Origin of the sequence: Paenibacillus sabuli (genome assembly GCF_014705605.1) — a bacterium.
Classification (GTDB): domain Bacteria; phylum Bacillota; class Bacilli; order Paenibacillales; family Paenibacillaceae; genus Paenibacillus_D; species Paenibacillus_D sabuli.
The window spans coordinates 1-101,512 of record NZ_JACXIZ010000008.1 but is presented as its reverse complement, the minus strand read 5'-3'; the positions used below and the strand labels follow the sequence as shown (position 1 = coordinate 101,512).

66 protein-coding genes and 2 pseudogenes are annotated in these 101,512 nt (G+C 58.2%); 61 read left to right on the top strand and 7 right to left on the bottom strand.

What is annotated here, in order from left to right:
• Positions 1-408: 408 nt before the first annotated feature.
• Together IDH44_RS03215 and IDH44_RS03210 are read left to right on the top strand one after the other, a co-directional pair.
• Positions 409-1,068 carry a hypothetical protein gene (locus IDH44_RS03215; protein WP_190914644.1) on the top strand — a complete coding sequence of 220 codons (660 nt, stop codon included), beginning with the start codon at positions 409-411 and terminating at the stop codon, positions 1,066-1,068.
• Positions 1,069-1,390: 322 nt separating this feature from the next.
• A complete protein-coding gene (locus IDH44_RS03210; RefSeq protein ID WP_317890097.1) occupies positions 1,391-5,863 on the top strand; it encodes an immunoglobulin-like domain-containing protein in 4,473 nt (1,490 codons plus the stop codon).
• 319 nt (positions 5,864-6,182) lie between these two features.
• Here the strand turns inward: IDH44_RS03210 and IDH44_RS03205 are convergent, their stop codons facing one another.
• A complete protein-coding gene (locus IDH44_RS03205; protein WP_190914640.1) occupies positions 6,183-7,256 on the bottom strand; it encodes a helix-turn-helix domain-containing protein in 1,074 nt (357 codons plus the stop codon).
• Between the two features lie 221 nt (positions 7,257-7,477).
• On the opposite strand from IDH44_RS03205, the gene IDH44_RS03200 reads away from it, so the two are divergent.
• Both IDH44_RS03200 and IDH44_RS03195 read left to right on the top strand, forming a co-directional pair.
• Entirely contained in the window at positions 7,478-9,727 is a 2,250-nt protein-coding gene (locus tag IDH44_RS03200) for an FAD-dependent oxidoreductase (protein ID WP_190914638.1), read from the top strand.
• Between the two features lie 628 nt (positions 9,728-10,355).
• Complete coding sequence (locus tag IDH44_RS03195; RefSeq protein WP_190914636.1) at positions 10,356-11,234, top strand: DMT family transporter; 879 nt, start codon at positions 10,356-10,358, stop codon at positions 11,232-11,234.
• Positions 11,235-11,448: 214 nt separating this feature from the next.
• On the opposite strand, the gene IDH44_RS03190 is transcribed toward IDH44_RS03195, so the two are convergent.
• The 3 genes from IDH44_RS03190 to IDH44_RS03180 all read right to left on the bottom strand — a co-directional run bounded on the left by IDH44_RS03190 (position 11,449) and on the right by IDH44_RS03180 (position 15,207).
• Positions 11,449-13,305, bottom strand: a complete 1,857-nt coding sequence (locus tag IDH44_RS03190) for an extracellular solute-binding protein (protein WP_190914634.1) — start codon at positions 13,303-13,305, stop codon at positions 11,449-11,451.
• Positions 13,306-13,425: 120 nt separating this feature from the next.
• Positions 13,426-14,328 carry a helix-turn-helix domain-containing protein gene (locus IDH44_RS03185; RefSeq protein WP_190914632.1) on the bottom strand — a complete coding sequence of 301 codons (903 nt, stop codon included), beginning with the start codon at positions 14,326-14,328 and terminating at the stop codon, positions 13,426-13,428.
• 96 nt (positions 14,329-14,424) lie between these two features.
• Positions 14,425-15,207 (bottom strand): helix-turn-helix transcriptional regulator, encoded by a 783-nt coding sequence (locus tag IDH44_RS03180; protein WP_190914630.1) that lies wholly within the window; start codon positions 15,205-15,207, stop codon positions 14,425-14,427.
• A 101-nt stretch (positions 15,208-15,308) separates the two neighbouring features.
• Here IDH44_RS03180 and IDH44_RS03175 point away from each other — a divergent pair, with 101 nt between their 5' ends.
• From IDH44_RS03175 to IDH44_RS03045, 26 genes and pseudogenes are all read left to right on the top strand, one after another.
• Positions 15,309-15,683, top strand: a complete 375-nt coding sequence (locus tag IDH44_RS03175; RefSeq protein ID WP_190914628.1) for a Rieske (2Fe-2S) protein — start codon at positions 15,309-15,311, stop codon at positions 15,681-15,683.
• 3 nt (positions 15,684-15,686) lie between these two features.
• Positions 15,687-16,793, top strand: coding sequence for an amidohydrolase family protein (locus tag IDH44_RS03170; protein ID WP_190914626.1), 1,107 nt, complete (start codon positions 15,687-15,689; stop codon positions 16,791-16,793).
• 156 nt (positions 16,794-16,949) lie between these two features.
• The gene (locus IDH44_RS03165) at positions 16,950-17,990 is read left to right on the top strand and encodes a TRAP transporter substrate-binding protein (RefSeq protein WP_190914624.1); all 1,041 of its coding nucleotides are present in this window, start codon (positions 16,950-16,952) and stop codon (positions 17,988-17,990) included.
• A gap of 82 nt (positions 17,991-18,072) precedes the next feature.
• Positions 18,073-18,528: a TRAP transporter small permease gene (locus IDH44_RS03160; RefSeq protein WP_190914622.1), complete on the top strand. Its 456-nt coding sequence runs from the start codon at positions 18,073-18,075 to the stop codon at positions 18,526-18,528.
• The gene (locus tag IDH44_RS03155) at positions 18,525-19,811 is read left to right on the top strand and encodes a TRAP transporter large permease (RefSeq protein ID WP_190914620.1); all 1,287 of its coding nucleotides are present in this window, start codon (positions 18,525-18,527) and stop codon (positions 19,809-19,811) included. Before IDH44_RS03160 ends, IDH44_RS03155 begins: the two co-directional genes overlap by 4 nt.
• Before the next feature lie 1,256 nt (positions 19,812-21,067).
• The gene (locus IDH44_RS03150) at positions 21,068-22,039 is read left to right on the top strand and encodes an ABC transporter permease (protein ID WP_190914618.1); all 972 of its coding nucleotides are present in this window, start codon (positions 21,068-21,070) and stop codon (positions 22,037-22,039) included.
• Positions 22,040-22,051: 12 nt separating this feature from the next.
• A complete protein-coding gene (locus IDH44_RS03145) occupies positions 22,052-22,927 on the top strand; it encodes a carbohydrate ABC transporter permease (RefSeq protein WP_190914615.1) in 876 nt (291 codons plus the stop codon).
• Between the two features lie 41 nt (positions 22,928-22,968).
• Complete coding sequence (locus IDH44_RS03140; protein WP_223869329.1) at positions 22,969-24,615, top strand: extracellular solute-binding protein; 1,647 nt, start codon at positions 22,969-22,971, stop codon at positions 24,613-24,615.
• Between the two features lie 63 nt (positions 24,616-24,678).
• Complete coding sequence (locus IDH44_RS03135) at positions 24,679-27,234, top strand: hypothetical protein (RefSeq protein ID WP_190914613.1); 2,556 nt, start codon at positions 24,679-24,681, stop codon at positions 27,232-27,234.
• 14 nt (positions 27,235-27,248) lie between these two features.
• Complete coding sequence (locus IDH44_RS03130) at positions 27,249-29,042, top strand: cache domain-containing sensor histidine kinase (protein WP_190914611.1); 1,794 nt, start codon at positions 27,249-27,251, stop codon at positions 29,040-29,042.
• Positions 29,043-29,054: 12 nt separating this feature from the next.
• Positions 29,055-30,605: a response regulator transcription factor gene (locus tag IDH44_RS03125; protein WP_190914609.1), complete on the top strand. Its 1,551-nt coding sequence runs from the start codon at positions 29,055-29,057 to the stop codon at positions 30,603-30,605.
• Positions 30,606-30,682: 77 nt separating this feature from the next.
• On the top strand, positions 30,683-30,976 hold the full coding sequence (locus IDH44_RS03120; protein WP_263364356.1) for a GyrI-like domain-containing protein: 294 nt from the start codon (positions 30,683-30,685) through the stop codon (positions 30,974-30,976).
• Positions 30,977-31,120: 144 nt separating this feature from the next.
• On the top strand, positions 31,121-31,654 hold the full coding sequence (nikR, locus tag IDH44_RS03115) for a nickel-responsive transcriptional regulator NikR (RefSeq protein WP_190914605.1): 534 nt from the start codon (positions 31,121-31,123) through the stop codon (positions 31,652-31,654).
• Between the two features lie 453 nt (positions 31,655-32,107).
• Positions 32,108-33,028, top strand: a complete 921-nt coding sequence (locus IDH44_RS03110) for an N-acetylneuraminate lyase (RefSeq protein ID WP_223869328.1) — start codon at positions 32,108-32,110, stop codon at positions 33,026-33,028.
• Between the two features lie 80 nt (positions 33,029-33,108).
• Positions 33,109-34,200: a GntR family transcriptional regulator gene (locus tag IDH44_RS03105; RefSeq protein WP_190914603.1), complete on the top strand. Its 1,092-nt coding sequence runs from the start codon at positions 33,109-33,111 to the stop codon at positions 34,198-34,200.
• Between the two features lie 40 nt (positions 34,201-34,240).
• Complete coding sequence (locus tag IDH44_RS03100; RefSeq protein WP_190914601.1) at positions 34,241-35,623, top strand: FAD-dependent oxidoreductase; 1,383 nt, start codon at positions 34,241-34,243, stop codon at positions 35,621-35,623.
• A gap of 152 nt (positions 35,624-35,775) precedes the next feature.
• Positions 35,776-38,034, top strand: a complete 2,259-nt coding sequence (locus IDH44_RS03095) for a helix-turn-helix transcriptional regulator (protein WP_190914599.1) — start codon at positions 35,776-35,778, stop codon at positions 38,032-38,034.
• Positions 38,035-38,218: 184 nt separating this feature from the next.
• A complete protein-coding gene (locus tag IDH44_RS03090) occupies positions 38,219-39,823 on the top strand; it encodes an FAD-dependent oxidoreductase (RefSeq protein WP_190914648.1) in 1,605 nt (534 codons plus the stop codon).
• Between the two features lie 276 nt (positions 39,824-40,099).
• Positions 40,100-41,032, top strand: coding sequence for an ABC transporter permease (locus IDH44_RS03085; protein WP_190914597.1), 933 nt, complete (start codon positions 40,100-40,102; stop codon positions 41,030-41,032).
• 14 nt (positions 41,033-41,046) lie between these two features.
• The gene (locus IDH44_RS03080; RefSeq protein ID WP_190914595.1) at positions 41,047-41,961 is read left to right on the top strand and encodes a carbohydrate ABC transporter permease; all 915 of its coding nucleotides are present in this window, start codon (positions 41,047-41,049) and stop codon (positions 41,959-41,961) included.
• A 69-nt stretch (positions 41,962-42,030) separates the two neighbouring features.
• Positions 42,031-43,719: a type 2 periplasmic-binding domain-containing protein gene (locus IDH44_RS03075; protein WP_190914593.1), complete on the top strand. Its 1,689-nt coding sequence runs from the start codon at positions 42,031-42,033 to the stop codon at positions 43,717-43,719.
• An 84-nt stretch (positions 43,720-43,803) separates the two neighbouring features.
• Positions 43,804-48,399, top strand: coding sequence for an exo-alpha-sialidase (locus IDH44_RS03070; RefSeq protein ID WP_190914591.1), 4,596 nt, complete (start codon positions 43,804-43,806; stop codon positions 48,397-48,399).
• Between the two features lie 68 nt (positions 48,400-48,467).
• Positions 48,468-50,258, top strand: coding sequence for a fumarylacetoacetate hydrolase family protein (locus IDH44_RS03065; RefSeq protein WP_190914589.1), 1,791 nt, complete (start codon positions 48,468-48,470; stop codon positions 50,256-50,258).
• Positions 50,259-50,275: 17 nt separating this feature from the next.
• Positions 50,276-50,591: pseudogene (locus IDH44_RS03060) on the top strand (YhcH/YjgK/YiaL family protein).
• A 209-nt stretch (positions 50,592-50,800) separates the two neighbouring features.
• Entirely contained in the window at positions 50,801-51,031 is a 231-nt protein-coding gene (locus IDH44_RS03050) for a cold-inducible protein YdjO-related protein (protein WP_190914584.1), read from the top strand.
• A gap of 816 nt (positions 51,032-51,847) precedes the next feature.
• The gene (locus IDH44_RS03045) at positions 51,848-54,046 is read left to right on the top strand and encodes an alpha-galactosidase (protein WP_190914582.1); all 2,199 of its coding nucleotides are present in this window, start codon (positions 51,848-51,850) and stop codon (positions 54,044-54,046) included.
• Between the two features lie 41 nt (positions 54,047-54,087).
• Here the strand turns inward: IDH44_RS03045 and IDH44_RS03040 are convergent, their stop codons facing one another.
• Positions 54,088-55,020 carry an ArsR/SmtB family transcription factor gene (locus IDH44_RS03040; protein WP_190914580.1) on the bottom strand — a complete coding sequence of 311 codons (933 nt, stop codon included), beginning with the start codon at positions 55,018-55,020 and terminating at the stop codon, positions 54,088-54,090.
• Positions 55,021-55,158: 138 nt separating this feature from the next.
• On the opposite strand from IDH44_RS03040, the gene arfA reads away from it, so the two are divergent.
• The 8 genes from arfA (at position 55,159) to IDH44_RS03000 (ending at position 67,430) form a co-directional block, all read left to right on the top strand.
• Positions 55,159-56,658 (top strand): arabinosylfuranosidase ArfA, encoded by a 1,500-nt coding sequence (gene arfA, locus IDH44_RS03035; protein WP_190914578.1) that lies wholly within the window; start codon positions 55,159-55,161, stop codon positions 56,656-56,658.
• A gap of 204 nt (positions 56,659-56,862) precedes the next feature.
• Positions 56,863-57,888 carry a dienelactone hydrolase family protein gene (locus tag IDH44_RS03030; RefSeq protein ID WP_190914576.1) on the top strand — a complete coding sequence of 342 codons (1,026 nt, stop codon included), beginning with the start codon at positions 56,863-56,865 and terminating at the stop codon, positions 57,886-57,888.
• 363 nt (positions 57,889-58,251) lie between these two features.
• Positions 58,252-59,040, top strand: a complete 789-nt coding sequence (locus tag IDH44_RS03025; RefSeq protein ID WP_190914574.1) for a fumarylacetoacetate hydrolase family protein — start codon at positions 58,252-58,254, stop codon at positions 59,038-59,040.
• Entirely contained in the window at positions 59,037-61,217 is a 2,181-nt protein-coding gene (locus IDH44_RS03020; protein ID WP_190914572.1) for a malate synthase G, read from the top strand. Before IDH44_RS03025 ends, IDH44_RS03020 begins: the two co-directional genes overlap by 4 nt.
• Before the next feature lie 19 nt (positions 61,218-61,236).
• The gene (locus tag IDH44_RS03015; RefSeq protein ID WP_190914570.1) at positions 61,237-61,995 is read left to right on the top strand and encodes an IclR family transcriptional regulator; all 759 of its coding nucleotides are present in this window, start codon (positions 61,237-61,239) and stop codon (positions 61,993-61,995) included.
• Positions 61,996-62,013: 18 nt separating this feature from the next.
• Positions 62,014-63,534 (top strand): glycoside hydrolase family 43 protein, encoded by a 1,521-nt coding sequence (locus IDH44_RS03010; RefSeq protein WP_190914568.1) that lies wholly within the window; start codon positions 62,014-62,016, stop codon positions 63,532-63,534.
• A gap of 200 nt (positions 63,535-63,734) precedes the next feature.
• Positions 63,735-65,873 carry a beta-galactosidase gene (locus IDH44_RS03005; RefSeq protein WP_190914566.1) on the top strand — a complete coding sequence of 713 codons (2,139 nt, stop codon included), beginning with the start codon at positions 63,735-63,737 and terminating at the stop codon, positions 65,871-65,873.
• Positions 65,874-65,891: 18 nt separating this feature from the next.
• Positions 65,892-67,430, top strand: a complete 1,539-nt coding sequence (locus tag IDH44_RS03000; protein WP_190914564.1) for an alpha-N-arabinofuranosidase — start codon at positions 65,892-65,894, stop codon at positions 67,428-67,430.
• A 15-nt stretch (positions 67,431-67,445) separates the two neighbouring features.
• On the opposite strand, the gene IDH44_RS02995 is transcribed toward IDH44_RS03000, so the two are convergent.
• Positions 67,446-69,707 carry an AraC family transcriptional regulator gene (locus IDH44_RS02995; RefSeq protein ID WP_190914562.1) on the bottom strand — a complete coding sequence of 754 codons (2,262 nt, stop codon included), beginning with the start codon at positions 69,705-69,707 and terminating at the stop codon, positions 67,446-67,448.
• A gap of 394 nt (positions 69,708-70,101) precedes the next feature.
• Here IDH44_RS02995 and IDH44_RS02990 point away from each other — a divergent pair, with 394 nt between their 5' ends.
• The 16 genes and pseudogenes from IDH44_RS02990 to IDH44_RS02920 all read left to right on the top strand — a co-directional run bounded on the left by IDH44_RS02990 (position 70,102) and on the right by IDH44_RS02920 (position 91,010).
• A complete protein-coding gene (locus tag IDH44_RS02990) occupies positions 70,102-71,532 on the top strand; it encodes an extracellular solute-binding protein (protein WP_190914560.1) in 1,431 nt (476 codons plus the stop codon).
• A gap of 111 nt (positions 71,533-71,643) precedes the next feature.
• Positions 71,644-72,579, top strand: a complete 936-nt coding sequence (locus tag IDH44_RS02985) for an ABC transporter permease (RefSeq protein WP_190914558.1) — start codon at positions 71,644-71,646, stop codon at positions 72,577-72,579.
• 14 nt (positions 72,580-72,593) lie between these two features.
• Positions 72,594-73,490 carry a carbohydrate ABC transporter permease gene (locus IDH44_RS02980; protein WP_190914556.1) on the top strand — a complete coding sequence of 299 codons (897 nt, stop codon included), beginning with the start codon at positions 72,594-72,596 and terminating at the stop codon, positions 73,488-73,490.
• Between the two features lie 71 nt (positions 73,491-73,561).
• Entirely contained in the window at positions 73,562-75,229 is a 1,668-nt protein-coding gene (locus IDH44_RS02975) for an extracellular solute-binding protein (protein ID WP_190914554.1), read from the top strand.
• 67 nt (positions 75,230-75,296) lie between these two features.
• Positions 75,297-78,011 carry a hypothetical protein gene (locus tag IDH44_RS02970; RefSeq protein ID WP_190914552.1) on the top strand — a complete coding sequence of 905 codons (2,715 nt, stop codon included), beginning with the start codon at positions 75,297-75,299 and terminating at the stop codon, positions 78,009-78,011.
• An 8-nt stretch (positions 78,012-78,019) separates the two neighbouring features.
• Positions 78,020-80,083, top strand: coding sequence for a beta-galactosidase (locus tag IDH44_RS02965; RefSeq protein ID WP_190914550.1), 2,064 nt, complete (start codon positions 78,020-78,022; stop codon positions 80,081-80,083).
• A 15-nt stretch (positions 80,084-80,098) separates the two neighbouring features.
• Positions 80,099-82,111, top strand: a complete 2,013-nt coding sequence (locus IDH44_RS02960; RefSeq protein WP_190914548.1) for a beta-galactosidase trimerization domain-containing protein — start codon at positions 80,099-80,101, stop codon at positions 82,109-82,111.
• A 36-nt stretch (positions 82,112-82,147) separates the two neighbouring features.
• Entirely contained in the window at positions 82,148-83,014 is an 867-nt protein-coding gene (locus tag IDH44_RS02955; protein WP_190914546.1) for a 2-hydroxy-3-oxopropionate reductase, read from the top strand.
• Positions 83,011-84,144, top strand: coding sequence for a galactonate dehydratase (dgoD, locus tag IDH44_RS02950; protein ID WP_190914544.1), 1,134 nt, complete (start codon positions 83,011-83,013; stop codon positions 84,142-84,144). Before IDH44_RS02955 ends, dgoD begins: the two co-directional genes overlap by 4 nt.
• Before the next feature lie 38 nt (positions 84,145-84,182).
• Positions 84,183-85,169, top strand: coding sequence for a D-2-hydroxyacid dehydrogenase (locus tag IDH44_RS02945; protein WP_190914543.1), 987 nt, complete (start codon positions 84,183-84,185; stop codon positions 85,167-85,169).
• A 34-nt stretch (positions 85,170-85,203) separates the two neighbouring features.
• Positions 85,204-85,347 (top strand): annotated as a pseudogene (locus IDH44_RS26360) (RNA polymerase subunit sigma-70); the annotation flags it as partial.
• 179 nt (positions 85,348-85,526) lie between these two features.
• Complete coding sequence (locus tag IDH44_RS02940) at positions 85,527-87,089, top strand: helix-turn-helix domain-containing protein (RefSeq protein WP_190914541.1); 1,563 nt, start codon at positions 85,527-85,529, stop codon at positions 87,087-87,089.
• Positions 87,090-87,204: 115 nt separating this feature from the next.
• The gene (locus IDH44_RS02935) at positions 87,205-87,825 is read left to right on the top strand and encodes a nitroreductase family protein (protein WP_190914539.1); all 621 of its coding nucleotides are present in this window, start codon (positions 87,205-87,207) and stop codon (positions 87,823-87,825) included.
• On the top strand, positions 87,794-88,834 hold the full coding sequence (locus IDH44_RS02930; RefSeq protein ID WP_223869327.1) for a FecCD family ABC transporter permease: 1,041 nt from the start codon (positions 87,794-87,796) through the stop codon (positions 88,832-88,834). Before IDH44_RS02935 ends, IDH44_RS02930 begins: the two co-directional genes overlap by 32 nt.
• On the top strand, positions 88,834-89,859 hold the full coding sequence (locus IDH44_RS02925; protein WP_190914535.1) for a FecCD family ABC transporter permease: 1,026 nt from the start codon (positions 88,834-88,836) through the stop codon (positions 89,857-89,859). Before IDH44_RS02930 ends, IDH44_RS02925 begins: the two co-directional genes overlap by 1 nt.
• 65 nt (positions 89,860-89,924) lie before the next feature.
• Complete coding sequence (locus tag IDH44_RS02920; protein ID WP_190914533.1) at positions 89,925-91,010, top strand: ABC transporter substrate-binding protein; 1,086 nt, start codon at positions 89,925-89,927, stop codon at positions 91,008-91,010.
• A gap of 399 nt (positions 91,011-91,409) precedes the next feature.
• Here the strand turns inward: IDH44_RS02920 and IDH44_RS02915 are convergent, their stop codons facing one another.
• On the bottom strand, positions 91,410-92,309 hold the full coding sequence (locus tag IDH44_RS02915; RefSeq protein ID WP_190914531.1) for an AraC family transcriptional regulator: 900 nt from the start codon (positions 92,307-92,309) through the stop codon (positions 91,410-91,412).
• Between the two features lie 350 nt (positions 92,310-92,659).
• Here IDH44_RS02915 and IDH44_RS02910 point away from each other — a divergent pair, with 350 nt between their 5' ends.
• From IDH44_RS02910 to IDH44_RS02880, 7 genes are all read left to right on the top strand, one after another.
• Positions 92,660-93,952: a Gfo/Idh/MocA family protein gene (locus IDH44_RS02910; protein ID WP_190914529.1), complete on the top strand. Its 1,293-nt coding sequence runs from the start codon at positions 92,660-92,662 to the stop codon at positions 93,950-93,952.
• A gap of 44 nt (positions 93,953-93,996) precedes the next feature.
• On the top strand, positions 93,997-95,403 hold the full coding sequence (uxaC, locus tag IDH44_RS02905) for a glucuronate isomerase (protein WP_190914527.1): 1,407 nt from the start codon (positions 93,997-93,999) through the stop codon (positions 95,401-95,403).
• Between the two features lie 661 nt (positions 95,404-96,064).
• Positions 96,065-97,399 (top strand): 5'-deoxyadenosine deaminase, encoded by a 1,335-nt coding sequence (locus IDH44_RS02900; protein WP_190914525.1) that lies wholly within the window; start codon positions 96,065-96,067, stop codon positions 97,397-97,399.
• 108 nt (positions 97,400-97,507) lie between these two features.
• Positions 97,508-98,554: an XdhC family protein gene (locus tag IDH44_RS02895; protein ID WP_223869326.1), complete on the top strand. Its 1,047-nt coding sequence runs from the start codon at positions 97,508-97,510 to the stop codon at positions 98,552-98,554.
• Entirely contained in the window at positions 98,526-99,086 is a 561-nt protein-coding gene (locus IDH44_RS02890) for a nucleotidyltransferase family protein (protein WP_263364353.1), read from the top strand. Before IDH44_RS02895 ends, IDH44_RS02890 begins: the two co-directional genes overlap by 29 nt.
• Before the next feature lie 120 nt (positions 99,087-99,206).
• Positions 99,207-100,283 (top strand): FAD binding domain-containing protein, encoded by a 1,077-nt coding sequence (locus IDH44_RS02885; protein WP_190914521.1) that lies wholly within the window; start codon positions 99,207-99,209, stop codon positions 100,281-100,283.
• Positions 100,274-101,512: molybdopterin cofactor-binding domain-containing protein (locus tag IDH44_RS02880; protein ID WP_190914519.1), on the top strand; the 1,239-nt coding region annotated here is incomplete at its 3' end. The genes IDH44_RS02885 and IDH44_RS02880, both read left to right, overlap by 10 nt.

The window sequence follows — 101,512 nt, the reverse complement described above, 5'->3', positions numbered from 1 at the left end:
CAGGGGCGAAATTGCTCGGGTAGTGGAAATAAGCGCAAAATGTGAGGCTACAGAGGCGAAATTGCTCGGGTGGCGGAAATAAGCGCAAAATGCGAGTCTACAGGGGCGAAATTGCTCGGGTGGCGGGAATAAGCGCAAAATGTGAGGCTACAGGTTAAAAGTAAAAAAGTAGTTAGAGAGTTGTTAAAGTGACAGAAAGTTTGATAAAATGGAAACTGACAGAAGCATACGTTCGTTTTCCGCGTGAAGCACACGCCGGATTTCTCCAAAGGGAGAAGTCCGGCTTTTTTTAACTATATTGAATTTATAAGTTTCACGTTTATAAAACGGTCTCTATATTCTCGGAACGAATCTTGCGGTAACCGTTTCGCCTTTTTCCCTAATTTGTATTTCACTGGAGGAGATGAAATGTTTGAAAAGGCATTTGCTGTTTTTATGGATGATCAGCAGAAACTGGCGCACGGAGCAAGGCTTGAGCGGTTGCAGAAAAACAAAACTGGCGAGATAAAAATGCTTGAGTCGGTGCTATGGCCGGTTTTTCAAACCTTTGACGGGTTTGAATTGGAATATCCAATGACCAGTCTGACCGGGGTTACCATTTTTGTGGATGTGTTCTATGCGCCGCTTGGTCTTGCATTTGAAAGTGAGGGCTATGTGCCTCACGCCGGGGCCATCACGAGAGAGCGGTTTAGCTTTGAGCGTATGCGGATTCGAACGATTGCGATGTACGGATACAAGTACATCCCGTTTGCCTGGGATGAGATGGAGCAGCGGCCGGAGGCATGTCGGAGAAGTGTATATGAGCTGCTTGGAAGATTTTCAGGCAGTTCTTCTTCAAGCTTCAACGATTTAAGTGTGTATGAACGTGAGTTGGTTCGTTGTGCGGTGCAGTTGAAGCGGCCGTTTCGCATGCAAGATGCGATGATGGCGCTCCAATTACAAGGAACAACGACACGCAAGGTCATCAAGAGCCTGATCGCCAAACGAATCATCGTCGGAACGGGCAAGCAGCGCAATCATAAATATGAGTTGTTGCCTCAAGCATTGGAACAGCTTTGGCGAGGGTAAGAAGGTCGCGACAGTTGCCAGATGGAATGTGGCGTTATTTCAAAATCTATGTTTCGAACAAGCCGATTTTTGAGTAAAGCAATTGACCTGTAATCAGGCCTATTGCGTTTAAAATAAAATATTTCGCCTGTATAAAAAGGGATTTTTTTGCGGGACAAATAAATTCAGTAAGGCTATGATTATATGGAATGTGAATTGAAATTTCATTCAGGGAAAGCAATCAACTATATTTTTTGACAATTGTTTTTATGGGATTTTGCGACTTGATGTTGTGTATTTAGAAAATGAATCAGTTTCTGAATCAATTTTAAGGGGAGACGTCATGATTAAAAAAAGTGTTGCCGTCGGTTTAATTTTACTCTTGTGTATCGGGTACGGCTTGCCGGCCCCGGTCATATATGGTGCTTGGGAGCCGGAGCAAGTGCAGGGTTTTGACGGGACTTCGACAATTGGGAGCGATGGATTTACCATTTCTGAAGCATCATCTGTTCTTCAATATGAGGGGGCGGCTAATACCAAAGGGATCTACTTCAATGACTCGACTGGAACCAGTGGGAGCTTGAAGGTAGCCTCTGGTGGAGAGTATTTTGATGTCACCAGCTTTACATTTTTTCCTCTATATACAAACATGACCGGCTCAGTCACGATAACTGGATATCGCGATGGATCGGAGACGGTGCCGGCTCAGACGGCTTCATTTGAAGACGCCGAGACGGTATGCGGTGGTAGCGGATGCGAGGATGCAAAAAAAGTAACCTTTACGGGTATCAACCAAGTCGATTCTTTTACAATTGAAATAAACATTACCTCTGGACATTTTATTATTGATGTGACATTGGTTAATTTTGAAATTCAGACGTCGGGCGCGGCAACCCCGGCAAGTGGATTGACGGTAAGCACGGCGGATGTTTTCGGTCACGAGCAAAATGGCATGACCAACTTGACGGTTGCGGAGATAGTGAATTCCGGAAGTCAATTTGTGTACCGGAATAACGGCAACACACCGAACGTCGTTCCAAATGTAGGCGATGCCTTGAGTGGATATGCCAGCCTGCCAGGCAATGGTCGAATTTTAGCTGTCGACGGCGATTATATTGCAGTGGCCGAAGTGGATGGAAATGGCATGGTCACAAGATTCGGAGAAACAAATGCAGTCGTATATAACGACGCAAGCCCGCCCACGATCACATCGCAGCCGCAGGGCGATACGGTGGACGAGGGCGCGGCGCCGGTGGTGCTGACCGTGGAGGCCAGCGGCGATGGCGAGCTGAGCTATCAGTGGTACCGCAACACGGAGGACAGCAATGCCGGAGGCTTCGCGCTGAACGGACAGACGAACGCGACGTATACGGTACCCACCGGAGCTGCGCGGGACGATTACTTCTACGTGGTCGTGACCAACACCGACGATACGGTGAGCGGCAATCCGACCGCGAGCGTAAGGAGCGACACGGCGCATGTGGTGGTCAATGCGCTGACCAATGCGACGGCACCGACAATCACATCGCAACCGCAGGGAATGACGGTGGACGAGGGCGCGGCGCCGGTGGTGCTGACCGTGGAGGCCAGCGGCGATGGCGAGCTGAGCTATCAGTGGTACCGCAACACGGAGGACAGCAATGCCGGAGGCTTCGCGCTGAACGGACAGACGAACGCGACGTATACGGTACCCACCGGAGCTGCGCGGGACGATTACTTCTACGTGGTCGTGACCAACACCGACCATACGGTGAGCGGCAATCCGACCGCGAGCGTGCGGAGCGACACGGCGCATGTGGTGGTTAACGCGCTGACCGACGCGGCGGCGCCGATCATCACATCGCACCCGCAGGGAGGGCCTCCGGTGGACGAAGGAGCGACCCCGGTGGAGCTGAGCGTGACGGCGAGTGGCACTGGTGAGTTGAGCTACCAGTGGTACCGCAATTCGGAGGACAGCAACGCCGGCGGCTCCGCGCTGAACGGGCAGACGAACGCGACGTATACGGTACCCACCGGAGCTGCGCGGGACGACTACTTTTACGTGGTCGTGACCAACACCGACCATACGGTGAGCGGCAATCCGACCGCGAGCGTGCGGAGCGATACGGCACATGTGGTGGTCAACGCGCTGACCGACGCGGTGGAGCCGACGATCAATTTGCAGCCGCAGGGGGCGACGGTCGCAGAGAACGATCTGCTGACATTGAGCGTTGAGGCGAACGTAAGCGACGAGGGCGCGCTCAGCTATCAATGGATCCGAAACGCTGCCAATAGCTACAACGGCGGTTCGTTTGTAGTCGGAGAGACCGGATCGACCTTCACGGTACGCACCGGTACGGCATTCGAAGCGTATTATTATGTCCAGGTGACCAACACCAACGAAGCGGTGCCCGGCACGAAGATTGCCCGGACGAATAGCGCAATTGTCCATGTCGTGGTGGAGGACGTCACCGTGCCTACCGTGGAGCTGGACTCGAATGAAGGCGACCCGACGCGCAAATCCGCATTCAAGGTAACCGTTACTTTCAGCGAGCCTGTGAGCGGATTCGAGGAGACGGATCTCACGGTGAACAATGGCAGCCTGCAAGAGTTGACGCCAGTCGTAAACGGGCTGATCTATACCGCCACGATCGCGCCGATTGCGGATGGAGACGTCGAGGTATCGGTCATTGAAGACGCCGTCACCGACAAGGTCAATAACGGCAATCCGGCCTCGGCGGTATGGCGCATCGCTTATGATGCGACAGCGCCGGAGATCACGCTGAACGGCGAGGCGGCCGTCGTGCTGGAGGTCGGCACGCCGTTCGTCGATCCGGGCGCGACGGCATGGGATACCCGCGACGGTGACCTGACCGAGGCAGTCGTGACCTCCGGCACGGTGCAACCTGACACGATCGGCGTCTACTCCCTGTATTACGATGTCCGGGACGCTGCAGGCAATGCGGCTGTTCAGCGCGTGCGGACAATCGAGATGGTGGATACGACGGCGCCGTCGCTGACGCTGCTCGGAGACAATCCGCTCACCTGGGCGGAAGGAACGGCATTCGTCGACCCCGGCGCGACGGCTGCGGACCAATACGACGGCGACCTGAGCGCTCAGATCATCGTGTCCGGCGCCGTCGACACGGCCCAGCCGGGCAGCTATGAGCTGGCTTACCGCGTAGAAGACAGCTCGGGCAATCGGACTGAAAAAACGAGAATGGTAAAGGTGCTGTCCGCAGATACGAGCCTGAATCTGTTGTCCCTGGATGCGGGAACGCTGAGTCCGGCATTCGCGCCGGACGTGCTGGACTACCACGCGGAGGTCTCCTACGATGTCGCGGAGGTGAAGCTCTCGCTGCAAGCGAACACAGCGGCGACGCTGGAGATCAACAGTGTAGTGGTGCTGCTGGACGAAAGCGGAGCTGCCGAACGTTCGCAGTCGCTGACGACGGGCGACAATGAAATCACAATTCGCATCACATCCGAGGACGGTTCGAGCCGTCTCTATACACTCCTCGTGACGCGGGCCGAGGCGGCGCCGCCGACCAGCGGCGGGACGAGTACAACTCCGTTGCCGGATAATACGGGATACGAGGTGATGGTGAACGGCAAGCCAGTCAGTACGGGTGTCCTGCTGCAAAAGCGGATAAACGGACAAGATATAGTGACGGTCGTACTGGACAAAACCAAGCTGCTGCAACGGTTGAACGCGGAGGGCGAGGGCGCGGTCATTACCATCCCGGTCGAGAAGGACAGCGCTGTCGTCGTCGCGCAGCTCACCGGAGACATTGTCCGCCAAATGGAGATGCGGCAAGCCGTGCTGGTACTGGAGACGGGCACGCACACGTATACCCTGCCGGCCGAGCAGATCGCGATGGACGCCCTGGCGAGCCGCTTCGGCGACGATGTGTTGTCGGAAGACATCGTGATTCGCATCCGGATCGCTGCGCTGCTGCCCGCAGCGGAGAACACGGCGGAAGCCGCCGCGGACAATGGAGGATTCTCGATTGTAGGTGAACCGGTCGAGTTCGAGGTGATGGCCGAGTATGCAGGTCGCGTCGAAAAAATCGACGCCTTCCAGGCGTACGTCGAGCGGACCATCGCCTTGCCTGATGGCGTCGATCCGGAGCGCATCACCACCGCTGTCGTCGTGGAGGCCGATGGCAACGTGCGCCATGTGCCGACCCGAGTCGTGCAGGAGGAAGCAGGGGACTATGCGATCATCAATAGCATGACCAATAGCAGCTATGCGCTCATCTGGCATCCGCTCCAGTTCGAGGATACAGCCGGCCATTGGGGCGCAGCCGCAATCGACGAGATGGGATCGCGGATGGTCGTGCGTGGTTACGAGGACGGCAGCTTCGGGCCGGATCGGGAGATGACGCGCGCGGAGTTCACTGCGGCAATGGTGCGAGCGCTCGGGCTCGGCGCTGTCCCGGCAGCGTCTTCGTTCCACGATGTGGACGAACGGGACTGGTACGCCGCCGCGGCGGAGACTGCATATGCTTACGGATTAATCAACGGCTACGAGGACGGCAGCTTCCGCCCCGATGCTCGGATTACGAGAGAGCAGGCGATGCTCATGATGGTGCACGCGATGGAGCGGACCGGTCTTGCGGGCGCCGGCTCGGAGCTGGTCGCGAATCAAGCGCTGGACGCCTTCTCCGATCGCGCAGCGATATCGAACTGGGCGCAGCGCGGAGTTGCTGACAGTGTGCATGCGGGCATCGTGCAAGGGCGAGGCGGCGGCCTGCTTGCGCCGGGTTCGTTCGTCACGCGCGCAGAGGCGGCCCGGATGCTGGCGCAGCTGCTCATTCAATCGGGACTGATTTAGGCGAGTATGCCCCCGCTCAGCGGTATCGTTCACTGTCTCTGTGTCCCTGCTCCCTGCGAATGACTGTATAAATCAAGGAAGTACAACACCGACAACACCGGAAAAAGCCCGACCGCCTCGCGGTCGGGCTTTTCAGCAACGTATTTTCGTAACGTAGCTTGTGCCGTCGGAAGAAGACGTCGCCAACCGGTACGCTTTGACCGATTCGTGTGCGCTGTCAATTATTCGAGCCTGTGATCGATAACCGACAGCACCCCGAGCTGTGGCTGGTCCCGTGCTGCCTCGTCGCGGCCAGAGGTCGGCGCAAGTTCCGACTCGGCTAAATTCGGTGCATCCGCCTATAATCCGAAGGCGAGATGCCGAGCCGCTTGGCAAACAGGCGGCTCAGATAGAAGCCGCTCTCGTAGCCGCACTGCTGCGCGATCTCGTCGAGCGTCAGCTCGCTGCGCAGCAGCAGGGATTGGGCGCGCTGCACGCGCAGCCCGGTCAAATAGTCGAGCGGCGTGCGGTCGTATGCCTCGCGGAAGCGACGGGTCAGTTGCACTGCGGTCAGGCCCAGTCGAAGGGCCACCTCCTTCACCGCGAGCGGCCGCGAGGCGCCTTCGCCGAGCAGTTGGGCCGCCTCGCGCATCGCTGATCCGGGCCGGCGCCGGTGCGCATCCGAGGCTGCGCCATCCGAGAGGCAGCAGAGCTGCCACAGATCGCACAACAGATGGGCGGCGAGCGCGTGCCCTCGCTGTCCGGCGCCACGCTCCTGCAGTTGATTCAGATACGCGTAATTGGAAGCGAGGCGCTCCAGGTCGCGAATCGTCCGCTTGCCCGGTCCGGGCAAGCCGGCGGCTGCTCGTTCGTCTTCGCTCACGGGCGGCGCGCTTGCCTGCCAGCCGCTTCGTGACGGGACGCTTCCCTCGGGCCCGTGCCACGCCGCAGCCGGGGGCTCATCTTGCCAGTCTTGCGCCGGGACCGGCGTATGGCCGCCTTCGGGTCCTTGTGTGTCCACGACCGTCGTCTCCTTCGCCGCTTCGGTCAGGCTGCTGTCCTCCTCCGTATCGTCTCGCATCGAATGGCTGCTCTTCTCGTTACGCCGCGTCTGGCAGCCGCCTGCGCCCATACCGGCTGCGGAGTGCGACGGCTGCCAGTCGAAGCGATAGAAGTGAAAGGACAGCGGCTCCAGCACCTCGCGCTCGAACAGCATGCCGGGCGGACAGAGGACGACGTCGCCGAATGCGGCTTCGCCGCTTGCCGTGCCGATGCGATAGCGAAAGCGGCCCTCAACTACCGCAAACAGCACCCAGGAGTCGTAACGGTCGGACACTTTTTGAAATACCGTAATGCCTTCCCAATACACCTGTGAGCTGGAATGCGGACGAATCAACGGGTCCAGCCTGCTCATCGTCATCCCCCCCTGCAACGATTGAAATTATGGATATGTCTATCGTAATTGCGTCCATGTCAAAAGTAAAGAACAGCTTATATAATGAGGAGAATATGTACGCAAGCCAGTCTCAAACGGTTGGTTCAAATGCAAACATTGTGAAATTTCGTGCAAAAGGATCAGAGGGACAGCGCAATCACGCGAGAAACGGAAGAAGAGAAAGAGGAGGCGCAGGGAAAATGCGAAACGAAACGGTACAAACCGATATTACCGTCGTCGGCGGCGGGCTGGCCGGGGTGAACGCGGCGGTGGCGGCGGCTCGGCTCGGGCGCACGGTGGCGCTCGTGCAGAATCGGCCGGTGTTGGGCGGCAACTCGAGCAGCGAGGTGCGGGTGTGGGTATGCGGCGCGACGGCGCACGGGACGCACCGCTACGCCCGTGAGACGGGGATCATGGGCGAGATGTTCGTGGAGAATCAGTTCCGCAATCCGGACGGCAACCCGTACTTCTGGGACAATGTCGTGCTGGAGACTGTGTTGGCTGAGCCCAATATTCAGCTGTTCCTGAATACGGACGTCCACGAGGTGGAGGCGGACGGGGACGAGGCCGATCGCCGCATTCGCTCGGTGACGGGCTGGATGATGGGCTCGGAGCGGCGTATCCGCTTCGAGAGCGAGATCTACCTCGACTGCACGGGCGACGGCCTCGTCGGGTTCATGGCCGGAGCCAAGTACCGGATCGGCCGCGAGGCGCGCAGCGAGTACAACGAGATCTGGGCGCCGGAGGAGGCGGACGGCATCACGCTCGGCAGCACGATCCTGTTCTACAGCAAGGATGCCGGTCATCCGGTCAAGTACGTCGCGCCGAGCTTCGCCAAGGACATCACCAAGACATCGATCCCGATGAAGCGGGTCATCCGCAGCGGCGACTCGGGGTGCTTCTACTGGTGGATCGAGTGGGGCGGCGAGCTCGATACCGTGCACGAGAACGAGCGCATCCGCGACGAGCTGTGGTCGGTCATCTACGGCATCTGGGATTATATCAAAAATTCCGGCCAGTTCGACTCCGAGAACATGACGCTCGAATGGGTCGGCTCGCTGCCCGGCAAGCGCGAATACCGCCGCTTCATCGGGGACTACGTGCTGAATCAGAACGATATTCTGGCGCAGGAGGAATTCGAGGACCGCGTCGCCTTCGGCGGCTGGTCGATCGACCTGCATCCGCCGCAGGGGATGTATGCCACCGAGAGCGGCTCCAAGCATCTGCACGCCGACGGCAACTATCATGTGCCCTTCCGCTCGCTCTACTCGGCGAATGTCGCCAATCTGATGTTCGCCGGCCGCAACATCAGCGCGACCCACGTCGCCTTCGGCACGACGCGCGTCATGGCGACCTGCGCGGTCATCGGCGAAGGGGCCGGCACTGGCGCGGCGCTCGCCGTCCAGCACGGCACGACGCCGCGCGGCGTCTACCAAGAGCATCTGCCGGAGCTGCTGCAGACGCTGCTGCGCCAGGACGCCTCGGTACTCGGCGTGCGCAATCAGGATGCCGACGATCTGGCGCGCGGCGCCGCGGTCAGCGCCTCCGGCACGTTGCGGCGACTCGGGGTCGAGGTGCCAGCCAGGGCGTATGCGCTCGAGGAGGATGCGGGCCTGCTCTTCCCGGTAGACGGGGCGCTCTCGGAGCTGGAGCTGCTCGTCGACGCGCGCGAGGCCGGCACGCTTGCGGTCGAGGTGTGGAGCACCGGCCGTCCGCAGAACTACGTGCCGCATACGCAGGAGACAAGCGCGGAGGTCGAGGTCGCGGCGGGCGGTCGGCAGTGGGTCAAGGTGCCGGTGGCATGGCAGCCCGGCGAGCCGCAGAATGCGTTCGTCATCGTCAAGGCCAATCCGGCGCTCAGCCTCTATCTGTCGGATGAGCCGCTGAGCGGCGTGCTGGCGTTCCAGAAGAATGCCGGGGCGCGCACGGTCAAGCAGCTGGAGGATCACGGCCAGGATCAAAAGGTCGTGGAATGGAGCATGCGCAAGTTGGTACGGCAGCCGATATGCTTCCGCGCCTATCCGCAGACGACGGCGTACGCGCCGGAGCGCGTAATCGACGGCTACGTGCGGCCTTACGGCGGTCCGCATCTGTGGATGTCCGAGCCGCTGGCCGCCGGGCAGGAGGCGTGGGTGGAGTTGGCCTGGGAGACACCGCAGCAGGTGCGCGAGGTGCGGCTGATTTTCAACGACGATGTGAATGAGGACCTGATCAATCTGCATCATCACCGGACGGACTTCGAGGCGATCCCGGAGCTGGTGCGCGATTATCGGCTCGAGGGCGAGGTAGACGGCACGTGGCAGGTGCTGCACCGCGAGACGGGCAACCATACGCGCAAGCGTGTCATTGCGCTGGAGCAGGCGGCCACAGTGACGAAGCTGCGCTGCGTCATCGAGGCGACGAACGGCGGGCCGCGCGCCGAGCTGGTGGAGATCCGGGCGTACGCGTAATCGGAGATTCGGAAGTATAGATTCGGCCACACGCGTCAGTTGTTGGTCAAGCAGGAGATCGTTCGTCGTGAGCAGGCGGCAGGCGGCCGTTATTCGCACATACGCTTGAGATAGGAAGCGCACTGGAGAGAGCGGCTCGTAAGCGCGAGCGGGGCCGCATGGTGAGCGACTTGCGTATGCGAGAGCGCGCCTGAATAGTCATCGACGAGCGGATAGGCGAGCGGGACTGTGTCGACGACGACGAGCGGTATGGGTGAGCGCAGGGCGGCACGGGGCAGCACGAGTGGAATTGTGGGCGAGCTGGCTTGGTCGAACTGCAAAAATACAGTCCAATTTCCGAAATCGACCTGTATTTAATGAATAAAATGTAAAAGTGCAGTTTATTGTCGCCATTGAGCCGAAATTGTCGGCTTTCGCGCCGAATAAACTGCACTTTTGCAGTTCGTAAACCCCATTGCGCTCTAATCCGCTAAATGAACTGCACTTTTACATTTCAAAGCCCGTGCTCTGGCGTCACACGCAGCACCGGTGGGACTCGCGTCAACTGCCACGCATATTGTGACTGGTCGAACCCGCCCGGCAGGTGTATGATGGAACGAGTGAATTTGGCGGACGAGGTGTGCAACTAGTGGGATATGTTCTGCTTGTGCTGGCCGCGCTGTCGTGGAGCTTTGTCGGCATTCTGGTCAAGGGCGCCTCCACGATGCTGGACAGCACGACAATTACGTTTGCCCGTTTTGGGCTCGGCATCGTGTTTCTCGGCCTGTTCATTTGGATGAAGGACCGCGGCTTTAAGCTGCGCTTCGGATTGAAGTGGGTCTGGCTGGGCGCGCTGGGCAAGTGCTGCAATTATTTTTTCGAGAACTACGCGATCTCGATCGGCTACGCGTATGGCAATATTCTGGTGCCGCCCATTCAGACCGTACTGCTGCTTATCATTTCGGTTGTCTTCCTCAAGGAGGGCATCTCGCGCCGCGGCTGGGTGGCGGCCGCGCTCTGTATCACCGGTGTGCTGCTGATCAGCTGGAACGGGATGCCGCTCGGCGAGCTGCTCGCGGGCGGGGGCTGGACGACAGTGCTCTATACGATCTCCGCATGCGGCGTTGTATTCCATGTGCTGAGCCAGAAGATTCTGATCAAGGAAATGGATGCGGGCAATATGAATTTCAGCGTGTTCCTGCTGTGCACGCTCTTGATGGCTGCGCCGCTGCCGTGGCAATTCGAATGGTCCGGGGAAATCAGCGGGTATAGGCTGGCGGCGCTAGGGGCGCTTGGTCTGATTACCGGCCTCAGCTTCTACTGGTTCGCGCAGTCGCTCAAGATGGTGCCGTTCGCAGTGGCGGTGATCGTCAGCAATTGCTCGGTACTGTTCACGATTCTGTGGTCCTACCTCGTGTACGACGAGCCGATTACCGGTTATGTACTGAGCGGGGCGGGGGTCTGTCTGGCCGGTCTGCTGCTGCTCAATTTGCCGGCGCGGCGGGTGCGGGGGCTCAAGGGCATCTAGCAAGGTCGGAATGAATCGCGATAGTATAAGCCGAGCACCGGGAATTCATATTCCCGGTGCTCGGCTTTGTTGCGCTTTCCGGCGCATTCACGAAGAAGATTGCAGATCTGCATTACGAATCAGAGGGGAGCTGCGAATTAAAATTACGCATCAGAACTACGCATCAGAATTACACATCAGTGCTACGCATCAGAGTTAGCATCAGAATTAGGCATTAGCCGTTCACCAATTCAAGGATGCGCATGTAGTCTGAGTCGGCCTGGAGAGCAGCGATCGCATCGTCCCAGTCCGCCAGCGCAGCCCGGCCGGTGATGACATCGTCCTGCAGCTCGGTCAGCTCTTGCGCCCACTCCTGCCAGCGCACACGGTCGTCGTTGCGCAGCCATCGCGCGGGCTGAACGGGAGCCGGCTGTGCGGCATGAATCTCGCTCCGGGCCGCCCGCACCGCCTCGATGCCGACGGGCGCGTTGGCGCTATCCGTGCCGGCCAAGGCCTGGTCTGGATGTCCGAAGTCGCCCAGCAGCTCGTCCGCCAGCGCATCCTGCGTCGGATCGCCCAGCACGCGCTGGGGATCGGCGAGCAGATCGAGCAGTTGCAGCGCTTGCTCGGCCTCTTCCGCAGTGGACATGCGGGGAATGATGTACAGCCCCTCGTGCGCGGGCCCGGCGGCAGTGATCGGAGCGGCGTCCGCATCGGCGCGCAGCGCGGTCAGCGGCAGCAGCTCCACGAGGGTGCCCTCGTCTCCGGCGTTCGCCTGACCCGCCGCTGCGAGATCGATATCGAGCCCGGCAACGGCGCCGAGCGCCGTGTCGCCGCTGAGCAAATCAGGCAGCTCGTCCGCCGTTACGCGCGCGTAGTCCGGATCGATGAGACCTTCTTCGTATGCGGTGCGCAGCCACTGCAGCGCATCGCGCGTCGCCTCGCTGACGAGCGTATCGACGATGCCGGCGTCCGTCTCCTTGAGCCGGCTGCCGCTCGCATTGTACACGCGCAGCGCCCAGTCGAAGGCGCCGCCGTCCGCGCCAGCGGCGAGCAGCTGTCCTCTCTCGCCCTGCGCCTGCATCTCGCGCAGCGCCGTGAGCAGCTCGTCCATCGTCTGCGGCACGGCCAGACCGTAGCGGTCCAGCAGGTCCCGGCGCAGCGCGGGGAACGGCGCATCGACCGGCGAGACCGGCCGCGGTACGCCGTATACGGCGTCGTCCCCCATCGCAATCTGTTGCCAGGCGGCCTCCGGCAGCGCGGCCAGATGCGGATAATCGGCGATCCGGTCCGTGAGCTCCGTGGCGATGCTGCTCAGCAGACCCGGCTCGTACAAGTACGGCTCCGGCAGGTACAGCAGATCGGGTAGATCGCCAGCGGCGATCATGAGGTTGGCCTTGTCCTGGTAATGCGGCCCCTTGACTGCAGTCAGCTCGACCGTCGCGCCGAGCTGCTCGCTCAGCGCCTCTGTCATCGGCGCGAGCGCTAGCAGCTCCTCCGTCAGGTCCCCCGGGACCGGCACGACCACGCGCAGGGGCACCAGCGACTGCGTCGACTGGATACTGCCCTGGCGGTGAATGACGATGCTGCGGTCGGCGCTGCGCCAGTCGACCTTGCGTCCGTCCGCCTGAGCGGCCCAGCGCAGCGGAATATACGGCTCGCCCTCGATCAGCCTTGCCGGAGCGGGCAGCGGCTGCGGCTGGCCGTCGACCTCGCCGTGCGGGCTGTCCATGTAGAGCCGCAGCTGCCGGCCCTCGCGCTGGGCTTCGATCAATTGCATGTCCGGATTCCAGCTCACCTCGTAACCGAGCGCGGTCAGCAGCGCCTCTGCCGGAGCCAGCGTATGGCCGCCGAGCAGGCGTGCCTCCAGCGCGAGCGGCTCGGCATTGCCGGCCAGATAGACGGGCGGCGAGACAGCCTCGCGCGCTTCGGCGGGAGCGGCCGGTGTGTTGACGGGAGCCGCCGGGCTGCCGTTGTGCGCAGGTGGCGCCGGCGGAGCCGTCAGATCCGCATGCGCGGCCGGGCCCGGGATGGCAGCGGTTGCGAGCAGAGCCGCCAGAGCGGGCGGAAGAATGAATCGGGTTCGTTTCATGAGTTCGCTCCTTTATTTGGGAATGGAGATGCCTCTGTGGAGCGGAGGCTCGGCCATCGGCTGGCCGTCCACCCTCTATCCTACCGGATTCCGGAAGCGATTGTAAATATGCCCGGTTCCTTAATCGACCTGTTCGTCGTCGCCCGGTCCGGAAGCAAGGGCCGGGGCCGGCGTCACCCGCCACTGGTTCACAAAGCCATCCTCCAGCACGATGTCCGTGCCGGTACCGTGCAGCGCGTAGCTGCGGTAGGCGGCCGGCGACAGGCGGATCTCGCGGTGAAACAGCCGCGACATGTAGGGCAGGCTCCAGCCGAGGCGGTCGGCGATCTCGGAGACGGTCCAGTCGGTGAATTCGAGGTATTCCTTGGCCTTGGCCAGCCGCAGCGTCTGATGATAGCGGATCGGCGTCATGCCCGTCCGTTGACGGAAGAGTGAGATGATGTAATGGCGGTGAAAGTTGTACTGCGCGGCGAGCTCTTCGAGCGGGACGCGGCGGTCGAGGCGCTCGGCCAGATAGGCCGCCATCGGAAAATCCGGAACAAGCGCAGGGTCGCAGCGGTGCGATGCGGCCTCGCTGCCCGGGATCAGACCGAGCAGCGTGCTCTTGAACAAGCCGTCGATGCGCAGCGGCAGCAGCGGCTCGGGCGCGAGCAGCTGGCGCAGCGAGAGCTTGAAGACGCGCTTCAGATCGGTCAGGTCCTCGTCGGAGCAGTCGAAGGTGCGCGGCAGCCGTCCCATCCACTCCGCGAGCCCATTCTCCGTCAGCACAAACTTGAAATCGAGCGTAATGGACGGCTCCGAAAAGGACAGGCCGTGCCGCAAGCCCGCGGGGAGCACGCAGCAGCATCGCTTGTCCAAAGGCCGCACGCCCCCGTCCGCGCGCAGCTCGCCGCCTCCTTCAAGGACGACGAGCAGCTGCGAAAAGCCCTCGTGCCGGTGCGGCTCGACGGCGCTCCCCGCCGGGTAGTCGACGCGTGCGGTCCAGAGCAGCCGCGCCTGCCCGTCTCTCGGATGCTCCTGCACCTGCAATCCCCTCCATTTCCGTTGAATCGTACAAAAAATCGTCGTTCCGTCAATCGATTCGAGGCCCTGAATCCCCTACACTATATCTAGAGCCCGCTAAGCGTCAAAGTGGCTCCTGCCGCGGAGTAGCGCGGAGGGCGGATAGCCCATCTGTTTTTTGAAGACGCGATTGAAGTGGGCTTGATCGCTGAACCCGAGATAATCGGACGTCTCGCCGATCGTCTTGCCGGCTGTCAGAATGAGGTCGCGTGCCGCCTGGATCCGGAGATGGTGGACATAGGCGGTCGGGGTCATCCCGGTCACCTCGCGATACGTCTGCGTCACGTAATTGGGCGAACGCTGCAGGTGACGAGCCAGTTCATCGAGCCGCAGCGGTTCGCGGTAGCGCGCGATCAGGTAGGCTTGCGCGGCTTCGACGAGACGCCGCTTCGCGGCCGAATAGCGGTCCATCTCCAGCTCGCGGCCCATCAGTCCGAGCAACTCGATGACGCCGCCCGTGCAGATCGCGCGGGCATGCGGGAGACGGCCGTACCAGTGCTGCGCAATGAGGGCGAAGCGCTGGTGCAGATAGTCCGAGTTGCGCGCGCGCACGAGCCAGATCGCCGCGGGGTCGGGCAGCGGCAGCGCGGGCGGTGCCGGAGCGAGGAAGTGGGCGGAATACTTCTGATGCGGCCCTTGCGGATCGTTGCTGGCGGAGCGCAGCGTCCCCTGCGGGATGTAGAGCAGGTCGCCCTTGTGCAGCGCGAGCTCGGCCCCGTTCAGCCGGTAGGTGAGCTGCCCGCGCGCGACGAGCAGCAGGATGCTGTGCTCGGTCGGCGCCTCGTCCTTGCGCCAGCCGAGCACCATGTCGTCGAGTACGACAGCATGGAGGTCGAGCATGGGGTCGGCGTGCTCCTTCCTGTATCAGAGTATGGGATACCACTTATTGTACAAGAGAATGAGGCACTTGAGAACCCGCAAGCAGAGAGGAGGTGCTGCACATGACCTGGCATCCGGTAGCGAGCGTGGACGAGCTGGCGGAGGGCACGTATCGCATCGTTGAATTACAAGGCCGGTCGATCGGCGTGTATCACGTAAAAGGAAAATTCTATGCCGTGCACAACTATTGCCCGCATCAGGGCGCCGAGGTATGCCGCGGCCCGGTATGCGGGACCGCGCTGGAGTCGGAGGTCGACACCTTCGTGTTCGGGCGCGAGGACGAGATTCTGCGCTGTCCCTGGCACGGCTGGGAATTCGACCTGACCACCGGCCATTCGCTGTTCAGCCCGCGCGTGCGCGTGCGCGCCTATCCGGTGGAGGTGCAAGACGGCCAAGTCTGCGTCAAATTAGGAGATCGTACGAAGAAGGGAGTCTGATTCATGACCACCACATCTGTTCCATTAGGTTCAACTGCCTCCAATAAGTCCGATAAGTCCGAACCGCTGCCGATCATCGATTGCGACGTGCACAACCAGCTGCGCGGCAGCCAGGATCTGCTGCCGTATCTCGATCCGATCTGGAAGCAGGAGGCGGGATTGCGCGGCGGCGGGCTGCCGTACATCTCGCCGATCGGAAGCAAGCGCAAGGACGCCGATCCGCCGAGCGGTTTGCCGGTCGGCTCCGATCCGCACTATATGATCGAGCATTTGCTCGATCCGTTTCACATGGACTACGCCATTCTGTGTTCGGATTCGACGATCGGCGTATCCGCCTTTGCGGACGCGAATTATGCGGCGGCAATCTGTCGTGCGTACAACGACTACCTGATTGCCGAATGGCTGCCGGTGACGCCGCGCTTCAAGGGTCTGATGTGCATCGCTACGCAGGACCCGCTCGAGGCGGCGCGCGAGATCGATCGCATCGGCCCGCATCCGGACATTGTCGGCGTATCGGTCATTGGCGGCTCGCGGATGCCCTACGGCCAGCGCTTCTTCCATCCGATCTACGAGGCTTGCGTGCGCCACGGGCTGCCATACGTCATTCATCCAGGCTCCGAGGGCAGCGGCATCTTCAACCCGCCGACCGCAGTCGGCTATGTCTCCAATTACTTGCAGTGGCACACCTGCCTGCCGCAGACCTACATGGCCCACCTGGTCAGCTTCGTCTGCGACGGCGTATTCGAGAAGTTCCCCGGCCTCAAGGTCGTGCTGAGCGAGGGCGGGGTGAGCTGGCTGCCGCCGCTGCTGTGGCGGCTCGACAAAAATTACAAGGGCCTGCGCGCCTCGGTGCCGTGGCTGAAGCGGCTGCCCAGCGAATATGTGCGCGATCACTGCCTGCTGACGACGCAGCCGATCGAGGAGCCGGACAATCCGAAGCATCTGGCGATGATGTTCGAAATGTTCGACGCGGAGAACATGCTGCTCTTCTCCAGCGACTATCCGCACTGGGACTTTGACGATCCGACGAAGGTGCTGCAGCGTCTTCCGCTGGAGAAGAAGCGTAAAATATTTGCCGAAAATGCGCGGGCCTTGTTTGGACTCCATTAGCCGAAAACCTTTCTTTCCGTAATTCCCATCGGAAAGAAAGGTTTTTTTTCTTGCAAACCTTCTTTAATTGAGCTATGATAATTTTCAACATAATTCTTACTAAAAAAGTCGGAATTAATCGCGCGTCCGAATGACGCAACAAGGAGAGTTGAAATCATGTTGAAAATTTTGCGTACGCTTGCCGTGTTGACCATACTGCCTGCCTTGCTATTGTCCGCCTGCGGGGGAGCGGATAACGACGGCAGCAATGGCGGGAATCAAGGCGCAGCCGGTTCGGATGGCGCTCCCGAAGCGGTGACGCTGCGCCTGGCCCATGTGGGATCGGAGACGCATCAATATCAAATCGCGGCGGAGAAGTTCAAGGAGCTGGTCGAGGCGGAGACGGACGGTGCGGTGAGGATCGACATTTTCAATAACGGCGTGCTCGGCAACGAGGACGAGACGATGGAGCAGGTGCTCGACGGTACGCTGGACATTGCGGCCGTCGTCGCCGACAGCTCGTTCGCGAATATTGTGCCGGAGATGAACGTGTTCGGCATTCCGTATCTGTTCCGCGATCTGGAGCACGTCTATGCCACGCTGGACGGCGAGGTCGGACAAGACCTGATCGCGCTTGCCGATGCCAAAGACATGAAGTTCCTCGGCTTCTGGGAAATCGGCCTGCGCCAGCTCACCAACAGCAAGCGCGAGGTCGCTGAGCCGTCGGATCTGGAAGGGCTGAAAATTCGCGTGCAGCCTTCGCCGGTCTGGGAAGCGCACATGTCGGCGCTCGGCGCAAGCGCCACGCCGATTGCCTTCAACGAGCTGTATTCGGCGATGGATCAGGGCGTCGTGGACGGGCAGGAGAATCCGCTCAACACGATCTATTCGATGAAATTCTACGAGGTGCAGCAGTATCTGTCGCTGACCAATCACACGTATTCGCCGGCGGCCGTGGCGATGAGCACCGACACATGGGAGAGCCTGACGGAGGCGCAGCAGGGCATCGTCGAGGAAGCGTTCCTGGCGGCGCAGCAATACCAGCGCGAGGAGCTGGCCCGCATCAACGCGACGATCCTCGATGAGATCAAGGAGACCGGCGTCGTCGTCACCGAGCCCGATATCGCAGCGTTTCGCGAGGCGACCCGGAATGTCAAGGATGTGCTCAGCAAGCAGGTGCCGGCCGAGTTGATCGAGCGCATCGAAGCGGTTAACTAACGAGCAAAACGCCGGCAGGCTGTCCGGCAGGCTGCGGCAAGTCGGGCGCAGCCTGCTTTGCTGTTTCGGGAAGGAGGCGCGCATGAGAAAGGGACTGCATTATATCGGCTACACCCTGGAATTTCTGACCTGCCTGTTTTTGAGCGCGACGGTGCTGCTGACCCTGATCCAGGTGGTGTATCGCTTCGTGCTGAGCATGCCGCTGCCTTGGTCGCAGGAAGTAATCATGATCAGCTTTGTCTGGTTCGTGTTGTTCGGGGCGGCGCTGTCGGTCAAGCACAAGGAGCATCTCAAGGTCGAGCTGCTGGACAAGGCGCCGCCCGTCGTGAAGCGGTCGCTTCAGGCAATCGAATTGCTTGTGGTGTTCGTCTTTGTGCTCGTTTTCGTGTACTACGGCTTTTTGCTCGTTCGGGATAATCTGGCCTCGGGGCAGCAGATCGGCTTCTTGCCGATCAAGGTGGCCTACGTGTACGCCGCGCTTCCGATCAGCGGGCTGTTCATGCTCTACTACGCAGTGAAGGGGCTGATCGTGAAGTGATTTACCTTGTGCCGGCCCTTTTCCTGCTCTTTTTTATCGGCGTGCCGATTGCATACGCGCTCGGCTTTACCTCGATTGCAGCGTTATGGCTCACCGACCCCGACCTGCTGATCAACGTGCCGCGCCGTATTTTTCGCGGCGTGGATAATTTTGCGCTAATCGCGATTCCGCTGTTCATCATGGCCGGTGAAATCATGTCGAAGGGCGGCATTTCGGCCAGACTGATTCGCTTCGCGCAGACGCTGGTCGGTCATCTGCCCGCCGGCCTCGCGATGGTCGTCGTGCTGGCGAGCGCCTTCTTCTCGGCGGTCACCGGCAGCGCGATCGCGACGGCCGCGGCAATCGGCGGCATGCTGATCCCGGCGATGAAGGAGCACGGCTACGATGTACGCTTCTCCGCGAGCCTCGTGGCGACCTCGGGCATCCTCGGCCCGATCATCCCGCCGAGCATTTTCATGGTGCTGTACGGGGTGATTGCCAATGCCTCGATTGCCGATCTGTTCGTGGCCGGCGTGGCGCCGGGCGTGCTGATCGCCCTCGGCTTGCTGGCGTACTGCTATTATATCGGCAAGAAGCACCAGTATCAGGGGCAGGAGCGGCGCGCGAGCGCGAGAGAAGTGGCGATTGGCCTCAAGGATGCGCTGCTGGCGCTGCTCATGCCTGCGATCATGGTAGGCGGCATCCTGTCGGGCGTCTTCACGGCGACGGAGTCGGGCGTGGTGGCGATTGTCTACGCCCTGCTCATCGGCCTGTTCGTGTATCGCGAGCTCAAGCTGAAGGACCTGGCGGACATCCTGCTCAACACCGCCAAAATCTCCGCCGCAATCATCTTCCTGATCGGCTCGGCCGCGCTCTTCACCTGGCTGCTGTCCTACCACCGGGTACCGGAGCAACTGATCGAGCTGCTTGGTCCGATCGCAGAGAACAAGCTGCTGCTGCTGCTCGTCATTAACTTGCTGCTGCTTGTGGCCGGCACCTTCATCGATGCCATCAGCGCGCTGATGATCTTCACGCCGCTGCTGCTGCCGCTTGCGACCGCCGTAGGGATCGATCCGGTGCACCTGGGCATCATTATGGCGGTCAACGTGTCCATCGGTCAGGTGACGCCGCCGGTCGGCGTCTGCCTGTTCGTCACCTCGTCGATTGCCAAGATCAAAGTGTCGCAGATGTTGGTCTTCGTGTGGCCCAAGGTGGCTATCTTGCTCGCCGTGTTGTTCCTCGTCACGTATGTACCGCAGATTTCGCTGTTTTTGCCGGATGTGCTGAGCGGCTGGACACAATAGCTGAGCAGATGGACGCAATAGGCTAGCGGCTGGACACAATAGCTGAGTATATGGACGCAATAGGCGAGCGGCTGGATGCAATAGCTGAGCAGATGGACGAAATAGGCTAGCGGTTGGATGCAATAGCTGAGCAGATGGACGAAATAGGCGAGCGGCTGGATGCAACATATAGGAGCAATAATTGTGGTATGAGCACGACATGATGATGCGCGGTAAGACATGTGGCGCCAGCAGGTTCTTGGACCTGTTCGGCGCCGATTTTTTAAATATATAGCGTATAAGTTTCGCGCTTATAAATTATATATTCTCGGAACGAAACTCGCTGCGCCGCCAAAGACGGCTTGTCCGGTTCGCCTTGAGTCGCGGTTGATGTCTGTAGCGGACAGATATGACCGCTACAGCGACGAATCCGCGGCATTCTAATTGTAACGGACACTTCTGACCGTTAGAGAGGTTTTTCCTCTTCGTTGCTGCCAATAACTTGGTCTAACGGACAAAAATGTCCGTTAGACCAATGGAACTGCTTGAAATTACGCGCTAACGGACAAAAGTGTCCGTAAGGCGCAGATTGCCTTAAACGTAAATTGACACGCCCGCCCACATCTCCCGTACCGCCCCCCGCATCTCCCGTACCGCCACCCGTATCTCTCGTACGCCCCCGCATCTCCCGTACCGCCACCCGTATCTCTCATACGCCCGCCCACATCTCCCGTACCGCCGCCCGCAACTCCCGTACCGCCGCCCGCAACTCCCGTACCGCCGCCCGTATCTCTCGTACGCCTGCCCGCATCTCCCGTCGCTTCGCCCGTATCTCCCGTACCGCCGCCAGCAGCCGTACAGAGTCGCTAACCGGAAGCCGTGCTGTTTGGCACGATCCGCGCCTGCCTGACGATCTTGACTGCGTTCCATCGTCCACGCCCTGCCTTTGGCGCTCATGAGCCAAGCGCTCCCAGCTCAAAGCGCCTTGTGCTGCCCGTACCGAACGCGCAAGCCAGGCGTGCGGCGCGGAGGAGCGCGCGGAGGAGCGCGTGGAGGACCACGCGAAAGCCAGACGTGCGGCGAGGTGTGCGGCGGAGCGGAGGACCACGTGGAGGACCACGTGGAGGACCGCGCGGAGGATCACGCGGAGGCAGCGAAGCGCCGCAAGTCGCCTATTTATTCCACCAGATCGGGTATTTCTCCAGATTCGCCGGTAAAATTTCAAGGAATCGGGTTGCCGCTCCTCTTACAATATGGACTAAGAGGAGGGCTTCACCATGAATACAACGGTTTCCCCGCCCCCGGAGGCGGCCGCTCGGCCGCAATCGGGCAAGCCGGGCGGGCGGCAGGGATTCAGCCGCAAGCGGTTCAGGCAAAACATTCCGCTGCTCGCGATGTTTTTGCCGGTCGTCGCCTTTTACGTCATCTTCAAGTATGCGCCGATTGCCGGAAATGTGATCGCTTTCAAGGATTACAACTTCTTTGACGGCGTGTTCGGCAGTCCATGGGTCGGACTGCACAACTTCGAGCTGTTGTTCACACAGAGCCGCACCCTCTCGATTATCCGCAACACGCTGATGCTCAGCCTGCTTCAGCTGCTCTTCGGGTTCCCGGCGCCGATCATCCTGGCGCTGATGCTCAATGAGGTGCGCAAAGTCCTGTTCCGCCGCGTGTTGCAGACGATCGTGTATTTGCCTCACTTCTTCAATTGGGTCATCATCGGCGGCATCGTCGTGACGGTGTTCTCGATGGAGGCAGGCACGATCAACCACTGGATCGAACGCTGGTTCGGCGAGCCGTATCCGTTCCTCTACAAGCCGATCTCCTGGATCGCGGTATTCGTCAGCTCGGGCGTGTGGAAGGAGATGGGCTTCGGCACGATCATCTATCTGGCCGCGATGTCCACGATCGACCCGGGGCTGTACGAGTCGGCCAGCATGGACGGGGCGAGCAAGCTGCGGCAGATCTGGCACATCACGCTGCCGGGTATCCGTTCCATCATTGTCATCCTCTTCATTCTGTCTACCGGCAACATCATGGAGGTCGGCTTCGACCAGGTGTTCATGCTGCAGAACGGCGTCGTCTCCGACGTCTCCGAGGTGATCAGCACGTACATCTATCGCGTCGGGCTCAAGGGGGCGCAGTTCAGTCTGAGCGCGGCGATGGGACTGTTCGAGGCGCTCGTGGGGCTGGTGCTCGTGGTCGCGGCCAATTGGGTCGCGCGGCGATTCGACCAAGGCTTATTTTAAGGGGGTGGGCGTGTGAAGGACACGACTGGAGACAAGTGGTTCTATGCTGTTAATTACGTGCTGTTGTCGCTGATCGGGCTGACCTGCCTGTTCCCGCTGGTCCATGTCGCCGCGCTGTCGCTCAGCGATTCGGGCGCGATCATGTCCGGTCTGGTGACGATCTGGCCGCGGGGGTGGACGCTGGATGCTTATGAGATGCTCTTCAAAGGCACGAATGTCATCGGCGCCTTCGGCAACAGCCTGCTGATCACGCTGGTCGGCGTTGCCCTGAGCATGCTGCTGACGATGCTGGCGGCGTATCCGCTGTCCAGGCGCTACTTTTATGCCCGCCGGGCGTTTACGCTGCTGATGGTGTTCACCATGCTGTTCGGCGCGGGCATTATTCCGACCTATCTGGTCGTCAAGGGATTGGGCCTGATCAACACGTATTTTGCGATCTGGCTGCCAGCCCTGGTCAGCACGTACAACATGCTGGTGATGAAGAGCTTTTTCGAGAATCTGCCGGAGGAACTGCAAGAGGCCGCCCGCATCGACGGCTGCGGCGAGCTGCGGCTGCTGGCGCGGATCATGCTGCCGCTGTCGTTGCCGATGATCGCTACGCTGTCGCTGTTCTATGGGGTATACTACTGGAATGCGTTTATGAATGTGCTGATCTATATCAACGATACCGACAAGTACAACCTGTCCGTCCTCGTGCAGCAGATGATTCGCAGCCAGCAGATTACCCAGGAGATGGTCTCGTTCCAGCCGGAGGAAGCGGCGCGGATGACGCCCGAGGCGATCAAGTCCGCAGGGGTCGTTGTCATGATCGTGCCGATGCTGCTCGTCTACCCGTTCTTGCAGAAGTATTTCGTCAAGGGCGTGCTGATCGGTTCCGTGAAGGGCTAATGTATGGCAAGCACCACATTCTAATCTTGGGGGCGAAGAAGATGAACAAAAAAGGTTTTGTGGCGGCGGGGCTCATGCTCAGCCTGGCGATTGCGGGATGCTCGTCGAACGATGGCGGCGGCTCCGCCGATAACGGAAACGGTGCCGACGGCAACGAGCCGAAGGAAAAAGCGAACATCTCCAGCGCGATCTACGACCGCGGCAGCGTGCCGGCGGCCGAAGGCTCGATCGAGGACAATCGCTGGACCAGGTGGCTGTCGGAGAACGGGCCGGCCAATGTCACGTTCACCGCGGTTCCGCGCTGGGAATCGGAGGACAAATACAATACGCTGCTTGCTTCGGGGAGCGCGCCGGATCTGCTGTTCGAGTACAGTCCCGCTATTCGCAACATCTGGTACCAACAAAAGCAGCTCCTGCCGCTCGACGAGCTGATTGAGGAGCACAGCACGTCGTACAAGGCGATGCTGGAGGACTATCCGGCGCTGCGCAAGGCCGGCACCCTGGACGACGGCAAGCTGTACTACTTTGGCCGGCTCAACGAGGTCGTGCCCAACCGGGCCGTGCTCATCCGCAAGGACTGGCTTGACAAGCTCGGTCTCGAATATCCGAAGACGACCGAGGAGCTGTACGAGGTGGCCAAGGCGTTCCGTACCGAGGACCCGGACGGCAACGGCAAGGACGACACGTACGGTCTGGCGGTCAGCGGCAACTCGACGCGCACGCTCGATCAGATTTTCCAAAAAATGGGCTTCGTTTTGCGAGACGATGAAATCGTTTACGCCTGGGACAGCTTCGAGGAAGAAGCCTCGTTCATGAAGCGCCTGTACGAGGAAGGCATCATTGACCGCGACTTCCTGAACGACAAAAACGGCGAGAACGCGCGCCAGGACTTCGTGACGGGCAAGCTCGGCATCTATCCGGTGCTGCTCAATTGGAAGACCTTCACGACGAACGAATACAAGACGCTCAAGGACAATGTGCCGGACGCCGAAATCATCCCGATTCCTTATCCGGAAAGCCGCGCCGGTGCGTTCACGCCGACCTTCGCCAATCCGGTCCAGATGACGGCGGCCATCAACCGCGGCGCGGACAATCCCGAAGCGGTCATGGCGTACGTGGACTTCCTGATCGAGCCGTCGACGGGGCAGACGCTCAAGTACGGCGTTGAAGGCGAGCATTACGAAATGGGCGAGAACGGCTGTCCCGTGGCCCTGGACAACGACAAGACGGAGCAGGTGGGCTACACGGTCGATCTGCAGATGCTGATGACTGCGCCGTATGTCCTGGAGGGCAAATGCGGCATGGAGTCGGAATTCAATCCGGAGGTGCCGCTCGAGCAGGAAGGGCTGGATCTGTTCCACCAGGGGCTGGAAGCCTACATCGATCTGGATCGTCCGTATTCGGAGATCACGATCTCCGAGCATATGCCGCAGATGCCCAAGGAGCTGCAGACGACGCTCGGCGAGACGAACAAAACGATCGGCGATCTGTACTCGAAGGCCATCGTCAGCGGGTCCAACTATACGGTGCAGCAAGCGCTCGAGGAAGCGCAAAAGGTGTTCCAAAACGGGATGGGGCCCGAGGCCGAAGCGTGGTTGAAGGACTGGTACGCGAACAATAAGGATACGGCCTTCCTCGCCGAGGATCTGTACGCCGTGATCCGCGAGCAGCAAGGCATCGACAAATAATTTGGGCTATTGATTGCGAATAATTCGGCACACTACTCATGATGAAACGGAGCTGAAGCAGTCATGCGAAACACGAGCTATGCGGCAGGGGAGCCGATACGCGACTGGATCTATGCCGGTCCGTTCGAGCGGGATGTGTCGGAGCGCTACGATTCGAACTACCGCGTGCCGACTGCGCCGTACGCGCAGGAACTGCAGGAAGCCAAGCGGGAGGCGCCTTTGGGCGCCTTGCCGCAGGAAGGAGAGCCGCTGGCCTTGTACGGCCAGCGGCTTCGTTGGCGCTGCAAGCGCAGTGATCCGGCGGAGCGCAAGCTGACGTGGGCGCGCTTCGGCATTCACGCCCGCCTGCTCGCGACGTACGCGGCGAGCGCGATTGCCGTGCCGGAGAGCGGCACGCGCCGCTTGCGCGTGTGGGCGGCAGGGGCGGTGCAGCTGTGGGTCAACGGCCGGCCCGTGCTGGACGCGAGCCGGCTCGGGCGCGTCGAGGGCGAGTGGGAGGTCGAGGTGCCGCTGCACCGCGGCGACAATCGCCTCGTCGTGCTGCTATTCAATGTGCATCTGCATTGCACCAATTCCTTCTGGCTGACCGTGGAGGACAGTGCCTGTGAGACCCGGCTGCCGCTGCTGCTGGAGCCGCCGGCGCGTGAGGCGGTGGAAGCGGATCTGGCCAAGTTCTATATACCGCGGCCGTACGCCGAGCCGCACGAGACGATCAGACTCGGTCTGGAATCCCCGCTGCAGGCGGGCAGCCGCTGGGAGGTGACGGTCTACGCCGCCGAGCGCGGCGATCCGGCCGAGCGCGAGCCGCGCTGGCGCACCGAGGTGCAGGGCGTGGGAGATGCCCTGGAGCTGGCGCTGTGCTGCGGCGACGAGCTGGGTGGACCCGGGGAGTACGCGATCTGCATCGATGCGCTCGCAGCGGATGTGCGGATCGAGGGCGTGCAGCTGCCGCTGCAGCTGACGCCGTTCGTCACGGTGGAGCCGGACGCGTCGTATGCGGGCCGCAGCGGATGGCTGCAGGCGCATTATGCGTCGGAGGCGCTGGCGCGCACGAATGTGCGCGAGCATCTCTACCGGCAGGTGATGCGGCTGCGCGCTGGCGGCCCGGGGCAGCTGGAGACGGAGCGGATCGAAGCGACGATTGCCTATATCAATCGCCGCTACGATTGCGCCGATTTTGCGCTGCACGGCTTGCTGCGTCTCTATCATCGCCTGCTCGAACACGACGATGCGCCGGCCGAGCTGATGGCCCGGATGAAGACGTGCATCCTGGGCTTCAAGTATTGGGAGGACGAGCCGGGGCCGTCGATGATGTTCACGCGCTCGGAGAATCATGAGATTCTGTTTCACAGCGCCGAATATTTGGCGGGGCTGCTCTTTCCGGGGGAGCGCTTCGCCAGCAGCGGGCAGAACGGTCTCTTCCATATTCAGAAGGGCAAACGCATGGCCGAGCGCTGGATTCAGGAGAAGGGCCGCTACGGCTTCATGGAGTGGCATTCCAACACGTATTACGAGGAAGACATACTGGCGATGCTCAATCTGTACGACTTCGGCGAGGAGACTGGGTACATGCGCATTCTGGCGCGCCAGCTGCTCGACCTGATCGGCGTGCTGATCGCGACCCACAGCCAGCACGGCGTGATGGGCACGACGCACGGCCGCTGCTATGAGCATGCGCTGATGCAGCCGGAGCTGGAGAGCATGAGTCATCTCAATTGGCTGCTGCTGGGCGCGCCGCGGCGGCTGCGTGAGGACCGGCTGTCGATCGGCGCGGCGACGCTGATCGACAGCGGCTACGCGGTGCCCGGCGAGCTGGCCCGCATCGCTTCGTCGCCGGAGCCGCTGCTGACGCGGACGCGGATGGGGCTGTTTCCCCGCGAGGGGCTGGGCGGGGTCAATTGCTCGACCTACCGCACCGCGGATTACATGGTCTCGGGACTGGTCGAGTCGATGGCCGGCCGGGCGGGCCATCAGGTGCAGGCCGGGCAGGTGCTGCTCGGCGGGCGCGTGCCGGTGTTCGTCACCTGCTTTGACAACAAGTCCGCCGCGACGCGGCCGTCGTACTGGGGCGGACAGTATCGCAATCCCAAGACGGTTGCATATCGCAACCTGCTGGCTTACATTTATACTATTGAAGAAAAAGCCGGCTACACCCATTGCTACTTCCCGATGGGTCAGCTCGACGAGGTGGCCGAGGTGGGAGACTGGCTATGCGGCCGTCACGGCGACGCGTATGTCGCGGTCTATTGCAACAAGCCGTACACGATCACGCGCAGCGGGCCGGACAAGGACCGCGAGCTGCTCTGTCTGGAGAAGCGCTCCATCTGGCTGCTGGAGGCGGGCAGCGCGTCGGCCGACGGCTCCTTCGAGGCCTTTGCGCGGCGCATCGCGGGCGCCCGGCTGGAGCACCGGGGCGAGGACCTGCGATATGACTCGCCCTCTTGCGGCGAGCTGGCGCTCGGTTGGGAGACGACCTGCACGGCTGGCGGCGCGCCTGTGCTGGGCGAGGATCATCCACTGATCGACTGCCCGTACGGGCAGGGGGCGTACGGCAGCGGTCTGACGCGGCTGCGCCTGGACGAGGGCGGACGCGAGCGAATATTGAATTTTAACCTGTAAGGAGGCGAGGCGGAATGCGGCTGGGGGAGCGAGGGATGCGCTACAGCTTCAAGACCAAGCTGATCGTCAGCTTGTCGGCGGTCATCCTGCTGATCTTCTGCCTCAGCGGCTATATTTCCTACCGCATTCACCTGAGCCTCTTCGAGCAGGAGATCAGCAAGCAGTACACGAAGGCGAACGAGCAGGCGCTGGCGCGGCTCGACATTCATATTCAGAACTTGTATCGCACGTCGGACTATATCGTCTTCCACCCGTACGTGGAGCAGATCGTCAAGCGCTCCTCCGCGGAGGAAGGGCAGTCGGACTTCGAGCAGTACGTCAACAGCCAGGAGCTCAGCGAGCTGCTCAACAAGGTCAAGCTTGATGCGCCGCAGCTCAGCAGCCTCTACGTCTACAATCTGCAGGGCGTGCGCGTGTATTACGACAACAATCAGTCGGTCAACAAGCTGCTGCCGCAGACGTACGCCTCGCTGGCGCGGGAGCTGGAGGACACCAACGGCAGCACGGTGTGGCGCAGCATGGAGCTGCCCAGCGCGATCGAGCGCAGCGGCCACCGCCGCATGATCGTAGCCTCGCGCCTGATGAAGACAGCCCAGTTGGAGACGTACGGCGTGCTGATCATGGTGTTCGACCAGCAGTTGTTCTCGCGCTATCTGCGCGAGCTGACGGCCGACGAGGCGGGCCAGGTGTATCTGTTCGACCAGCGCGACCAGCTGCTCTATACCGACGACCGTGAACTTGACACGGCCGACGCCGCCCGGCTGCTGGGTGCGCGCGGGACGCAGGTGCGGCGCGAGGGCCAGGTGCCCTATCTGTACGCCAACAGCGAGGCGGATACGGTCGGCTTCACGCTCGTCAGCCGGGTGTCGCTGGAGAATATGCAGAGCCGCAGCGAGATCATCGTCAATATCGCGCTGTACTCGGCGCTGGTCAGCATCGTCATCGCCTGGGTGCTCATCCTGCTGACGAGCCAGCAGCTGCTGCGGCCGCTCAAGCTGCTGATGCAGGGCATGCGCCGCTTGCGGGAGGGCCGCTTCGATACGCGCGTCGAAATCCGGACGCAGGATGAGCTGGCCTTCCTCGGCCAGGGCTTCAATACGATGGCGGCCAACCTCGACGCGCTGATCCGCGAGGTGTACGAGCGTCGGCTGCGCGAGCGCGAGGCGGAGCTGAGCGCGCTGCAGGCGCAGCTCAATCCGCACTTCATGTACAATACGCTCGACACCATCTACTGGGAGCTGTACATGAAGGAGGACATGAAGACGGCGCGGCTGATCGTCGCCCTCTCGGAAATGCTGCGCTACGCGCTGGAGCCGGTCGGACGGATGACGACGCTGCGCGACGAGCTGCATCAGATCCGCAATTACTTCGCCATCCAGCAGGCGCGCTTCGAGGACGATCTGGAGACATCGGTCGAGGCGGACGACTCGGTGCTGGATGCCCAGGTTATCCGCTTCCTGCTCCAGCCGCTGATCGAGAACAGCTTCGTCCATGCCTTCCGCGATCATCCGTTCGATATGCGGATTCGCATCGTCGCCACGCACAGCGGAGAGCAGCTGCGTCTATTGATCGCGGACAACGGCCGCGGCATGGAGGAGGCCGAGATCCGCGAGCTGCTGGCCCAGCGGGAGCGTGGACGCGTGCGCGAGCAGAGCGAGCAGCAGGACCGGGAGCACATCGGCATGCGCAGCGTGCTGCGGCGGCTGGAGCTGGTCTATGGCCAGGCGGCGGGACTGGATATCGCGAGCGCGCCCGGCGCGGGGACGACGATCCGGCTGACGCTGCCGCTGGAGCTCAGGCAGGAATAGGGAGGACAGAGCATGAGACGATGCAGAGTGCTGATCGCCGACGACGAGCGCAAAATTCGCGAGGGCATGAAGACGCTGATCGCGCGCAACGCGCCGGAGTGGGAGGTGGTGGGCGAGGCCCGCACCGGCTGCGAGGCGCTGGAGCAATTGGAGGAGGCGGCCCCCGATCTGGTCATGACCGACATCCGGATGCCCCAGATGGACGGGATCGCGCTGACCAAGGAGCTGCATCTGCGCGCTCCGGACGTCGCTGTCGTCATCCTGACCGGGTACAAGGATTTTGAATATGCCCAGGCGGTGATCCCTTACGGCGTGCTCGACTTCCTGCTCAAGCCCTGCCCCGAGGAGCAGGTCGTGCGGGTGCTGGAGCAGGCGCGCGAGGCGATCCGGCGGCGCCAGGCCGAGCGCGAGCGCAGCCGCAAGGGGATGCGCCAGCTGGAGCTGATGACGGTGCGCTCGCTCATGCTGCGTCTGCCGTACGAGGCGGCGAGCCTGCCTGGCGTACGCGAGCATTACCTGGGCCGCGAGGTCTGGCTGCTGCAGGTCGATACGTACCTGCCCCCGGGTAAGGCCTACGGCTATAACGACATCGGCCTGCTCCAATTCGCCGTGCTCAACATCGCCGAGGAGCTCGCCGCCGGCCGCGAGCTGGACGCGCGCATCGTCCCAGTCGTGTACGATGCGTTCGCCCTGTTCGTGGCGCCGGAGGCCGCGGCTGCGCTGCCGCAGCTGATGCGCGAGCTGCGGGAGCAGGTGCGGGAGCTGCTGGGCCTCGAGGTGCATGCGCGCTGCGCGGGCATGGCGGAGGAGCCGGGCGAGCTGGCGGCCTGCATGGACCGGTTGCCGGAGCCGGGGGCCGGTCGAGGCGACATTGCTGGCGCGGCCGTCGCTCTGCCGCGCGATCAGGCGGAGATCCGGACTGTGCAGAATGCGATCATGTCCGCGATCATGCTCGGCGAGGGCGACCGGCTCGGGGCCGATCTGGAGCGGCGCGTCGAGCGGCTCCGGGCGCTGCGGCCAGCGCGTGCCAAGCGCGAGGCGCTGGCGCTGGCCCTGGCGCTGACCGGCATCATGGGCAAGGAGTTCGGCCTGAGCCGCGAGCCCGCGGCCCTGGCCGAGCGGCTGGACGCGCTCGATGCGCTGGCGAGCGCCGAGCGCGTGGCGAGCTGGGCGGCGGCGCGCGCAGCGGAGTTCCTGGCGGCATTCCGCACCTGGCTGCACGGGCAGAATCGCAACATCGTGGAGAAGGCGATCCAGTACATCGACCGCCACTATATGGAGCGCTGCGACCTCAAGGAGGTGGCCGGGGTCGTCCACCTCAGCCCCAATTATTTCAGCAACCTGTTCAAAAAAGAAACCGGCGAGAGCTTCGTGGGCTATATGACGAATGTGCGCATCGCCAAGGCGAAGCTGGCCATCGCCGCCACCGAGCTCAAGGTCGCCGAGGTGGCTCGCCGTGTCGGCTACGACGATCCGAATTATTTCGCCAAGGTGTTCAAGCAGATCACGGGCACGACGCCGCGCGAGTACCGCAAGGCCGTGCAGCAGCGCTCCGAATGCTGATCGTCGAATGTTGGTCCGCACTGCGCACAAAAAGACAGGCAGCGTGCCCTCTCTGTGAGGTACACTATTCAGCGGTGATGGACGACTACGACGCTGCCGACAACACGATGAATTACTGGGTGGCGGCGGAGCGCGAAGGGACGACGCCGGAAGGGTTCGAACGGGTGACGGTCTCCGCCGCCAAGTGGGCGGTCTTCGAGGTGCGCGGCCCGATGCCGGACGCGATGGTGGAGACGTGGAAGCGCATCTTTTCGAAGTGGTTTCCATCCAATCCCTATGAGCAAGCGGAGGGCCCGACCCTGGAAGTGTATCCGGATCCCGATCCCTTCGGGCCGGACGCGTATTCGGAGATTTGGATTCCGCTCAAGTGAGACGATCGAATCTTGTGAGGCATCTGAGCGCAGTGGCGGAGCCGGCTTTAGTCCGGCTTGCCACTGCGCTTTTGCTTGTGGTGGACAAGGCCTTGGGGCAGGCCGCTGCTTATGATACAATTGAGCAAAACCCGAGCAAAGGTGATGACATTGGCAGACAAGGAAGAACTCACGCGCTTCGGGGTGTCCTTCCCCGCGCCGCTGATCGAGCAATTCGACGAGTACATCGGCGGGCAAGGCTATACGAATCGCTCGGAGGCGATCCGCGATCTGGTGCGCAAGGCGCTCCTGGACCCCTCCCGCATGGATTCGGAGCAGGCCGTGGCAGGTACGATCGTGATGGTGTACGACCACCACGTCAACGAGCTGCAGCATCTGCTGACCGAGCTGCAGCACGGCTACCACCACGATATCGTATCGACGATGCATGTCCACCTCAATCACGACCAATGCCTCGAGGTGATCGTCGTACGCGGCCGGCTCTCCCGACTGCGCGCGCTGCATCAGCAGCTGCAGGTGCTCAAGGGCGTCGCCTACGCCGAGCTGTCCGTGACGTATGCGGACCAGGCGCATGCTCCTGAGGCACATGCACACGAGGCACATGCACACGAGGGACACGCGCATGAGGGACATGCACACGAGTCAGATGCCCGCGAGGCACACGAGTCGGAGGCCTAAGAGGCACATGCATCCGAATCATGAATCAGATGCGCTTGAGGCGCAGGACTCGGATGCGCAAAAGGTATACGCACACGAGTCATTCAGATTGCGTGATCAAAAGGATATTGAAACGGCATGGGAAAAACTCCCGTGCCGTTTGTTTTTTGGCTCGGGCCAGCCATCGTACCAGTGCGTGAAAGCCACGTTTCCGGTGTCTTTGAGCACTTGACCGGTAGGGAAACAGATAAAGAGACCCCCTTCCGTCTCCGGAGACCTGACTCCCTCATGTCCGGAATAGTGGCTCTATTTCATCGAAATGTTCAATATACTGCTTGACACATTGCGTAAATTCCAATTGCAATATTTTAATACAGATTTTAAACGAGTCTATTGAGTTTTTGAAGTCTTTTTGTTATATTGTGAATGAATTGTAATACAGGTTTATAAACCGACTTGAGAGGGGCAACCGCATTGACGTCCAGTATGGAGATGAAAGGCCTGTATACGGCATTAGTTACGCCGATGAACGAGAATGGGGACATCGACTACGATTCTTTACAAGCGCTTATCGAGCACCAATTGCGGTCGGGAGTAAGCGGATTTTATGTCGGAGGCAGCACCGGAGAGGCGTTCATGCTGTCGATGACGGAGCGCAAGAAGCTGCTTGAGGCGGCGGTCGGTGCGGTGGCGAAGCGGGCGAAGGTCATTGCGCACACCGGATGCATCAGCACGCGGGATAGTGTCGATCTGGCCGTGCATGCCGAACAGACCGGGGCGGATGCGGTATCTGCTGTCGTACCGTTTTACTACAAGGCAGGCATACAGGAATTGCAGCAACACTATGAAACGATCATGTCCGCCGTAGCCGTTCCGATGCTGATCTACCATTTCCCCGGGGCGACCGGAGTCAGCCTGACCGTCGATTTTTACGAAAGCATGTCCCGGCATCCGCAATGCCTTGGGGTCAAGTTCACATCGATGAATCTGTTCGAGATGCAGCAAATTCGTGACAAGTGCGGAGAGCGCTTCCTGATCCTGAGCGGACACGACGAGGTGTATGCGGCCTCGGTGCTCATGGGCTCGGAAGGCGCCATCGGCAGCACGTTTAATATGATGCCTTCGCTTTACAGGGACATGTTTTCGCTTGCGGCGACAGGGCAATGGAGCAAGCTGCCGGCGCTGCAAGCGCAAGCGAACGAGGTGATCGCCCATATGCTGCAATTTGACGTCATCCCTTACGAAAAAGCGATACTCCACTTACAAGGTGTGCTAAAGACATCGGTCGTCCGTTCGCCGCTTAAGCGCTTTACACCCGAGGAGACGGCGCGCATCGCCGAGTTTTACCGGAGCAGCAGCTTGTTGCAAAGCAACAGCGCGCAGGTTTCGACATAGCGTTTGCGCTGCTGTTGAATACCGATCCCTGATCGATTACAATCAAACCAATAGGAAGCATACAGATTGGGGAGAAGTGCTTGAAAGCATACGGATATCGCTACATGGAAGTGAAGCATAAGCTGATCGAGCAGATCAAGTTGCTTGAGCCGCATGTCCGCCTGCCGTCGCGCAACGCGTTGGCTAAGCAATATAATGCAGCTCGCACGACGATCGAGCGGTCGATTTCCGAGTTGATCGGTGAGGGTTACTTGTACGCCAAAGATGGCAGCGGTACGTACGTATCCGAGGCGCGGGGAGCGGCGGCGGAGCATGCGCCGAGAAGTCCGTTCCGATCCGTGGGGCTCATTATTCCGGACATCCGGCATGATACATACCCGGGTATTTTACGCGGTGTGGAAGATATTATGAACCGGCATGACGTTAACCTCGTCATCTGCAATACGGACAATCAGATCGAAAAACAGGCAGGGTATATGAACAAATTGATCGATAGGGGCATCCATGGGCTCATTATCGTCCCGGCTATAATCGGCCATACCGATTTGAGCCTGTTCAGCAGGCTGCAGGAGGCCGGCATTCCGATCGTTTTCTGCAATCGCGGGATCGAGGGGGTGGAGGCGCCGAAGGTGGTGTCGAACAATTTTTACGGCGCGTATGCGGCGGTTAAGCATCTGATCGGCAACGGCTGCCGGGCTATCGCCTATATTTCGCGTCCCGCTTATTCCACTTCATACGAACGTTATCAAGGCTACACGAGTGCGCTGGCCGAAGCGGGGTTGGATATGGACGATCGACTGGTCCTGTTCGAGCCGACGTTCGATACGGAGCGACAAGGCTACGACAGCGTCATTCAGCTGCTGGAGAGCGGCGTAACGCCAGACGGTATCTTTTGCTTCAACGACGGCATCGCCAAAGGCGCTTGCGAAGCGCTTGGCGACAAAGGGCTTATCGTCGGCAGAGACGTCCTCGTCGTTGGCTACGACAATACGGGGTTGTGCGAGCGTATGCCGGTGAAGCTGACGTCTGTCAAGTTTCAGACATACGACATCGGCGTGGGCGCCGCAGGGCTGCTGCTCGACATGATGAACGGCGAAACGGTGCGCAGCAACAAAATTGTCGTGCTGCAGCCCGAGCTTGTCGTCCGGCAAAGCTCGCATCCGGTATTGTAATACAGGTTTTGCGAATACTTATCCAACAAGGGAGAAGTCTATGCTAAAACAATATTCATACGACGTCGTCGTTGTCGGTGGCGGAGCGACAGGAATCGTCGCGGCAATGGCGGCGGCACGGGCGGGAGCCAGGACGGCGATCGTCGAATACAATGGGTTCGTCGGGGGCAATGTCATTCCTGGCCTGCCGCTGCTTGGCTTTCATAACAATCTGCGGCAGTTGATTGTCAAAGGAATCGCCTACGAGATTGCAACGAAGCTGCAAGAGATCGGAGCGGCGACGCAATTTTATATGGATCCGATTACAAGCGACGTGCTTGGCGTAGATCCGCATTGGTTCAAATATGTCGTCACCCGAATGCTGCAGGAAGACGGCGTTGACTTTTATTTGCATAGCATGCTGACGGATACGGTTGTGGAGAACGGATGCGTGAAGGGCATCGTGATTCAAAATAAGGAGGGCAGTCAGCTGTTGTCCTGCGGCGCCGTGATCGATTGCAGCGGCGATGGAGACGCAGCGGTCCGGGCAGGCGCGGATTATGTGTACGGTCGGCCGTCCGACAACAAGGTTCAGGTGTCCTCGCTCGTGTTCCGGGTGAGCGGGATTAACTTCAAGCCGCTGATCGCCTATTTCCGCGAGCATACGTCGCAAATTCGTCCGTTTTCGATGACTGACGAGGTCGTTCATGGATTGATTGATCAGATGGACGGAGCGGAGGTGTTCGTGTTGGGCGGTCTGCAGCAGTATATCGAGCAGGCGGTTCAAGCCGGGATTCCATTTCCGCGTGCAAATCTGGTTGGCGTCTGCATCCCGAAGTTCGATCAAATGATCGTCGTCTCAAGCCGCGTCGAGGGCATCAATCCAAACGACAACCGGAGCTATTCAAACGGAGAAGTGGCCGGCTTGATGCAGATGAAAGACATTTTCGATTTTCTCAAAACTTACGCGCCCGGCTTCGAACACATTCGGCTGCTGGATACGGCGCATCAAATCGGAATACGGGAATCGCGTCATATCGTCGGAGACTATGTGCTTACCGGCGAAGACTTGATCGAAAGCAAACGGTTTGACGATGTGATCTGTCTCGGCGGATATCATCTGGATATCCATACGCCCGATCATAAAGGCTTAAATACGAAAAAGGTGAGCACGTATGAGATTCCGTTCTCCTGCTTGCTCCCAAAGGGACTGGAGGGCATCATCGTAGCGGGGCGGCCAATCTCGGCCACGCATGAGGCGATGTCGTCGACAAGAGTCATCCCGATCCAGATGGCGCAGGCTGAAGCGGCCGGAGTAGCGGCAGCGATGAGCGTCCAGCAGGGCAAGGCGGTGCGCGAGCTGAATATTCGCGAGCTGCAGCATCGTTTGATTGCGCAAGGCGCCGAGCTCGGACAAGGCATCGGGCGACGCGTTTTTGATTGAACGTAAAGGGTACAATATCGTTTGTCCTGCGGGCATTAGGCTTCCGGAATTTTTCTGGGCGTAATGCCCGCTTTTGCTTGGACGCTTTCCCGTTTCTTCTTTGACGGGGATCAAGTATAATTTATTCAAATTATAGTTCAGAGGTGGGACTGTTGAATTCACTTTTTCTATCGGTTAGAAGCACGTTATTCCGAAAAACGATGCTCTTATACAGTTTTGCGGTGTTTATACCCATCGTTGTATTTTTTTTATTCTGCTATTCGGCTGTGTATCATTCATTTGAAAAAGAGATTTATACCTCCAATATCAACAAATTAAACACAGTCAAAAATGTATACGATGTCAAAATATCTGAATTAAGGACGTTAACAGAAAAAATTGACGGCTCCCCTTCCATGACGATGTTTCAAATCCAAAACCATCCCGATGGCGTTGTTTCTACGCTGTCATTTTTGACGCGACTGCTGGATCCGCTGAGCGATATCTTTTTGTACGAACGAGGGTCCAATAAGCTTTTTTCCTCGTCCGGCACATTCTTTTTTTCACATGTATTGCCGAATTACATCGCCTCCAGCGATTTGGAATTTGAAGAATTTTATTCTTTGGTCAACCATTCCGATTCTGCAATTATACGCCGGGTAATCAGCCCAAATGACCAATCCTATTTGTTTTATTTTTCGCCGCTTTCCCCTAACTTTTCCAATCCATCAAGAACGGTTGTTTTTGTAATCGACAATGAAAAATTAAAACAGCTCTTTAATTTCTCCGTACAAGAAGATGCGAATGAAAACGTACTTGTATTTGATAAGGACCTCCAATTGCTTAGCAGCTTTGTACCCGATTCAAAGGGGGTTATCTACAATCATATTTCTCCTCTCCTGAAGCAGCACAACGGCGATTTTTCGGACACCATTCACGCGGACGGACAAAAGCTATATGTCATCGCCTTGCATTCCGAGGCGACAGGCTATTATTATGTCAAGATTACAGATATGCAATATGCCATGAAAAGTCTGATCCAAATAAAAGATTGGGTGATCGTTGTAACTGCGCTCCTGTTTACCATTGGCGCGGTCATTATCATACTGGGCCTAAAGTTCAATTATTTCCCTATCCAAAAAATCGCCTTACAATTGAAAGCGTATTCAAATACCAGGAACGATGAGCTAGGTACCATAGAACGGGCTATCGGGGATCTGAATCAGCTGCAAGTGGATTACCGCAATTTCACGGAACATTCTGAAGACGCGCTGTATGAAAATTTATTATTATCTGTACTTAATAGTTCATTTAATAACTTGCAAAGCTTAAATTCTGCCGGAAAGCGTATCGGTGTATTTTTTTCAAAAAGTGAATTTTGCATTGCATCCATTTATATTGAGGATGTTCACATTTTGAATAAGATTGGGTATTCGGATGTTGTAAAATCCATTGCAGGGAATATCCCTAAATCTGTAGAATGCCAATTCAAAAATCTGCTTTTTAATCAGCAAATTGTCGGAATCTTTTGCTTGGAAAGGGAAAATTACAGGGATTTGATACAGGCATTTGAAGCTATCCTTCAACAGCTTTTAGAATTAGGCGTCTTGGCGACTGTAGGCGTAAGTGACTTAAACGAAAAGCCATCCTTGATAGGTAAGCTATACTTGCAAAGCCGCGAAGCCTTGGAATATAAGATGCTTTACAGTATCGGAAGCACCATTGAGTACCGGCAGATCTCGCATATAACGGATACGGAGGCGCCGCTTCCGGAAATGCTGAGAACCTTTGGCGAACATCTCTCTGATTTGAAAATCGAAAAGGCGCAAAAAAGTTTTTATGAAATGATGAACTATATGAAAACGAACAAGTGTACGCTTTATACATGCAGATATGTTTGTTTTGATATTATCCAATACTTTAAACGTCTGTCCATTTTACTGGATACGGCTTATTCCAATACGCTGGATTACGGATTCGATATTTTGGAAATCGAAAACTTCCAGACTGTAGATGATTTGATTGAATTAATCGAACAAGTTTTTCAAAAAATTTCAGATTTTTTAAATAGCCACAAGAAGCAGCAATCCGATCAACTCATCGAGGAGATTTTGCAATACATCAATGAAAATGGCTTGAAATATGAATTTCAAATAAGCTCGCTGGCAGATCGGTTTTCGATGTCCGTTCAATACTTGCGGAGTATTTTCAAAACGCATACAGGACAAACGCTGTCCGAGTATGTCAATTCTCTTAAAATTGAAAAGGCGAAGGAACTGCTACTTACAACAAATGACAGCCTGGCTGTGATCGTTCAAAAAATCGGCAAGATTGACGTAACAAACTTTTCAAGGGGATTTAAAAAAGAAACAGGCTTGACCCCGGGCGCTTATCGCCTGGCTCATCAAGAAAATAAAAAAAAGGATGAGTAGCACCCCAAGCTACTTGTCAAAGCGATCGCTGCAATCGGCCATATAGAAATAGAAGCGAGGCCGGTTGAATTTTCTGCCTATGCGAAATGGAGGTTATGAGGAACCGCCAGTTTCTGAATCGCCCATTGTTTCTGCCTTTCTACTCGTCTTACAATGACGACAGCATGACGACAGGAGGTAGAGCATCATCATCGAATATCAAACAGACATACTGGTTGTAGGCGCGAGCTTTGGGGGAGTATCCGCAGCACTGTCCGCCGTCAAGATGGGAAAACGCGTGATCCTGACAGAAGAGACGGGCTGGATTGGCGGGCAGGCAACAGGGCAGGGCGTACCGCTGGACGAGCATCCATGGATCGAAAAATTCGGCCACACCCGCAGCTACCTGACATTCCGAAGCAAGGTCAGGGATTATTACCGCAGAAATTATCCCATGAATGAAAAGGCCCGGCAGGATTTAACCTTGAATCCGGGAGCGTGTTGGGTAAGCGCTCTTGGCTTTGAACCGCGGGTAGGCGAGGCCGTGTTGGAGGAGATGCTTGCCCCGTACCGGTCGGCAGGTCTTTTGTCCATCTTCAAGAGACTGGCCCCCGTCCAAGCCGTGTTAACCGGCGATAGGATCCAGGCGGTGGAATTTCAATCCGTCCATGGAGAGCAGGTTACGATAACCGCCAACTATATCCTGGACGCAACGGAATTGGGCGATCTTCTGCCCATGTGCGGGGCGGAGCATGTCACGGGTGCCGAAAGCATCAGCCAGACAGGCGAACCTTTGGCTTTGGAAGGAGAGGCCGAGCCTCTCAAGCAACAGCCGTTTACGCATCTGATCGCGCTTTCACATCACCCGGATGAGGACTTCACGATTCCCAAGCCTGTGTCTTATGAGAAATTCCGTCCCCAATTTTCCCATATTACGGCAACAACGGAACGCAGCGGTGCGATGGCCGGGCTTTTTGCGGAGCATGACGAGGACGCGTACCGGCAAAGCATATGGAACTTTCGCAGGCATTTTTGCCGCGATAATTTTGACCAGACCTTTTTTGGTAGCGATCTTACCGTTCTGATGAACGGGAATGAATACCGCGGCGGCGTACTGGCCGGGGTGTCGCAGACCGAAAAACAAATCGCGCTTGAGGAGGCCAAAGCGCTTTCCCGCTCCCTGGTCTATTATCTGCAGTCCGAACTCGGGTTCAAAGGGCTTAGGCCAAGATCCGACGTCTTCGATACCAGCGATGGTTTGGCCGCTCATCCTTATATCCGTGAAAGCCGGAGGATAAAAGCCGAGTTTACGATACGCGAACAGGATTTCCGCATGGACATGCATCCTGACGGACCGGTTGAATACATGGACAGCGTAGGCGTATCCGGTTACCGGATTGATATTCATGAGAAGGGAAGAGACGGAGGGCCGAACATCACAACCGCTGTGCATGGCCAGCATTGGGTGCAGCAGCTTGCCTTGGGCGCACTGATTCCCGTACGTCTTCAAAACCTGATCCCTGCCTGCAAGAACATCGGTACGACTCACGTTACGAACGGTTCCTTCCGGGTTCATTCCACCGAATGGAACATTGGAGAAGCTGCAGGCGCCTTGGCGGCGTATTGCCTTGAAACGGGCGAGTCTCCCCGCGCCGTACGCAACACCAGGACCATGCTGGAAGATTTTCAATACCGTCTCGACAAGCTGGGCGTCGAAAGAGATTGGCCGCGTCTGAGCAATTCCTATTCGTATGCCAGTTATGCAGGGAAAAGAAAAAATTGGTATTTCGGAGAAGCCAAGCGGCTTTAGCATTGAACAAGCCAGAGGAGCTGATGCAATCGTTATTCGACTATAACTTGCGCAGCTCCTTTGACGTTTCGTGATTTTTTTTCATGATTCGATGCCGCATATGCAATAGGCTGTTTAGCGCATCTATCCATTTGAGCTGTTTCGTTTTTGCATGTGCAGAAAATGAAGTCTGTCGCGGCCGGTATTTCCTTTTTGAAGATTGTAAACGTTTTCCCGACGGCGTAAGATCGACCTGTATTCATTCATCATGCACAATAAGAAAGGAACTGATTGTTCATGTCAGAAACCGCAAGGTTGCCGATCTCCAGAAAAATCAAAAAAGGTTTTTTGTCAAATTGGGAGTTTTATGTAATGTTGCTTCCTGCCATTGCAGTGACGTTTGTGTTCTCGTATTTGCCCTTGTATGGTTTGCAAATTGCATTTAAAACCACACGTCTCGGCGCTAATTATCTGAATGGCGATTGGATCGGCTTTGATCATTTTGTCCGCTTTTTTAACGCCGGTTGGTTTGGCACCATCATGAAAAACACGGTTCTGTTAAGTGTAGGAAGCTATTTGATCGCTTTTCCGTTTACGATCATGCTGGCGCTTATGATTTTTAACGCTGTGAACAAGCGATTGGCTAAATTTACGCAGACCTTTACTTATTTACCTCACTTGCTTTCAGGTGTTGTGGTCATCGGTATACTTAACCTGTTTGTCAACGGAGAAACAGGGCTCATCAATATTTTTCTGAGGTTAACCGGTCAGGAGACAATCAGCTTTTTTGGAAGAAACGATATGGTGCTGCCGCTTTACATCATCACGAATCTATGGCAGCACGTAGGATTTTCGGCGATTGTGTATTTGGCGGCCCTGAATTCCATCGACGGTTCCATTGTCGAGTCGGCGCGTATAGACGGCGCGAATAAATTCAAAATTATGATGAAGATTCAACTCCCGTGGATTTTGCCTGTCATCGTTACGATGTTGATCCTGAATATGGGTCATATTTTAAACGTCTCTGTGGATAAAGTGCTCCTCATGCAGACCGATTTGAATATTTCAGCTTCTGAAGTCATCGCCACTTATGTCTATAAGGCAGGAATTCAAGGTGCGCAGTATGGCTTTGCTGCGGCTGTCGGTTTGTTCAACAATTGCATTAATCTGGCTATGCTGCTCTTTATCAATTGGTTGTCCAGGCGGATTAACGAAACGTCCATTTTTTAACGGGAGGTGATCGCATGAAAGCTACATCTTTGAAAAGAAATCACAAGCTATACTCAGGTTTAGATGATCGTATTTTTGATCTTACAGTAAAAATAATTTTACTGATTTTAGGGGTAATGGCGCTATATCCGCTTTGGTTTGTTCTGATCGCTTCCGTAAGCAATCCTTCGGATATTTTTCGGGGGCGTGTATTTCTATTGCCTAGCGGGCTGAACACGGAAGCCTATGAAAAGCTTCTGCATACGCCTAAAGTATGGACGGGGTACCTGAACAGTATTATTTATACCTCAGTGGGTACATTTATTAATCTTGCGGTGACCTTGCCGGCTGCCTTTGCCTTGTCCAGAAAAGCGCTTCCGGGACGCGCGGTTTTCAGTGTGTTCTTCATTTTTACGATGGTCTTCAGCGGAGGGCTAATTCCGAGCTTCATGCTGGTCAGATCGCTGAACATGGTGGACACGATGTGGGCGCTGGTCATCCCCGGCGCCGTGTCCGCATTCAATCTGCTCATCGCGAAAAGCTTTTTTGAGGGCGGCATACCGGAAAGCATTTATGAAGCGGCCATTGTAGACGGGGCCAGCAAATTCCAGTTTTTTTTCCGGTTTGCTCTGCCCTTGTCCAAAGCGATGATTGCGGTTATCTTACTCTATTATGCTCTGGGCCATTGGAATGATTACTTCACACCATTAATCTACATTAGAACCCCTGACTTACAGCCATTAACGATCGTCATCGCGCAAATGGCCGCTACTTTGGATACAACACTGCTTGAGGTCATGCCAAGTGAGGAAGCTTATCAATTGCTCATGGAGAACTCACTGATGAAATACGCCGTAGTGTTTGTAGGTGCACTTCCAATGATCATTTTGTATCCGTTTCTGCAGAGATATCTGATACAAGGCGTTATGTTAGGCGCAGTAAAAGGCTGAAGGTGATTCGGTTTGATCGTGTTGCTTAGACGGAGCACGGGAAAAAATGCTTTTAGGAGGGTTTATTCAATGGGCAGTAAACAAATGAAAGGATTTTTAACGCTGGTCCTGTCTCTGGCAATTGCGCTGTCAATGGCAGCCTGCTCCGAAAATTCGAACGGCAACGGTTCAACAGAAGGCGACAGCTCAACGCCAGCACCAAGCGCACCCGCAGACGCGACAACAGAGACGGAGGGCATTACCTTTCCGCTTCCGGAAGCCGTCACATTTACAATTGCAGGTGTGAACGGCACGGATGGCCAAAACCCGGAGGAGACCGGGTTCTTTAAGAAGCTGTCAGAAAAAACGAACGTAAATATCAACTATATCAGCTTAGGCGCGGATGCGGCGGGCGCCATTGAAAAGTTGAATGTACTATTAGGTACGGAAGACGCTCCGGATGCGATTATGGGCGCATCTGCCATGAATGAAACCTTTTTAGCCCTGTACGCGAAAGAAGGGTATTTGGTAGCGATGAACCAGTACCTGAATGATCCGAAGATTATGCCTGTATTCAACAGCAGAGTTATCGGAGAAAATCCTGACATTTTAAAAGGAATTACATCGCCGGATGGCAATATTTACTCTCTGCCCTATATAAATCAGATTCCTGGAAATTATTTGGAAAGTCCTATCTGGATCAATAAAGTGTGGTTGGATAATCTTGAATTATCTGTACCGACGACACTAGAAGAGCTCGAAAATGTGATGGCAGCCTTTGCCACGGAGGACGCAAATGGAAACGGCGATCCGGCGGATGAAATTCCGCTCCTGGCCCGCACAGGAGCCGGGTTCGAACACCTGGAAGCCTGGCTCTCCTTGTGGGGCATACCTACAAAAGACAGTACATTTGAAAATTTTGTATTCGTGAAAGATGGAAACGTTATTTTCGCTCCTACGACGGAGGAGTACAAGGCTTATATCAAAACGATGCAAAAATGGTACGAAAATAAATGGTTGTGGAATGAGTATTTTACAGGCTCGCCTCAGACGTTTAGCGCGATTCAAAACGATGCCGGCGCAGCCAAATACGGGATCATCACGGCGAAGAATGCCGCGGGGAATTTCGCCGATCAGTACATTGCCATTTTGCCCCCGGTTGTGGAGGGATACCAACCGAAATTCTATTTGAATCCGGCTTATTTAACCGGAAGCAAAGGCCAGTTTGAGCTGACAAGCAATAGCAAAAACCCGGAGATCCTGATGGCTTTCATTGATCAGTTTTACCTGATGGAAAATTTGCTGGAAGCTTATAACGGAGTCGCAAATGAAGACCCGAGGCTTACTTTGGACAACGGCGTATATAAGGTTAACACCATACCTGCTACGGAACTGGCGAATATTCCAAGTCCCTTCAGAAACTACTTTTCCAACAACCTTCCAGGGGCCGTGCTGGAGTCGGATTATATGAGTGGAAAGATAGAGATGAGCGCGACTGATCAACTCAAAGGACAAACCTACGCATTATATGATGAAGCTGGCGTCATCAATAGTGAAGTATGGCCGCGCCCTTATTTGGATCCGGAAGATGCGACCAAGCTCAATGAAATGCGAACGGATATTTTCAATACGGTGAGCAAGTTCAGAGCCTCCTGGGTCACGGGGCAATCCGATATCGATCAAGAATGGGACGGTTATTTGAGCTCCTTGCAATCCATGAGGGTAGACGAATTAACTGCCATTATGCAAAAAACCTACGATAACTATATGTCAAATTAAACTTGAATGACCAGATGGCAAAAGCAGATAGTGTGAAGTCTATCTGTTTTTGCCACACCAGATCAGAAAGGAGTGTTCTGGAAAATGAGAATACACAAATGGATGTTCGTATTATCCTTATTTTTTGGAATCGCTTACTCTGTCCATGCGGAAGAGCTTCCGGAAGCATCGCCTTATTTTTCAGATGATTTTTCCTCAATCACCTTAAGCGGTTGGACAACGGCACCCACTACCACCACACACAGGGTTGAGAACGAGCGGTACACCTTTGCCACAACGAACAGCTTCGTGAATTTTGTCGCAGGCTCCGATTCCTGGAGCAATTACTCCGTTTCCGCCAAAGTAGCTCTCGATAGCGGCACGACATCGAGCCGGCTAGGCATAACGGCGTATAATCCCTCCGCAGCTACGGGAACGCTGGATGGTTACGATCTGTTTTTGGCCGTGATGCCCGCGTCCGGAGGCGGCACGGAGCAGGTCGTGCGGCTGCGGAATAATACGACGCTCGTGACCTTGAACGGCGCGAACGACAGGCGCTATCAGCTCGGCGAAGAGGTCGCGCTGCGAATGGACTTTTTCGGCAACCGCGTGCGTTTCCTTGTAGACGGCCAGGTTGTGTACACCATTGACGACATGACGAAAAATCCGGGGAAGGCCGGCGTGATGGCCTTCAACGTCACCGGCACGGCTGACGATTTTCTCGTAGAGCCATCCGAGGATTGGGGCGAGCCACCGACTTATTTCGCGGATGATTTTTCGTCTGACGCCTTGAGCGGCTGGACAACAGCGCCCGACAACACCACGCACAAGGTTGAAAATGGAACGTACGCCTTTGCAACAACGAGCGGCTTCGCGAATTTTGTTGCGGGTTCCGATTCCTGGAGCAATTACTCGGTTTCCGCCAAAGTGGCTCTCGATAGCGGCACGACATTGAGCCGGGTAGGCATAACGGCGTATAATCCTTCCGCAGCTACTGGAGCGCAAAATGGGTATGATTTGTTTTTAACCGTGATGTCCTTGCCAGGAGGCGGCACGGAGCAGGTCGTGCGGCTGCGGAATAATACGACACTCGTTGCCTTGAACGGTGCGAATGACAGGCGGTATCAGCTTGGTGAAGAGGTCACGCTACGGATGGACTTTTACGGTAGCCGCGCGCGTTTCCTTGTAGACGGCCAGGTCGTGTACACCATTGACGACATGACGAAAAGTCCGGGCAAGGCGGGCGTTATGGCCATCAGCGTCACCGGCATGGCTGACGATTTTCTCGTAGAGCCATGCGAGGATTGGGGCAGCTATGTCGTTTCGTCATTGGACGTTCTGGGACTGCCCGCTGACGGGGTATTACAAGCAGCCTTGGGACACCCCCTAAATGTCGAGGAATTATCTTTGTTCGTATCGTATGGTAGTCAGAAGCCTGGCGTAACCATTCCCCTTGCCATTGAGATGTTGTCGGGCTACGATCCGGATCAACCGGGAAATCAGATCATCACTGTGTCGTACGAGGGTGCGACTGCTGAATTGCCCGTTATGGTGACGGACCGTCGCCTGGAGGTCAAGGCGATTGCGGATGAAGTCCTGTCAGTGACAATAGACAGCTTAACACTCGCAGACAGTCCGATGATCCGTGAGCTGAAGGCTCAATTTATGGAGTTTACGGCAACGGATATGGCCTTGTATGCGGCTGCCGGTCACGATTCGGCGGCGCTTCGCAACAAAATGTTTTTGATGCTTAAGAAAATGGAAGAGTTGCAATATCCTCATTTATCGGAGTATGACGTCCTTCTCTATGACGATTTTATCGATAGCGGCAAATACACGTATCGGTATGACATGGATGAGTTCTATAGTCCCTGGGTACTGAAGGACGGTGCGATTTATTCGGACAATAAGAGAGCGGACGGAACGAATAAAAATAACACCGCGGGAATAAGCACTGCGATGTCTGAAATCGCAAGCATACAAGGGGACATCAAATTAAACGAAAATGCGTACGCCGGTTTTTTTGTTGGTTTGTACGCGGAAACGACGTATTTAGTGCGGTTTACCACCAGGCAGCAATCGAGTCATAATGCGTATGAGGTCATTATCAATAAATATACGGAGAAAAATAGCACAAATAAATCTTATATCGTCGCCAAAAGCTTGCCGGTTACTGAAATTGCCGCATTAGGGTTGAGCGAAAGCGATATAAAGGATCACTGGCATAATTTAAGAGTAAATGTCGACAGGCAGACGCATTCACTGATCGTCTACTTCAATGACGTTCAAATTCTTACGTATACGGAAGAGGAATTTGATACGATATCCGATTACGGGTATACGGCATTGCGTACGACCGGCGATGGGTATTTCGACAATATCCTGCTAAGAGGCGTTCAGGAGGAGCCTGAACAAACGAATGAAACCGCGTATCACGATACCTTTGAGGAGGAAACGGTCGGGGAAAGCCCAAGCCACTGGATCGAGCCGCCCGCTTCTGATCATTGGATTGTAATGGATGAGAACGATTCGAAGGTTTATGGGAACACGACCGCATCGGGCTATAGCCACACCTGGCTGCATGGCTTTGAGATGAATCCAACGATTCGCGCGAAAATCCTGGCAAAAGATTTCGGAGCGAACGCCAATTTTGGATTGCTTGCCAGATATGTGATGGGCGGCGCTTACCTGAAAGCGGGGTATGACGTTGCTGCGTCAAAGTGGTATGTCGAATACAGCCGGGGACCGGATTATGAAACCAAGCGGTTCGACAGCGCAGCCTATACGTTGAATACAAATGCGTATTACAACGTTGAACTGACATTGCTGGATCATGACGCTGAACTAAGCATTGACGGAAATACAGTCCTGTCGCTTCAGAATGAGATCGACGGCGATGGGGATTGGTATGGCAGAAGCGGTCTGTATGCCGACAACGCTGTTATGCTTGTGGATGACATCCATCTTACTTTCCCGAATGGCGGAGCGGTTACAGATGGGGTCATCGAGTATACGGTGGACGAAAATAGATATGCAACGCACGGCGATATCGAGCAATCTGGCGACAGGCTGATTCTGGCGGCCGGGAATACCCAGCAATACGTCTCCACTGATGAAGGCGAAACCTGGCAGATCAGCACCGAATACAGCGGCTTGAATCATTCGGGAAGCTACAGGGTCCTCATGCAACTGAAAAGTGGTACTTATATCCAAATAGGCGATGATTTTATCGCCAAAGCTTCTCCGGATATGAAGACATGGGAAAATCGCGGGCAAGTGGTGGACGATGCGGATCTTTGGACGTCTGCCGGGAGGTTGATCCCCATTGTTCATGTAAATGGAATAAATGAAATCGAGCTGCCGGATGGCACAATGCGAATTCTGGTTCCGGTAGGGTTTCGAAATTTCAAATCGCCGACTACGAATGTTCTGGGATCGGGACATACTGTCGTTTACTACAGTGACGATGAAGGCAATACCTGGACGGCGTCTCAGACGAGTACGAAGGACCTGGTAGCGGATATTTACAATCTGGCAACGGATAAATATATGCAAATGGAAGGAAAAATCGTAAGCTGCTCGGACGGCTCGTTGCGGCTTTATTTTTCCAAGCTTAATTCCGAGGGATATATCGGTTACTCGGAATCCGTTGATTACGGCGTTACATGGGGTGAATTTAGTACCGTTCCCTATTTGCCGACGGGTGTAAATTCCTTTAATGTTTTTGAGGATCCGCAAAATCCGGGAACCTGGTATATGGTCTGGGTCAACAATACGCCGGAATCAAGAGGAGCATCTGTGCCGCGCACACGGCTTACACTGGCTAAAAGTACGAACGGCAAGGATTGGGATATCGTACGGGATGTTGACCGGAATATTTCGACAGGCGGGCATGTGCATAATGGCCCGCAAGACGGGGACGGAGACGGTCATCAAATCTATCAGATTCTTGATCCGAGCATTTTTATCAATGCGGAATATCTGTATGTGCTCTATGGACACTCTGTGCAATACGATAAATCTTCACATAATGCACAGCGATTACGCGTGGTCCGATTTGAGAAATCGGTTCTGGAAACCACACCGGTTGTCAATAACGCCGAGTCTGCTCCCGGCAAGCCGGTATTGTCCGACCAAAACGGCTACGATACGGGCTTGCGGGACGGCAGCTATGCGATCACCATGAATATGTGGTGGGGGAACAACGGCACCACGTTCCGCTTGTTTGAAAACGGCGAGCTGCTGGAGACGCGGCAGCTGACGGATGAAACGCCCGCGGCCCAGAGCGCGACCGTGCAGCTCGAAGGCAGAGCAAACGGCAGCTATACGTATACGTGCGAGCTGAGCAACGCGTTCGGAACGTCGACGTGCGAACCCTTGACGGTAGCCGTGACCGATGCGGTGCCGGGCAAGCCGGTTTTGTCGCACAACAATTGGAGCGGAGAAGCGGAGTATCGGGTTACGATGCATATGTGGTGGGGAACGAACGGAACGCAATATCGCTTGTACGAAAACGGGCAGCTGATCGATACGCAGACGTTGAGCGGGCAGACGCCCGACGCCCAGACGGCCTTCACCGATCGATCCGGACGGTCGCCAGGCGTCTATGTGTACAGCTGCGAGCTGACGAATGCCGCCGGCACGACGGTGTGCGACCCGGTAACCGTGACGGTAAGCGCTGGCGCAGCGGCGGCAGCGTAACCCTTCGAAGCCAACGGCGTTGCAGCAAGGATCTGAAAAAGGAATGCCCGAAAATTGGAGGTTGTACGATGAAGCTCGCAAGTTTTTTAGTTGACGGTCAGGAACGATTTGGGTTTTCGCTGCTTCACCCGGTAACAGGCGAAGAGCTGCTGGTAGAACCCGGCAAGGCCGAAGCCGATATCATCCATTACGCAGTCAGCAAAACGTCAGGCTACCAGTTCAGTGTGCCGCGTTTTCTCTCCCCGAAGCCCTGGCCTTTGACGATGCAAGGGTTTCTGGAGCTTGGCGAAGGAGGGATGGACACGCTTGGGAGACTGGTTAGCTTCACTGAAAGATTTGTCGAGCAATCAGACGGTTTTTCCGTACTCGCTAAAGCAGCTCACCGGTTAGAAGACGTGAGCCTTTTGCCCCCCGTTCCCGAACCGAGGGTTCTGCTGGGGCTCGTGGGCAACTGCCCCGGATTCAGTCGCAATCACGTCAATATCCCGCACATTAATCTTGTGCCGCAGGTCCATCAGCGGCATCTGGGAAGCGCGATCGGGAATGGAGAGCCCTTCGTCATCCGAAGACCAAAGGGACAAAAGGTGAGTATGTCTTTTAATGCAGAGCTGGGCGTAATTATCGGTAAAGCGGGCAAGAACATCCCCGTGGAGGAAGCCATGTCTTATGTTGTGGGATATACGGTGGTCACGGATACCGCGCACGGGTATTACAATGTGAAATACGGAGAGATGGGCAAGCATACCGATCCGATGTCCATTATGGCGTATGGGTGGACCCATAAAAACACCGACATCAGCTGCGCGGTGGGGCCGTATCTGGTCACAAAGGACGAGGTCGGACATCCGTACGATCTGATGCTGTACTCCAGGACGAACGGTATGCTTCGGGATCGGGCCAATACCTGTTCGACGCTGGTGGGCGTTGAGCGAACAATCGCTTATTTCAGCTCGTTCATGAAGCTGCTGCCCGGCGATGTCATTCATATGGGCGCAAATGGAAAGGATGGCATTGGGATTGATGTGGAGCATCAGGTTAGCGGCGAGACGATTCAGGTGGAATGCGAGATCGAGAAGCTGGGTGTTTTACGAAACAAGGTTACTTATCTGGATGATGCGGAACTAGAGGAGAAGCGTCGCGAATTCAGCCTTGCTGCGCCAATGCAGGCTGAAGAGTGGGATCTGGGGAAAGCACGCAACTTCGTGATGACGTACGCGAATACGCAGGCAAGCGCTCTGGCTTCCGGCTGTCAGGTATCGCCGATCCCGCGTTATCTTTGGAGTGTCACGTCCGCCCTTTCCAGCAGCGTATCCTATTCGCCCGATGCAAAGGATGAGCTGTACGTCACCGCCGAGATCGCCGTGGTCATCGGGAAAACAGTCAAATGGGCAGACAAGGAGAAGCTGTCCGACTGTATACTCGGCTATCTTCCTTTGGTTAGCGTGACAGACAAGCGACTCGCGCAGCAGGTCATCCATCCGGCGCTTCCAAGGGAGAGCGCAATGCCGGAAATTTACGCCAGATGGGCCGACGGATGCAACAGGACTTGCGATGTGGTCACGCCTCTATCGAAGGACGAGCTGGCGCAGATGCGCGTGTTCCTTGAGATTGATGGAGAACAGGTGATGGATGCCCAATACGAGGATTATGTCTGTAAGGCGGAAGATGTGATCGAGATGATCGGTTACGGTTCAACATTGTATGCGGGCGACGTCCTATCGCTGGGCGCGCTGTGCGCACCGGCAGTGATTCCCGGCGGACATGCCGCCGTGCGCGTTGCCATGAAAGCGTCGGGACTGCCTGATCTAACGCTTGCTTTCCATTCTTCACAGGGTAGTGCCAGATACGCCAAAAGCTAAAAGACAGGAGTCATAATATGATAATTGACAGGATCAAGGATCGTATTTACGCCAGTGTTTTTGAGTATGAAACGGTTGCGCCGGATGAGATGAAATGGGAAAGCCATCGGGCATACATTGATCTGCATGTGCCGCTGCTGGGTGAGGAATGCATTTTTTGGGCGCCTGTCGAAGAGCTTGCCAGCGTAGTGGATTACAGCCCTGATAATGATCGTGAAAGCGACGCCGGGACTGTGCATGTTCTTTTTTCCTGCGGATGGTCACAAGGTTAAATGTCACTTGAATGGCTCCAGCCATGTGAAAAAGGCCGTGATCAAGATTAAAATCGCATGACTCGTGTAGAACCTGGTACTGCAGGGACCTCGGAGGTTCAAAAGGTGTCTGCCGACGGAAAACCAACGCAAGAGCTGGATGCACGCGAGTAACGAACGCGCCGTTTCAAGTGATGATTGCGCTGCAAAGAAGATTGTGGTAATTTTGAATTCCGCGCCTCTGCGGCTGCGGACCATCATCACGCGAGAGAAACGGAGCGAGCGCATCACGTGTCAACGGAAACGAAAGCAGTACCTGACGAACCGGCCAAGCCTGAACTGGAGCCAACAAAAATTTTTAAATGCCGCGACGCGGCATGCCGCGCATGGGTGAGAGAGGAATTTGCGACGGAGCAGCAGGTCTGCCCGATCTGCGGCGGCCCGATGCTGCGCAGCATCCGTCATCTTCCCGCTATTCCGGGGGTCAAGAAAAAACGTAAAGCGCCTGTCAAGCGCAAGTAGCCGGTCTCGCCGACCAACGACTGCGAAACAAGGCGCAGGCATGGCAGATCTTGCTGGCTATGGACAAGGCGCAGCTCTTGCCGGTCTCGCCAGCATGGAGACCAGGCTCATTTGCTGCAGGACTTGTCGGTACAGAGACCAGGCGCATTTGCTGCAGGACTTGCCAACTGCGAGACGACTCTTCACAGATCTTCAAGACGGCTTCGCCCATCCCGGCGCAAAACTGAGCGGGAGGAGCGAAGCCGTTTCGTTTGGCATCACTCCTGTATAAAACCCACCTCTATAGGCGAGGCTTTGTCGCGCAACGTTGTAACCTCACAATATACGCTTAATTGCGCCGTCGGAGCAGATTTGTTCGTGTAACCTCGTAATATGCGCTTAATTGCGCCGCCGGAGCAGATTTGTTCGTGTAACCTCGTAATATGCGCTTAATTGCGCCGCCGGAGCAGATTTGTTCGTGTAACCTCGTAATATACGCTTAATTGCGCCGCTGGAGCAGATTTGTTCGTGTAACCTCAAAATATACGCTTAAATCGGCCACTGGAGCGAATTTGTTCGTATAACCTCGTAATATGCGCTTGATCCAGTCATCTGATTCAAATGCTCACTCTTCCCAACTACCGCACAATTCATCTCAAAGGCATGGCTAGGACGACGCGTACATCGTCCGCATAATCATGAATTTTCCTCACATTTCTCCATATCGATGGCCTTTTTGTCCATATTCAGTCTTGCTGGCGGGTGGCATAATGATACTGGGCTCAGAGACGAGATGCGGATTAGGCCTCAAAAAAAGCCATATGGGAGCTGAATAAAATGGGAATTCATTACGATGCGCAGCGGCGCCTCTTTCATCTGCAGTCGCTGGATACAAGCTATGTCATTCAATTGGTGGGGGCGGGCTATCCCGCACATCTGTACTGGGGCAAACGCATGCGGAGCCTGCAGCCGGAGCGGCTGCTGGAGCTGAAGGAGCGCCCGTCGTTCACGCCGTCCACCGATCCGACGCGCCCGGAGCTGTCGCTCGATACGCTGCCGCACGAGTATCCGGGCTTCGGCTCGTCCGATTTTCGCATGCCGGCGTTCGAGGCCGAGCTGACCGGCGGCGACCGGGTGCCGGAGCTGCGCTACGAATCGCACGAGATCCGCCCCGGCAAGCCTGCGCTTGCCGGACTGCCTGCCACGTACGCCGAGCAGGACGACGAGGCCGAGACGCTCGAGCTCGTACTGGCCGATGCGCTCGGCGGACTCAAGGTCGTGCTGACGTATACCGTCTTCGCGCATCATGATGCGATCGCGCGCTCGGCACGGCTGATCAATAGCGGCACGGAGCCGCTCACGCTGCGACGGGCGCTGAGCATGAGCCTCGATCTGCACGACGCGCGCTACGAGCTGCTGCAGCTGTCCGGGACGTGGACGCGCGAGCGTCACATGCACAAGCGCCGGCTCGAGCCGGGCCTGCAGGCCGTCGAGAGCCGGCGCGGGTCGAGCAGCCATATGCACAATCCGTTCCTCGCGCTACTGCGGGAGGACGCCTCGGAGGAGCATGGCGACGTGTTCGGCGTCAGTCTGGTCTACAGCGGCAGCTTTTTCGCCGGGGTGGAGGTCGATCAGTACGGCACAGCGCGGCTGGCGGCCGGAATTAACCCGTTCGATTTTGGCTGGCGGCTCGAGCCCGGCGCGGCGTTTCAGACACCCGAGGCGGTGCTGGTGCACGCCCATGACGGCCTCGGCGGCCTGTCGCGCCGCTATCACGATCTGTATCGCGAGCGGCTCTGCCGCGGCGCGCATCGCGACCGGACGCGCCCGATCCTCGTCAACAATTGGGAAGCGACTTATTTTGACTTCGATGCGGACAAGATCGAAGCGATCGCCAGGGACGGCAAGGCGTTGGGCATCGAGCTGTTCGTGCTCGACGACGGCTGGTTCGGCAAGCGCGACAATGACAAGACGTCGCTCGGCGACTGGTTCGAGCATGCGGACAAGCTGCCGGACGGTCTGGGCAAGCTGGCCGAGCGCATTAATGCGCTGGATATGCAGATGGGCCTCTGGTTCGAGCCGGAGATGGTATCGCCGGACAGCGAGCTATATCGCGCCCATCCGGACTGGTGCCTGCATGTCCCGCAGCGCCGGCGCACGACTGCGCGCACGCAGCTCGTGCTGGACCTCTCGCGCGCCGATGTGCAGGATTACATCGTGCGCACCGTGTCGGGTATCTTGAGCAGCGCGCCGATCGCCTACGTCAAGTGGGACATGAACCGCAACATGACCGAGATCGGCTCGGCCCTGCTGCCGCCCGAGCGGCAGCGCGAGACGGCGCATCGCTACATGCTCGGGCTGTACGAGGTGCTGGAGCGGATCACGGCGGCGCACCCGGAGGTGCTGTTCGAGAGCTGCTCGGGCGGCGGCGGCCGCTTCGATCCGGGCATGCTGTATTACATGCCGCAGACGTGGACGAGCGACAATACGGACGCCGTATCCCGGCTGTTCATTCAGTACGGCACGAGCATCGTCTACCCGGTCAGCTCGATGGGCGCCCACGTCTCCGACGTGCCCAATCATCAGGTCGGACGCAGCACGTCGCTGGCGACGCGCGGCAATGTAGCGCTCTCCGGCAACTTCGGCTACGAGCTCGACCTGACCCGCTTCAGCGAGCAGGAGCGGCAGGAGGTGCGGGAGCAGGTGGCACTCTACAAGGACGTGCGGCATCTGGTGCAGTTCGGCGATTTTTTACGTCTGCGCAGTCCGTTTGAGGGCAATGACGCGGCCTGGATGTTCGTGGCCAAGGATCGCAGCGAGGCCTTCGTCATGTTCGCAAGAATTCTCAAGCAGCCCAATGCGCCGCTCGACCGCTTCCGCCTGCGCGGCCTCGATCCGCAGCGGGAGTACCGGCTGACGCAGCCGGGCGGCGAGGAAGCCGTCTATACCGGCGAGGAATTGATGTACGCCGGATTGCCGGTGCCGCAGTTCGCCGGCGATTTCGGCAGCGCGGTCTATCGGCTCGCTGCGCGCTAGGCGAGCACCGATTACGACCGACCGCAGAGCGGCCCCTTCCGTCAGAGGACGGAGGGGGCCGTTTCGCGATAATAGACCTTGAAGCGGATATCTTCGTTGTAATTGCCGAATCCCTCGCCATAGAGCGTCAGACCGCCGACATGCTGCGCATCGGCCGGGACGGAGAAGCGCAGCGTCCACTGATTGCGGTCGACCGGGATGGCGCCGAGTCCGACGTCGGAGAGGCGCTGTCCGTCCAGATACGTGCCATCGCGGCGCAGACGCAGCACCTTGAGCAGTCCGTGCTGGTTGATGCTCGAATGCCACCAGGCCGGTGTGTAGCGGCCGCGCTTTTCGCCGAAGTCGCCGGGACACGTCCACACGCCGAGCGCGACATCGTTGAGATGGAAGTGTATGTCCGACGGCCAGTTCTCATTGTAACCAGGCGCCTCCGAGCCGATTTCCACGGCGATCTCGATCTCGTCCACCTGCTGGCCCGGCAGCAGATAGTTCGGCACGCGATAGCTGACGTACCCTTCGGCGAACCACAGAATGTGGGCGTACATGCGCTCTGGCTCCAAAAAATAGCGCGGATCGTCGTGCTGTCCGATCAGCTTGTCCTTGGTGGCGATGCCGCAGGTCGGATGGACCTCGAATTCGGAATAATGGCCGACCGGCACAAATACCTCGTGGTACTGCGCGGTATTGCCCTGCGTCTGATGCACGGCGATATGCACCTCCGCCGCGGCCAGCTCGCACAGCTTGTGGGTCCCGCCGTCGCGCCGCACCATGCGCGTCTGGATCAGACCGCCCTTCTCCAGCTTGCGCACATGCATCGTGACGATGGCGCTGCTCAATCCGAGCGCCGCGGCGAGCTCCTTGATGTTGGCCGGTGTCTCGCGCGTCTCCAGCAGGCGCAGAATGCGTAGCCGCACCTCGCTCGCGAGCGCTTCGTACAACGGCAGCCATTGTTCTTCGGTTGTAGCTCGGATCATACGCTGTACCCCTCTGATTAACAATTTTATTATTTCTATTGTCGTCCAAAAAAAGATTGCTGTCAAACGTATTTTGTAGTTTAATAATTACAGAATTCAATGAATTAGAATTAATAATATTATTAAGGAGTGTTTGGGATGAAAGCGAAATTAACGGTGGATAAGGACTTTGTCATCGGTAAAATCGACAAGCGCATTTACGGCTCCTTTATCGAGCATTTGGGCCGTGCGGTTTACGGCGGCATTTACGAGCCGGGGCATGCGACGGCCGACGAGCAGGGCTTCCGGGAAGACGTGCTGGCGCTCGTGCGCGAGCTGCAGACTCCGATCGTGCGCTACCCGGGGGGCAATTTCGTCTCGGGCTACAATTGGGAGGACGGCGTGGGGCCGGTCGAAGCGCGCAAGAAGCGGCTCGAGCTGGCGTGGCGCACGATCGAACCGAATACGTTCGGGCTCAACGAATTCGCCGGCTGGTGCCGCAAGGCGGGCACGGAGGCGATGATGGCGGTCAATCTCGGCACGCGCGGCGCCGACGAGGCCCGCAATCTCGTCGAATACTGCAATCATCCGTCCGGCAGCTACTATAGCGATCTCCGCGCTTCGCACGGCTGCCATGCGCCGCACGCGATCAAGACGTGGTGCCTGGGCAATGAGATGGACGGCCCCTGGCAGATCGGCCACAAGACGGCGCACGAGTACGGCCGGACGGCGCTGGAGAGCGCCAAGGTCATGAAGTGGGTCGATCCGACGATCGAGCTGGTCGCTTGCGGGAGCTCCTCGCTTGGCATGAAGACGTTCCCCGAGTGGGAGGCCACGGTGCTGGATCATACGTACGAGCAGGTCGAATATATCTCGCTGCACCAATACTACGGCAATCGCGACGGCGACAGCCCGACCTTCCTGGCCCGCTCGCTGGAGATGGATCAATTCATTCATTCCGTCATCGCCACCTGCGACTACGTCAAGGCCAGGAAGCGGGGCAAAAAGGACATCCATCTCTCCTTTGACGAATGGAATGTGTGGTACCACTCCAATGAGGCCGACCGTCAGATGGAGCCATGGCAGGTCGCGCCGCCGCAGCTGGAGGACGTCTACAACCATGAGGATGCGCTGCTCGTCGGGTGCATGTTGATCAGCATGCTGAAGCGGGCGGACCGTGTGAAGATGGCATGTCTGGCTCAATTGGTCAATGTCATCGCGCCGATCATGACCGCCAATGACGGCGGCGCCTGGCGGCAGACGATCTTTTATCCATTCCTGCATGCCTCGGTATACGGCCACGGCGAAGCGCTCGTACCGCTCGTCCAGTCGCCCAAGTACGACACCAAGACGATCACCGACGTGCCGTATCTGGAGTCGATCGCCGTGTACAACGAAGCGCGCGGCGAAGTCACAATCTTCGCTGTCAACCGCAGTCTGGACGAGGCGATGACGCTGCAGTCCGATCTGCGCAGCTTCGGCGATTGCCGGGTGATCGCCCATACCGTACTGGAGCATGACGATCTCAAGGCGGTCAATACCGAAGCGCAGCCGGACACGGTCAAGCCGCATGACGGCGGCGACGCTGCGGCGGACGGCACGCTCGTGACAGCGACGCTGCCGCGGCAATCGTGGAATGTCATTCGTCTAAGCGTATAAGCCGGCGGTGCAGGACCGAGTGGCGCAGGACCCGGCGGTGCATGAGACGGCGCAGGGCACAGTGGTGGAGGACCCGGCGATGCACGACCTGGCATCGCCGACGCGTCCGGCAAGCTGCTCGACAATCCTGCGCGTCCTGCGCTACACTAAGGCTCGAAAGCATCATGCAGATCAAAAGGCAAGAGGAAGGAAGGTTCTCCGACGATGAACGAATGGAAAGCGGATACATACATGACACGATTGTACGAAGACGCATTGCTGGCGCACCGTGGCCAAGCCGAAGCGGCCGGCGCGCAGGAGCGCCGCGAGCGGCTGCGCGAGGCGCTGCTGGCTTCGCTCGGGAGCTTCGAGCCCGAGCCGAATAATCGTCCGCGCGTACTGGAGCGGGTCGATTGCGGCAGCTACATCCGGGAGCGGGTCGAGTTGTCTGCGACGCCGGGGCTGCGCTTCGCCGCCTACGTCTTGCTGCCCAAGGGAGCAGCCGCTCCGCTCCCCGGAGTCGTCGCGCTGCACGGGCACGGCTACGGCAGCCGCGAGATCGTCGGGCTGCTCCCGGACGGCACGCCCGACACGGCAGCGCCGGGCATCCATCAGCACTTCGCGCTGCAGTTGGTCGCGCGCGGGCTGACGGTCATTGCGCCGGACGTGGTCGGCTTCGGCGAGCGCCGGCTGGAGGCCGATACGGCCGCCGATCCGGACGCGCCGAGCTCCTGCTTCAAGCTGGCGACGCAGCTCATGATGCTCGGACGCACGCTGACCGGCTTGCGGATGCACGAGACGTTGCGCGCCTTCGAATATTTGGCTGCGCGTCCGGAGGTGGACGGCGAACGAGTCGGCATCATGGGCTTTTCCGGCGGCGCGCTGATCGCGTATACCGCTGCTGTTCGGGAGACGCGCATTCGCGCGGCCGTGCTGACCGGGTTCCCCAATACGTTTCGCGACAGCATCTTGCGGATCAATCACTGCATCGACAACTACACGCCCGGGCTGCTCTTGCACGCCGAGCTGCCGGAGCTGATCGGGCTGATTGCGCCGCGGCCGCTGTTCCTGGAGTCCGGCGCGGACGATCCGATCTTTCCGCGGGACGGCTTCGCGCGTGCGGCCGAGCAATTACGTGCCATATATGACGAGGCTGGAGCGGGCGAGCGGCTGCAGACGGATTTGTTTCCGGGGCGGCACGAGATCAGCGGACGCCGGGCATATGACTGGCTGGCGCAGCAGCTGTCCTGAATCATCAGATTATAAGGCAGAATACGGTGATTCCACTGACATGATCAGGCGCCAGCGGACTGCACGGCAAAATCGCGCATCCTTATATATCCTTGAACGGCCCTTTTGCTTTTCAAAAAAATAGATGGATGCTTGAATTCCCGTCTTTGCGGCTCCCTTCAACGAATGATACGCCATCTCCTTTTCGTTTTTTGCTCCTCGTTAAACCAACCATCTCATAGCAGTAACCGCTAATAATGAAGCAATTCGAAGTGGCAAGCTCGAAAGGTCGTGTCGCGAACTTGACGGGGAACAACAAGAAAAGTAAAATAAAAGTGCGATATTTTGAATTTAGTTCATTATAATGAACAACGAGGTGATGGATTGCGGTTTGCACGATTTGTTTCGGGTTTCGATTCCACGATATATACCGGGATCGGCGAGGAGGGGCGGTGGCGTGTCATTGAGGGCAGCGTGCTCACAGGAGAGTGGAGGCGGACGGAAATTAGTTTTGTCGAAGCGGATGTTCGCTTCCTGGCACCGCTCATCCCAAACGAAATCATCGGCATTGGAGCCAATTACGCGAAGGATGCGACGCAGCGCGCTACGGCGCCGGAATTGCCGATTCTCTTTATGAAGCCGACAACGACGGTAATCGGGACGGAGGATGTCATTCGACTGCCGCCGGGCGAGGAGAGCATCAAGTTTGAATCGGAGTTGGCGGTGATTATCGGCCACACGGCGCGCAATATCGAGGAGCGGCGGGCGCAAGACTATATTTTCGGCTATACGATCGCCAATGACGTGACGGCGCCGAGTTACTTCCATCCGAACGGGCACTGGATGATCGGCAAGTGCTGGGACACCTTCTGTCCGTTAGGACCGATCATCGAGACCGAGCTTGATCCGGAAGCGACGGTTGTCGAGGCCTATGTCAACGGCGTTCGCCGCCAGCGCGGCGAGACGCGTCTGATGCTCACCTCCGTCTCCCGAATGGTGGCGTATGTATCCGCCTTCATGACCTTGAAGCCGGGCGATGTGCTTCTGACGGGCACCCCGGGCGGAGCGGGACCGGTCAGCGACGGCGATGTCGTCGAGTGCCGCATTGCGGGCATCGGCCGGTTGCGCAATCGCGTCGCGAAGGCAAGCGCAGCAGAGGAGGGCTTACGGTGAAGGATTACGCGACAATCGGGAATCTGCGGGTATCGGTTTTGTTGCAGCGCTTCGTAGAGGACGAAGCATTGCCGGGGACCGGCGTCTCGGCTGCGCGGTTCTGGTCGGGACTTGAAGCGGTCTTAACCGAACTCATTCCCCGCAATAAGGCGTTGCTGATGCGCCGGGACGAGCTTCAAGCGCACATAGACGAATGGCACAAGCAGTATGAGGATGACTTCGAACCGGAAGCCTACAAGGCATTTTTGCGAGAAATTGGTTATCTGGAAGCGGAGACGGAGGCATTCGAAATCGGGACGCGGCGTGTCGATCCGGAAATCGGCGCATTGGCCGGTCCGCAGCTCGTCGTGCCGGTCAGCAACGCGCGCTACGCGCTGAATGCGGCAAACGCCCGCTGGGGAAGTCTCTACGACGCGCTTTACGGCACCGACGCGATTCTCGATGCGGCAGCCGGTGTCGGCAGCTACGACCCGGCTCGCGGCGAGCGGGTAATCGCCTTTGCAAAAGCCTTCCTGGATCGAACAGTCCCCTTGAAGGAGGGCTCGCATAGGGAAGTCGTCGATTATGGTCTAATCGAGGGACGCTTGGTCGCGTCGATGTCCGACGGCAAGCGGACGGGGCTCCGCCAAGCGGACAAGCTGGCTGGATACAGGGGAGAGTCGATCCGGCCAGAGGCGGTGCTGCTGCGCAACAACGGGCTGCACATCGAGCTGCAGCTCGACCGCAGCCACCCGATCGGCGCATCGGACCCGGCGGGCGTGAAGGATGTGTTGCTGGAGGCGGCGCTCACCGTGATTATGGATTGCGAGGACTCGGTGGCCGCAGTCGACGCCGAGGACAAGGTTCATGTTTACCGCAACTGGCTCGGACTAATGCAGGGCGATCTGGAAGCGATAATTGTCAAGCAAGGCCAATCGAGTGTGCGCCGCCTTCATTCGGACCGCCGCTATCGATCGCCGAGCGACGCAGCATTTGAACTGAAGGGACGTGCGCTCATGCTCGTCCGCACCGTCGGGCATCTGATGACGACGAACGCGGTGCTGACCGCAGCCGGAGAGGCGGTTCCGGAGGGCATCCTCGACGCGGCCGTCACAGGACTGATTGCCAAGCACGACTTGCTGGCCTCGGGGCCGCTGCGCAATTCGCGCGAGGGATCCGTCTATGTGGTCAAGCCCAAGATGCACGGCTCGGAGGAGGCGGCCTTTGCCAATGTGCTGTTCGATCGGGTCGAAGACATGCTTGGTCTGGAGCGGCACACCTTGAAGATCGGTGTCATGGACGAGGAGCGGCGCACCAGCTTGAATCTCAAAGCGTGCCTGCGCGAGGTGAAAGAACGGCTCATTTTCATCAATACCGGCTTCCTTGACCGTACGGGGGACGAAATACGCACTTCGATGGAAGCCGGTCCAATGCTGCGCAAGTACGAAATGAAGACATCGCCGTGGCTGCTGGCGTACGAAAGAGCTAACGTCAGAGTCGGTCTGGATTGCGGATTGCCCGGGCGCGCCCAGATCGGGAAGGGCATGTGGGCGATGCCCGATCGGATGGCGGATATGCTCGCTCAGAAGATTGGACATGTTGAATCCGGGGCCAGTACGGCCTGGGTGCCTTCGCCGGCGGCCGCGGTGCTGCATGCCCTGCATTATCATCAGGTGGACGTGCGAAGTGCGCAGCGCCGCATACAAGCGGAGGACAGGTCTTGCCCGGATGAAATGCTGCGCCTTCCGGTTCAGCGCAATCCGGCGTGGAGCGCGGAGGATATCCAACGCGAGCTCGACAACAATGCGCAGGGCATTCTCGGGTATGTCGTGCGTTGGGTGGAGCATGGCGTCGGCTGCTCGAAGGTTCCCGATATCGGGGGAGTCGGTCTGATGGAGGATCGCGCTACGCTGCGCATTTCAAGCCAGCATATGGCGAATTGGCTGCGTCATGGCGTGTGTTCGGCGGAGCAGGTGATGGAGACGCTGAAGCGGATGGCGCTGGTTGTAGACGCACAAAACGAGCGAGACCCCCTTTACCGCCCGATGTCTGCCAACTATTCGCAATCGCCCGGCTTTCAGGCTGCCTGCGAATTGATCTTCCAGGGGATCGAGCAACCGAACGGCTACACAGAGCCAATCCTGCATCGCCATCGAATCGAGGTCAAGCAGATGAGGCCGCAGGGCCGCTCATTATAGAGGAAAGAGCGTGTCAAAAATGGAGAAGCGTTATCGGGTGCCCGCGCTGGAGCGGGCGCATGCGGTGCTGCGCGAAATTGCGCAGCATCCTGCAAATCGAAAGCTGACGGCGCTGTGCAAATCGTCTGGAATTAGCAAAAGCACCTTGTTTTCGTTATTGCAAACGATGGAGGAGCTGGGGTGGGTGCTGCAGCATGACGATGGCACGTACTCGCTGGGCAAGCATTTCGGATACATGGGGCACGCCTTTTTTAATCAATACGATCGCGTTGCGCTATTTGACCGCGAGGCGCAGCGGTCGCTGCATAAAATAGGCGCTTCTTTTCATCTCGCAGAACTGGAGGGGAGCCGGGTGCTCTATTTGGCGAAGGCGACATCGCCGGCGCCGGTTCAGATGGTATCCGGGCCGGGGGCTCGGGCGTATGCGCATGCCACCGGGCTGGGGAAGGCGCTGCTTGCCGATCTTTCGAACGAGGAGCTGCTGCGGCTGTTTCCGAATGAGGAGCTGCCGCGTCTGACGCCGCATACGATTGTGTCGCGGACGGAGCTGCTGATGCAGCTCGCCGAGATCAGAGTGTGCGGCTACGCGCTGGATCGCGAGGAAGGCGTCATGGGCTTCCAATGCATCGCTGCCCCGGTCCGGCAAGCGGACAAGCGCGCGACGTCAGCCGTCAGCGTGTCGATTCCGCTTCATCAGTGGGAAGAGAAGCGTGCAAGCGCACTGGACGAAATAAGGGGCTTAGCGATGCGTCTATCGCTTCATCCGAGCGCTGAATAAGGAAAGGAGTGGAAGGAAATGGCGTTCCAAAATCCGATTCTTTGCGGATTTCATCCCGATCCGAGCATTTGCAGGGTCGGCGAAGACTATTACCTGGCGGTTAGCTCGTTCGAGTACTTCCCAGGCGTGCCGTTGTTTCATAGCAAGGACCTGGTCAATTGGAGAGCGATCGGCCACTGCTTGACGCGCGCCTCCCAGGTTCCACTCGACGATGCGCCGAGCTCGAAAGGAATTTACGCGCCGACATTGCGTTTCCATAACGGCATTTTCTACATGGCAACGACCAATGTTTCGGGCGGCGGCAATTTTTACGTGTGGACAAGGGATATCGAGGCAGAATGGTCCGAACCGATATGGGTCGATCAGCGCGGAATCGACCCGGACTTGTTTTTCGATGGGGACGGCAGCGTTTATTTCACGACAAGCTCCGGGGAAGCGACAACCGGAATTGTTCAGAGCCGTATCGATATCGAGACCGGAAAGCGCTTGTCCGAGGTATTAATCATTTGGACAGGGACCGGCGGGCAATACCCGGAGGCCCCGCATCTTTATAAAATAAGCGGTTGGTATTACTTGTTGATTGCCGAAGGCGGAACCGAATACGGACATATGGCCACGATTGCGCGGAGTCGGAGGCCGGACGGTCCATTCGAGGCGTTCTCGGGCAATCCGATTCTGACGCATCGCAGTTCGGCGTTGCCGATTCAGGCGACCGGACACGCCGATTTTGTACAAGCGCAGGATGGGCGATGGTGGGCGGTTTTTCTCGGCATTCGGCCGGTCGGCTATCCGCGGCGACATCATCTCGGGCGCGAGACGTTTCTCGCTCAGGTCTACTGGGATGCGGAAGGGTGGCCAAAGATCGGAGAGAACGGCCGGGTCGGGGAAACGGTGGATATCGAGCCGCTCCCTTCACATCCTTTTCCGCCGTCCCCCGCGAGGGACGACTTCGATCAGCCGCAGTTGGAAGCGGGCTGGACCTTTCTTCGTAACCCGCAGTCAACCGATTGGTCGTTGGTCGAGCGAGCGGGCCATTTGACGCTGCACGGCTCTGCCGTTACACTGAACGATTGCGGTGCTCCTGCTTTTGTCGGTCAACGGCAACAGCATTTTCAATGCATTTGCCGGACCGCCATGCGCTTTGAGCCGGGGCTCGACGGCGAGGAGGCCGGATTAACGGTGTTCATGAACGAGCGCTTCCATTACGAGATTGCATTGACTCGAAAAAACGGCCGGAAGCGACTCATATTTCGCCGGTGCGTCGGCAGTCTGCAGAAGGTGGAGCGCGAACAGGACTGGGAGCGGGACGTGGTTGTGTTGAACCTGTCGGCCGAGCCGGATCGCTATACGTTCGGATATGCGCATCCGGATCGGCCAGGACCGCCTGTACCGTTCGGCGAAGGGGAGAGCAGCTTGCTTGCGACGGAGGTGGCGGGCGGCTTTACGGGTGTCTTCCTGGCGATGTATGCGACCGGGGCCGGCAAGCGTTCGTCCTCGCCTGCATACTTCGATTGGTTCGAATATTTGCCGCGGTCTTAGCTGCGGCTTTGAACAAACGGCCTGACATCCTCGAATGTCAGGCCGTTTGCCTGTGATGGACAATCCTTTACATGTTTCGTTTCGAACTGCTGACGGCCGTCTTTTCCGAAGGTCACCAATCGACCATTGCGCGCTGGAGCAGGAAAGAACTAGGCTGAGGAAGCAAGGGAATGTCACATGGGACGGAAGGGAGTGTCAGGATGTCCGAATCCAGGTCGCAATTGCCGTACGGCGCCGTCTATTTCCGCAAGTCCAACCCGCCTCCCGAGGATTGGGAGCGGGATTATCGGACGGCGCAGGAGGACGGCGTCAATCTATTTCGCCATTGGTTCATGTGGGGCGCTATCGAAACGGCTCCCGGACGGTATGATTGGTCAGATTACGACCGGCAGTTGGAGCTGGCGGCGCGGCACAACATGCAGACGATCATTGCCGAATACGTCCAGTCCGTGCCGGAGTGGGCGGTATCCCGTTATGCAGATGGACGAACGGTTCATGCTGACGGAACCAGGGCGAAGTCGGGTATGGGCGGCAGCAGCAATACGGGCGGCTTCAGTCACGGCGGCGGCGTGCTCTGTCTGGATTGCGAGGACGTAAAGCGGGCTGCGGGCGACTTCCTGACGGCGCTGGCATCCAGGTACAAGGGCCATCCGGCTCTGCTCGGCTACGATATCTGGAACGAATGCATGTACTCGCCGACGGCCTGCTACTGCAAGCATACCAAGAAGAAATTCCGGGCATGGCTGGCTGCGAAATACGGCACAGTGGAGCGTCTGGGAAAGGCATGGCAGCGTTACAGCTATACGGCTTGGGATCAAGTGGAACCGCCCGTGAACGTCGCGCCGTACCGGGAAAATATCGATTGGCTGCAATTCAAGAAAGATAATTACTATGCGCAAATGCAGTGGCGCATCGAGACGATTCGCAGCGTCGACCCGGATTGCCTCATTACGGCGCACGGCGTGGCAGGCGCGCTCTCGCAGCTTGCTTCGCACGGCGCCGACGATTGGCTGGCAGCCTCCAAGGTGGATGTATACGGCTTCACCTGGGTGCAAGCGCGAAAAGGAAACGAGCCCTGGAAGCAGTGGCACGCAGTGGATCTCGTCCGCGCAGCAGCGCGGGGGAAGCCGTTCTGGCACGCGGAGATGCAAGGCGGACCGCTCTGGCTGCAACCGCAAATCATCGGACGAGAAAGGGAGGATGGTCGAATTGCCGAGCCGGAGGACCTCCGGGTATGGCAAATGATCTCGCTCGCCGGAGGGGCCAAGGGGCTGCTCGCGCCGCGCTGGCGACCGCTGCTTGACGGGCCGCTGTTCGGCGCGTTCGGCGCATACGACATGGATGGTTCGCGTACGGCGCGCTCGCGTATGGGCAGCACGATTGCCAAGTGGGCAAACGAGCCCGGGCAAGCGGAGCTGTTTCGAGCGAATCCCGTGCGCGGCGATCTGGCAATCCTTGTCGTGCCGGAAGCGCAGGAGTACGATTATTTGTTGCGTCAAAATCCCGGCATCGCTTTGTACGGCAGCAGCCTGCTTTATTCCGAGGCGATGTGGGGGGCGTATCGCGGGTTTTTCGATCGCAACATCCAGGCAGATTGGGTTCGCTTGGACGATATCGGTCACTATGATACCCTCTACTTGCCTTATCCCATTCGCTTGGCCGCAGAGCAGGGGCGGGCATTGCAGAATTGGGTAGAGCAAGGCGGAGCGCTGATCTGCGAGGGTTGTCCGGGCTATTTCGATGAACAGGGCAAGGCGGGCAGCATGCAGCCGAATCACGGCTTGCACCGCCTATTCGGCGCGCGCGAGTCCGAAGTCGAGTTCATGCCCGATCACGGCGATCGCATTGAATTCGAGATGGACGGCACGCCTGTTCGGGGGCACGGATACAAGCAGAGCTACGTGCTGGCGGGCGGTACTGCGCGCGGGCGGTATCGCGACGGTCGGCTGGCGGTGGTGGAGCATCGTTGCGGCCGCGGAAGGACGCTTTTGATCGGGACGCATCCTTCGATTGCCTATTACCGGGACGGCGGAGAGAGCGGCAGGCGGTTGTTCGACGTCGTATGCCGCTGGATAGGCAAGACCCCTCATATACAGACGTCGAATCCGACGATCCAGGTCCGGCTGCATGAAGGGCGGGGCGCTCGCTATATATGGGCAATCAACCCCCGGCGGGAGCCTCAGTACGCCGGCATCCGTCTTGCATCCGTATACGGACGTCCGCAGCCGCTCAGGCGAATCTGGGGAGAAGGCAGTCTGCAATCGACGGAGGAGGGATGGGCAGTCACGATTCCGGGCAGAGATGCCGTAATTTACGAGTGGCGTTCGAACGATCACTAACAGGAGGGATTGCTTACTATGACAAACAGCATAAAAATTAAGATTCACGCTGGGCAGCATCGCATCAATCGCAGCATTTACGGGCATTTTGCGGAGCACCTGGGACGCTGCATTTACGAGGGCTTTTGGGTCGGGGAGGATTCGCCGATTCCCAATACTCGCGGCATTCGCAATGATATCGTCGATGCGCTCAAAGCGTTGAACATTCCGCTGCTGCGCTGGCCGGGAGGCTGCTTTGCCGACAATTATCATTGGCGGGAGGGGGTCGGCCCGCGCGAGCAACGGCCGCGCATGATCAATACGAATTGGGGCGGCGTCGTAGAAAATAATCATTTTGGCACCCACGAATTTTTTGACCTGTGCGATATGCTGGGAGCCGAGCCGTATATATGCGGCAATGTCGGCAGCGGCACGGTCGAAGAGATGGAGCAGTGGATTCAATACATGACGTTCGACGGCGAGTCTCCGATGGCGGAGCTGCGGCGCGCCAACGGCCGCGAGGAACCGTGGCGGCTGACCTATTTCGGCGTCGGCAACGAAAATTGGAGCTGCGGAGGAAAAATGCGGGCGGAATATTACGCGGACCTGTATAAGCAATATAGCGTGTATTGCCGAAATTACGGCGGCAATCAGCTCTACAAGGTTGCGTGCGGACCAAGGGATGATCATGATTATTGGACAGAGGTGCTGATGCGCGAAGCCGCTCCATTCATGGATGGCCTGTCGCTTCATTACTATACCCGAGTCAAGGATTACGGTCTGTATATCGAAAATCCCGATGGAAACCGGATGTTTTTACGAAACCCGGACGGGCGCAAGCATGCGCATTCCGCGGTCGACTTTGATGAACGCGAATGGTTCGCGGTAATGAAATCAGCATATTATATGGAAGATCTGGTGATGAAGCATTCGGCCGTGATGGACAAATACGATCCTGAGAAGCGCGTGGCGCTCGTCGTCGACGAATGGGGCACATGGTTCGACGTAGAGACCGGCACCCACCCCGGGTTTTTATTTCAACAGAACACCATGCGGGACGCGGTTTCGGCTGCCATTTGCCTCAACATTTTCAACAATCATTGCGATCGCGTACGGATGGCGAATCTCGCCCAGACCGTCAATGTGCTGCAGGCGGTCATTCTGACGGAGGGGGAGCGGATAATTTTGACGCCGACCTACCACGTTTTTGAAATGTTCAAAGTGCACCAGGACGCCGTCATGCAGCCGTTGGAGATCAACTCGGCAATGTATGTTCGCAAGGAGGAGGCAATCGCCCAGATTAGCGCTTCTGCCTCGATCGATGCGCAGGGCAAGCTGCATGTGACGCTGTGCAACACCGACCCGACCCGCTCTGCAGCGGTAAATTGCGGGATTGAAGGCTTTGCGGGCAAGCGCGTTTCCGGGCGGGTGCTGGCGGCGGAGGCGATGAACAGCCACAATTCTTTTGACGAACCTGACCGAGTACAACCGGCGCGATTCGACGGAGCGCGTCTTAATGCAGCCGGTCTCGCGCTGGATATGCCGCCGATGTCCGTAGTCGTCCTGCAGGTGGAATGAGGAGCGGACGGTCGTCTAACGGTGAAGACCCCGGTACTGACTGGGCGACATCTGAAAGGCCTGCTGAAAAATGCGGTTGAATGAGCGATGCGAGTAGCCGACACGCTCGGCGATCTCGCTAATATTCACGTCGCTCTCGACCAATAGCTTGACGGCCGCGTTGATTTTTGATTTGATCAAGTATTCGTGAAACGTCACGCCGGTTTCCTTTTTGAACAGACGGCTGAAATAGGACGGGTTCATATGTGCCAGTTCGGCGCATTCGGTAAGTGAAATGTCGCGCGAAATATGATTGGCGATATATTTGCAGACTTCTTTGACCCCTGCTTTTCCTGCCGTCCGGTTGTTGTCCTTCATAACCTTCGAATAGAGCGGAGGGATCGTATCGATGAACCAGAGGCCGATCTCCTCCACCGTCTCGTTCGTTCTGAACTGATCGAACAAATCGTATTCCAGCATGCCCAGCGAAGTGCCGCATTTTTTCTCGGCATTGGCGATAAGCGCCGACAATAGCACCTGATAACTCTGATAAATGAAGTAATACGATTCCTTTTCCGTCACAAGTCTGCTGAACGTCCAGATGCCAGTCTTGAAGGCGGGTGAATCTTCGTTCAGCATCGCCTCGATGAGGGCGTTTTCCGTTTCGTAGGGATATTCGGGCAGCGTCAGTTTTTCCATCGGCGCGTCGTCGATGGATATAATCGCTTCCGTACTCGCCAGCAGCCGGAATTGCAGGGCGAGCATGGAATCGCGGTAGGACAAGGAAATATCCCCGATATGCGGGTAGGCGCGACCGATTCCGATTGAAACCCGCACATTCAGATAGTTCTGCAAGGCCGCGCTGACGCCCTCGGCGTAGGCGCGCGCTTCGCCGGTAGCCGCATCCGGCGGGGTATCGGGATCAAAGCACAGAGCAGCAATCTCATGGCCGCGCAGATCATCCAGAACATAGCCCTTAACCAGGCGGTATTCCTCCAGCAGTTCGTTCATGACATTCATGACCGCATAGGCGAGCAATGGCTTGTCTTTGGACTGAAAGCGCCCGTTCTTGCCAAAGTCCTCCACTCGCACGACCAGTACGACGTAGGTACAATCGACCGGTACGCCGTATTGCTCACAATCTTCGTAGAGCGGACTTCGAGAGGTGTAGTTGCCCTTCAATAAATGCTGCATAAAGCGCTCGATCAAAAACGGCTCGGATTTGGCGACCATCACATGAAGCGAATTGACCTCGCTGTTGAACTGGTCGAGGCATTGGCGCAGGAATGAAAATTCCTCTTCCGGCGTGCCGGCCGAATGATCGCGAAGCCGCTTGCCGTAATCGACCAACTGGCCGATCGGATTGTAGGCCTGCCTGGAGTTGTAGATCGTCAGTATAATGCCCATCGTCAAAAAAATGGCCACGGCAAAGATCGTGCTCCACATGATCCAGCGCAACTCGCCGACAATAACGGAACGGGAAGTCACGGAAACGTAGCTCAGGCCCGAGTTGGATTTTTGGTACGAATAAAAATATTCGCTGCCACCTCCCCCTTTTATGGAAGCGTTGTCAGAAGAAGGGTTGTTCAGGGAATCCTGATCCATCTTTTTCGCTATTGCTTCGTTGACGGACGTCAGTTGCTTTGACTGAAACAAGCTGCCTTCCGCTGCACTTCTTACAAATATCGATTGGTTGTTCGTAATGGTCAAAAATGTGGTCAAGTATCGGTTGAATTGCTCCACTTCGACCTGAGCGACCAGCACGCCTTGCGGGCGAAGCGACATCGCAGGCAGCGTCAATACAAACGAAATATACCCCTCCTGCTCGCTGGCGGGCAAATAGGTCCAGTGAGCGCTTTTGGTGTCATTGGCAATATGCGCGAGATCGTCGACGAAACGGAATTGGTTGGCGGCAATTTTCCCTTGCGCGCTGGACAAAATGAAATCGTTGTTCATGTTGTAGAAATAAATTTCGTTAATAAATTCGCTGCTTTGCAAGAGCGCGGAAATTTTGGACAAAATGAACGTGTTGTTGTCAATTCTCGCCGTCTCGTCCAGCGCCAAAAACGCTTCGAATACATCGGGATCAAAAGCGAAACTGGTCAGCTCTTGGACGACGCCGAACATGGCATTGTCGATATACGTTTGAATGATGCCAAGCGAGATCTGGTTGCTTTTCTGAATGTGTACGATTTCTCTTTTCATCGACGTGTTGTAATAGACCAGGCTGGCGAGAATAATGGGCAGGCAAATGGAGATCGAGCCCAGCCAGATTAAGCGGTACAAATAAGATCTCATAATGCGTTTCGCATCCCCTTTCCCACGCCGCGACTACATCTTGAAACGCGCAAGCCCAAGCTGCGGCAAGGTGCCCCTTATTATACCTATATTGGACGTTGGTCGGCCATAGCTAGTTTTTTACCAGAGTGAAAAAATCCTTGGTGCAGGCGGTGTTGAAGCTAATGGTGAGAGAAGTCAGATATCGACTATTGAGCGCTAGTCGCACTTCGCTTAGTATAGGGAGTGTACCGAGCAACATGCCGCCCGGAGGTGATGACGACACATGCTGTCCCCAACGAAGACAGCCAGCATACGAATCGTGATAGCGCTTGCCGCCGCAGCCTTGTTCGCGGTTGTCTGCGGATGCTCATTGAATGAAAAGGGCGGTGAGTCAAAAACGAGCGAAGGTCCCTTGGAAATCGAAATCATGACCGACTTGACGCAGGAAAATCCGGATTTGTCGAATGAATATTGGGCGGCGTTCCAGTCGCTTACGAACACCAGGCTGAACATTCTCTGGGTACCGGGCAATGAGTATAGCACCAAGCTTGATCTGGTGCTGGCTTCCGGCGACATTCCGGAGGTGGTGTTTGGACGCGAGCACAATAAGCCGACCCTGATCAACGCGATTCGGCAAGGCGCATTTTGGGATTTGACGCCGTTTCTAGGCGATTTCTCTCGATACCCGAATTTGCGCGACAATATGACGCCAGGCGCATGGAGCTATGTTCGGGTGGACGATAAGATCATGGGGATCCCGAGAAGTCGATCATTGATCGACAGCGGCTTGAAGATAAGAAAGGATTGGCTGGAGCGGCTCGAACTCCCGGTACCGACGACCATGGACGAATACAAGGAGACGCTGATCGCGATTGCCAACGGCGATCCCGACGGTAACGGGATGGATGATACGATCGGACTGGCAATCGGTCCGGAGCCGGACCCGTCGCTCCAGGCTGCGTTTGGCGTGTATAATCCGACCTACGACGAGGCGGGCGGGTTGATGTATAACTATTTGACGCCGCAGTTCACGCAGCTTGTCGGCTGGCTTAGGGAGCTTTATGCCGCAGGCGCGCTGCCGGACGAGTTCGCCGCATTGAACGGCACCCAATTGTCGGACATGATAGAGAGCGGGCGCGCCGCCTCCTTTAATTACGCCATCTATCGGGACTACTCTTGGACGAATGAGATCCGGAAGGTACAGCCGGAAGGCCAGTTGATCACATTGCCTCCTATGAGAGGGCCGAACGGCGATTATGCCGCAAGCTTGGATATCGGGACGCGAGGGGCGCATCATATCAGCAAAAAAGTGTCTCGGGAAAAGGTGGAGGCGATTTTGCAGTACTTTGAGAGGACGGCCTCGGCCGAGTTGACCGATTTCGCCTATTACGGCAAGGAAGGTGTCCATTACAACGTGTCAGACAACGGCGAAAAGGTGTTGACCGAATTGGGGCGGGAACAAATGAACGTCAACACGCTAAGTCCAATCACGCCGTCGTACACGCGTTGGGGCAAAGTAATCGCGCCGGAAGCGCCACAAGCGTGGAACGAGGAAAAAAAGCTGGAGGCGGCTCCTTATGAAGAATTGGGCGTCATCGATCCGTTCCGCTATCTCATCTCGGATACGTGGATCGAGGCTTGGCCCAAGTACAGCGCAGAGCTGGAAAGCATGTGGGTCAAGGCCATCTCCGGTAAAATATCGATGCAAGAATACGAGGAATGCGTAGAAAAAATCAAGCGCGATCCGCAGATTCAAAAAGCGTTTCAGGAATTTGCAGCCGACTTGTCCAATCGGAATCCCGCGAACGACGATGCGGACAGCGAAAGCATGCGTCCGGGTTGAAAGCGGCGCGGACAGCGAAAATTTAGGCTGTCCCCCGCGCGGTTGCGATGATTATATTCAGAAAATTCAATCTAATTAATTTTTCTTATATTTTAAAAAGGAGCGAATCAGATGCAAGCAAGTCAACAATCGGATTGGATCAAGAAATGGCGACAAATGCGTTTGGACTATCAACTGTATGTGCTGGTCATGCTGCCCGTTGCGTGGGTGGTGCTGTTTCAGTACTTTCCGATGTATGGGCTGCAGTTGGCGTTTAAGGATTTTAAAATTATGGAGGGCATTACCGGAAGCCCATGGACGGGCATCGATCATTTCATTAAATTTTTTCATTCCCATCAGTTTTGGACCGTTCTGAAAAATACAATTTTCATCAGTATGTACGAGCTCCTGGCGGGCTTTCCGCTGCCGATTATTTTGGCGCTGGCTCTGAACGCCACGCTTCGGACGCGGATGAAATTGACGGTTCAATTCGTCACTTACATGCCGTATTTCATCTCAACGGTCGTTATGGTCGGCATGATCCTGCAATTTTTGAATCCCCGAATCGGCATCGTCAATATGCTGCTCGGCCTGGTCGGCTTGGATGCCGTGAATTTTATGGGGGAGCCGGGCTGGTTCAAGCACGTCTACGTCTGGTCGGGGATCTGGCAGACCACCGGGTGGGGCACCATTATTTATTTGGCCGCACTCGCCGGCGTCAACCCGGATCTCCACGAAGCGGCAACAATTGACGGCGCCAATCGGCTACAGCGCATTCGATACGTTGATCTTCCCGGCATCATGCCGACCATCGTGACGCTGCTTATTTTAAATTCCGGCAATATCATGAGCATCGGCTTCGAGAAAATCTTTTTGATGCAAAATCCGTTAAATATCGGTTCGTCCGAAATCATTACGACGTACGTGTATGCGGTGAGCCTGGCTTCGAGTTCGCCTGACTATTCTTATGCGACTGCAATCGGCTTGTTCAATTCGCTTATCAACCTGATTCTCATTATGTCAGTCAATCAGATCGCCAAAAAAACGGGCGACACCAGTTTGTGGTAAAGGGAGGGAACGGGATGAAAGATACGAAAGTGAGATTGACCCGATCGGACAAAACGTTTTATTGGGTAAACGACCTGTTTTTAATCGTGGCGTTCCTGCTTGTGCTGTATCCGCTGGTCTATATCATCAGCGCTTCTTTGAGCGATCGCGTAGCCGTCATTTCCGGGAAGGTGTTTTTGTGGCCGGTCGATTTTTCCCTGGAGGGTTACGTCGCCGTGTTCAAGGACCCGCGCATTATGATCGGGTACGGCAACACTCTTTTCTATACGGCGGCCGGCACGCTCATCAATGTCGTGCTGACGATCCTTGCAGCGTACCCGCTATCGCGTAAAACCATGGTCGGCCGCAACGTGATCATGTACATTTTCGCCTTTACGATGCTTTTTCACGGCGGATTGATTCCGAATTACTTGCTGATTAAAAACCTGGGCATGATCGATACGCGATGGGCGATGCTGTTGCCGGCGGCGCTGTCCATCTGGAATGTCATTATTGCCAGAACCTTCTATCAGACGACGATTAGCCAGGAGTTGTACGAGGCGGCTGCCATGGACGGCTGCTCGCATTTCCGTTTCATGTGGAGCATCGTGCTGCCTTTGTCGAAAGCGATTACGGCGGTCATGGTGTTGTTCTACGGGGTGTTCCATTGGAATTCGTACTTCAACGCGTTTTTGTATTTGAAAAGCCCCGATCTGTTTCCGCTCCAAATCGTGCTGCGCGACATTCTCGTGCAAAACGAAATCGATCCGGCCATCGTGACCGATGCACAGCAAATGCAAGTGAAGCAAGGCTTAGCCGAGCTACTGAAATATTCCATCATTATTGTAGCCAGCCTGCCGATCTGGCTCGTGTATCCATTCGTGCAAAAACACTTTGTGAAAGGGGTGATGATCGGTTCAATAAAAGGCTGAACCCGTCTATGCAAGCGTAAAAGCAGGAAGAGCAAGTAAGACCCAAAACCTCAAAAAGGGAGCGAGCAAGCTTGAAAAAGAAAAGAACGTATAGCATCGCGCTAAGTTTGCTGTTGTGCTGCGCCATCGTCGTGAGCGGTTGCACGGGAGGATCGGAAAATCAAAACGGAGGCGACGAAACGTCGCTGAACCTATCTGCGCCCGGCGAGCTTCCACTGGTCGACGAAAAAACGACGATCAAAATCACCGTCCCTCGATCTTCCAATATTCTATCCTACGAATACGGGGAAAACGAGCTGACGACATGGCTAGAGGACCAAACGAACGTCCATATCGAATGGAACTTTTATCCTTCTGCCGATGCGGGACAAAAGCTCAATCTGGAGTTGTCGTCCGGCGGCGATGTGGGCGATCTGATCATGGGTTTTGACGAGGCGGACTTCGAAATGGATAACGCCATGATCGCCAACTACGGCTCGCAGGGCATATTTGCTCCGCTGAATGATTTGATTGAGAAAAACGGGTTTTACATCAACGAGATGTTTGAGGAGAATCCGAATATGAAGCAAGCGACCACTGCGCCGGACGGCAACATTTACGCGCTGCACAAGGTTGGCAATTGCTACAACTGCGATCGTTCCATGCGCTTCTGGGTGAATGAAGAGTTCCTTGCGGCGCTGAATATGTCCGTTCCCGAGACGACCGAGGAGCTGTATCAGTATTTGAAGGCGGTCAAGGAGCAGGATGTGAACGGCAACGGCGATCCAAGCGATGAAATTCCGTTGACCGGCTCGCCTCGCGGTTGGTTTACGGAGGTGCATGATTTCATTTTGAATGCGTTCACGTACAAGGACGATAACGACCTTTACGTAAAGGACGACGTCATCCATGCCGCCTTTGTAACGGAGGAATGGAAGGAAGGCCTGACATACTTGAACAAGCTGTACAGCGAAGGCTTGATCGATCCTTCTTCTTTTACCAACGATACAAACCAATTGAACCAACTGATCGAACTAAGCGACGGCAATACGGTCGGCGCCTTCCCGGGCGGCATCGAATACGGAGTCAACGACGAAACCAAAATGAAATACGAGATTGTACCGCCAATTCAGGGGCCGGACGGCTTCCAGTATGCATACTTCAACGAATACGGCGCCGTCAATGCGGTGAAGTTCGTCATCCCGGCCAGCGGTAAAAACAAGGATCTGGTCATGAAGTGGCTCGACTTCATGTATAAGCCCGAAACCGCGATGCGCAATCGTTACGGTGTGCCCGGGGTAGATTGGGAGGAGCCCGAGCAAGGAAAGGTCGCGGCCAACGGGGGTCAGGCAATGTACAGAACAATCGATTCTGCAACGACCGAGCAGCAGCACAGCTCGCATTGGGACGGCGCCAATCACGTCTATACGCCGTTCGGATCCGATGCGCGAGAGCGTTACCCGGAAGGGCAATACGACATGGAGACTTCGCTATATAATGCGGCGGTAGAGTACGACGCGTTCACGGAGCCGGGCACGATGGTGCCGCCGTTCTTCTTCGGCCCTGACGACGCGGCCCGATTCAACGAGCTGAGAAATGAAGTCAATCGCCACGTCCAGGCATCGACCGCCGATTTTATTGTCGGCAACCGCAAGCTCGACAGCGATTGGGAAAAATACTTGTCCGAGCTGGAGTCGATGGGGCTGAGCGACTATATTAAGATGATGCAGACCGAATACGACAAAAACTGGAAATCATAGCGCCGGGTCCGCTCCTCGTCGAACGGCTGGCGGGGAGCGGATTCGACCGGATTAAGGAGGATGAGGCGTGGGAGCAGCAAATCTGGATGCGGCAATTATCGATGCGCGGCGCGGCGCGTTTGGCGCAGAGCCGCAGCCTCGATGGGCAGCCGAATGTTTGGAACGGGTGCTGCTGGAGGGACAGCTTAAGGTCAGACGATATGAGGCGGCGGTCGAATCGTGCGAGGGGAATGCCGCAGCAGCTCTGACAATTGTGCTGGAGGGCGCGGATGGGCAAGACGCCGCGGCGCGCGCGGGGCAAGACGTTCCTTCGGAAGCGGATTCGTTCGCAATCCTTCGCTTCGAGGAGCGGGGCGCAACGACGCTGTCGCTGGTCGGACGCGACGCGCGCGGGCTGATGTACGCCATTCTCGAGCTGACCGATGTCGCCAGGCACGCGGAGCGTCCGCTCGAAGCGCTGGCGGCCGTCCGGCAGCGAAGCGAACGTCCGGCCAACATCGTGCGGAGCGTGACCCGTTTGTTTACGAGCGAGCCGGAGGACAAGCCCTGGTTTTACGATCGAAGCTTCTGGGACGAATATTTGACGGAGCTGGCGACGCATCGTTTCAACCGATTTACGCTTGGCGTCGGGACCGGTTACGATTATTTGATCGACCGTGTCGTGCCGGATTCGTATTTTTGCTTTTTTTATCCCTTTGTGCTGGCCGTTCCCGGCTACGACGTCCGAGTAGTCGGGCTAGCGGAGGAAGAGCGCGCGTTGAATCTCGAGACACTCCGTTACATTGCCGCTGCAGCCGAGACGCGCGGCCTGGATTTTCGACTTGGTCTGTGGAACCATGCCTACGACTACGGCCCCCGGGCGACAGAAGGGACGCACAGCGTCGTGGGCCTCGATCCGCATTGTCATGCCGCGTATTGTCGGGACGCGCTGGCTCTGCTGCTCCGCGAGTGTCCGGGCATTCGCGGCTTGACGTTTCGCGTGCATTTTGAGGGCGGCGTGCCTGAGCCGACGCATCAATTCTGGACTGTCGTGCTTGAGCGAGTCGGCGAGGCCGAACAATTGCTCGAGATCGATTTTCACGCAAAGGGCGTGGGCGAACAATTGATCGAACTGGTGGGCGGCACGGGGAAGCGGCTAATGCTGTCTACCAAATATTGGGCGGAGCATATGGGGCCGGCCTATCATCAAGCCTCGATTCGGGAGAAGGAGTTCGGTCGCGCACCGAGCACGGGTCATCATGACGCCGGGGCGGGCGGCATGGCGGTGACGTCCAAGCGAAGCTACACCCGTTACGGCTATGCCGATTTTATGCGGGAGGGACGTTCCTATGCCATCATTCACCGGATCTGGCCGGGAACGCAGCGCGTCCTGATGTGGGGGGACCCCGAGCAGGCAGCGGGAATCGGACGTTACGCAGGGTTTCAAGGTTCAGAGGGAGTGGAATGGTTCGATCCGCTTTCGTTCAAGGGGAAGAAGGGCTCGGGCCGAGCGGGCGGCCGAGAGGTGTATACCGCCGAGCGATTGAAGCTGGGACTGCGCGATTGGACCAAGTACTGCTACGCCTACCGGCTGTGGGGCAGACTGGCTTACAATCCCGTTGCAGACCCGGATGAGTGGCGCAGGTACTTGCGCAATGTGTACGGCAGCGCCGCCGACGCTTGCGAACGGGCATTGGCGCAAGCGACGCGAATCTTACCGTTTGTGACTCTGGTGCACGCGCCTTCAGTGGCTAATAACGTGTATTGGCCGGAAATGTACACGAACATTCCGCTTGTGCGCGGATCTGAGAAGGCGGATAATCCGTACGCCGCTTCGGGATGGCCCGCTAATGCGGATTTTGACATGGAGCCGCCGTATACCTTTGGGAACGCAAGCCCGCTCGATCCCGTGCAGGTGTACCGGATCGATGAATTCGCCGACGATCTCATTGCCGGGCGTAGCTGCGGCAAGCTGACGCCCTCCGAAATTGCCGATCGTTTGCAGACGATGGCCGAGCAGGCACTGCTGGCGCTGGAGCAGGCCGAGCGTCTGACAATTGATTCGCAAGACTCGGAATTCATGAGATTGGCCGTCGACGTGCGCATCATGGCCGGGCTGGGGAGGTTTTTTGCGGACAAGTATCGCGCCGGACTTGCCTTCGCAATCTACGAACGAGCCGGCGGAAAGCGGCTGCTGACGGAGACGCTGGCGCATTACCGCGCGGCGCGCGACGCCTGGCAAGCCATCGTATCCGCCTCCAAGGATGTCTACCATAGAGACCTGACGTTTGGACACACGCCCTATTCCCGGGGCCATTGGTCCGACCGAATCGCTGCCATCGATGAGGATATCGAGGCTGTGGCGCGTATAGCCGCGGAGCGAGAAGGCGAAGACACGCTCGCCGGGGAGCGCGGCGTAGCCGATTGGCTGAGCGCGTGCGATCTGCGTACGCGTCCAATTGCGTCGCACCTGCCGCAAGCCAGCCTTGTCCGAGGGCAGCCGGCCGTACTGCGTTTGACGCTGACGGACAGAGCCGATGCGGTGGCGACCGTCCGGCTGTTCTATCGGCATGTCAATCAGGCCGAGTCGTATAAAATACTCGTCATGGACCGACGGGCGGAAGAAACGGTTTATGAAGGCGTCATTCCGGGGGCATATACGGATTCCCCATACGGACTGCTCTACTTTTTCGAGTTGGCCGGCCCGGATGCACGCGCCTGGCAGTTGCCGGGACTCGACGACACCTTGTCTCGCCAGCCGTACTATGTAATGGATGTTGTTACTCATGCGAATAAGGAGTGAGCGAACCTATGCAACGAACGATTGTGAAGGGCAAAAACAATGAAGAACAGTGGTGGTTCAAAAGACCGTGGCGGCAATTGCAGACCAATCTGCGCGAAATCGATTGGCTCGATATTGACGCCGAGCGGATCGTCGCCGACCTCAAGTCGTTCAAAGCGACTTCGGTGCTGATCAATTCGTCCGGCATTGTGGCCAACTACCCGACGACGCATCCGTATCACTTCCAGAACCCCTATTTGCAAGGAGACAGTCTGGAAACGATCATTGAGGCCTGCCATCGTGCGGATATTGCGGTGCTGGCTCGTACGGACTTCTCCAAGGTGCGCCGTCCGATCTACGAGTTGCATCCAGAGTGGGCCTATATTTCAAACGAGGGGAGCATCGTGGATTACAACGGCGACGTCCACGTATGCTTCAATAGTCAATATCAGCAGCGACATGCGTTCGAAATCATGAAGGAGACACTGGATCTGCTGGACTTCGACGGCATCTTCTTCAATGCGGGCGGATACCAGACCATTGACTACAGCAACAACCATCACGGAATTTGCCAATGCGACAACTGTCGCACGCGATTCGCGGCGATGTACGCCCTCGACCTACCGCTCGTCGAGGACATGAATGATCCGGTATACCGCAAATACCTGCTTTTCAAACAGGAGACATCCAGGGTATACGAGCGCCAGGTGTACGATTTTGTATCGGGAATTCGTACGAATATCCTCGTTGCCAACAATAAGGCACAGGGTGCCTTGACAAGAGGGGAGTCCCATGCAGAGATTTATTTGCCGCTCCCCAATTGGCAGTATAGCGGCTCGGACAATACCAAGCATGCCAAGGCGTCGCATTACCCGATGCTTTCAGTGAATTCGAGCGCCGACTTTGTCGGAATCGAATACCGTCACGTCGCCGTATCGCCGCATCAGCAAAGCTTGCGCCAAGCCCAAAACCTGGCCAACGGCGGTGGCATGTGCTATTACATTATCGGTCGCGTCGACAACAAAGCGGATCGGTCGGCTTACGACAGCATCAAGCAATGGTACCATTACCACGCGGCGCATGAGCAGGAATACGCGAATTTGACGTCCAAGGCGGATATTGCGATTCTCATGAACAATCCGCATCCGCGAACCAATGCCGAGTGGGAATATCAGGGGTGGTTCCGGTTCCTGGCGGAAAATCATTATCTGTTCGATTCGTTTTCGAAAGGCGCTGCCGAGACGGTGCCGTTCGACCGCTATAAGGCGGTGATCGTGCACGAATATGAACAGCTTGGCGACGCGCTGTGCCGCAAGCTGGACGAATTTGCCCAATCCGGCGGGACGGTGATTGCCGTGTCCAAGGCAGGGTTCCGGGGAGACGATCTCGAGCTGCGCGAACAGCCCGCGCTCGAATGTCTCGGCATCACGCGTTATAAGCAGGTCAGGACGGGGATGGTCGCGGCGTATTTAAAGGTCGACCGCAAGGACGCGTTCCCTCGCTTTCACGACAATGACTTGTGCTATGTCCACGGCACGTATGTATATGCGGACTACAATGAGCGAGTCGAAAAGTATTTGAAGCTCATTCCGCCGCATCATTACGGACCGCCGGAGCGTTGTTACTACACGATCGAAACGGATCATCCCGGTGTCACGGTCCATGCGTACGGAAAGGGCAAGGGAATTTATTTCCCCTGGGAGCCGGGCAAGCAGTTCACGGCGCACGGGCATACGAATACAATCCGATTGGTCGCCGACGTCCTTGAGGAGCTAGCCGGTCTGGATCCGGTGCGAGGCAATCTGTCGCCGATGGTGGAGGTGACGTTGCATCGCAATGAGGACGATGGCTCGGATCTGTTGCATCTGGTGAACGGGTCCGGACACTTCGGGACCAGCTACTATGCGCCAATCACAATGCACGACCTGGAGCTAACGCTGCCGGTCGAGGGCGGGGTGCGTGAAGCACGCAGCCTGATGACCGGGGAAGCATACCCGGTCGAAGAGGAGAATGACAGTATGATCCGAATCCGAATTCCGCGTCTCGAGCAGCTTGAGGCTGTGAAAATTGTATATGGTCAAGCAACAAGCTGAAGGAGGAGAGCGGGCATGAGCCAGTCCCAACAATGGTGGAGGAATCGCCCATGGCGCCAAATTCAAACGAATTTGCGGGAAATTGACATGCGGGATATAGATGCCGAGCGCTACGTTGCCGACTTGCAAGCATTTAACGCCAATGTGGCGATGATTAATACGGCCGGCATCATCGCCAGCTATCCGACGAAGCTGCCTTATCATTTCCAAAGCTCGTACTTGACCGGGGACAGCCTGGAGGAGATAATCGCCGCCTGTCACCGTGCGGATATTCGGGTGATCGCGCGTACCGATTTCTCTAAAGTGCGCAGACCGTTGTACGAGCAGCATCCCGAATGGGCATACAAAAGCCCGGACGGAGTGATTGTCGACTACAACGGCGACGTGCACGTCTGTCTCAACGGGGAGTATCAGCAGCGATGTGCGCCCGAAATTATCAAAGAGGCTATTACTGAACTGGACGTCGACGGCATTTTCTTTAATATGGGCGGCTACCAGGTAACGGATTATAGCTACCGGTATTACGGCATCTGCCATTGCGATAGCTGCCGGCGCGCGTTTGCGAAGGCGTACGGCTTGGACTTGCCGAAGGAAGAAGATCTGCGGGATCCGGCATTTCGTTACTACCGGCAGTTTCAGGCGAGCACCTTGGCGGCGTACGAGGATAAAATAACGGACGTCATATTGAAGGCTCGCCCCGACATTTGCATTGCCAATTGTCTGCGTCTGCAGGAAGGCATGATTCGCCAGGAGTCGAATACGGCGCTGGATCGTCCGTTGCCGCGCTGGCCGTACAGCGCTTCGGAAAATACGAAATGGGCGGTCGGCACGTATCCGAGCATGGTATCGAGCAATACGACGGTCGATTTTCTCGATTTTTCCCATCGCCATGTAGCAGTATCGCCGGCGCAGCAGCAGCTCAGGCTCGCGCAGGCGCTGGCGAACGGAGGCGGGCTCGATTATTATTTGATCGGGCGGCTGGACAATCACGAGGATCGCTCCGGATTCGCGGGCATCAAGGAGATGTTTCGCTACCACGCGACGCACGGCGAGCAATATGTGAATCTTGAATCGCGGGCGGAGGTCGCACTGCTGAATGCGCCGGTTGCCGATCAGGCAGAATTCCGCGGCTGGTATCGGGTGCTGACGGAGCATCATTTCCTGTTCGACGTCTTGCTTGTCCCGCAGGCGCTGCAGCGACCGTGGGACAAGTACAAAGCGATCCTCGTGCCAGATGTGCGGCAGCTAAGCGACGAGGTGGTGAGCCGACTGGATGCGTATGCCGCTGCCGGGGGAACGCTCGTTTCCACATGCGCAAGCGGCTTTGAGAATGAATGTGGCGAAGCGCGCACCGGGCCTCCGTTTGCCTCTATGGGCATGCACGACATCTTGTCGTTGCGCGCGGACAACCGCGCCTCGTATTTCAAGCTGGATTGCAAGGAGCGCTTTCCACGGTTTGTCGACACCGATTTGATCTACCTGGATACCGATTACGTATTTGCGGCGTACCGCGACGAGACTAAGCGGTATTTTAGACTGGTCCCGCCGCATAGGTTCGGTCCGCCAGAGCGCTGTTATTATACGCAGGTTACTGAGCATCCCGGCTTTACGGTTCATCGTTACGGAAGCGGCCAGGGCATTTATATTCCATGGAAGCCGGGTGAGCATTTCTATCGGCACGGTTATACCAACACGAGCGATTTTGCCGCCGATCTGCTGGAGCATGTCGCAGGTGTGCCGCGGCTGCGAGGCAGTCTGCCGCCGATGGTCGAGGCGACGCTTTTCGAGCAGCAGAGCCGGGACGCGACATTACTGCAGCTTGTCAATGGCACCGGTCATTTCGGCGTGACGTTTTTTGCGCCGGCGGCTTTGTCCGGTCTGGAGGTCGGCTTCGCGTACGAGGCGGCCCCGCAATCGGTATACAGCCTCGTTGCCGAAGCGGAGCGCGAGTTCGAGTACCGCGCTGGCGTCCTGACCATCAAGCTGGACCGTCTGGAGTTGTTCGAAGCGATCAAAATCAGTCGCTGACCGGGAGTGCCGGGGCGGCAGAGCGGAGGAAAAGAAATGAAAATCGGGTTCATCGGATTGGGCATCATGGGCAAGCCAATGGCCAAACATCTGCTGCAAGCGGGATACGAGCTGTATGTATACAATCGCAGCGAGGCCGCTGTGGAAGAGCTGGTTGCGCTGGGCGCAACGGCGTGTCCGGACTCGCGCCGGGTGGCGGAGGCGACGGACCTCGTCGTCACGATGCTGCCGGATTCGCCGCAGGTGGAGGAGGTCGCGCTCGGCGCGTCGGGCATATTGGAAGGTATCAGCAGGGGGAAGATCGTCGTCGATACCAGCTCGATTGACCCGGCCGTATCTCGCAAGGTTGCCGACGCGCTCCACGAACGCGGCGCATATTATTTCGACGCGCCGGTGAGCGGCGGAGAGATCGGCGCGATGGAAGCAAAGTTGGCGATCATGATAGGTGGACCGGAGGATGTCTACGCGCGGGTCAGACCGGTGCTGGAAAAGATGGGGACCTCGATTACCCGTGTCGGCGAAGTCGGCGCCGGCAATACGGTAAAGCTAATTAATCAGATGATTGTCGCCGTTAATATTGCGGCGCTGTCCGAGGGAATGGCCTTTGCTCGACAAGCCGGTCTGGATCTCTCCCTCGTCCACGAAGCGATCCGGGGCGGACTGGCCGGCAGCCGGGTCATGGAGACCAAAATGGACGCGCTTAGCCGAGAAACCTATCAGCCGGGCTTCCGGGTTGAGCTGCATGCCAAAGACCTGCGCAATGCCGTTGCCGCCGGACGCGGAATCGGGGCCGATCTCAGTCTGACACTCCCCATGCTTGAGCGGTTGGAGCGCCTGATTGAGCACGGCTACGGGCGGGAGGATCACAGCGCCTTGTACCGCACGTTCAGGTCCGGCCAATGAAAATTATTGCTGTCACGGTAATTCATACGAGCGGTGTTTTCGTCAAAATTGAGACGGACGAGGGGCTCGTCGGGTACGGAGAAGGAACGAACTTCTCCCCGAATGCCGTAACGGGCATGATCGAAGATTTGAAGCCTTATGTAATCGGACAAGATCCGCGACGCATCGAATATTTGTGGCAGGCATGCTTCCGCCGGTTGTTCGCGCGCGGCGGACCGGTAACCGGCTCCGCGCTCGCGGCCATCGATCTGGCTCTCTGGGATATAAAGGGCAAGGCGCTCGGCGTGCCGGTCTATCAGCTGCTGGGCGGTCTGGCGCGCGATAAGGTAAGGGTGTATGGAGCTGTCGCCGGCAAGACGGCCGCGGAGATTGCGGCCAACGCCAAAAAACTGGCGGAGCGGGGCATTACCGCTATTCGATATCGTGCCTTCCACGACTGGGACGAACTGGACCTTCACGATCACAAAAGGGCGGTCCTGCAACAGGTGGAATATACGGAAGCAATTCGGGCCGCAGTAGGCGACGAGGTCGATCTGATCATCGAATGCCATGGTCGCTACGACCCCGATTACGCGGTGATGCTGGCGAGGAACGTGGAGCGATTCCGTCCGCTGTACATTGAAGATCCGATTCGACATGAGAACCCGAAGGCCTATCAACGACTCAGACCGTACACCAGCATCCCGCTTGCGACGGGGGAGCGCGGACATAGCAAGTACGAATACCGGGAGCTGCTGGAGCACGGCTATGTCGATTACCTGAGGCCGGACATCTGTTGGTGCGGCGGCTTGACGGAAATGCGAAAAATTGCGGCTATGGCCGAAACGTATTATGTCAATCTGGTGCCGCACAACAATTGGGGAGCGCTAGGAACGGCGGCCAGCTTGCACGCATCGCTGGCCTTGCCAAATATTGCGTTGCTGGAGCTCCCGATCTCCGGAAAAAATCCGGACGAACTGGATGCCGCGATCGCCGCGCCCTATCCCGAGGTAAGGGACGGCTACGCATTGCCGCTGCACGGACCGGGACTGGGCATCTCGTTCGCCGAAGCGGAGGCGGCGGCCCGTCCGCCGCGCCGTGTCGTATTGCCCATGCTCGACGCGACGGACGGCTCGGTTAGGGACTGGTAACGGCGCAGCATGCCTGGAGGGATGAGGAGGGAAGTGAAGTGAACGAGATACAGACGGTTTTGAGCACGGTCGGGTTCAAGGCCGAGCAATTGCAACGGTTGCGCGACGTATTCGCGGAGGCGCGCTTTATTCAATTGCGTCCAAATGATGCAGCCGGCATTGCGGAGGCACTCCGCTTGGCGGACGTTGCGATACTGGCATCCGATCTGGATGAGCGCTACTGGAACGCTCCGCGTCTGCGCTGGATACATTGCGATCATGCGGGACTGAATAATTCGGCGCGCCCGGAGGTATTCGAGCGCGGCTTGTTGGTCAGCGGCTCTGCCGGTCGTTCGGCGCCGGCCTTGGCGGATCACGCTTTGTTTTTCATGCTTGCGCTGACGTTTCAATACCCATCGTTTCTCGATGCCCAGCGTGCGCACCTCTGGGGCTTTCCGGGGCAGGAAAAGCTGCGCGGTCTGTACGGCCAGACGGTGGGCATCATTGGGATGGGAAATATCGGCCGCGAATTGGCGCTGCGCGCCAAGGCTTGCGGCATGCGCGTTCACGGCTACAGGCGCAGGGCAGCCGATTGCCCAGAGGCGGTGGATCGGATGTACTGCGCTGAACGCGGAGAGCAGTTGGATTCGTTATTGCGCGAGTGCGATTTTGCCATTGTGGCCGTACCGCTTTCTGATGCGACTCATCATTTGATTGGGGCGCGCGAACTGGCGCTGATGAAACCGACAGCTTTTTTGATTAATCTGGCACGGGGCGCAATCGTCGACGAGGCGGCGCTGCTCTGCGCGCTTCGCGAAGCGCGTTTGGCGGGAGCGGGGCTGGATACCTTCTCCCAGGAGCCGCTGCCGCCCAGCCATCCGTTGTGGGATGCGCCGCGCACCTTGATTACCCCGCATTGTACGCCGCCGGTATACGATCGGACGGAGCGCTCCATTGCCATCATAGCGGAGAATGCCCGACGGTATCGCGCGGGGGAACGGCTGCTTAACGAGCTCACGCCTGCCGATGTGTACACGCGCGGCTAACCGAGTTGCGGCCTGGTCCGCAGGCACAAATAGGCGTCACCCGCGGCTGTTTGCGGAGGGCGACCTGCATTCCCGGAATGTACTGATCGAGCCCAAGCTTCGTCTCGTTGCCCATATTGTCAAAAAAATCGATAATATGGGCAAAGACTTGGAGGATCTCATTTCCATCGGCGCGATTGTACGACAACGCATTGCTGGCGCAGCAGCTGTCCTGAATTGACCTTGCGCAGAGACTGCCGTCTCCGCTCCCGTGCTGCCGCGGGTGCGGAGGATATTGCAGCATCTGCGTATTTCTTTTACAATGATAATGAGAATTATTATCACACTCTTTTATTAATAAAGATGGAGTTGAGGCAAATGGGCGCTCGATGCCGCGAAGCGATTGCAATTGAAGCCGGCGGGCTACGCCGTATCCGGATAGCAGAAGCATGCGCTTTGCCGCAGTCGGAGGAGCCGGACCTGCTGCGGCTCATTTACATTGTGTCGGGACAGGGCGTCTTCCGCACTCAGGGGAGCGCGACGGCTATGCAGCAGGGCATGGCGGTGCTCGTCTCCGCGGCCCAGACTGCTGGACTCGACAACTGGCCGGAGCGAGGCGGGACGATGTGGGCGAGCGTGATCGACTTCGCAGGAGCGCGTACATGGCGCGCTGCGGGCCGGTGGCATGCCGAGGCGCTGGCGCTGGACAGTCCGCTAATTATTCGGACGGGCGATGCGATCGTGCATCATCATCTCGAGCAGCTGTCCGTGGTCGAAGCCCGCGAGAAAGACGATCTCGGTCGACATGATGCCCAAGCCCGGGCTGCTTTTCATCTGGCCGAGGTGTGGCGCAAGGCGACTGCCGCGCGGCCGGAGCCTCCCGGCGTCTCGCTGAGCGCGTCGGCAATTGCCTCGATCAAGGCGCGGATGGACGAGTTCAGCGATGAATCGTATCATATCGATATGCTGGCGATGCGCTCGGGGATGAATACGACCGCCTTCTACCAACAGTTCAAGCACTATACCTCGCTGAGCCCGCTGCAATACATGACCAAAAAAAGGATAGACAAGGCGGCTCGTCTGTTAGCCGCCGGTCCGACGAAAGTCCAGGATGTGGCGCGTGCAGTCGGGTACCACGACCCGTACTATTTCAGCCGAATGTTCCGCAAGGTGCTCGGCATTAGCCCGCGCCGCTATCAACAGGTGGCAGCGCAAAAGATCGTCGTACTCGGGCCCGCGCTGCTCGGCGACCTGTGCGCGCTCGGTCTGGATGCTCGCCGCATCGTCGTGCTGCTGACCGAGGAGACGCGCGCCAAGCATCTGATGAACGTCGAGGCGCATCCTTTCAGTTGGGAGCGTCTTGCTCAGGAGCGTCCGGATTATATATTCGGTACGGAACGCGAGCGTCCGGTGCTGGAGCGGCTGTCGGGAATCACCCCGACCGTGCTGATCGATTACAAGCGCAGTCCATGGCGCGAGCACCTGGGCACGATGGCGTCTCAGATCGGTATGGCGGAAGTCGCGCAGAGCTGGTTGCATTATTACGACCGCAAGGCCGAGGCCGTACGGCGTCAGATCGCTGAGCGTTTTGCCGGCCAGACCGTCTTGGCCTCCCGTATCGTGGGGGGACAAGCACGGGTATTCGGCAGACGCCGCCGCAAGCTGAGCGATGTCCTTTATCGCGACCTTCAACTGACGGCTCCAGCTTCGGCCAGCGGTTTCGGCTACGAGGACCTGCCGGACATCGCGTCGCTCAATGCATTCGGCGCCGATCATTTGGTCCTGTTTAGCGACCAGTCGGCAGAAGCGCTGGCGTTACATACCGGGCAACTGAAGGCACGCTTGTATTTCTCCAGGCCTTATCCTTGGCTGCACTACTCGGCGCTTGGCCACGACGATGCGTTGAACGAGGCGGAGCGTCTATTTCAAAGCTCGAACTGATGCCTCACTCGGAGAATCGTCCAAAAAAAATGGACGATTCTCCATTTTCATATTCAGAAAGCAAGGTAAACTATATGTTGATAATGAATATCAATTGCAAAGGGGTGCCGTTTCAATGTCGTTCCAATTATCATCCGTGCGTCGCGAGACTCCGGTAGCCGAAGCTATCAAAGCGCGGCGGACGATCAAGCAATTCAAGCCGGATGCAGTAGAGGAAGCGCTCCTGCGCGAGCTGCTGGAGGTGGCGGTATGGGCGCCCAATCACCGGTTGCGGGAGCCGTGGCGCTTCGCCTGTTATGTAGGCGATGGTCGCGAGTCGCTCGTCCAGGCCATCAGGCGTCACGCCAAAAAACGCAAAAACCTGGATTATTATCGCAGCGTGCCGGTCCATCTGCTTGTCGTTATGCAAGAGAGCGAACCTGGGTGCAAGTGGGACGAGGACTTTTCGGCGGTCAGCTCGCTGATTCAAAACCTGCAACTGGCCGCTTGGGAGCAGGGCTTGGGCGCGGTATGGAAAACCGACCCGTTCACGCAAAATCCGGACTTTAAGGCAGAGCTCGGCGTGCAAGCCGGAGAAAAGATCGTCGGCCTGATGCTGCTCGGCTATCCCGAGCAAGTGCCGCAGGCGCAGCCACGCACGGCGCTGGATGAAAAACTGACGGTGATTCGCACGTTCGCAGGCGATGTGGAGGCGGCGGAGCAAGATGGCGAAGCTTCAGCAGCAGGCGGAAGCTAGCCCGCCGCTTCGCACGCGCCCACTGGCGGCGAGTCTGATCCTGCTGATCGGGATTGGCGCGATCGCCCTTGGCATCGGGCTATCGATTGCGGTAGGCGTGGCGGACATCACGCTCGGCACAGTGTGGGATGCGCTGGTACGCTTCGATGGAGGCAATAATCATCATCAGATCATCCAGTCGCTGCGGCTGCCGCGCGCACTCGCCGGCGCGCTGGTCGGCGCGGCCTTCGCTGTGTCGGGCGCGCTGATCCAGGGGATGACGCGCAATCCGATCGCCGACACCGGCCTGCTCGGCGTCAATGCCGGAGCCGGCTTTGCGGTGGTGCTCGTCTTTGCTTTTATTCCGTGGCTGCCGTTCGCTTACATCATTATGTTCTCCTTCATCGGGGCCGGGCTGGGCGTCGCGCTCGTCTACGGCATCGCCTATTTCTCGCGTGGCGGCATGACGCCGCTCAAGCTCGTGCTGGCAGGCGCAGTCGTCGGCTCGCTCGTCTCCGGACTGAGCCAGGCGATCTCGCTCTTGTTCCAGATCAATTACGATCTGGCGTTCTGGTCGGCCGGCGGGATCTCGACTGCGGACTGGTTCCAGGTATCGGTGATGCTGCCTTGGATCGTCGCCGGCCTGACCTGCGCGCTCATCCTGTCGCGCTCGGTCACCATTCTCAGCCTCGGCGAAGATGTGGCAGCTGGTCTCGGTCAGCGAACCAAGCTGGTCAAGGGTCTGGGCGCGGCGATTGTGATGGTGCTGACCGGCGCCTCGGTCGCAACGGTAGGCGGCGTCGGTTTCATCGGTCTGATCGTGCCGCACATCGTGCGTTATCTCGTGGGGGTCGATTACCGCTGGATCATTCCGTGCTCGGCCGTACTCGGCGCGGTGCTGGTGCTGCTGGCGGACATCGGCGCCAAAATGATCGCGGTGCCGTACGAGACGCCGCTCGGCTCGATTATCGCTGTGCTCGGCGTGCCGTTCTTTCTCTACCTGGCGCGGCGCGAGAGGAGGGAGCTGTGATGGGGAACGAGGGCATGACTGCCAGGCGAGCCGGGCGGAGCGTACGCATCGTTGTTTTGTTGGGCATCATTCTGCTGGTCGGCTTCGTCGTCAGTCTCAATACCGGCCGCTATAGCATTGGCCCGCTCGAGGTGTGGCAGACTCTGCTCGGCGCGGGCAGCCGCAAGCAGGCGATCGTGCTGTTCGATCTGCGCTTGCCGCGCATGCTGATCGGCGTCATGATCGGTGCGGGTCTGGCGATCTCGGGCGCGGTGCTGCAGGGCATCTCGCGCAACGGCTTGTCCGATCCGGGCATTCTCGGCATCAATGCGGGAGCGGGCATGGCTGTGCTGCTGTTCGTCTCGTTCTACCCGGCGACGAGCATGGCGCCGCCGTTCCTGATGCCCTTCCTGGCTCTGATCGGGGCAGCGATGTCGGCGGTGTTGATCTACACGCTGTCGTACAAACGCGGCGCAGGCATTACACCGACGCGGCTGTTGCTGACGGGCATCGCGGTCGGTGCGGGCTTGAGTGCGGTCAGCGTCATCCTGACGCTGCAGCTCAATCCACGCAATTACGAGTTCGTCGTCACGTGGCAGATGGGCTCGCTGTGGGGTTCGAACTGGAAATTCGTGCTGGCCTTGCTGCCCTGGATCCTTGTGCTGCTGCCGTATGTCTATTGGAAATCGCGGATCATGAACATCCTCAGCACGAACGAACAGATCGCCGCGGGGCTCGGTGTAGCGATCAATCGCGAGCGGCTGTGGCTGCTTGCGGCGGCCGTCGGCCTGGCTGCGAGCAGCGTGGCCACGGGCGGCGGTATCGGCTTCATCGGCCTGCTCGGCCCGCATATCGCGCGGCGCATGGTCGGTCCGCAGCATCAGTACATGCTGCCGGTGGCGGCGATGGTCGGGGCTTTGCTCGTGCTCACGGGCGATACGATCGGTCGCAGCATCATGGAATATACGGAGGTGCCGGCAGGCGTCGTCATCTCATTGCTGGGCGGACCTTATTTTATTTATTTGCTGATGCGCGTGCGGACATGATGCCGCATGGCGCCGTTTTTACTACTACAACATTCATGCGAAATGCAAAAGGAGAATGAAACGCAATGAACAACGCGACATTGAAATCGAAATCGAAACGAATCTGTATAGCGGCGCTGCTGCTGATCGGCGCACTGGCGCTGGCGGCATGCGGCGCAACGAATGAAGGCGCGACGAACGGGAGTGCGGCGGGCGGCGATTCGCAGGCTGCCGCAAGCGGCAACGGCGCAGCGACAAGCGGCGCTGCGGGCGAAGACGAGGCGGGCAGTGAGGCCAATTCCGCCGACGCGGCCGCTGCGGACGCGGAGGCAGGCCAGTGGCCGCGCACCATCGAGCACGCAATGGGCGAGCTCGTCCTGGAGGAGCGGCCGGAGCGCGTGGCGAGCGTGGACATCATGGGCACCGACTATCTGCTGGCGCTCGGCTTCGCGCCGGTTGTCTCGGAGGGCTTCAGCACGAAGGCGCGTTCGCCGATATTTGCCGAATATGCGGAAGGGATGGACGTCGTCGATCTGGGCGGTAAGACGAACCTGGAGACGCTGCTGGAGATGGACCCGCAGGTGATCGTCATGACGAGCTCGGGCAAGGGCGCGCGCTTCGAGGAATTCGACAAGCTGGCGCCGTCGGTCGTCATCGACTTCTCGCTGAGCGCGCCGGATCGGCTGCGCAAGTTCGCCGAGGTGATCGGAGCCGAGGCGAAGGCGGAGGAAGTGATCGCCGACTTCGAGGCGCTCAAGGCCGAGGCGGTCGAAGCGGCCAAGGGGCATGCGGACGAGACGGTGCTGTTCCTCGTCTCCAACGGCAAGGACTTCACGGTCGTGCATCCGGCCAATTTCCCGATTTATTACGGGGAAGTGGGCTTGAAGCCGGTGGAGGGCTTGCCGGAGGATGGCAAGATCGGCGGCCGGATCGGCATCGAGGCGCTCAGCGAATTCGCCCCGGATCATATCTTCATCGCCGAGAACCGGCGCCAGATGAACCCGGACGATCCGCAAGGGCTGATCAACATCTGGACTGACAATCCGGTGTGGAACAATCTCAAGGCCGTGCAGAGCGGCCAGGTGTACTCCGTCGACACGCTGGTCGGCGACACGTTCTTCCTGGGGCAAGTGGCCGGGCTGCAGGCGATTGTCGAGCATTTGGGAAGCTAGTGGAATAGCTGACCGCCCGAGAAGTGATATTGGCTGGAAATAGCGTGAAAAAGTAGCGTTATTGCATGTGGGAGAGGGTGGCGACATGGCAATAGAGTGAAAAAGTCATGCTAATGGGTGTGCGGGGGACCGTCGGGATTGCCATAGAGTGAGAAAGTCACGTTAATGCGTAAGAGAGAGGACGGCGAAGTAGCAATAGAGTGAGAAAGTCACGCTACTAAACGTAAGCAAGTCGCAAAACAAGCTCATTCTCATCCCAGGAGTGAAGCTGGCCGCGTAACCTCGAAATGCAAGCTTGGTTTCGCTTTTAACCTCGCCGTTCGCCTTGAAATCGAGCGAGCCCTGCGCTACGCGTGCAGGACCAGGCGCTCGATTTCGCGGAACGAAACGTACTCGGCCTTAGTACGGCCGAGCCATTTCGCCTTGCAGCCGGTAATCGCGCGGCGTCAGCCGCGTGATTTTTTTGAAGGTTTTGCCGAAGTGGGAGAAGTTGTTGAAGCCGGTCGCCGCCGCGACCTCGGTGATGCTCAGCTCCGACTCGCGCAGCAGCCGCTGCGCTTCCTTGACGCGCGTCAGCGTCAGGTAGTCGGTCAACGAGAAGCCGGTCACCTCCTTGAACATGCGGCTCAGGTGGTACGGGCTGATGTAGAAGCGATCGGCCAGCAGCTGCAGCTTGATCGGCTCCTCGTAGTGATGATTGATATAGCGCACCACCTCGGAAATTTTGCCGTGGATCGGTGTATCCAGATGCAGCGGCAGCGGCTCGTGGCGCTCGAGATAACGCGCCGCTAGGAGCAGCAGCTCGACGGCCGCGCGCGCCGGCACGAGCTCGAAGCCGGTCGGCCGTTCGCGAATCTCGGAGATGACGCGGCGCAGGGTCGCGTCGGCGGCGAGCTGCTCCTGCCGCGGCAGCCGCAGCACCGGGCTCGCCTGGCGGAACGGGCTGAGCAGGAACGCCTGCTGATTCGCGCCATGGCGTGTGAGGAAGCGCTCGTCGAAGTAGAGCAGCACGCGCTCGATGCTGTCCTCTCCGGCGGAGATTGTCTTGTGCAGCACGCTGCGGTCGATGAACACGAGGTCGCCTTGCTCGACCGTGTAGGTCCGGTCCTTGACGAAATAAATGCGGCGCCCGGCCACCAAATAATAGATTTCATAAAACGCATGAAAATGATCCGCATCCATGCTGTACGTGCCCGGCCGCTTCAAATACTCGACCACGACCTCGTCGAGCGTGCCGAAGTTGGCCGCTATCAGCCTCGCGTCGGTTTGCGTTCCGTTCTCGGTTTGCGTTCCGCTCATCGGTTTCCCTCCTTTGCGCCGCTTCCGCTGCGCCGGCACATTTTCAGCCACGTTATCGTCCGGCACGCAACGACAAGTTTCGCCGCATTACGCCGCGTATCCGCTATATATCGCCGCATTGCCGTCACATCGCTGCTACATACCGTCACATACCTGTTACATACCCGGTAAGAATTGCTGCATGCATGTCGAACTATACACCGTATACCGCCGCGATTGTCCGCGATCCAGCCGATTCAGCGCAAGATTTGCGGGGTCAGCATGCATATCCGCACCATATGACGAGAATTATAGCATTTGTATGCGTTAAAATGAAGGAGACAACGGCAAAGGAAAGGTGATCCTTACTCATGAGCAAAAAGAAAACGTACGTATTGGTCGGCTCCGGCGGACGCGCGCAATTTTTCTATTCGGCCATTGCAACCGATTTCAAGGAAACGTCGGAATTGCTGGCCTTCTGCGACGTCAACCAGACGCGCATGGACTACGCCAACAAGCAGTTGGTCGAGAAGCATGACTACCACGCTGTGCGGACGTACAAGTCCGAGGAATTCGAGCGCATGATCGAAGTCGAGAAGCCGGACACGGTTATTGTAACCAGCGTCGACCGTACGCATCACAAATATATCATCCGGGCGATGGAGCTCGGCTGCGACGTCATCACCGAGAAGCCGATGACCGTCGACGAGGTAAAATGCCAGGAGATCCTCGACGCGGTCGAGCGGACCGGGCGCAACGTGCGCGTCACGTTCAACTACCGCTATGCGCCGCATCATACGAAGGCGCGCGAGCTGATCGAGGACGGCGTGATCGGCAAGGTCAATTCCGTTCATTTCGAATGGCTGCTGAACACGCGCCATGGCGCCGACTACTTCCGCAGATGGCACCGCGACAAGCGCAACAGCGGCGGCCTGCTCGTGCACAAGTCGACGCATCACTTCGATCTGGTCAACTTCTGGATCAACTCGCAGCCGGAATCGGTGTTCGCTTACGGCGATCTGATGTTCTACGGCCGCGAGAATGCCGAAGCGCGCGGCGAGACGAAGTTCTACGAGCGCGCCACGGGCAACCCCAACGCCAAGGACGATCCGTTCGCCCTGCACATGGACGAGAACGAAAACCTGAAGGGCATGTACCTCGATGCCGAGCACGAGGACGGGTATCTTCGCGACCAGAGCGTATTCGGCGACGGCATCAACATTGAAGATACGATGGGTGTGATGGTCAAGTACAAAAACAACGCCATCCTGACCTACTCGCTCAACGCCTATCTGCCTTGGGAGGGCTACCGCATCGCCTTCAACGGCACGAAGGGCCGTCTGGAGATGTCGATCGTGGAGCAATCGTACGTCAACTCCGGCGGAGACAAAGCGCTCGAGGGCGCGCTCAAGGGCAAGTCGATCATCGTCTATCCGATGTTCGGAGCGCCTTATCAGGTGGAAGTAGAAGAAGGCAAAGGCGGCCACGGCGGCGGCGATCCGGTGCTGCTTAACGATCTGTTCGGCACGCCGGTCGAGGACCGCTTCAAGCGCGCGGCGAACCACGTGGACGGCGCCCGCTCGATTCTCACCGGCATCGCGGCCAACCGCTCGATTCAGACCGGTCAAGCCGTCAAGGTCGACGACTTGGTCGATTTTCGCTAGAATAGAGAAGTCGTCTATCACGCGTAAAAAGGTGGGAATCATGCATGAAACCGTTTTTAGATGAAGATTTTTTGCTGAAGAACGAAACGGCCAAGCGCTTGTATCACGACTACGCCAAGGAAATGCCAATCATCGACTACCATTGTCACCTCAGCCCGCAGGAGATCTATGAGAATAAATCGTTCTCCAGCATCACCGAGGCATGGCTGTACGGCGATCATTACAAATGGCGCGCAATGCGCGCCAATGGCGTCTCCGAGGAGCTCGTCACCGGCGGCGAAGGCGTAAGTGATTACGACCGCTTCCTGGCCTATGCCAAAACGGTGCCGAATGCGATCGGCAACCCGCTCTACCATTGGTCGCATCTGGAGCTGCAGCGCTTTTTCGACGTCAACCAGGTCATCAATGAGAAAAACGCGCCCGTCATCTGGGAGCTGGTCGAGGCGAAGCTGGAAAGCGACGGCTTCAAGGCGCGCGATCTGATCGTCAAGTCGAACGTCAAGGTCATCTGCACGACCGACGACCCGACGGATTCGCTCGAATATCATCAAAAGATTAAAGAGCTGCCGGACTTTGACGTCAAGGTGCTGCCTTCGTTCCGTCCGGACAAGGGGCTGGAGATCAATCGTCCGACGTTCCGCGATTGGGTGAGCAAGCTGGAGGAAGCAAGCGAATCGACGATTGGCGATTACGACGCATTGCTGGCCGCGCTTGAAGCGCGCGTGCGCTTTTTCCACGAGACAGGCTGCGTCGTCTCCGACCACGCGCTCGACTATGTGCCGTATGCCGAGACGACCAAGGAAGAGGCGGCGGCGATTTTTGCCAAGGCGCTCGGCGGCGAAGAAGTGACGCTCGAGGAGGAGAAGAAGTACAAGACGTATACGCTCGTCTTCCTCGGCAAGCTGTATGCGCGGCATGACTGGGCGATGCAGTTCCACATCAACGCTTCGCGCAACAACAACAGCCGCATGTTCGATCAGCTCGGACCGGATACCGGCTTCGACTCGGTCAACGACGGCGCGGTCGCCATTCCGATGACGCGGCTGCTCGATGCGTTGGCGGCGGACGACAGTCTGCCGCGCACGATCCTGTATTCGCTCAATGCCCAGGACAACGAGATCCTGGCCGCGATCACGGGCAGCTTCCAGGGCGGCGGCACCGCCGGCAAGATTCAGCTCGGCTCGGCCTGGTGGTTCAACGATACGAAGGACGGCATGCTGAGCCAGATGAAGTCGCTCGCCAACTTCGGGCTGCTGAGTCAGTTCGTCGGCATGCTGACCGACTCGCGCAGCTTCCTCTCCTACACGCGCCACGAATATTTCCGCCGCATTCTGTGCAACCTGCTCGGCGAGTGGGTCGAGGACGGCGAGGCGCCGGACGACATGGAGCTGCTCGGATCGATGGTGCAGAATATCAGCTACAACAACGCCAAGCACTACTTCCGCTTCTAGCTTGGTCTCTGTGACCGGCGTTACCCGGGTCGATGTTCATCGGCCCGGGTTTTTTGCGATGTCTCGCCTTATGCGCTCAGCCTTCTCGCCTTATGCGCTCAAATAATCCTTCCATATAATAATCCATAGCCAATAGCGCATGCTTCTTAAGATCTACCCGCTGCTCTAACGGACGCTAGCGACGCTTAGCGCCTCCATCGGACGCGTGCGCGTCTCTAACGGACACCAGTGACGCTTAGCGGGCATTTCAACCGCCTACTGGGCCCATCATCTCCGCTAAGCGTCGCTCATGACCGTTACACATGGAAGTGCGCCCAAAAACGGCGCTAAGCGTCTCCCTTGACCGTTACAGCTGGTTCCTCTGGAATTCTTGCACCCGCGGACCCGCAAACGGCGACAGTCCTTGCGAATGCGCTCGCTCATAAGGACAACTTCTTTCACTTTTGTGTAATATTTAGTTACATAATAGCATTGATTAGGAACTGTGAACCGATTATAATGTTAGTTAATATAACGTTAAGAGGATGGTCAGTTCATTTGTGCAACAAGCAGCCAGTTCATGTGTGTAACGAGAACCATGTCGTGTTAATGGATGCATGAGTGGGCGATAGGGATAAAGCACAGCGCCGCCGCATAATTCGATCATGAAGGAGGCGGTTGAATGACTGGCAAGCTAATCCGCAACGCGCAAATTGTGACGATGAATGCTGACAACGAGGTGCTGCTTGGCAACGTGCGAATTGCGCAAGGCCGCATCGCTGCGATCGGGCCGGAGGTGGCGGCCGAGGCCGGCGATCAGGTTGTCGAAGCGGGCGGCAAGCTGCTGCTGCCCGGCTTTGTCCAGACGCATATCCATCTGTGTCAGACGCTGTTCCGCGGACGCGCCGACGACATGGCGCTGATTGACTGGCTGCGCAAGCGCATCTGGCCGATGGAGGCGGCGCATGACGCCGACTCCATCTACTACTCGGCGATGCTGGGGCTGGGGGAGCTGATCCGCAGCGGCACGACCACGATCCTGGATATGGAGACAGTGCGGCATACCGACGCGGCTTTCGAAGCGATCAAGACGAGCGGCATGCGCGCGATCTCCGGCAAGGTCATGATGGACCACGGCACGGAGGTGCCGCCAGAGCTCCAGGAGGAGACGGCCGACTCTCTGCAGCAGAGCGTCGAGCTGCTCGAGAAATGGCACGGGGCGGCGGACGGACGCATCCAATACGCGTTCAGCCCGCGCTTCGTCGTCTCCTGCAGCGAGTCCTTGCTGCTCGGAGTGCGCGATCTGGCCACGCAGTACGGCGTCCTTATTCATACCCACGCCTCGGAGAACGAGACCGAGATCGCCATCGTGGAGGCGGAGCGGGGGATGCGCAACGTCGTCTATCTGGATCGGCTCGGACTGGCGCGTCCGAACCTGATTCTCGCCCACTGTGTGTGGCTGGACGACGAGGAGCGCGAGATCATTCGCCGGCGCGGCGTGAAAATGACGCACTGTCCGGGCTCGAACATGAAGCTGGCCTCCGGGATCGCCGAGGTGGCGGCGCTGCATGACGCGGGGATCGCCATCGGTCTGGGCGCGGATGGCGCATCCTGCAACAACAATCTCGATATGTTCCAGGAAATGCGGCTCGCCGCCCTGCTGCAAAAGGTCCGCCGCGGTCCCGAGGTCATGCCCGCGCCGCAGGTGCTGCGCATGGCAACGATGGGCGGAGCCGAGGTGCTCGGGATGGAAGGAGAAATCGGGAGCATCGAGGTGGGCAAGCGCGCCGATCTGCAGCTGCTCGATCTGGAGGACTATCATACCTATCCCTCCTACGACGCCGATCCGTTCGCCCGCGTGGTGTACGCTGCCACGCGCGGCGATGTCGACTCCGTCTGGATCGGCGGCGAGACCGTGATGCGCGGCCGGCGCCTACTCACCATCGATCGCAGCGATACGCTGCACGGCGCGGATCGCGCCCTCGCGCGTCTGCTGCGGCGCCTGCCCGGCGCTTGATCGCCGCTACACGCGCGCTCGCAGGCCGGTCAAAGGCTCGCGCATGGGCGATGGCGCCGCGAAGGCGGCCTCACAGGGAAGACAGACTTGGCAAGGAGGCGACACGCGATGGAGATGCAGCGCATCCTGTCCTGGATCAAATACGATAACCGTCCGGCCGTGCTGGCCACGATCATCCGCGTAGAAGGGCATGCCTACCGCAAGGCCGGGGCGGCCATGCTCTTCGCCGGCGAGGAGGAGCGGGTCGGGAGCATCAGTCCCGGCTGCCTGGAGGCGGATCTGCAGCTGCGCGCAGCGGACGTCTGGCGCGAGGGCGTATCGGAGACCGCAGTCTACGACGCCAGCGACGCGGACGATCTGTCATGGGGCGAAGCGAGCGGCTGCGGAGGTACGATTCATGTGCTGCTGGAGCCGGTGAAGGGCATCTTCCGCGACCTGCTGTGCGTCATCCACGATCGGCTGCAGCGCGGGCAGACCTCCTGGCTGTATCGGCTGCAGGGCGAATCGGGCCTGCGCTACCGGCTCTCGGGAGATGCGGAGCTGCGCGACGCAGCGGAGGGAGACGGCGAGGTATTGCTGGCGCTGCGGATCGCGCCGCCGCCGCGGCTGGTGCTGTTCGGAGCCGGCGAGGACGTCCGGCCGATCGCATCGCTCGCGGCGCGCACCGGCTTTCGCATCGCGGTGGCCGATTGGCGTGAGCGGCTGGCGGCGCGCGAGCATTTCCCCGGCGCGCACATCGTATCCGGCGAGATGGAGGAACTGGTACGGGAGCTGGCGATCGGGCCGCAGGACTACGTGCTCGTCTGCAGCCATCAGCTGCAGCGCGACCAATCCTTTTTGGCCGCGGCGCTGGAGGCGGGGCCTCATTATGTCGGCGTCATCGGCTCCCGCGCGCGCGCCCGGCGCTTGCGCGAGGCCCTGGGGTCGCCGCCGGCGCTGCGGGGGCCTGTCGGCGTCGATATCGGCGCAGAGGGGGCCGAGGAGATTGCGGTGAGCATCGTGGCCGATCTGATCCGTGCCAGACGCGCCAGGCAGGCAGACGGACACGCAGAGGAAGGGGGAGTCGCCGATGAGAATCGCGGGCGTATTGTTGGCAGCGGGACGCAGCCGTCCGGATCGGTCAGGGATGGGGGCTCGCGCATCGTCCAAGGATGAGGCGGGGCGCGCCGATGCGCTGCAAGCGATGGCGGTCAGCGGCATCGATCCGGTCATTGTCGTCGTGAGCGCAGACGACCCGCTGGAGTGGCTGCCGGCGCCTGCGTCCGGTCGCGCATGGCGGGCGGAGACCTGCTTCACGGCGCATCTGGGACAGTCGTTCTCGCTGCGCTGCGGCATGAATGCGGCGCTGCCGGCCGATCCCGACGCGCTGCTCGTGGCGGTGGAGGGGCGTCCGGGTCCGTGTGTCCGTCAGATTGCGCGCCTGGTTGACGCTTTGGCGGAGGCCCCGGAGCTGGATTACGCGGCCAGCGCAGGCGACGGACGACTGGGGGCGCCGGCGCTGTTCGCGCGTTCGATGTACCCCAGGCTGCAGGAGCTGGAGGGAGACGACGGAGCGCGCGAGCTGCTCGCGGCAGCGGATGTGCGCGGCGTCCTCTTGGAGCCGCAGATGGAAGAATGGAATAATCTACACGACTCGGCACGCGATTCGATTGCGGCGCGTCAAGACTGGCCTGACAGGCGTCGCTAGTCTTGCGCGCCGTTTTTTGTATTCGGGGTGCGCATGCGAGGCGTGTGCGTGTGGGACGCGCGAGGCGTGGAGCGGGATGGTGTCGGGATCGGAGGGTGCGGTCAAGGAGGGGAGCGAGTGATGAGGACGATGGGTGAGCAGGGGCATGTCGGACCGGTCGTGATCCAGCCGCGCAGTATTGCTGCCGCGTGGCGCGCCAAGCATAGCCGCGGCGCGGCGGCCCGCTATTGCGCGGGCGCTACGCTGCTGCGCCTATCCTGGGAAGAGGGGGAGAGGGCGCCGGACTATCTGATCGATCTGCGGCAGCTGCCGGAGCTGCAGGGCCTGGCCTGGGACGGCGCGGCCTGTACGATCGGCGCGGGTCTCACGCTGGCGGAGTGCCTGCGCGACGGGGAGCTGTCGAGGCGCTTGCCGGCACTGGCCGCGGCGATGCGCGGCGTGGCGGCGGCAGGCGTCCGCACGCTGGCTACGATAGGCGGCAATGCCGCGGGCGGCGGGGATCTGCTGATCCCGCTGCTGGCCTGCGACGCCGAGCTGCTGTACTACGACGGCGGCGAGCAAGCGGAGGCGCTGCCGGCGACGCGGGCGGCGGATCGGCTCGGCGGCGCGGGAGGAGCCGCGCTGCTGTGCGGGCTGCGCGTGCCGCTGGCGGCGCTCGGGACCGACCGGTCCGGCCCGCTCGGGAGCCTTTGGTACGGCACAGACGCCGAGGATGCGCGCTGCGCGGGCGCGAGAGCCGGCGAGAACACGGAGGTGGCCTCCGCGGCCGCTCGCACCGGCCCCGAAGCTGCCGCAACCGCCGCCGCAACCGCAGCAGCCGTAGCAGCGAGCGGCCTCGCCGGGGCGGCGGACGGGGGCCGCGGCTTCGACCGCTACGCCAAGCTCGGGCGGCGCGAGGCCTTCGCGCCCGCGCAGGTCGCAGTCGCGCTGAACGGCAGGCTGACGCGCGACGGCACGCTGCGCGAGCTGCGGATCGCGGCAGGCGGTGCAGGCGGCGTGCCGCAGCGCATGACGGAGGCGGAGCGGCTGGCGCGGGGCGAGCGGTGCGACGAAGCGCTGCTGCGGCGCATCGGCGAGGCGGTGGCGGAGGCGTGCGCGCTGCCGGACGATCCCTTCGCCGGCGCCGGGTACAAGCGCCGCGCCGCGGCTTCGCTCGTCGTCTCCGAGCTCTGGGAGGAGGTCTGCGCATGCTGGTGAATCGCGAAGCGAGCGGCCCGCGCTGGCGGCCGCGGCCGGATGGCCCGGACAAGGTGACGGGGCGGCTCGCCTATCTGACGGATCGCACGGCCCCGGGCATGCTGTACGGGCGCGTGCTGCGCAGCGCGCACCCGCACGCCCGCCTGCTCGGCGTGGATACCGCGGCCGCTGCGGCGCTGCCCGGCGTGCGGGCGGTGCTGACCGCCGCGGATGTGCCGGGGCACAACGGCTACGGCATCGCGCGGCCGCATCAGCCGGTATTCTGCACGGACCGCGTGCGCTATGTCGGCGATGCGATCGCGGCGGTCGCCGCCGATACGCCGGAGCTCGCGGCGCGTGCGCTGGCGCTGATCGAGGTCCGCTATGCGCCGCTGCCGGTGCTGGACGATCCGCAGGCCGCCCTGGCCGAGGATGCCGCCTTGTTGCACCCTGAGGGCAATGTGCTGCACAGCGCCGCGTATACGCGCGGCGAGATCGCCGCAGGCTTCGCAGCCTGCGCCCACATCGTGGAGGCGGTCTACGAGACGCCGCGCCAGATGCATGCCTACATGGAGACGGAGGGCGGCCTGTTCGTACCGGAGCCAGACGGACGCCTGAGCGTCTACGCCGCTTCGCAGCATGGGCGCATGGACCGCCTGCAGCTGGCGCGTATTCTGGATCGCCCCGAGTGCGAGATTCGGGTCGTCTCCAGTCCGATCGGCGGCTCGTTCGGCGGCAAGGACGAGCTCAATGTGCAGCCGTACGGCGCCTTGCTGGCGCTGCGCTGCGGCCGTCCGGTCAAGGTGCATCACACACGCGCCGAGTCGGTGCGGGCCGGCATCAAGCGCCACCCGATGCGCATTGCGATGCGGACCGGCGCGGACAGCGCGGGCCGACTGCTTGCGCATGAGGTGGACATTGTAGCCGACACCGGCGCGTATGCGACGTTGGGGGCGGAGGTGCTTAATTTTGCCGTCGAGCATGCGCTTGGCCTGTATCGCTGTCCGAATGTCACCGTCACCGGCCGGGCGGTGTATACCAACAACGGCGTCTCGGGGGAATTCCGCGGCTTCGGCGGCAATCAGGCGCTGTTCGCGCTGGAGGGGCAGATGGATCGGCTGGCGGCGCGAATGAAGGTCGATCCGTGGCTGCTGCGCGGCCTGAACCTGCGCCGTGCCGCAGACCCCGGCCCGCTCGGCCAGCGCATCGCGCCCACCGACGGCGCGCGCCAGGTGTGGGCGGCGCTGGAG

Coding starts and splice junctions, on each gene's coding strand:
- IDH44_RS02900 (WP_190914525.1), top strand. CDS start 96,065: ATGACTGGCAAGCTAATCCGCAACGCGCAAATTGTGACGATGAATGCT.
- IDH44_RS03125 (WP_190914609.1), top strand. CDS start 29,055: ATGAGACGATGCAGAGTGCTGATCGCCGACGACGAGCGCAAAATTCGC.
- IDH44_RS02920 (WP_190914533.1), top strand. CDS start 89,925: ATGAACAACGCGACATTGAAATCGAAATCGAAACGAATCTGTATAGCG.
- IDH44_RS03085 (WP_190914597.1), top strand. CDS start 40,100: ATGTCAGAAACCGCAAGGTTGCCGATCTCCAGAAAAATCAAAAAAGGT.
- IDH44_RS03075 (WP_190914593.1), top strand. CDS start 42,031: ATGGGCAGTAAACAAATGAAAGGATTTTTAACGCTGGTCCTGTCTCTG.
- IDH44_RS03030 (WP_190914576.1), top strand. CDS start 56,863: ATGAACGAATGGAAAGCGGATACATACATGACACGATTGTACGAAGAC.
- dgoD (WP_190914544.1), top strand. CDS start 83,011: ATGAAAATTATTGCTGTCACGGTAATTCATACGAGCGGTGTTTTCGTC.
- IDH44_RS03000 (WP_190914564.1), top strand. CDS start 65,892: ATGACAAACAGCATAAAAATTAAGATTCACGCTGGGCAGCATCGCATC.
- IDH44_RS03150 (WP_190914618.1), top strand. CDS start 21,068: ATGAATACAACGGTTTCCCCGCCCCCGGAGGCGGCCGCTCGGCCGCAA.
- IDH44_RS02910 (WP_190914529.1), top strand. CDS start 92,660: ATGAGCAAAAAGAAAACGTACGTATTGGTCGGCTCCGGCGGACGCGCG.
- IDH44_RS03130 (WP_190914611.1), top strand. CDS start 27,249: ATGCGGCTGGGGGAGCGAGGGATGCGCTACAGCTTCAAGACCAAGCTG.
- IDH44_RS03170 (WP_190914626.1), top strand. CDS start 15,687: ATGACCACCACATCTGTTCCATTAGGTTCAACTGCCTCCAATAAGTCC.
- IDH44_RS03180 (WP_190914630.1), bottom strand. CDS start 15,207: ATGCTCGACCTCCATGCTGTCGTACTCGACGACATGGTGCTCGGCTGG.
- IDH44_RS02995 (WP_190914562.1), bottom strand. CDS start 69,707: ATGAGATCTTATTTGTACCGCTTAATCTGGCTGGGCTCGATCTCCATT.
- uxaC (WP_190914527.1), top strand. CDS start 93,997: ATGAAACCGTTTTTAGATGAAGATTTTTTGCTGAAGAACGAAACGGCC.
- arfA (WP_190914578.1), top strand. CDS start 55,159: ATGAAAGCGAAATTAACGGTGGATAAGGACTTTGTCATCGGTAAAATC.
- IDH44_RS02915 (WP_190914531.1), bottom strand. CDS start 92,309: ATGAGCGGAACGCAAACCGAGAACGGAACGCAAACCGACGCGAGGCTG.
- IDH44_RS03140 (WP_223869329.1), top strand. CDS start 22,969: ATGAACAAAAAAGGTTTTGTGGCGGCGGGGCTCATGCTCAGCCTGGCG.
- IDH44_RS03080 (WP_190914595.1), top strand. CDS start 41,047: ATGAAAGCTACATCTTTGAAAAGAAATCACAAGCTATACTCAGGTTTA.
- IDH44_RS03065 (WP_190914589.1), top strand. CDS start 48,468: ATGAAGCTCGCAAGTTTTTTAGTTGACGGTCAGGAACGATTTGGGTTT.
- IDH44_RS02965 (WP_190914550.1), top strand. CDS start 78,020: ATGCAACGAACGATTGTGAAGGGCAAAAACAATGAAGAACAGTGGTGG.
- IDH44_RS03165 (WP_190914624.1), top strand. CDS start 16,950: ATGTTGAAAATTTTGCGTACGCTTGCCGTGTTGACCATACTGCCTGCC.
- IDH44_RS03010 (WP_190914568.1), top strand. CDS start 62,014: ATGGCGTTCCAAAATCCGATTCTTTGCGGATTTCATCCCGATCCGAGC.
- IDH44_RS02940 (WP_190914541.1), top strand. CDS start 85,527: ATGGGCGCTCGATGCCGCGAAGCGATTGCAATTGAAGCCGGCGGGCTA.
- IDH44_RS02895 (WP_223869326.1), top strand. CDS start 97,508: ATGGAGATGCAGCGCATCCTGTCCTGGATCAAATACGATAACCGTCCG.
- IDH44_RS03040 (WP_190914580.1), bottom strand. CDS start 55,020: ATGATCCGAGCTACAACCGAAGAACAATGGCTGCCGTTGTACGAAGCG.
- IDH44_RS03120 (WP_263364356.1), top strand. CDS start 30,683: ATGGACGACTACGACGCTGCCGACAACACGATGAATTACTGGGTGGCG.
- IDH44_RS02935 (WP_190914539.1), top strand. CDS start 87,205: ATGTCGTTCCAATTATCATCCGTGCGTCGCGAGACTCCGGTAGCCGAA.
- IDH44_RS03175 (WP_190914628.1), top strand. CDS start 15,309: ATGACCTGGCATCCGGTAGCGAGCGTGGACGAGCTGGCGGAGGGCACG.
- IDH44_RS02955 (WP_190914546.1), top strand. CDS start 82,148: ATGAAAATCGGGTTCATCGGATTGGGCATCATGGGCAAGCCAATGGCC.
- IDH44_RS03210 (WP_317890097.1), top strand. CDS start 1,391: ATGATTAAAAAAAGTGTTGCCGTCGGTTTAATTTTACTCTTGTGTATC.
- IDH44_RS03205 (WP_190914640.1), bottom strand. CDS start 7,256: ATGAGCAGGCTGGACCCGTTGATTCGTCCGCATTCCAGCTCACAGGTG.
- IDH44_RS03015 (WP_190914570.1), top strand. CDS start 61,237: ATGGAGAAGCGTTATCGGGTGCCCGCGCTGGAGCGGGCGCATGCGGTG.
- IDH44_RS03005 (WP_190914566.1), top strand. CDS start 63,735: ATGTCCGAATCCAGGTCGCAATTGCCGTACGGCGCCGTCTATTTCCGC.
- IDH44_RS02925 (WP_190914535.1), top strand. CDS start 88,834: ATGGGGAACGAGGGCATGACTGCCAGGCGAGCCGGGCGGAGCGTACGC.
- IDH44_RS02960 (WP_190914548.1), top strand. CDS start 80,099: ATGAGCCAGTCCCAACAATGGTGGAGGAATCGCCCATGGCGCCAAATT.
- IDH44_RS02885 (WP_190914521.1), top strand. CDS start 99,207: ATGAGGACGATGGGTGAGCAGGGGCATGTCGGACCGGTCGTGATCCAG.
- IDH44_RS03190 (WP_190914634.1), bottom strand. CDS start 13,305: ATGAAACGAACCCGATTCATTCTTCCGCCCGCTCTGGCGGCTCTGCTC.
- IDH44_RS02985 (WP_190914558.1), top strand. CDS start 71,644: ATGCAAGCAAGTCAACAATCGGATTGGATCAAGAAATGGCGACAAATG.
- IDH44_RS03200 (WP_190914638.1), top strand. CDS start 7,478: ATGCGAAACGAAACGGTACAAACCGATATTACCGTCGTCGGCGGCGGG.
- IDH44_RS03135 (WP_190914613.1), top strand. CDS start 24,679: ATGCGAAACACGAGCTATGCGGCAGGGGAGCCGATACGCGACTGGATC.
- IDH44_RS03070 (WP_190914591.1), top strand. CDS start 43,804: ATGAGAATACACAAATGGATGTTCGTATTATCCTTATTTTTTGGAATC.
- IDH44_RS02930 (WP_223869327.1), top strand. CDS start 87,794: ATGGCGAAGCTTCAGCAGCAGGCGGAAGCTAGCCCGCCGCTTCGCACG.
- IDH44_RS03045 (WP_190914582.1), top strand. CDS start 51,848: ATGGGAATTCATTACGATGCGCAGCGGCGCCTCTTTCATCTGCAGTCG.
- IDH44_RS02980 (WP_190914556.1), top strand. CDS start 72,594: ATGAAAGATACGAAAGTGAGATTGACCCGATCGGACAAAACGTTTTAT.
- nikR (WP_190914605.1), top strand. CDS start 31,121: ATGACATTGGCAGACAAGGAAGAACTCACGCGCTTCGGGGTGTCCTTC.
- IDH44_RS03100 (WP_190914601.1), top strand. CDS start 34,241: ATGCTAAAACAATATTCATACGACGTCGTCGTTGTCGGTGGCGGAGCG.
- IDH44_RS03160 (WP_190914622.1), top strand. CDS start 18,073: ATGAGAAAGGGACTGCATTATATCGGCTACACCCTGGAATTTCTGACC.
- IDH44_RS03215 (WP_190914644.1), top strand. CDS start 409: ATGTTTGAAAAGGCATTTGCTGTTTTTATGGATGATCAGCAGAAACTG.
- IDH44_RS02890 (WP_263364353.1), top strand. CDS start 98,526: ATGGGGGCTCGCGCATCGTCCAAGGATGAGGCGGGGCGCGCCGATGCG.